General features: G+C 60.8%; 36 protein-coding genes and 3 pseudogenes (1 of these 39 running past the window's edge). 29 read left to right on the forward strand and 10 right to left on the reverse strand.

The window, feature by feature from the left end:
* Positions 1–122: 122 nt before the first annotated feature.
* Positions 123–1,559, reverse strand: a complete 1,437-nt coding sequence (locus AC54XV_RS13665) for a coniferyl aldehyde dehydrogenase (protein WP_057457524.1) — start codon at positions 1,557–1,559, stop codon at positions 123–125.
* A 443-nt stretch (positions 1,560–2,002) separates the two neighbouring features.
* Between AC54XV_RS13665 and AC54XV_RS13670 the strand changes: the two genes are divergently transcribed.
* The 20 genes and pseudogenes from AC54XV_RS13670 (at position 2,003) to proA (ending at position 31,468) form a co-directional block, all read left to right on the forward strand.
* Entirely contained in the window at positions 2,003–2,512 is a 510-nt protein-coding gene (locus AC54XV_RS13670) for a sigma-70 family RNA polymerase sigma factor (RefSeq protein WP_003406891.1), read from the forward strand.
* Positions 2,509–3,474 carry a FecR domain-containing protein gene (locus AC54XV_RS13675; protein ID WP_011267791.1) on the forward strand — a complete coding sequence of 322 codons (966 nt, stop codon included), beginning with the start codon at positions 2,509–2,511 and terminating at the stop codon, positions 3,472–3,474. Before AC54XV_RS13670 ends, AC54XV_RS13675 begins: the two co-directional genes overlap by 4 nt.
* 69 nt (positions 3,475–3,543) lie before the next feature.
* Entirely contained in the window at positions 3,544–5,952 is a 2,409-nt protein-coding gene (locus AC54XV_RS13680; RefSeq protein WP_057457525.1) for a TonB-dependent receptor, read from the forward strand.
* Between the two features lie 350 nt (positions 5,953–6,302).
* Positions 6,303–7,679 carry a diaminobutyrate--2-oxoglutarate transaminase gene (locus AC54XV_RS13685; protein WP_011267793.1) on the forward strand — a complete coding sequence of 459 codons (1,377 nt, stop codon included), beginning with the start codon at positions 6,303–6,305 and terminating at the stop codon, positions 7,677–7,679.
* Between the two features lie 196 nt (positions 7,680–7,875).
* The gene (locus AC54XV_RS13690; protein WP_024638721.1) at positions 7,876–9,660 is read left to right on the forward strand and encodes an IucA/IucC family protein; all 1,785 of its coding nucleotides are present in this window, start codon (positions 7,876–7,878) and stop codon (positions 9,658–9,660) included.
* Positions 9,653–10,861, forward strand: coding sequence for a type III PLP-dependent enzyme (locus AC54XV_RS13695; protein WP_032655988.1), 1,209 nt, complete (start codon positions 9,653–9,655; stop codon positions 10,859–10,861). Before AC54XV_RS13690 ends, AC54XV_RS13695 begins: the two co-directional genes overlap by 8 nt.
* Positions 10,858–12,264, forward strand: coding sequence for a DHA2 family efflux MFS transporter permease subunit (locus AC54XV_RS13700; RefSeq protein ID WP_024638719.1), 1,407 nt, complete (start codon positions 10,858–10,860; stop codon positions 12,262–12,264). Before AC54XV_RS13695 ends, AC54XV_RS13700 begins: the two co-directional genes overlap by 4 nt.
* Positions 12,265–12,285: 21 nt before the next feature.
* A complete protein-coding gene (locus AC54XV_RS13705) occupies positions 12,286–14,145 on the forward strand; it encodes an IucA/IucC family protein (protein WP_496716912.1) in 1,860 nt (619 codons plus the stop codon).
* Positions 14,145–14,918, forward strand: a complete 774-nt coding sequence (locus tag AC54XV_RS13710) for an HpcH/HpaI aldolase family protein (RefSeq protein WP_024651021.1) — start codon at positions 14,145–14,147, stop codon at positions 14,916–14,918. The genes AC54XV_RS13705 and AC54XV_RS13710 overlap by 1 nt, the downstream gene beginning before the upstream one ends.
* Before the next feature lie 3 nt (positions 14,919–14,921).
* The gene (locus AC54XV_RS13715) at positions 14,922–16,805 is read left to right on the forward strand and encodes an IucA/IucC family protein (protein ID WP_024641228.1); all 1,884 of its coding nucleotides are present in this window, start codon (positions 14,922–14,924) and stop codon (positions 16,803–16,805) included.
* Positions 16,795–17,700 carry an ABC transporter substrate-binding protein gene (locus AC54XV_RS13720; RefSeq protein WP_496716913.1) on the forward strand — a complete coding sequence of 302 codons (906 nt, stop codon included), beginning with the start codon at positions 16,795–16,797 and terminating at the stop codon, positions 17,698–17,700. Before AC54XV_RS13715 ends, AC54XV_RS13720 begins: the two co-directional genes overlap by 11 nt.
* Positions 17,697–18,686, forward strand: a complete 990-nt coding sequence (locus tag AC54XV_RS13725) for a FecCD family ABC transporter permease (RefSeq protein ID WP_024641226.1) — start codon at positions 17,697–17,699, stop codon at positions 18,684–18,686. The genes AC54XV_RS13720 and AC54XV_RS13725 overlap by 4 nt, the downstream gene beginning before the upstream one ends.
* The gene (locus AC54XV_RS13730) at positions 18,679–19,710 is read left to right on the forward strand and encodes a FecCD family ABC transporter permease (RefSeq protein WP_058398627.1); all 1,032 of its coding nucleotides are present in this window, start codon (positions 18,679–18,681) and stop codon (positions 19,708–19,710) included. The genes AC54XV_RS13725 and AC54XV_RS13730 overlap by 8 nt, the downstream gene beginning before the upstream one ends.
* Positions 19,711–19,720: 10 nt before the next feature.
* Complete coding sequence (locus AC54XV_RS13735) at positions 19,721–20,512, forward strand: ABC transporter ATP-binding protein (RefSeq protein WP_024641224.1); 792 nt, start codon at positions 19,721–19,723, stop codon at positions 20,510–20,512.
* Positions 20,509–21,288: an IucA/IucC family C-terminal-domain containing protein gene (locus AC54XV_RS13740; RefSeq protein ID WP_024638713.1), complete on the forward strand. Its 780-nt coding sequence runs from the start codon at positions 20,509–20,511 to the stop codon at positions 21,286–21,288. The genes AC54XV_RS13735 and AC54XV_RS13740 overlap by 4 nt, the downstream gene beginning before the upstream one ends.
* Positions 21,279–21,929 (forward strand): RraA family protein, encoded by a 651-nt coding sequence (locus tag AC54XV_RS13745; protein WP_058398628.1) that lies wholly within the window; start codon positions 21,279–21,281, stop codon positions 21,927–21,929. The genes AC54XV_RS13740 and AC54XV_RS13745 overlap by 10 nt, the downstream gene beginning before the upstream one ends.
* Positions 21,930–22,184: 255 nt before the next feature.
* A pseudogene (locus AC54XV_RS13750) lies at positions 22,185–22,907 on the forward strand (PAS domain-containing protein); the annotation flags it as partial.
* Positions 22,908–23,018: 111 nt separating this feature from the next.
* Positions 23,019–23,447, forward strand: a pseudogene (locus AC54XV_RS13755) (methyl-accepting chemotaxis protein); the annotation flags it as partial.
* A gap of 273 nt (positions 23,448–23,720) precedes the next feature.
* Positions 23,721–25,325 (forward strand): putative bifunctional diguanylate cyclase/phosphodiesterase, encoded by a 1,605-nt coding sequence (locus AC54XV_RS13760; protein ID WP_496716916.1) that lies wholly within the window; start codon positions 23,721–23,723, stop codon positions 25,323–25,325.
* 305 nt (positions 25,326–25,630) lie between these two features.
* On the forward strand, positions 25,631–31,468 hold the full coding sequence (proA, locus tag AC54XV_RS13765; RefSeq protein ID WP_496716917.1) for an anti-phage protein ProA: 5,838 nt from the start codon (positions 25,631–25,633) through the stop codon (positions 31,466–31,468).
* Positions 31,469–31,493: 25 nt separating this feature from the next.
* Here proA and AC54XV_RS13770 read toward each other — a convergent pair whose 3' ends face one another.
* Complete coding sequence (locus tag AC54XV_RS13770) at positions 31,494–32,612, reverse strand: metallophosphoesterase (RefSeq protein ID WP_496716919.1); 1,119 nt, start codon at positions 32,610–32,612, stop codon at positions 31,494–31,496.
* Positions 32,613–32,814: 202 nt separating this feature from the next.
* Between AC54XV_RS13770 and AC54XV_RS13775 the strand changes: the two genes are divergently transcribed.
* Entirely contained in the window at positions 32,815–33,165 is a 351-nt protein-coding gene (locus AC54XV_RS13775; protein ID WP_430708722.1) for an alcohol dehydrogenase catalytic domain-containing protein, read from the forward strand.
* A 533-nt stretch (positions 33,166–33,698) separates the two neighbouring features.
* Here the strand turns inward: AC54XV_RS13775 and AC54XV_RS13780 are convergent.
* Both AC54XV_RS13780 and AC54XV_RS13785 read right to left on the reverse strand, forming a co-directional pair.
* Positions 33,699–34,553 carry a helix-turn-helix transcriptional regulator gene (locus AC54XV_RS13780; protein ID WP_024638707.1) on the reverse strand — a complete coding sequence of 285 codons (855 nt, stop codon included), beginning with the start codon at positions 34,551–34,553 and terminating at the stop codon, positions 33,699–33,701.
* Between the two features lie 1,052 nt (positions 34,554–35,605).
* A complete protein-coding gene (locus AC54XV_RS13785; RefSeq protein ID WP_496718949.1) occupies positions 35,606–36,394 on the reverse strand; it encodes a helix-turn-helix transcriptional regulator in 789 nt (262 codons plus the stop codon).
* Positions 36,395–37,164: 770 nt separating this feature from the next.
* Between AC54XV_RS13785 and AC54XV_RS13790 the strand changes: the two genes are divergently transcribed.
* The 3 genes and pseudogenes from AC54XV_RS13790 to AC54XV_RS13800 form a co-directional block, all read left to right on the forward strand.
* Positions 37,165–38,334, forward strand: a complete 1,170-nt coding sequence (locus AC54XV_RS13790) for an efflux RND transporter periplasmic adaptor subunit (RefSeq protein ID WP_496716921.1) — start codon at positions 37,165–37,167, stop codon at positions 38,332–38,334.
* Positions 38,335–38,582: 248 nt separating this feature from the next.
* Positions 38,583–39,188 carry a LysE family translocator gene (locus AC54XV_RS13795; RefSeq protein ID WP_024638704.1) on the forward strand — a complete coding sequence of 202 codons (606 nt, stop codon included), beginning with the start codon at positions 38,583–38,585 and terminating at the stop codon, positions 39,186–39,188.
* Positions 39,189–39,275: 87 nt separating this feature from the next.
* Positions 39,276–39,946: pseudogene (locus tag AC54XV_RS13800) on the forward strand (helix-turn-helix domain-containing protein); the annotation flags it as partial.
* 278 nt (positions 39,947–40,224) lie between these two features.
* Here the strand turns inward: AC54XV_RS13800 and adeC are convergent.
* From adeC to syrB1, 6 genes are all read right to left on the reverse strand, one after another.
* Positions 40,225–41,643 carry an AdeC/AdeK/OprM family multidrug efflux complex outer membrane factor gene (gene adeC / locus AC54XV_RS13805; RefSeq protein ID WP_024638702.1) on the reverse strand — a complete coding sequence of 473 codons (1,419 nt, stop codon included), beginning with the start codon at positions 41,641–41,643 and terminating at the stop codon, positions 40,225–40,227.
* The gene (locus AC54XV_RS13810) at positions 41,640–42,470 is read right to left on the reverse strand and encodes a helix-turn-helix transcriptional regulator (protein WP_011267816.1); all 831 of its coding nucleotides are present in this window, start codon (positions 42,468–42,470) and stop codon (positions 41,640–41,642) included. Before AC54XV_RS13810 ends, adeC begins: the two co-directional genes overlap by 4 nt.
* A gap of 224 nt (positions 42,471–42,694) precedes the next feature.
* A complete protein-coding gene (gene syrE / locus AC54XV_RS13815; protein ID WP_496716923.1) occupies positions 42,695–71,074 on the reverse strand; it encodes a syringomycin E biosynthesis non-ribosomal peptide synthetase SyrE in 28,380 nt (9,459 codons plus the stop codon).
* 400 nt (positions 71,075–71,474) lie between these two features.
* A complete protein-coding gene (syrC, locus tag AC54XV_RS13820; protein WP_032655798.1) occupies positions 71,475–72,686 on the reverse strand; it encodes a syringomycin E biosynthesis aminoacyltransferase SyrC in 1,212 nt (403 codons plus the stop codon).
* Between the two features lie 72 nt (positions 72,687–72,758).
* Positions 72,759–73,691 (reverse strand): syringomycin E biosynthesis L-threonyl-[L-threonyl-carrier protein] 4-chlorinase SyrB2, encoded by a 933-nt coding sequence (gene syrB2 / locus AC54XV_RS13825; RefSeq protein WP_011267819.1) that lies wholly within the window; start codon positions 73,689–73,691, stop codon positions 72,759–72,761.
* Positions 73,692–73,708: 17 nt separating this feature from the next.
* The gene (syrB1, locus tag AC54XV_RS13830) at positions 73,709–75,553 is read right to left on the reverse strand and encodes a syringomycin E biosynthesis L-threonine--[L-threonyl-carrier protein] ligase SyrB1 (RefSeq protein ID WP_496716926.1); all 1,845 of its coding nucleotides are present in this window, start codon (positions 75,551–75,553) and stop codon (positions 73,709–73,711) included.
* 331 nt (positions 75,554–75,884) lie between these two features.
* Here syrB1 and AC54XV_RS13835 point away from each other — a divergent pair, with 331 nt between their 5' ends.
* The 5 genes from AC54XV_RS13835 to sypC all read left to right on the forward strand — a co-directional run.
* Positions 75,885–76,946: a TauD/TfdA family dioxygenase gene (locus AC54XV_RS13835; RefSeq protein WP_003408049.1), complete on the forward strand. Its 1,062-nt coding sequence runs from the start codon at positions 75,885–75,887 to the stop codon at positions 76,944–76,946.
* A gap of 80 nt (positions 76,947–77,026) precedes the next feature.
* A complete protein-coding gene (syrD, locus tag AC54XV_RS13840) occupies positions 77,027–78,727 on the forward strand; it encodes a cyclic peptide syringomycin export ABC transporter SyrD (protein WP_003408051.1) in 1,701 nt (566 codons plus the stop codon).
* Between the two features lie 138 nt (positions 78,728–78,865).
* On the forward strand, positions 78,866–95,005 hold the full coding sequence (sypA, locus tag AC54XV_RS13845) for a syringopeptin non-ribosomal peptide synthetase SypA (RefSeq protein ID WP_496716927.1): 16,140 nt from the start codon (positions 78,866–78,868) through the stop codon (positions 95,003–95,005).
* Between the two features lie 38 nt (positions 95,006–95,043).
* A complete protein-coding gene (sypB, locus tag AC54XV_RS13850; RefSeq protein ID WP_496718951.1) occupies positions 95,044–111,414 on the forward strand; it encodes a syringopeptin non-ribosomal peptide synthetase SypB in 16,371 nt (5,456 codons plus the stop codon).
* 425 nt (positions 111,415–111,839) lie between these two features.
* Positions 111,840–115,343, forward strand: partial view of a syringopeptin non-ribosomal peptide synthetase SypC gene (gene sypC, locus AC54XV_RS13855; RefSeq protein WP_496716929.1) — the 5' portion only. 37,107 nt of this gene lie beyond the right edge of the window; 3,504 of the gene's 40,611 nt are visible here — the first part of the coding sequence; the start codon lies at positions 111,840–111,842; its stop codon lies off the right edge, out of view.

Here is a 115,343-nt window from a genome sequence, read left to right on the forward strand (position 1 = left end):
GGGGCGAACCCGCGTTAACTCGTGGTGCCTGATGTTGTTACGGGAAGTAGAGAGATAAAAATATCCCCACACATGTGCATCTAAAGTTGCAACATGGCGGGGAAATAGCGTTTGGCAAGCGTCTATTTTCCGATCATGAACCGGGTGACCAGGCGCGTAAGCCGTCCGTAAGGTGCCGAGACCTTGTCGGACATGTTGAAACGTCCGAGCTTGAGAACGCCGCGGGCGTGGGACAGACGAACGAAGCCTTCGTAGCCGTGATAGGCCCCGGTGCCGCTGTCGCCGACACCGCCAAAGGGCAGGTCATCCTGCGTCGCGTGCAGCATGGTGCCATTGATCGTCACGCCGCCGGACTGCGTGCGGTTCAGCACCCGCTCCACAGAGGTTTGATCGTTGGAAAAGCAATAAAGGGCCAGCGGTGCCGGACGCGCGTTGATAAAAGCGATGGCTTCATCCAGCGACTCATACGCGAGGATCGGCAGCAGCGGCCCGAAAATCTCTTCGCCCATGACATCCGCTTTCAGGGACACCTGCGTGAGTGCCATCGGTGCGATCTTGCGTTCGCCCGCCGTCGCAGGCGCATTGTGTTGCCATGCCTTGGCACCCGTTGCCACGGCCTGACTGGCCATCGCCATAAGCCGGTCGTAGTGGCGCTGGGAAATAATCGAGGTGTAGTCCGGATTGCCATCGAGGGTCGGGTAGAGTTTTTCCGCTGCAGCCAGCCACTCGCTGGCAAAGCTGTCCACGTGTTCGCGCGGGACAAGGACATAGTCAGGTGCTACGCAGGTCTGACCGGCGTTGAACAGTTTGCCGATAGCGATCATCCGCGCGGCTTTGCTGATCGAAAAGTCGTCGCACACCACGACCGGCGATTTGCCGCCCAGCTCCAGAGTGACCGGTGTCAGGTTGCGCGCGGCCGCCGCCATGACCTGGCGACCCACGTGGGTCGAGCCGGTAAACAGCAGATGGTCAAAAGGCAGCTCACTGAACCGGCCCGCCAGCGTGGCGTCGCCAGTGACTACTGTTACCTGCTCGGCAGGGAAGGTTTCGCCCAGCAACTGCCTGAGCAGCTCGCAAGTCCGGGGTGTCAGCTCCGAAGGCTTGATCATCACCCGATTGCCGGCAGCCAGCGCCTCTATCAACGGCACCAGCGTCAGCGTCAGCGGATAGTTCCACGGAGCCAGAATGCCGACGACGCCCAGCGGCTGATACACGACCCGGGCCGTGGCCGGTCTGAAAACAATACCCGCCTTGCGCCGGGAGGGGCGCATCCACGCCTTGAGGTGCGAGCGGATGTGCTTGATGCCATTGATCACCGGCATCAATTCGCCGAGCCGTGTTTCGTCGAACGAGCGGTTGCCGAAGTCTGCGCTGACCGCCTCGAGCAACCTGTCCTGATTATCGCTGACCATGCGCAGAACGGCGTTGAGGTCTGCGATTCGTTGATCGTAGGAAGGCGCGCCCTGAGCGCGGAATGCAGCCTGCTGCGCCTCAAGCAGCTCGGTTAGCCTGGCCGCGTGAAACGTCGTATCTGGCGGAACCGTGGCGGGTTGATTCATGACGCTGCTCCTGTGGCTGCGTGTTTTTTATAGGGGCTGCATGATGACGATGGGCCAGAGGGCGTGTGCGTATTGCGGCCCAAGGACTTCAAGCAACTGTCGGGTGAACGTTGGCCCTCGGTAGAAAGCGAGTCGCATGCAAAAATCCTCAACGCCACCAGCCGTGGCAAACCTGAATAAAGCGTCAGGGCTGTCTGCTAATCGGCCACAATCCGACTTTACGTCACAAGGGATACAAACAGGACACGCAGGGCGCCTTTTCAGCGCTCATTTGTCGTCCGGGTGAATCACCCGGATGCTGCGCGGATCAACGTGTTGCGGGCTGACAGCCCCGATTTCACGCAGTGGCGATGGGGCTTTTGAAAAAAAGAGCGTGGACTCGGGATATAACACTAATTAGAATCAGTCTCATTTGGCGCATCCCATCGCTCAAGGCTTTTGACATGACTGACGCAGCGACGCTATCACAGCAGACCTTGCATTCCCTGTACCGCGATCATCATGGCTGGCTGGAAAGCTGGCTGCGCAGACGCATGGGCAATGCCTGGGATGCTGCGGACCTGAGTCAGGATACGTTTCTGCGCGTGCTGTCCAGCTCCCAGCAGATCGCCGATATGCAGGAGCCGCGTGCCTATCTGCTGACAGTGGGCAAGCGCCTGCTCAGTAATTTCTACACTCGTCGCAGCCTTGAACAGGCTTATCTGGAAGCGCTGGCGCAGTTGCCTGAAGAAAGCGTGCCGTCGCCGGAGCAGCGCTGGTTGCTGCTGGAAACCCTGCAGGCGCTGGACGAGCTGCTCGATGGCCTGTCGGCAGTGGTGCGCCGGGCGTTTCTCTGGAGTCAGCTCGAGGGGCTGGGCTATCGGGAAATCGCTGAACGCCTGAGTGTTTCCGAACGCACCGTCAAACGCTATATGGCACAAGCCTACGAGCACTGTCTGTTGGTGGACTGGTGATTCGCCCGGCACCTTCGAACGAAGAACGCGAGGTAGTACGCAAAGCGGCGCAGTGGCTGGCGCTTCTCGAGTCCGGCGGTGCCAGCGAGGAAGATCACGCCATGCTGCAACACTGGCGTGACAGCTCCGCCAGTCATGAGCGCGCCTGGCAAAAGGCCCAGCAGTTGCGTCAACGTTTTTTCGGTCTGCCTGCCAACCTGGCCATGGCGACGCTGGATCGCCCTGACAAGGCCAGGCGCGCGACGCTAAAAAGGGCGCTGGGCGCCGTGGCACTGGTTCCCGCGGTCTGGCTGCTGGGGCGTCAGTTGCCGCTGGAGGTCTGGCGTGCCGACCTGCAAACCGCCGTCGGCGAGCACAAGCGTCTGTCGCTGGCCGATGGCAGCACGTTGCAATTGAATACCGACAGCGCCGTAAACGTCGATATGGGCGCCCGGCGAATCACCCTTGTACGGGGCGAAATAGCCCTGAAGGTGCCTGGCAGCGCGCCGCTGACCATCCACGGTCCTTACGGGCGCATCGTGGTTGGTCGGAGCGAAGTCTGTGTGCGTCTCAATGACAGCGACTGCCGGGTTTCGGTCGTCAGCGGCACGGTGCAGCTTTATCCCCTGCGCGGGCCTGTAGTGGCCTTGAATGCGCAGCAGCAGGTCAGTTTGAAGCAGAGTGGAGTCGGTCCTGTCAGCGCCTTCGACGCCTTGCTGCCTGGCTGGCGCGACGATGTACTGACCGCGCAGAACCAGTCGCTGGGTGATTTCCTGCGCGAGCTGGGTCGCTACCGTCCGGGCCTGCTGCGCTGGGAGCCGGCGCTGGAAAACCTTCGGGTGACCGGCAGTTTCAGGCTCGACAATACCGACCGCGTGCTGTCCTTGCTGGCGGCCAGTCTGCCGGTGGACGTGCAGATGCGCACCCGTTACTGGGTGACCCTGGTGCCTCGAAAAAACATTTCGACAAAAAATAGTGCGTAGCGCTGTCCCTTTTTTTGGTCTCGCTGGTCATTCCAGATAAGTGCACAAAAAATACGAGAGCTTCCCTCTATGTCCGCAGTGTCTTCCTACCGTTTGCGTCCGCTTTTGCAGTTCAGCCTGTTGCTGACGTTGAGTTCCAGTCCGTTGTTCATCTCGACCAGTTGGGCCGACACGGCGGGCAGACGGGCCTATGAAGTGCCGGCCGGCAGTCTGAGCGCCGCGCTTACCCGTTTTGCCGGGCAGGCCGGGGTCAATCTGTCGGTAGACCCTGCACTGGTGAATGGCCGGAACAGCTCGGGGTTGTCCGGCGAGTTCGCGGTCGAGGAAGGGTTTGCGCGTCTGCTGCAAGGTTCCGGCCTGCAACTGATGCCCGTCGGGGAGCAGGCTTACACGCTGATCCCGGCACCTCAAAGCGCCAGTGCAGGTTTGCAACTCGCCCCCACGTCGATCGTTGGCGACAGCGGTGTCACGGACGGTCAGGATTACGCGGGCGGTCAGGTGGCACGCAAAGGCTCGCAAGGCATGTTGGGTTCCCGGGACTTCATGGAAACGCCATTCAGCATGACCACCTACACCAAGGACGCGGTGAAAAACCAGCAGGCCCGGACCCTCGGCGACCTTATTGCCAGTGACCCGTCGGTGCGCGCCACCAACCCCGCAGGCGGGCGTTACGAGCAGTTCACCATTCGTGGCTTCAGCCTGTTCAACAGCGACGTTTCCTACAACGGCCTGTACGGCATCCTGCCCACTTACACGATCGACATGGAAATGGCCGAACGGGTGGACATCCTCAAGGGGCCGAGTCAGTTGATCAACGGCATTTCGCCGCGAGGCAGTGTCGGCGGGGGCATCAACGTGGTCCCCAAACGCGCGACGGATAAACCGATCACCGAGCTCACCACCAGCTATGCCTCCAAGGGGCAGGTGGGTGCTGCAGTCGATGTAGCCCGTCGGTTTGGCGAAGACGACAAGTTCGGGATCCGTTTCAACGGCGTGAAGCAGTCCGGCGACACAGAATGGGATCACCAGAGCGTCGATCGTGACATGGCCGTTTTGGGCCTGGATTTCCGCGGCGATCGCCTGCGTCTGTCGACGGACATCGGGCACACCGAACGCGACACTGATGCTCCGCAGGAGCGCGTGCAGGTCGGTGCCAACGCTAAGGTGCCCAACGCCAACGATGTGCGCGACAACTATGCGCAGTCCTGGAGCAAGGCGCGTACCAAGGATACCTTCGGCGCAGTGAATGCCGAATATGACCTCAGCGACTCGGTCATGCTGTATGGCGGTGTCGGCGTGCGCAAAAGTAACCATGACTTCCTGCGCCATGCGGTATCGGTCACCAACGACGCAGGTGACTTCAGCGTTCAGCCGCGCGATTTCACCCGTGACGAAAATGTGCGCACCGCCACTGCCGGCGCTCGTAGCTGGTTCAACACCGGGCCGGTCAGCCACGAGGTCAACCTGGCTGCCAGCTATTTCTACATGGACTTTGAAAACGGTGGTGCGCGCTACGCAGCAGCGCCGAGCAACCTCTACAACCCGGTCGACACGCCGACACCCTCGAACCCGACGCGCGCCGACTCCAAGGTTTACACCGAGAACCGCTTCAGCGGTGTGGCGCTGACTGACACGCTAGGATTTTTCGAGGACCGTCTGCTGCTGACGCTCGGCGCCCGCTGGCAGCGTGTCAAGGTTGATGACTGGACCGATGACGTGAAGGGCGACACCGCCTACGACGAGGAGAAGGTCTCACCGTCAGGCGGCATTCTGTACAAGGTGACCGATGATTTTTCGGTGTACGCCAACTACATGGAAGGCCTGAGCCAGGGCAAGATCGCTCCGTCGACCTCGGTGAACGAAGACCAGATCTTCCCGCCGTTCGTCAGTCGTCAGGTCGAGGTCGGCGCCAAGTATGACCTGGGGTCATTTGCCTTCACCGCCAGCGTATTCCGTATCAAGCAACCGGCCTACGAGACCAATACCGCCTCGCGTGTATTCGGCCCGAACGGCAAGCGCCGTAACGACGGTGTCGAGCTGACCATGTTCGGTGAGCCGATGAAGGGTTTCCGTCTGCTGGGCGGGGTGATGTACATCGACAGCGAACTGACCAATACCGTCAACGGCACATTCGACGGCAACCGCGCACCGGCCACCCCCAAGTACAACGTCAATCTGGGCGCCGAATGGGACGTCCCGGGCGTCAACGGCCTGACCCTGACCGGACGGGGCATCTACACCGGTTCGCAGTATCTGGATCAGGCCAATAGCAAAAGCATCGATTCATCGGAGCGTTTCGACGTAGGCGCGCGGTATGCCTTTAAGGTCGATCAGAAGGACATCACGCTGCGGGCCAATGTCGAGAACGTGATGAACAAGTACTACTGGAGTTCGGCCGGCGCGTCGGACGACAGCGAGCCGGGGCTGACTCTGTCGACACCGCGTACCTATCTGTTGTCGGCCACCATCGGTTTCTGAGTCGATACGTGACGCCCAGGGAAGGGGGTCACGTATATAGCGAACGACCGGCAGTCCTCATCGAGGGATAACCTGTGTGCAGTATTAAATAATCAACCTCAACACGGCGACACAGCAGTTTGTTATTTAGATAGGCTGTTTTGTCATAACGCCAAAATAACAAATGGCCACGCTCAATAGTGGCACATTGAGTTATACCGATTAATCCTGTCGGTATAACTGTGTGTCTTATTCATTATCAGGCGCGCAAAAAAGTTTATTTAAATTTCATCTTGTTTTTCGCAACAATGGGTTGCACTTTTAGGTAAATGATAATAATTTGCATCCGGAAATCCAGCGAGGACTCACAGATGTTGAATAATGGCTTATTGCACTCTACTACGTCGCAGAAAACCAATGCCAACTATCTGGACAGGCAGAGCAAGTTTGAATCGAATGTAAGGAGTTACCCCCGCAAGTTGCCATTGGCGATCGCCAAGGCACATGGCGTGTGGGTCACGGATGTCGAGGGCACCACGTACCTGGATTGTCTGGCCGGAGCCGGAACATTGGCACTGGGTCACAATCACGAAGCCATCATGGCCAGTCTCGACAGTTTTCTGACCTCGGGCATGCCCATGCACACCCTTGATCTGACCACTGCGGTCAAGGACGCTTTCAGCGAAACGCTGCTGAGTCTGCTGCCAGGACAGGGGCGTGATTACTGCCTGCAATTTTGCGGTCCTTCCGGGGCCGATGCGGTCGAAGCCGCGATCAAACTGGCCAAGACCGCCACCGGCCGCCATAACATCATCAGCTTTTCCGGCGCCTACCACGGCATGACCCACGGAGCCCTGGCGCTGACCGGCAACACTGCGCCAAAAAACGCCGTCGCTAATCTGATGCCCGGAGTGCAGTTCCTGCCGTATCCCCATGAATACCGTTGCCCGCTGGGCATTGGCGGCGAGGCCGGGACCGAAGCGCTGAGTTACTACTTCACCCAGTTCATCGAGGACGTGGAAAGCGGTGTGTCGCTGCCGGCGGCGGTGATTCTGGAAGCGGTGCAGGGCGAGGGCGGTGTCAATCCGGCACCTGCAGCATGGCTGCGCCAGATTCGCGAAGTCACGCGCAAGCATGGCATTCTGCTGATTCTGGATGAAGTGCAGGCCGGCTTTGGCCGTACCGGCAAGATGTTTGCCTTCGAACATGCGGGGATCGAACCCGACATCATCGTCATGTCCAAGGCGGTCGGCGGCGGTCTGCCGTTGGCCGTGCTGGGTTTCAAGCGCGAGTTCGACGCCTGGTCTCCGGGTAACCATGCCGGCACCTTTCGCGGCAACCAGATGGCCATGGCCACCGGCCTGGCGACCCTTGAAGTGCTGCAACGACAGAACCTTGCCGGCCAGGCCGCAAAACGTGGCGACTGGCTCAAGGAACAGCTCGGCCTGTTGCAGCAACGCTATCCGGCGATTGGCAATGTGCGGGGCCGCGGCCTGATGCTGGGCATCGAGATTGTCGATGAACGCAAAGCGGCGGACCGCCTCGGCAGCCTGCCGATGGACCCGGATCTGGCGGTTGCCATTCAGCAGCATTGTTTCAAACAGGGATTGTTACTTGAACGCGGCGGTCGCAATGGCAACGTCATTCGCTTATTGCCGCCATTGATCATTACTGAAGAGCAATGCCAATTGGTCATCCAGCGTTTTGAACAGGCCCTGAAGGCTGCGCTGTCCCAGCTACGTAAATGAAAGTTATGTAATAAGCAGGGCATCAACAGCACCGCATCGTGACACTGATATCACGATTGAAACAACACCGCACACAACGTTTGGCTGGGCGAACTTATCGCACCTCGACAGCTCGATTGTTGTGCCGCAAGCGATAAATCAACGTTTGTTGCGACGTCATTTAAACGGTCAGCGTAAAGGCGACTTTGGAGCAGACATGACTAATACCGATCGCACCGTCTTATCAAACATGGTGAGCGAGTTGGCAACCACTCGCGCGTTACTCAATTGCCTGATCAAGGAATTCGCACTGCCGGAAGAGTGCCTGCATTACACCTGGCCGGAAGGCATGCAAGGCATAGCGCCTGGCAGTTTCGTGGATGGCGGGCAATGGAAGGGCATTCCGCTCACCATCAGCCTGCCCAATCAGCAACAATTCTTCGTCCTGGTGGACCGCCGCGACCACCTGGGCAGCCATCGCTACCTTTCCGATGTCTACGCACGTCAGGGGCAGGGCACCTGGCGCTGCCTGGCGTTTGCCGAATTCGCCCGGCAACTGCTGACCGCCTGTGAGCACATGACCCGTGCCAGCAATGACGAACTGCTGGATCAGGTCCTGCAAAGCCAGCACCTGACTGCCGCCATCGTTGCCCACAACATGACCGGCCAGCACCCGGCGCCGCTCAGCGGCTATCTGGCCAGTGAGCAGGGTTTGTGGTTCGGCCACCCCAATCACCCGGCGCCCAAGGCGCGCCTGTGGCCTGAGCATCTGGCGCAGGAGACCTACGCCCCGGAGTTTCAGGCGCAGACCGCGCTGCACCTGTTCGAAGTGCCGCTGGAAGGGCTGCGAATCACCTCCAATGGCTTGAGCGAAGCCGAGGTGATGGCAGGCTTCGCTGATCAATCGCGGGCCCGACCCGGGCATGCGCTGATCTGCATGCATCCGGTACAGGCGCAACTGTTCATGCAGGACCGTCGCGTGCAACGTCTGCTTGAGTTGGGGGACATCTCCGATCTGGGTGCCAGTGGCTTGCTGGCCAGCCCGACGGCGTCGATGCGCACCTGGTACATCGAGGGGCACGACTATTTCATCAAGGGCTCGCTGAACGTGCGCATCACTAACTGCGTGAGGAAAAACGCGTGGTATGAACTGGAGAGCACGCTGATCATCGACGAACTGTTTCAGCGCCTGCAGCAGACCCGCCCGGAAACCCTTGGCGGGCTGTCCACAGTCGCCGAACCCGGCTCGATGAGCTGGGCTCCCAAAGGCGCGAGCGAGGCTGACGGTCACTGGTTTCGCGAGCAGACCGGCGCCATTCTGCGGGAAAACTTCTGCCGCCGCTCCGGCGAAGATTGCAGCGTGATGGCGGGCACACTGTTCGCCCGTGATCTGCGCTCACGCCCATTGGTGCACGACTTCCTCCAGCGTTTCAATGGCGCAGAGCTCGAGGACCAGCACCTGCTGGACTGGTTCGATGAGTATCAGGCCTTGCTGCTGAGCCCGGTCATGGCGTTGTTCTTCAATCATGGCATCGTGATGGAGCCGCATTTGCAGAATGCGGTGCTGATTCACGACAACGGACGCCCGCAACAGCTGCTGTTGCGCGACTTCGAAGGCGTGAAGCTGACCGAGGAGCTGGGCATCAAGGCGATTCAGGTGGGGCTGCACCCGAGAATTCGCCAGTCGTTGCTTTACAGCCGCGAACAGGGCTGGAACCGCATTACCTATTGCCTGCTGATCAACAACCTGTCCGAGGCGGTACTGGCCTTGAGCTGGGAGCGCCCGCACCTGGCACCACTGATGTGGCAGCGCGTCGAGCGGCAATTGCAGCATATTCGTGACGAACTGGTACTGCCTGCGCCCGAGCTGGACGCGCTGATCGCAGGCCAGTCGATTGCCTGCAAGACCAACCTCAAGGTCCGGCTCGCCGCCAAGGCCGATCGCGAAGCCAACTATGTGCGTCTTGCGTCGCCGTGGGCCACGGAGGCACGTTATGCATAAGGTGCCGGAGACCGTACTGGCGGCCATCAAGGAGGCTCGGGCGCTGGAAATCGACCCGCTGGCGGCCTTCTTCTACGATCTGGACGCGTTGCAGCAGCATGTCAGTGAAGTCATGGCGGCGCTGCCCGCCGGTGTCGAGCTGTATTACGCGATCAAGGCCAACAGCGAAGCGCTGATGCTGGAAACCCTGGCTCCTCTGGTCAGTGGCTTTGAAATTTCCTCTGGGGGCGAGATCGAGCGGGTGATGGCCTGTCCGACACGCAAGCCCTACGTGTTCTCGGGCCCAGGCAAACTCGATTCCGATCTGCGCTCGGCGTTGCTCAACAAGGTTGAAGCCATTCACCTGGAGAGCCTCAACGAAATCGCGCGTCTGCAACAGCTGGCAGAACAGGCGGGGCGCGTGCAGCCGGTGTTCCTGCGCATCAATCCGCAACTGCCCGCTGCACAGTCGAGCCGGCTGGCGATGGCCGGGACAGCGACACCGTTCGGCATTGACGAAGCCGACCTGGCCGAGGCGGTCAGACGCGTGGACAACGCCAGCCACCTGACGCTCAAGGGCTTTCACATACATGCCATGTCGCATCAGATGTCGGTTGAACGTCATGAGCAGTTGCTCGATTTCTACCTGCAGCGCTGGCAGGAATGGAAGGCTTTGGCCCGCGACCCGAGCCAGCTGACCCATTTCAACGTCGGCGGTGGCATTGGCGTCGATTACCTGAACAGCCAGCAGTTCGACTGGCAGCGACTGTGCCGCTATCTGGAAAAACGCCTGGGCGAGCAGCACGATGCGCCGATCCTGCGCTTCGAGCCGGGACGCTTCATCAGTGCCTATTGCGGCTATTACGCCATCGAGGTGCTGGACAGCAAAACCAGCCACGGCGAGCATTTTCTGGTCTGCCGAGGCGGAACTCACCAGTTTCGCCTGCCGGTTGCGCAAAGCCATGACCATCCGGTTATCCATCTGCCGAGTACGCCGCAGTCAGCTGCCTCGTCAGAACAGGCTTATACCATTGTCGGCCAGCTATGCACGCCCAAAGACGTACTGAGCCGCCGCCAGCTACTTAAAGGCGTGAACATTGGTGACCTGCTGGTTCTGCCGCTGGCGGGGGCGTATGGCTACAACATTTCCCATGCCGACTTTCTCTGCCATCCACGACCGTCACAGCACTTCGTGCGCAACGGCGAACGGGTCCGCCAATGAGCTTCAACGTCCCACGTAGCTGGGTGGTGATCAACGTGCTGCTCGGTACGCTGACGGTCAGTCTGAGCAACAGTTCGCTCAACCCGGCGCTGCCTGCCTTCATGGAGGCGTTCAGGATCGGGCCGCTGCTGGCCACCTGGATCGTCGCCGGATTCATGACCAGCATGGGCATGACCATGCCGCTGACCAGCTTCCTCAGTCAGCGCATCGGACGCAAACGCCTGTACCTGTGGGGCGTGGCACTGTTCATTGGTGGCTCGCTGCTGGGCGCGCTGGCCGACTCCATCGCGCTGGTGATCACCGCACGGGTGGTGCAGGGCATTGCCAGCGGGCTGATGATCCCCTTGTCGCTGGCGATCATCTTTTCGGTGTATGAAAAGCACGAACGGGGCAGGGTGACCGGGCTCTGGAGCGCAGCAGTGATGCTCGCGCCGGCGCTCGGTCCGCTGTGTGGCAGCCTGATGCTGGAGTGGTTCAGCTGGCGCTCGCTGTTCCTGATGAATGTGCCCATCGGCCTGCTGGCACTGTTGCTGGGCGTCGGCGTGCTGCCGGACGCCGAGCCCGCCGAGCGCAAGCCGTTCGATTTGATCGGCTACCTGCTGGTGGCGTCGGGCATCGGCTTGCTGATGATCGCCATCAGCCGCATGCACCATGCTCAGGCGCTGCTCGATCCGGTCAATCAGGCCATGGTGCTGGTCGCATTGGCCTGTCTGGTGGCATTCGTCCGGGTCGAGCTGAGTCGCCAGGCTCCGCTGCTGAATCTGCGTCTGTTCAACCTGCGCGGTTATCGTCTGAGCGTGATCATCGCCGTGGTGCAATCGGTCGGCATGTTCGAGTGCCTGGTGTTGCTGCCGCTGCTGGTGCAGAACGTGCTGGGCTACAACCCGATCTGGACCGGCCTGGCGCTGCTGTGTACCGCCAGCTTCGCGAGCCTGTTCGGGCAGTGGGGCGGCAAGGCACTGGATCGCCATGGCCCGCGCACCGTCGTCGCCATCGGCCTGCTGCTGACCGGCGTTTCGACCCTGGCGCTGGGCATGCTCAAGGCCGACGCCGCGATCGGCGTGGTGTTCGTCCTGATGATGATTCGTGGCGCCGGCCTCGGGCTCTCCTATATGCCGGTGACCACGGCGGGGCTCAATGCCTTGCCCGAGCCGATGGTCACTCAGGGCGCCGCGATGAACAACATTTCCCGGCGTCTGGTCGCGTCGCTGGCCATCGTCATCGCCTCGCTGTGGCTGGAGTTCCGCCTCAACACCGCGGGCCCGGCCGCCACGCCCTCGGCCATCAGCGAAGTATTCATCGCCACCGGCGTGCTGATCCTGCTGGCACTGCCGTGTGCCTGGCGTTTTCCCCTTAACGACGAGCGCGCCGAGGCCCAGCCCGACGCGGTCGAACCCCGATAATTTTTCGTTCGAGGTATGAACATGGCTACCCCTTTACCGCTGCAACGTAACGCTTCTTCGACAACGACAACAGCTGGTACTGGTGCCTGGCTGGCCGACGTCAGCGCCGAGCGCTATCAGCAAGTGCAACGCCGCGTGATTGGCCAGTTGCTGCAGACCTTGCTGTACGAGGCGGCGCTGCCTTACCGCTGTGAGCCGCTGGATGATCATCGGCATCGTTTTGCCGTGGCCGTGAGTGGCGGTGTGGAATACCGCTGCGAGGGCCTGCTGAGCACCAGCTTTGAGCTGATCCGCCTCGATCACGCCACGCTTGAGCGGGTGGACAGTGCCGGCGAACGCAGCGTGCCGGATCTGCATCTGGCGTTGACCGAGCTGCTCAGCCCGTTCAAGGACAGCCCGCACCTGACGCGCTTCATCCAGGAAATCGAGCAGACCCAGCTCAAGGACCTGCAGGCCCGCACCCAGGGCTATCAGCCTGCAAGACCAGCGCATCAGCTCGATGTCGATGCGCTGGAGCAGCATTTCATGGATGCCCACAGCTACCACCCGTGTTACAAGTCGCGAATCGGCTTTTCCCTGGCCGATAACCGCCACTACGGGCCGGAATTTGCCACGCCTTTCGCGGTGGTCTGGCTGGCCGTGGCGAAATCGAGCGCCTCGGTCGGCCATTCGCGGAGCATGGATTTTCAGGCGTTCATCCGTCAGGAGCTGGGCACACAACGCTGGCAGGAAATAGCTCGAGAACTGGCCGCGCGGGGCAAGTCCATCGACGACTATCAACTGATGCCGGTGCATCCGTGGCAGTGGGACAACGTCACGGTGTCGACCTTCTACCCGGAACTGGCCAGCGGCGAGCTGATTTATCTGGGCACCTCGACCGATAGCTACAAGGCTCAGCAGTCGATTCGCACACTGGCCAACGCCAGTCAGCCCCAGCGGCCATACGTCAAGCTGGCGATGAGCATGACCAACACCTCCAGCACGCGGATTCTGGCGCGTCACACGGTGTTGAACGGCCCGATCATCACCGATTGGCTGCACCAGCTGATCGCAACCGACAGCACCGCTCAAGCGCTGGATTTCGTGATTCTCGGTGAGGTAGCGGGGGTGAGTTTCGATTACCGCCATCTGGCGGAATCCCGTTCGGCGCAGACCTACGGCACGCTGGGCGCCATCTGGCGGGAAAGCCTGCATCAATACCTACGGGACGACGAGCAGGCGGTGCCGTTCAACGGCTTGAGCCATGTGGAAAACCGTTACGATGATGGCCAGCAGACGCCGTTCATCGACGCGTGGGTCAACCAGTACGGGCTCAAGGAATGGACCCGGCAACTGCTGCAGGTCACGGTGCCGCCGATCATTCACATGCTCTATGCCGAAGGCATCGGCATGGAGTCCCACGGCCAGAACATCGTGCTGATCGTCAAGCAGGGCTGGCCGCAGCGTATCGCCCTCAAGGACTTCCATGACGGCGTGCGTTATTCACCGGCGCATCTCGGGCGTCCCGAACTGTGCCCGGAACTGGTGCCGCTGCCCGCCAGCCATGCAAAGCTCAACCGCAACTCGTTCATCATCACCGACGACGTCAACGCGGTGCGCGACTTCTCCTGTGATTGTTTCTTCTTCATCTGTCTGGCCGAAATGGCGATTTTCCTGCGCCAGCAGTACCAGCTGGACGAGGCACTGTTCTGGCAGATGACCGCCGACGTCATTCTCGACTATCAGCGTGCTCACCCGCAGCATCGCGACCGTTTCGGGCTGTTTGACGTGTTTGCGCCATCGTACGAAGTGGAAGAACTGACCAAGCGCCGCCTGCTGGGTGATGGCGAGCGTCGCTTCCGCTCGGTACCTAACCCACTGCACACCTACAGGCCGCAATGATGCTGAGGACCAATACGCTCAAAAGCAGGATTGCCGACGGACAGCCGGCACACGGGGTGATCAGTTCGATCCCGGCCCCGGCCGCCATCGAGCTGATCGCCGAGGCCGGGTTCGACTTCGTGATCATCGACATGGAACACGTGCTGATCAACCCGGAAACCGTGGAAAACATGATCCGCGTGGCAGAGAGCTACGACCTCACACCACTGGTGCGGGTCGCCGATCTCAACCCGAAAACCCTGCTGCGCCTGCTCGATGGCGGCGCGCAGGGCATCGTCTTGCCGATGATCGAGAGCCCCGAGCAACTGGCGGATGCGATTGCCGCCTGCAAGTACCACCCGCTGGGTCGCCGCAGCCTCAATGCCGGCCGTCCCGGCTCGTTCGGCAAGCACAGCCTGGCGCAGTACGTGGAGGCTGCCAATCAACAGATCATGGTGGTGGCGATGATCGAAAGCGCCGAAGGCGTGCGACGTGCCGCCGAGATCGCCAGCGTGCCGGGTCTGGACATGATTCTTGAAGGCGCGGCAGACCTGTCACAGTCACTGGGCATGCCCTGGCAGATCGATCAGCCAGATGTACAAAACGCGTTGCTTGCGACCTGGCAAGCCGCCCACGCGGCGGGCGTCGCCTATTGCGCGATCCCCCGTCAACCCGGAGACGCTGCCCGCTGGCAGGCGCGCGGGGTCAACACCTTTGTCCTCGGGGATGAGCGCGGCATTGCCTTTCGCGCGCTTCAGGCCCGCCTGGCTCAACATTCAGCAGAAGGAAAATAACCCATGAACTTCACTTCACTCGCCGCTGACCTGGTCATGCAGGATCTGGTCGATTGCCTGCTGGCTGAAGATTTCTTTGGCCGCGAGCCATTGCGCCTGCAGGACAGCAGCCAATGGCAACTGCGCCATCCACAGGCTCCGCAACTGGTAGATCAGGGCAGCGCGCAGCAAATCTGGGAGTGGTGCTGCGATGATTCTGAGCAACGCTTCATCAGCATCGCGTTGCGCGCCGGTATCACCCAGCAATGGGAAAAAGTGCCCGGCACGCCGGTATTGGGCCGCCAGGACGAGCGATGGACGCAGTTGTCACCGGAAGACTTCATGAAGTGGGTGTTCGCCGGCAAGGCGACGCTGCTTCAGGACAGCGAGCGCCAGGACAACGAAAAGGGTATCGCGCTGTTTCTGGAAGTGTTGCGCATCAGTGTCTGGCAGACCGCGCTGTCGCTGGATCACAAGGTCGACGAGCAGAACCTGATGGCTCAGGACGGCGCTACCTTCTTCCGAACCATGGAGCAGTGGGCGTCGCTGCGTGATCGCCCGTATCACCCGCTGGCCAAGGCCAAACAAGGCTTGAACGAACAGGAATACTTACAGTACCAGGCCGAGTTCGCCCGGCCAGTAGCGCTGAATTGGGTGGCTGTCGACAAGACCTTGCTGCAATGCGGCGACGGCGTGGAGGATTTGAATGCATCCTTTCCGGCCCGCTATCTGCTGCCCGAGAACCTGCAAGCGCAGCTTGACCAGGAGATGCAGGCGCGCGGCATTGCCGGCAGCCATGTTGCGCTGCCGGTTCACCCGTGGCAGTTCGAGCATGTCTTGCAGGTCCAGCTGGGCGATGCGTTCGCCAAGGGCGATTGCCAGCGGCTTGATTTCAATCAGGCGCAGGTGCATGCCACTTCGTCGCTACGTTCGATGACACCGTGCTTCAACAGCGCTGACTACCTGAAGCTGCCCATGGCGATTTATTCGCTCGGCGCTTCGCGCTATCTGCCAGCGGTCAAAATGATCAACGGCGGGCTGAGCGAAAAACTGCTGCGTCAGGTGGTCGACAAGGATGAAACTCTGAGCCGTTCGCTACACCTGTGCGACGAACGCAAATGGTGGGCATTCATGCCGCCACAAGCCACGCTGTTCGACGAAGGGCCTCGGCATCTTTCGGCGATGGTGCGCGGCTATCCGGCCGCCTTGCTCGATGATCCGGAGTGCCGCCTGCTGCCCATGGCGGCACTGGGTACACCGCTACCGGGGAGCAATCGGCATTTCTTCGATGAGTGGATGGACTACCGCGACCTGCCGCGCAATCAGGCTTCGGTACTGACACTGTTTCGCGAACTGAGCCACAGTTTTTTCGATATCAACCTGCGCATGTTCCGCCTGGGCATGCTCGGCGAAGTGCATGGCCAGAACGCGGTCATGGTCTGGAAAGCCGGACAGGCGCAAGGGCTGCTGTTGCGTGACCACGACTCGTTGCGTATTTTCGTGCCCTGGCTGGAGCGCAACGGCATGCACGACCCGGAGTATCGAATCAAGAAAGGGCATGCCAATACGCTTTATCATGACCGCCCCGAGGACTTGCTGTTCTGGCTGCAGACGCTGGGTATTCAGGTAAACGTGCGGGCAATCATGGATACTCTGGCGCAAGTGTATGACGTACCGGTCACTGCGCTGTGGACCGTATTGCGCGATGTTCTGGATAATCTGATCACAACCATCGAATTTGACGACGAGGCGCGTGGCATGATCAGGCAACAACTGTTCGAAGCCCCCAACTGGCCGCAGAAACTTCTGCTGACGCCCATGATCGAGCGCGCGGGCGGTCCGGGCAGCATGCCGTTCGGCAAGGGCGAAGTGGTCAACCCGTTCCACAGGTTGCGCCGTGCAACCTGACCGAACCCTGCATCCTTCGCGGCGCACAGTGTTGCGCCTTTCACTGGGGTTACTGGCGCTGCCTGGCATTGCCCGGGCAGCGCCGCTGCGCGTTGTCACCCTGTTTCAGGGGGCGTCCGACACTGCCGTGGCCCTGGGCGTTACGCCTTGCGGCGTGGTGGATTCGTGGAGCGAAAAACCGATGTATCGCTACCTGCGCCCGGCGCTGGCAGCGGTACCGCATGTGGGTCTGGAAACCCAGCCGAGCCTGGAAGATATCGTGCTGCTCAAGCCGGACCTGATCGTCGCTTCACGCTTTCGTCATCAACGCATCGCGCCGTTGCTGGAGCAGATCGGCATGGTGCTGATGCTCGAAGAGGTGTTCGAGTTCAAGCGCACCCTGGCAATGATGGGCGTGGCCCTGCAACGTCAACAACTGGCCATGGACCTGCTCGGGCAATGGCAACAGCGTGTGGCAGCGGTGCGCGGCCAGTTGCAGGCGAAGTTCGCCGGACGCTGGCCGATCACTGTGTCGGTGCTCGACATTCGCGTAGACCATATCCGTAGCTATCTGCCGGCCAGCTTTGCCGGCTCGGTGCTCAGTGAGCTGGGCTTTGCCTGGACGCCCGCGGCCCGCGAAGCCAGCGGCGTTTCCCTTAAACTCAGCAGTAAAGAGAGTTTGCCTGTGGTCGATGCCGACCTGTTCTTCGTCTTTCAGCGTGCGGACAGCAATGCCGCGCAGCACACCTACGACAAACTGGTACAGAACCCGTTCTGGCAACAGTTGCGCGCAGCACGGGATGGCCAGGTATGGCGCGTCGACGCCGTCGCCTGGAGCCTGTCCGGCGGCATTCTGGGCGCCAACCGCATGCTCGATGAGGTCGCTCGCGTGGCCCTGGCGGATAGCGCCTCATGACGGCTGCGGCAAAACTGGGCCTGGGGCTGTTGATACTGGTAGCGTGCATGGGATTGAGTCTGGCCACCGGGGCCACCTGGATATCGCCCGCTGACATCGTGCGGAGTGTCTGGCAGCCCGATGCGCTGAGCGCTATCGAGCACGTGCTGCTCGACACACGGCTGACACGTACCCTGATGGCCGTCGCAGTAGGCTCGAGTCTGGCGGTTGCCGGGGCACTGATGCAGGCGCTGACGCGCAATCCGCTGGCGTCGCCTGGCCTGTTCGGCATCAATGCCGGCGCGACGTTTGCCATCATCGCCTGTTCGTCGCTGCTTTCACTGTCGTCCATGAGCCAGTGGCTGTGGTGCGCGTTCATCGGCGCTGCGGTGGCGGGCACGATTGTCTGGGTCATCGGCAACCGGGGGCAGGGCAGCCTCAATCCATTGCGCATCGTATTGGCCGGCGCAGCGATCACCGCCTTGTTCACCGCGTTCAGCCAGGCCTTGCTGGTGGTCAATCAGGACGGTCTGGACACTGTGCTGTTCTGGCTGGCCGGTTCCCTGTCGGAGCGCGAACTGAGCACCGCTGCGCCGTTGCTGGTCTGCGTGGTCATGGGGCTTGCCGGCGCGCTGGTGCTGGCGGGGCAGGTCAACGTGCTCAACACCGGGGAAGCCATCGCGACGGCGCTGGGCCAGCGTACGGGGCTGATTCGGCTGATGATGAGCGTGGTAATCATTGCCCTGGCAGGCAGCGCCGTGGCGCTGGCGGGCAGTATCGGCTTCATAGGTCTGCTGGTGCCACATATGGTGCGCAAGACGCTGTCCATCGACCATCGCTGGCTGCTGCCTGGCTGCGCAGTGCTGGGCGCGACGCTGTTGTTGCTGGCCGACACGCTGGCGCGAGTCGTGATTGTCCCTCAGGAAGTCCCGGTGGGTGTGATGACGGCTCTGTTTGGTGCGCCGTTCTTCATTGCACTGGTTCGGCGGGGCGCGCGCTATGGATAAGCATTTCACCGTGCGCTACCGGAGCTTTTCCCGGCAGTTCAGCCTGACCGCATTGACGCGCTTGCTTTCGGGCCTGGCGCTGACGCTGCTGGTCATACTGAGCTCGTTGGCCGTGGGCAAGATCAATCTGTCGCCCGCGACCCTGCTGAGTGTTTTTACCGGTCAGGCAGATGCCAGCCTGGTCTTCATCGTCGAACAACTGCGCATGCCCCGGCTGGCCCTGGCCGCCCTGGTCGGCGCGGCCCTGGCGGTGTCCGGACTGATCCTGCAAAGCATCATTCGCAACCCGCTGGCCTCACCTGATCTGTTAGGCATCACCAGCGGTGCCAGCGCCGCCGCCGTGTTGTACCTGTCATTCTTCTCGGCTGCACTGGGCGCGCAGTTTCTGCCCCTGGCGGCGATCTCCGGCGCAGGCCTCGCGGCACTGGTCATTTATCTGCTGGCCTGGAATCAGGGTGCCTCACCCTTGCGCATGGTGTTGATCGGGGTAGGGGTGTCGGCTCTGCTGGCTGCGGTGACCACGTTCATTCTGGTGTTCAGCCCGTTGACCACCACCTTGTCGGCTTATGTCTGGCTGACCGGGAGCGTGTATGGTGCCAGTTGGCCAGAGCCCAGCGCGCTGGCCGGCTGGCTGCTTATGACATTGCCGCTGCTGGCACTGCTCGCCCGTCAGGTGCGCATGCAGCAACTGGATGACGCGCTGGCCCAGGGCATCGGAGTGCGCGTGCAATGGTTGCGCGCCGGTTTGCTGCTGGTGAGCGTCGCGCTGGCCGGGCTGGCGATCGCGTGGGGCGGGGCGATTGCCTTTGTCGGGCTGATCGCGCCTCATATCGCCAAACGCCTGATGCCGCCGGGGTTCGTGGGGCAAGCGCTGATGGCGGCGTTGATCGGCGCCAATCTGGTGATGCTTGCCGATCTGGCCGGACGCACGCTGTTCCTGCCGCTGGATCTGCCCGCAGGGATTTTTGTCGCGGTGCTGGGCACACCGTTCTTTCTGTACCTATTGATCAACCAGCGGCATTAAGGAATTACGGATGGCGTCAATCGCAACCCACGACCTGACCCTGAGTTACCAGCGGCAGGTGATCATCGACAGCCTTGATCTGCAGTTACCCGCAGGCCAGGTGACCGTGCTGATCGGCAGTAACGGTTGCGGCAAAAGCACCTTGCTCAAATCCCTGGCGCGCCTGCTCAAACCCCAGCAGGGCACCGTCGTGCTCAACGGTGCCGACATCCATCAGAAGTCCACTGCGACCGTCGCGCGTGAACTGGCGATTCTGCCGCAGATGCCCAGCGCACCGGAAGGCATCAGCGTGCGGCAACTGGTGGCGCTGGGGCGTTATCCCTATCAGAACTGGATGCAGCAATGGTCCGCCGAGGATGAGGCCATGGTCGCACGGGCTCTGGCGCAGACCGGCATGCAGGAACTGGCCGACAGACCCGTCGATGCCCTGTCAGGTGGTCAGCGTCAGCGCGCATGGATAGCCATGACCCTGGCGCAGGATACCGACATTGTATTGCTGGACGAGCCGACGACCTTTCTCGATCTGGCTCATCAGATCGAAGTGCTGGACCTGTTGCGCGACCTGAATCGGCGAGAGGGCAAGACCATCGTGATGGTCCTGCATGACCTGAATCTGGCCTGCCGTTACGCCGATCATATGGTCGCTGTCCACGAACGCAGCGCCTTCGCCCAGGGGCGTCCGGCGGATATCCTCAGCGAGGCGCTGGTCAAGCAGGTCTTCGGCCTCAACTGCCGGATCATCGCCGATCCATTCTTTGGTACGCCGTTGTGCATTCCCTTTGGCCGGGAACTGCCGCAATGAGTCTGGCGCAGGCGTTCAGCGAATCCGAATGGGCGTTGCTGTCCGGGGCGCTGCGACTCAGGCCGGCAGGTGAACACGATCCGCGCTCACTGCCGGCCCGCGCGCTGCTGGACGACGCAGTCTGCGAGCAACTGCTTGGCGAGCTGGGGCCGGTGATCGGTTCTCCGACCCAGGCAATCACCGCATCGTTGCTGGCCAAGCGCTTTTCCTTCCTGAGCACCGGTGCCTGCCTGTACGCGATGTCGGTCTACGACAAGGGCCTGGCCCTGTCGCTGGACAACAGCGTGGTCGAATACGCGCACGATGACGGCCTTTGGACCTCTTCAATGCCCTTGCTCGATACAACGCCTGTGGGTTATGAACCGGGCGCTCGTGAGGCGTGGCGTGATGCTGTCGTGGCCACCCTGTTTCGTGACCTGCTTCAGCCACTGTGGGAAACCTTCAACCGTGTCACTGGCATTTCCCGACGCATTCTGTGGGAAAACACCGCAGTACGCGTGTATTCGCTGTACGACAAGCGCATGGACAAGGTCGAAGACCCGGCGATCCGGCAGCGCTGTGAAGCCGATTTCGACTGGCTGCTGCACCAGGCCGATCCGGCGCTGTTCGGCCTGACCTACAACCCGCTGAAACACTTCCGCCGTCCACCGGTTGTGCTGGAAGCCGAAGGCAAAAGCATCCGTTTTCGGCGCACCTGCTGCTTCTATTACGACGCCAGCAATCCCGTCGAGTATTGCTCGACCTGTCCGTTACTGAGGCCCAAAAAATGTCGATGAACAAGCAGATTGCACACCGCCAGCAACAACTCAGCGACGCCGTCATAGAGCAATACCGTGAGATTGCCGCGTCAACCATTGGCCATCTGACCGACGTGGGTTACCTGCGCGGGATCAGACCGCTGTTCGAGGGGGTCAGACTGGTCGGCAACGTTGTCACGGTCAAACTGCAACTGCCCGACGGCAGCATTCTGCGCGACGCACTGCTGAACAGCCTGCCCGGCGATGTACTGGTGATTGAATGTGTCGGCGACGAGCATTGCGCCTGCTGGGGCGAACTGCGCACTCTGGCCGGGCTTATCAAGGGGCTTGGCGGCGTCGTCGTCTCGGGCGCGGTCACCGACGTTGCCGCCTTGCGCGAACATCGCCTGCCCGTGTTCAGCCGTGGCGTCAGCGCAATGACGACGCGCAGTCTCGGGGAAAGCGGCGAGCTCAATGGATTGATCAATATAGGCGGCGTGGAGGTGAAGCCGGGAGATATCGCCGTCGGGGATGATGACGGGGTATTTATTCTGAGTCCGCAACAGGCGAACGAACTGTTGCCCGAATTGCTTGGCAAGGAGAGTGCGGACCGAAAAAGAAGGGAAGAGTTTCTCGGCAGACTGAATGGGGAGAACACGGTCAGCAGAACTCAACAGTGATAATGAAACCTGAAACAGCGCGTTTGATGTGATTCATGAATATAACCACTGTCGATTGATCAATAGTTATAACTTTTGGATCCTATAGTCACAATCAGACAACAGGCAGGCTATTTTCGTATTAAGTTTGATTGCACCGCTCAAGATTGCGGTTCCATGACCGATGCAGATTGCAAACCCAAACTGTCCCGGATAGCCGCAATGTTCAATTCGCATTTGAAAAACACCAATAAGGCATTGGAGCGCCGCCTCGCCATGCTTGAGCAAGCAGGGCAAATCCTCAATCTGGAGACAGTCGCCGTCGTGCTGGATGGCACGGGCAAAATACAGACCGTCAACGCGTTGTTCGAGACGGAGATGAGCTACGCACAGGCAGAGCTCGTCGGGCGCAGCCTGTCTGAACTGAGCCCGCCGGAACTGAGCGGTGACGTTCACCAGAAGCGCGCATTGACCGCGATTCGCGACGGCAAGCATTTCAGCGGCACGTTGCGCCTGGTCAGCAAGACAGGGTCGAGGGTGTGGCTGAGAACCATTGTCGTACCCTATAAAAATGAAACCGGCGGCGTCGAGCAGATCACTCTGTATTCGAGTGTTCTGACGCGAACGATTGAAGCCTCGCGCGAGAACGAAGCCCTGGTCAATGCGCTGCAACGTTCCACCGCTGTTATCGACTTCACCCTCGATGGCACGGTCATCAGCGCCAACGACAACTTTCTGAGGGCGATGGGTTACGAGCTGAATCAGATAAAAGGCAAGCATCACAAGATGTTCTGTGTGCCTGAAGAGTCCGCCTCTGACGCGTATACCCAATTCTGGGAAAGGCTGCGCCGGGGTGAGTTCATAGTCGATCGTTTCCGTCGAATTGACAAAGGCGGTCGTGATGTATGGCTGGAGGCGTCTTACAACCCGATTACCGACGCCAACGGCAAACTCTATAAAATTGCCAAGTTCGCGACTGTGATCACTGAACAGGTCGAGCGCGAGAAAGCCGTCGCCGAAGCATCGGAAATGGCTTATCAAACCTCTATCGATACTGACAGCAGCGCACAGCAAGGCCGCAAAGTTATCAAGGACACGCTGCAGATGCTCGGCCAGCTGACCATTTCAATGGAAGAGGCCACACGAGGCATCGAAGCACTGGACTCGCAAAGTCAGGTGATTGGAACAATCATCAAGACCATCAGCGGCATTGCCGAACAAACCAACCTGCTCGCGCTGAACGCAGCGATTGAAGCCGCCAGGGCCGGCGAACAGGGCAGGGGCTTCGCCGTAGTCGCCGACGAGGTGCGCCAACTGGCCTCTCGCACGACAAAAGCGGCGGAAGAAATCGTAAACGTCGTGAAGACCAACCAAAGCCTGGCGTCCGACGCGGTAGGCGTGATTGTGCGCAGCACCGAACAGGCGTCCGAGGCGCTGGTATTGGCCAATGACGCAGACCGTGTCATTCAGGAAATCCAGCACGGCGCGAACACGGTAGTGCGGGCAGTCAGCCGGTTTGTGGACCAGCGCTCCAGTTAAGTGCGAGCAGTCGGAGTGACTCAGGGGACGCTAAAAGTGTTCTGCGCTGAGTCACTCACTGCGCAGTCAAACAGGAAGGGAAGTGTACTGATGGTCGCAGCGCTACCTGCTTATAGACGTTTTAAATGAGTGTGTTTTATTAAATCCATGGGACAGCACTCGCGCAAGGCGAACACTATCGAAATCACCACGCTACAGCCTCAAGACTGATAGCCGGCTACCGATACGCTGCTTATAACCGTTGCACCCGCCTTCATTTCGAGCATTGTAACCATGACTTTCCTGCGCAGCCCACACATGGTTCGTAAGTACCTTTACACCTTATTGTGGTTTTATGTGCTCTCTATTTTCCTGTTGGCAATCGCGTGGGAATTCGAACTTGAATCCCTCGCCATGGCTGCAATGGGCTTGCCCTATGACCAGGACTTCGAAAATGCCGAGCGTTGGCGTTTTGTATTGACCTCGACAGGCTTCGCCGTGTTATCGATGGTTATACCGTTCATTCTTCTGAAACGCCTGATGCAACAACTCCATAGCAGCTACAACGACTTGCTCGAGTCACAGGCGCTCAGCGAATCTCTGGCCCGCCACGATCCATTGTCCGGCTTGCTCAATCGGCGTGTGTTTCACGAGCAACTGGTTGCGCGGTTGCAGCAACCAGCGACACAGACGGCGGTTTTTCTGATCGACCTGGATAAATTCAAGCTGATCAACGATACCCACGGGCATGCGGCAGGAGACGCGGCTATTTGCGCCGTTGCCGAAAGCCTGCGCGACGCCACTGTCGGGTGGCAGGCTTCCGTGGCTCGACTGGGCGGCGACGAGTTCGGTCTGGCGGTCAGTGGTGACTTCAGTCATGCCGAACTGGCGCCGCTCGCTGAAAACATTCTGGCCAAAATCGCAGCATCCAGCGTTGGCCTGCCGCGTGTGGCCCTGAGTGCGACCCTCGGCATTGCCATTGCGCCAATGGACGGCTCAGACCCCGACCTCTTGCTGCAACGTGCGGACAGCGCCATGTACCGCGGTAAAGCCGGTGGCCGAGCCAGGTTTCATTTCTATGAAGTCAGCTTCGAGCGCGAGCAGCGTCTGCAGGAGCAGTTCGCGCGCGAACTCACCCTGGCTATCGAAGAGAAAGATATTCAACCGTTCTATCAGCCTATCGTCAGCCTTCCCGAGCAACGCCTGGCGGGGTTCGAACTGCTGGCGCGATGGCTGCATCCCGAGCGCGGGATCATCCTGCCGCTTGACTTCATACCCGTGGCAGAACAGTTGGGGCTGATCAAGCCACTCACCGCGACCCTTTTGCTTCAAGCCTTCGATCAGGCACGCGATTGGCCAAGCGACTTTACGCTGGCGATCAACGTTACCTCACTGATGATCGAAAGCCCCGACTTTCCTGACTGGCTGGAACAGCTGGCCAATGAAGGAAAATTTCCGCTGAGTCGGCTGGAAGTGGAAGTGACGGAAAACGCACTGGTCGCCAATGTCGACAGTGCCCGCCTGAATCTGGAGCGTCTGCGCGCGATGGGCGTGAGCGTCGCTCTGGACGATTTCGGTACCGGCTATTCAGGTCTTTATCATCTGACCAGGCTGGCCATCGACAAAATCAAGATCGACAGATCGTTCTTCGACACGGCGCTTGAGAACCAGAACGAGATGGTCAAGGCCATCCTCGCTCTGGGTAAAAGCCTGCGCATGAAAATCACCGCCGAGGGCGTTGAGCACGAACGGCTCGCAGACTGGCTGGCCACCCATGAGTGCGACTTTGCCCAAGGCTACCTGTTCGGACGACCGTTGCCGTTGGCCCAGGTGAAAGAGCTACTGGCAATGAGTGGTTCCGAAGGGCCGGTGAGGGCATTGGCGGTTCCTGGAAAATAAGGGGCATGAGCTTCAAGTCGGCGCTCTCGAACTTCAATGCGGAAGTTTAGATTCACCGGAGGCGATAAGCGTTTCTCTGATACTTGTCGCTCACTAAAACCTGCGGCTTTCTGCCAGTGCAGCGAGTTGCAGCGCCGTCGAGGAACTGTGATCGGGATTGGCGCTGATAGCGTCAATGTGAGTTCCTGATGCGGGTGAGGTGCCTGATTCAGATATAAGCATTCCTTATTGTCGATGACTCATGGACTATATGCCCATTTGGCTGCCTCTCTAAGGCAAGCGCTCGCATCTGCAGGAGCCCGTGAATGAACATCAAGATTGAGGCGCTGATCGCCCGGAAGATCGGTTTCGCCTCCCACCAGAACGCCGTACCGCTGGTACGTGAATTGAGTATCTGGAACCAGGAAGAAAGCGGTTTTGAAAACCTGACCCTGACGTTAAGCACCGACCCGGATTTCGTAGAGAGCCGCACTTGGCGTATAGACCGCATTCATGCCGGTGATCGCCTCAGCATTTCCGAGCGTGACATCAAGCTTAACGCAGGTTATTTGTCCGGGCTGACTGAAAGCCTCAGCGCTGACGTGGTGATGCGTCTTTCCCAGGGCGACAACGTACTCGTCGAGCAGCGCTTCCCGACAGAACTGCTGGCGCGCACAGAATGGGGCGGCTTGAGCGCCATGCCGGAGCTGCTTGCGGCTTTCTGCATGCCCAATGATCCCGCGGTGGATCGCGTACTCAAAGCGGCCTCACAGGTTTTACGGCGCGCGGGCAAGAAAGATGGCATTGACGGCTATGAGAGCAAGTCGCGCACACGAACCTGGGAGCTTGCCTCTGCCATTTGGTCCGCAGTGTGCAGCTTTCAGTTGAGCTATGCATTGCCCCCGGCCAGCTTTGAGCAACAGGGCCAGAAGGTCCGGCCTCCGAGTGTGGTTCTGGAAAACGGCGTAGCGACCTGTCTGGACACTGCATTGCTGTTTGCGGCGGCGTTGGAGCAGGCAGGCTTGAATGCCCTGCTTATCATGACCAAGGGGCACGCATTCGCAGGCGTCTGGTTGCAGCCTCAAGAGTTTTCCCAATTGTTGACCGATGAGGCGTCGGCAGTACGCAAACGCCTGGATCTGAAGGAGATGGTGGTATTCGAAACCACCCTTTCTACACAAACACCTGCGCCGGGCTTTTCCCAGGCGATTACAGCCGCCGAGCGTCAGCTCGATGATGAGCAGTTCATCATGGCCATCGATTTGCACCGTGCCCGGATGCAGAAGATTCGTCCGATGGCGCTCGTCTCAGTCACCGAGGGATCGGATGAGACAGCCGATGCTCCACCCACTATTGAAGGGCTGGAGGAGGCTCCGGCGCTTCCGGGGTTCGATGTCGAAATTAATACTGACAGCGAAGGTCCGGCCGGCAAACTGACGCTGTGGCAACGTAAACTCCTCGATCTGACGACTCGCAATCGTCTCCTGCATCTTCCGGACAGCGCAAAGGGCGTGCGACTGATATGCCCGGATCCGGCAGTGCTTGAAGATCTGCTTTCCAGTGGCCAGCGCATTCGCATCGTGTCAGTACCTGACTTAAAAAGCAGTGGCCGGGATGTGGCCCTGTACGAGCAGCAGAATAATGAAAATCTGGTCGACGAAGTTGCTCGTCAGGCTCTGGCTCGCGGCGAAGTGCTCGCTACTCTGGAAAAGGTAAAACTTGAAGCAACCCTGATCGATCTGTTCCGCAAAGCGCGTAGCGATCTGGAAGAGGGCGGTGCAAACACGCTGTTTCTGGCCATCGGCTTTCTCAAGTGGAAGAAGAGTGCCGACGACCCGAAAACCTACTCCGCACCCCTGATTTTGCTGCCGGTAAAACTTGAACGTAAAAGTGCCTTGTCCGGGGTGACGCTCAGTCTTCTTGATGAAGAACCGCGTTTCAACCTTACGCTGCTTGAATTGCTGCGGCACGATTTCGAGTTGCTGATTCCCGAGCTGGATGGCGAACTACCCAGTGATGAAAGCGGCATTGATGTGACTGGCATATGGAACATGGTGCGGCGAGCAGTGCGTGACGTGCCAGGATTCGAGGTGAGCACCGAACTCGTTCTTGGCACCTTCTCATTTGCCAAATACCTGATGTGGAAAGACCTGAATGCCAACGCAGCACAGCTGCTGCAAAGCCCTTTGGTCAAGCATTTGCTGGCCCCCTCTGAGGAAGATGAGGGCTTCTCCGGCTCAGACGAGTTTCCAAGACCAGAGCAGCTGGACTCGTCAGTAACGCCCGCCATGCTTTTCGCTCCGTTGCCCGCCGACTCCTCGCAGTTATCTGCCGTGGTGGCATCTGCCGGTACTCACAGCTTTGTCATGGACGGGCCACCGGGAACCGGCAAGTCGCAAACCATTGCCAACATGATTGCCCACAATCTGGCCTTGGGTCGTCGCGTACTGTTCGTGGCAGAGAAGCGCGCAGCCCTGGACGTGGTTTACCGTCGCCTGGCAGAGAAGGGGCTTGGCGAGTTTTGCCTGGAGCTGCATTCAAGCAAGGCGTCCAAAGTTGAAGTGCTGAAGCAGTTGGACCGCGCCTGGGACGTCAGCGACGCATTGAGCGCCGAGGAATGGGAGCGTGAAGCCACTCGTTTGCAGACGCTGCGTTCGCGACTCAACGAACTGGTCGAGGTACTGCACCGACGCTGGAGCAACGGGCTCTCCCTGCATCAGGCGATTGGTCGTGTGGTGCGTGATCATGGCCCTCAAACACCCAGGCTGAGCTGGCCATCAGGCACGCAACATGATGCTGACGAGTACAGCCAGTTGCTGGATCTGTCGCGTCGGTTAGGCTTGAACGGTGATGCCGCACGTAATCTGTCAGGCAAATTCGGCGCCTTGGCGCAGACCCAGTGGTCGAACGCTTGGCAGGCACACATTGCGAATGCCGCACGTGAGCTGCCGCAGGCCCTTGACGCGTTGAATGCGGCGAGTGAAAAGCTTCTTGGCCTGACGCACCTGAACTTGCCTGTAGCTGAAGTGGCGCAGGTTCAGCATCTTGATGAACTGGCGACTCTGGTCGTGGAGTCCTATGGACTGAACCTCTCATTTGCTTCTGCACCCGATGCCGTCGCGCGTATCGCAGCAGCCCGGCGCGCGTGCCAGTTAATCGAAAGCTATCGAGAGCTTGAGGAAGGTCTGTCGCTGGATTATGCAGACGAAGCCTGTCGTCGCATTCCCGTTGAGGCGATGCGCAGCGAATGGCGAGATGCCGAAGGAAAGTTCTGGTTCCTGGCGACTTGCGCCAAGAAAAAGGTCGCGAAGAAACTGGCCTCTTCAGGTGGCGCAGCAGGTCTGCCGGACACGCTTGGCGACCTGGCGATTTTCGAGCGCCTGCACGCGCAACTGAACGAACTGGATACATTGGCCGGTGGTCTGCAGTCGATCCCGGGCTGGCAAGGCCTGAGCAGTGACGTGTCACAGATATTTCGTGCAGCCTCGTTGGCCGAAAACCTGCGCGGGCTGATGAGCGGCCTGGCCGAATCACCGGACCACCTCGTTTCATTGCGCAGCGCAGTCGCACGCCTGGTCGTTGAGGCCAATGAAATGTTGGCGCCGGGCGGGCAAATCGGCGTCGCGTTATCAGCCTTGCAACAGGCTTTGTCTCGCTACGAAGACGCCGCTCGACTGTTTGCCGAATTGTCTGCAGCCGGTCCAGATACACAATCGAGCGTTGGCGCGTTGCGAGCTACTTCGCTGTCGATCCAGCAACAGGAGGAGCAACTCAAGGCATGGTGCGATTGGTGCCGGGTTCGCGAGCAGGCAGGTGAGGCTGGTTTGGCAAGTCTGGCCCGTGCTCTCGAGGCAGGGAGTCTGTCACCTGCTGCAATCGAGGAAACCTTCATCACGGCCTATGCCCATTGGTTCGCCACGCAAGGCATAGACGGTGAACCGCTGTTGAGGAATTTCGTGGCTGCCGAACACATGAGCGACATCGGCGCTTTCGTTCGCCTGGACGACGAAATGGCGAAGCTGACAGTGCGTTATATCCGGGCGAAACTCTGTGGCCTGATCCCCTCCAAAAATGACATACCCAAGAGCAGCGGCTTTGCCATTCTCAAGCATGAATTGCAGAAGTCCCGCCGTCACAAACCTGTCAGGCAACTGGCTGTTGAAATGGGCGACGCGCTGAATCGTCTGGCGCCTTGCATGCTGATGAGCCCGCTGTCGATTGCGCAGTTCCTGCCCGCTGATCAACCGCCATTCGATCTGGTCATTTTCGACGAGGCTTCGCAGATCGCTCCATGGGACGCGATCGGTTCGATAGCTCGAGGCAGGCAAGTCGTTATCGCAGGCGACCCGCGTCAAATGCCGCCGACGAACTTTTTCAACCGTGGCCCGAATGCCAGCGACGACGATACCGCTGAAGACATGGAAAGTATTCTGGACGAGTGCCTGGGAGCAGGGGTGCCAAGTCACAGTCTGAGCTGGCACTACCGGAGTCGCCACGAAAGCCTGATTGCGTTCTCCAATCACCGTTACTACGACAGTAATCTCATCACCTTCCCGGCAGCAGAGACCCGCGCAAGTGCTGTGGAGTGGCGCCGGGTTGAAGGTGTTTATGCAAAGGGCAAAGGGCGCTACAACCAGGCTGAAGCCGAAGCCATTGTCAGCGAGACAGTCAAGCGCCTTACCGATCCCGCGTTCGTGGCTGCTGGCCACTCGATCGGTATCATCACGCTCAACGCTGACCAGCAAAAACTGATCAATGACCTGTTGGACAACGCCCGCAAGCAATACCCGCAGATCGAGCCGTTTTTTCAGGACACACAGACCGAGCCGGTGGTCGTCAAGAATCTGGAAACAGTCCAGGGTGATGAGCGCGATCTGATCATGCTCGGGATAGGCTATGGCCCGACCGAGCCGGGTGCGCAGGTCATGTCCATGAACTTTGGCCCCCTCAACAAGGACGGCGGCTGGCGCAGACTGAACGTCGCCATCACACGGTCTCGCCGGGAAATGCTGGTGTTCTCATCCTTTGACCCGTCAATGATCGACCTGAACCGGACCAATGCCCGTGCAGTCCGTGATCTGAAGCATTTCATAGAATTCGCCCAGCGCGGACCAAAAGCCCTGGCCGAGGCGGTACAGGGCTCGGTCGGTGGTTATGACTCGCCGTTCGAGGAAGCAGTCGCTCAAGGGCTACGGCGCCTCGGTTGGCAAGTGATTCCGCAGATCGGAGTCTCTCGTTTCCGCATTGATCTGGGAGTTGTCCATCCGGATCGTCCGGGTGACTATCTGGCCGGCGTCGAATGCGATGGCGCTACCTATCACAGCGCCGCCACTGCCCGGGATCGGGACAAGGTCCGCGGAGCAATTCTCAGTGGCCTCGGCTGGAACCTGGTGCGGCTATGGTCCACGGAATGGTGGGTGGACAAGGAAGGGGCATTGCAGAGGCTGAACGCAGCGTTGAACGATCTTCTGGCGCAATCCCGGGCAGAAACAGAGGACCATCGGATAACAGAGCCGCCAACGGCCGAGCCTGTCGTCATAGACTTTTCTAACGGTCCCCGCATCAGTGGCGAGTCATCTGAAGAGCTGGCTGCCCCAATCAGTGAGTTGTCGGCGGAGACGGGTGAGATTCGCATAGCGCGGTCTCATGGCCTTCCACCTGAGGCCGGGGGGCAGAAGGGCATCTATCGCATAGCCGACCTTTCTGCCCTTGCGCCACTGATCCAGGCCGACCAGTTTCACCTGCCTGGTTACACGCCGGTACTTCGCCAGCTCATTGAAGAGGTGCTGCGCCAGGAAGCGCCGATTCTCGATGCAGTTTTAGTCCAGCGCATTGCGCGTGCACATGGTTTCCGACGGTCGGGGCGGCTTATCAGAGACCGCGTGCTGGAGCTGGCGGAGCAGCACCATTATGTTCAACAAGCAGGGTTTGAAGAGGTATTCGTCTGGCACTCGGAAGGCGATGTGGCCGGGTGGACGACGTACCGGATTCCGGCCTCAAGCGAGGACACACGAGCCATAGAAGAGGTTGCTGCTGAAGAATTACGCATTGCGGCGACGAGTGTCGATGCCGAAGACAAGGCCCTGGAGGTTGCTCGACTGTTCGGTATAAAGCACCTCACAGGACCTGCGCGTGAACGGATGGAGCGAATCTTCAGTGCATAAAAGCTAGCGCCCCGCTGATGGGGCGCTAAGGCGCCCGCCGAAGCGTGATCCGGGTCAATTCCGAAGGTTTGCCAAGCCGAATGGCAAACCCCGGCCAGAGTGCGGTGCCGTTGTTGACGTACAGTTGCATCCCGCCCACCTCATAAAGCCCCGACACAAATCCGCCGTTGGCCAGAGCCAGCAGCCAGTGAAGGCCGAAGATCATGCCGCCATGGGTATGCCCGGAGAGTTGCAGCGCTACGCCGTGGGTCGCTGTTTCCTCCGCGTTTCTGGGTTGATGGTCGAGCAGGATGATCGGAGTGTCTTTCGCGATGCCTGCTATGGCTTTCTGCAGATCTGGCGCAGGGAAGCCGGTTTTCGGGGCCGTGACATCGGTGACGCCGGCCAGAGCGATGCGTGCACCGTCGTGCTCGATCAGCGTGTGGCTGTTGGCGAGCGGGATCATCCCCAGAGAGACGAAGTGCTGCATCCACGCCTGGTTATCGAAAAAGTACTCATGGTTGCCGGGAATGACGTACACGCCGTCCGGCGCACGCAAATCGCGCAGGGCCTCGATATCCTGCTTCCGGTCGTTGAGCGAGCCGTCAATGAGATCGCCGGTGATGACGATCAGATCGACACCCAGCGCATTTGATTGCTTGACGACCTCACGCGTCCACGGCGCATCGAACAGACGACTGATGTGCATGTCCGTCAGTTGCAACACTTTATAGCCGTCGAATTGCGGAGGCAGGTTTTTAATCGCGATCTGGATGTCTTTCACCGGCGGCACGCGCACGGCCTGCTGGACACCGACTGCCGCCAGCACCAGAGCTGCCACACCGATGAAGTACCGCAGATTGACCGGAATGCTCAGCGTCTGCCAGCGCACCAGCATCGTCAGCAATGTGCCGATGTCGACAATGATTTGCAGTACCGCCAGCAACAGGATCGCGCCGAACGCCCAGTTGAACAGCATCACGATGTAGCGTGGAAACTCCGGCGAGAACACGCTGCCGGAGGAAAACCGGCAATACAGATGGTATTGCGAGGCAAGGACAAGCAGCACCGCAACGGCGATTTTCGCCGATAACGCCCAGGGCATCGGCCATAGGAATCGGGCAATGACGTACAGGCAGGGCATGCTGAACATGACGTGAAACATTAACGTGCTCCGTTGGCGATATCGATGAAGTGGATAACTGCGTCAAGGGCACGGGCAGTAATGAGGTCGAACTATTCGTACTGCAGCGGATTGCCGGGCCGGGGTGCCAAAGATCATCGTACCGAGGCAGAATTCCGACACAAGCAGACCTGAGCTGCCAAGTTTCTGGTAACGAGCGGCGATTGTCGAGCCATGCTTGAACGTGTCGATATATCGGCAGGCACCCTCATCGATAGCGCTGAGCAGGTATCGTGCAGGCGACACGCTGCAGAACACGCGGCCCGAGCCGATCGCCGGGCTGGGGCAGACTATCGTGGCGCCGCGCCTGGTGAGCCTGATCATCCGGGATGTTCAAATCCTGCGTGGCAGATACGGCCCCAGACAATTACCAGAGCGCATTCCCATGTCCGAAAGCGTGGGTGAGGTCATCGCGGTAGGCGAGGGCGTCAGCCAGGTCAAACCGGCTGAACTCGTTTTGTGTCTGGGGACCGGCGGAGTGGCGCTGGCTGAGTTCTTATTCAAGCCATCGAGGCCAATGGAATTGCAACGGTAGTCGCCAGGACATTCAAATTCGCCGATGCCCCCCGAGGCCTACGCGTATTTCGCTGCCGCGCAGCACATCGGCAAGGTACTGATCGAGTTTGAACAGGAGTGAGGTCACCGCGCCGTAGTTGAACCTATAGCGAAAGGCTTACACGAGCCGGAGCGGATCAGCCCTGTACGACTCGCTCGCGAAGTAGCAATCTATACCCATCAACCGTTGCGCAGGAGGCGCTTCGGAGGTCAAGGATGATCACCATTGCCGGGATGGCTACTGACAGGATGTTGGAATGGTATTGATAAAAAAAAACGACCCGCTTCGGCGGGTTTTTTTATGGGCGCAAGGAATGGCGCGATGCGCACATGCCTGAACAGGGTGGTCGTTTACACTCGACGTTGATCAGTCGAGCGATGCGGTGATGATCTCTGGCATACGCCCGATAGCTCGGCCGTCGCGGTCGCGACGGGGATCAACCGATCTACAGACCGTACCGCTGCATGGCGGGAGAATCCCCGAACGTGGAACAGCAATTGGACGCCTTCTGCTCAGACAGCTGCCTGAAACATCTCTACAGGGATGGAGTGCTGCACGCGATGCTCGGTATGCAACCAGCGAAGTAGCGCACTGCGACCGGCGATGCCCATTTTTACCGCCGCGCGTTTGAAGTAGCTTTCCACCGTGCTGACTTTCAGATCAAGCCTGTCCGCCAGTTGCGGTACCGTGAGACCGGCCAGCAGCCCGACACACACTTCGGTTTCGCGCGAAGACAGGCTCAGCGCAGAGGCCTCGAGGCGGCCAAGGAAACGCTGACGCAGGCCTTCCATGGCATCTTTGTTTTTCAGGCTTTTTGTGACAGGCGAGGGGATTGTCGAAATAAGGGTAGGCGTCACAGTCGCGATATGCTGCTTCACAATGGGCAACACGACCCAGGACAGATCCTTGAGACGGGCGCGCTCCTGACTGGTGAATGCCTTGGCAGAGGGTGACCGATAAACCGACAGTACATATTCACCCTTGCCCGGGTAGGCGAGATGTACCTGGGGGAGAGATGCATGAGGGTGCAGTTCACCTGGCTTCTCCTGCGCGTTGTAGGCGGGTGACTCGAACCTGATGGATCTGTCGACGCGAGTGTCTGCCAGCTCTGTCGGGCTCAACAGAACAGGCTCCAGACGTCTGCTGTCGATCCCTGGGTTGAGCACCTGGTGCAGATTTCCACCAAAGACACCGATGGCGTGAGTGCCGGTTACTTCATTCGTAGATCGACTGAGTCCCTGAATGACATGGGTCGCATCCACGGGCAGCGAAGCGGTAATCATCTCGTGGAGCAAGCGGGCGAACTGACGGCTTCCAATACCGGAGATCACTTTGCCGAGATGCGGGAAAAGCTGTTGCATGTTCATCGGGGTTCCTTTTTCCGTTTATAAAGAGACACGCCAAGGCGCAGCCTTGATTCAGCAGATGAATAAGTAAGTGTTTTGTATTCTTTGAGTCCTGTGGGCAAACAGGTTGTATGTAGATCGTCATACAAAGTTTATAAAGGTTCAGCAATAGGTTGAAAGTTAAATAGGAGCGGTGTCCAGAAGCGTACAATAATAAAAAGTCAAGCGCGTTACGAAAAGCGAGAACGCTAACCCTACACACTGCACTGTTTAACAGTGGCGACTTTTATCGATTTTTATTGAGTTTGGCATTTCCTGCACGCCTCCGGGAAATGCGAATCACTCTGGATAACTAGCGGACTGGCTGATGACAGTCGCCCTGGAGGGCGCCGCCCTGCAGCCTGAAGTGGCGGTGTAAAAGCAGGCAGTAACGTTGGCATGACGATCAACTCCTATCCCTATCCATGTTGTCGGCGTATGCGCACGGGGCGTGGCGATACGGGTCGTGCAGCACCGTTTTTTTATATTAAGGTGATCATATAGGTCACAAAAAGCTTGAATTAATCTACGCTGACCGTTATGACCGAATACTAACCATATAGTTCATGTTTCACGCCTGAATTGCAATGAAAAAAGATTAATCGAAAAGAGAGGTATCTCACACTACTGCTTCTATAGGGCTGCGTGTCATTCCGCGTCGCATTACTGGATGTGCTGCGCATCGGGAAGAAGCGCGTGAGTGCCCCGGCGCGTCGCGACTTACTATTTATCGGGCTGGATAGCAAGTGAATAAGCCCTTGCGTTAGTGCATAGGAAATGCGAGCAATAACACCCTTCATCAGGACGCGCTTGTTTTCTATTTTATTTTATGTTGGTTTCTCTACAAGCCATTGTTTAATTCTGTTTGCCGCAGAACAGTAGATTCAGTCTGTTTAGCCGATGGATGGCCGGTTGGCTGACAGTGCGGCCGGGTAGCGTCGTCTCGGAGCTGCCTGGGCCGACCGCCTGGTGCAGACTGACTTCAGCCGCCAGTTCGATCGAACGGCTAACAACGCTCTGCGGTGGAGGCTGGCTCACGCTATTTGAGATACGCCTGTCATCCACTTGACCAAACCGTGTCGCCCCTTCACGCCAAGTTTCGCTCCGGCGCGCTTGAGGTAGGTCTCGATAGAGCTGTTCTTGACGTGCAGCTTGTCAGCCAGCTCTGGAACCGTCGCACCCGCCAAAATGCCAAGGCAGATTTCTTTTTCACGCAATGACAACCGGACCTCCGACTGGCTCAGCTTTTCGTTGAATTCACGGTGAAGCTGCTGGCCGCCCTGTGTAATGGCTTCGTTGTCAGCGTGCGCATTGCACAAGGTACGGGTCGTCTGGGCATGTCGCTCCAGCAGGGGCAGCAATGCCTCTGAAAAATTTTTCAAGAACGATAATTCGTGAAGTGAAAAGTCACGTTGGTGCTGATCGCGGTGCAAGGAAATGACACAGCGCCTGTTCGACTTGCGCGACACGAGATTGCAGTGATACGTACCCGACGAACCAGAGCTGGCCTGTCCAACGCTGCAGAGTGGTTTCAGATGAACGAGCAGAAAGTCGTCCACATTGAGCATTCGAGCGAGCAGCATCTCCTGGTTCTGCGACACAGTCAGGCTCATCGGTTTGTGATCGGCGTTCTCTTGCCCCAGAGGCTGGATGCTGATAACGCTTCCTTCATTCTCGTCGATCGTCCATTCGCTCAGGTCAAGGAAATCGATGGGGACGGTGGCCGCGATGATTTGATACATGTTCGCAGCGAATCCTGCATCACCCACACTTGCGATTAACTTCCCCAGTTCCAAAAAATACGCTGACTGATTTCCCGTCATTTGTAGATTGGCTTCCATTACACATTTGCCCCCATGGCGTTAGTCTCCAGCCGAACCAAAAGCAACCTCGCATACAGGGCAGCCCTCTTAGTGCCTAGTAATGAGTATACTGTCTGATTGTAGGACAATATTACTAGCGCCTTAAAGAATTTACACATAGGGACCCTGCTCAGTCTGTAGGGGAAAAGGGGGACAAACGTCTCGCTACAGGCCGGTTCGCCAGCGCCGACTGTGTTCACCTAGCACTTGGCAAAAACCATAAGAGGACATTCAGTGCAACGTCTCAGAATAAAAGATCTTTTGCGGCTGGCCGTTTCGAAACATCACCGGTGCAACTACTCAGGCACGACGTTTACAGCGACATACATGACGGGCCGGGTGTCTCGAAAATAAAGTTTTTCACGCCTGCGCTATTGCCTCTCGCCGCCGCTGTAGCGTGCTCAAAATATATTTCGCTTTTGCGTTTCAGACACAGCCGTCCGGCGGCACCGTCCACAGTGCCCGCACAGGAATCGGTTCTCGTCCAGGCCGCCATCCGGAAAAGCCGGATAGAGCAATAGGCGACGCCCCGCGACAATGTCCCGGAATGCGGGGACAGACGCACACAGGCCCTGATGTTTCCATTAGTACATGGCTGCAGGATGAACGCCTGCCTCGCAGGACAGCTGTAGTATCGAAGTAGAGAATCTCATGTACGTCCTTTATTTAAGTGTTGATCCGTTGATTCATCCGAGATCCGGGACGCCCATTGAGCGGGGAATACCGTGAGCATGGTCGGCTTTTTCCGGAAGTTGAATGTCCGCAAAATCCTTTTGAGAATCGTCCTGATCGATCTGACGGTCTCGCTGGCGGGCTATGCCTTCTATAAGGGCGCCAGCGGAGAAGAAGAGACTGCCTTTCTATCAGCCGCAGCAGAAGTTACGGACATTGAGTACGCCGTATCCGCACAGGGTGTGCTTCAGGGGCGTAATCAAGTAGACGTTGGCGCCCAGGTTTCCGGGCAATTGCAGTCCCTGAAAGTCAAACCAGGTGACCAGGTCAAAAAAAACCAGCTGTTGGCAGAGATCGATCCACTGCCCGCCAGAAATGCTCTGCGCCAGGCGGTTGTCAAGATCGAACAACTCACGGCTGAGCGGGACGCGACGCTGCACAGGTTGAAACTTGCCGAGTCGAATGATCGTAGATATCAGGAATTGGGCGCTACGACGGCGGTTTCCAAAGCGGATCAGGACAAGGCCCGATTCGAGCTGGAGACCCAACGCGCCAACCTGGTGTCGCTCACCGCACAATTACACACGGCCGGCGTGCAGGAAGAAGCCGCACGCATCAAACTCGACTACACACGAATCTTCGCGCCAATGGATGGTCAGGTCCTCGCCATCGTCACTCAGGAGGGCCAGACAGTCATTGCAGACCAGACGGCACCGGTCATTCTGAAGATGGCGCAACTCGACACCATGACCGTGAAGGCGCAGGTTTCCGAAGCCGACGTGCTCAAGATCAAACCCGGTCTTGCGATTTACTTCACTATCCCGGGCGATCCTGACACACGCTATAACGCCACCCTCAAGGCGATCGAGCCGGGTCCTGTGGACGCTGCAAGCCAGACCGGAGCAACAGCCGAAAGCGGCAAAGCCGTCTTCTACAACGCTCTTTTCGATGTCCTCAACCTTGAAAACCGCTTCTACATCAACATGACCGCTAACGTGCGAATTGTGCTGGAGGCGAAGGAGGGCGTATTGACGATCCCTGTCGCCGCACTGGGTGATCGGCGGGACGACGGCACCTACAGTGTAAGGGTGCTGGGTGAAGGTAACGAGGTCAGAACAGCCTACGTAGGGCCGGGTATCAATAACCAGGTCAGGGTCGAAATACGTTCGGGGCTTAAAGCCGGCGACAGAGTGGTCATCGGAGAGCGGGGCGGTGTGGAAGGTGTTTAAGGGTAGGACGAGGATGTATTGGCAATAAGCGATCAAGGACAGTTTTCAGCCGACGTCAAATCGATAACGCACACCTTGCAAGCGTCTGATCAATGAAATGGGCGTACGTTTAGAAATAAGGTCACTAGCGGATTAACAATCGGTGCCCGCTTCAGGGAATTCCTGAAGGTGTAAGCGCTGGCCCATGCGCCTGTCGTTTTAATGTTTGAAAACCTGGTGAATTGGAAAACTATTTTGGAGTACAGGGCATGACCATGTATTACGTTGCAATTGCAATGCTCACCGTGCTGCTGGTGCCGGGGCCGACCAATTCGCTGCTGCTGCAGTCCGGGATCAGTCGTGGCCTGAGTACGTATTCGCTGAAGCTGGTCGCTGCCGAATGGGCGGCTTATGTGATTCAGATTAGCGCGTGGGGGTTATCCATTGATGCTCTGATCGAACACTATGGTTGGGTGGTGGTGACGACCAAGGTTCTGGCCGTGATGTTCCTGTTCTACATTTCCCTGAAACTGTGGTTTTCGATTCACCAGGACCCCGACGGAAAGCCCTCTCCGATTTCGGTCTCCGCGTTGTTTTTGGCAACACTCAACAATCCGAAAGGGCTGTTTTTCGCCACACTCATAGCCCCCGCAGGGACGTTTTTGCACGTGGAAAGCTACCTTTCATTCATGACGGTTTTTTCCCTCGTGGTTCTTCCTGTCGGTATGACATGGGTTGCGCTGGGTGCCATTTTTGGTCGAAAACTACCGTCGATAATAGCGGGCAATCGAGTCAATCGATTGGTTTCACTGGTCATCGGACTGTTCGCGATTATTGCTTTGTATAACGTCGCGGCAACAACGATTTTCACCTGAACTGCCCACTCCGTCACTGCGCCGCCTCTTTAATATTTATCTAACGTTGATTGTGCTTATGTGGTTAGTCACTGTTGGAGTCGTCACGTGAGCTATCGAGACATAGTGCTCAGTGACGAGGAACAAGTCGAATTGAGTCAGCGCTTGAATTCAGCGACGATCAGCCCTCGCGAAGGCCGCCGGGCGCAGGTGATTTTGCTCGCTGCACAAGGCTGTTCTCGTACCGAGATTGCCAGGTTGACCGGGCTATCGGTTGTTTCAGTCACCCGCTGGTGCAAGCGTTTTCGAGAGCTGCGCCTGTCAGGCCTGGTGGATCTTCCTGGACGAGGCCGCAAGGCATACCTGCCAGCCGAAGCCTTGAAACAAACTCTTGATCAAGTCACCCAGCCGCGTATCGGCCATGCCCGATGGAGCTGTCGAAGCATGGCGAAACTGGTCGGCATATCGCCAGCCAGCGTCCAGCGCATATGGGCCGCCAACGACATGAAGCCGCACCTGACGCACACGCCAAAACTATCCAGCGATTCGGGTATTGAAGAGGAATCCGGGGAGGTTGGTGTAGGTATATCCGGAACGCCCGAATAAGGCGTTGGCGTTTTGTTGTAATGAGCAACGCCAGTCCCGGGCTTTGGAGTACCCCGGCCCGGGCTCTTGAGGTTTTACCTGTCCGATCAAGTACCGCATGGCAAACTGAATTACCTGCAGGGCGCTTGATCAGATCCATTGAGGGCCGGTATCAGCCATGGCTGAAATGCCTGAACTGAATACCGGCGCGCAAGTGCTTGCTGATGCGACGCAACCCGCCAGGCCGGGTTGCTCTCAGCCATGATTGGGCATTGGCTCGCCGCGCGCAGGAATCAGATCCCGCTCCGAATAAAAGCCCTGCACCAGGCGATTCTTTGACCGGTACTCACACAGCACGAGCAGAGTGTCCGGGAGCGGGGTAACCGCGGGTTCATGCTTGACCACCATGATTCTGCCGCCCGAGCGAAGGCGTACATGTGCTCCAGGTTCGAATATGCCCATCTTCAGTTCCTCACAAGGGTGTTGATGTACGCTCTGTCCAGCCGCCGCCCAGCGCCTTGTAGAGATTGACCTCGGCGGTCAGCTGCGACAGTCGATCGGTGATCAGGTTTTGTTGAGCGCTGAATAAAGAGCGTTGGGCGTCGAGGAATGTCAGGCTGCTGTCGACGCCAATGCGGTAACGTCGTTCGGCAAGGCGGTAATACTCCTGGTTGGCCTGTACAAGATCGCTCTGCGCCTTCAACTGATGCTTGTAGGTCTGACGCGCTGCCAGACCATCGGCGACCTCCTGAAAGGCGGTCTGTATCGATTTTTCGTACTTTGAAACGCTTATATCCTTCTGGATTTTCGAATAATCCAGGCTCGCTCGCAGACTGCCGGCGTTGAAAATCGGGATATCGATCTGCGGTGAAAACACCCAGCCTCCCGAACCGCCTTTGAACAAACCGGACAGTTCGGTGCTGGATGTACCGGCGTTGGCCGTCAGGGTAATGCTCGGGAAGAATGCCGCTCGCGCAGCACCGATGCTGGCGTTGGCCGACTGCAACTGGTATTCGGCTTCAAGAATGTCCGGGCGTCGTTGCAGCAGATCAGAAGGCAGCCCCGCCGGCACTTCAGCGAGCCATTCGGAGGACAACGGACGGCTGGGCGCGCTGTCCGCAACCTCCGTGCCCACCAGTAAAGTCAGGTTATTGAGGTCCTGAGCGGCCTGGCGCTGGAACGTCGCCAGACTTGCCCGTGCGCTCTCCACCGATGTGCGCGACTGGGCCAGGTCCAGTGACGAAGAAGCGCCGACTTGCTGGCTGCGAGTGGTCAGCTTCAGGCTCTTTTCGTAGGACATCAGCGTGTCCTGAGTCAAGGCCAATAGCTCCTGGTCGGCACGCCAGGTCAGGTAGGCAGTGGCGACACTCGCCACCAGGCTTAGTTGGGTGCTGCGCCGGGCCTCTTCGCTGGACAAATAGGTGAGCGAGGCCTGATCGCTGAGACTGCGTATGCGTCCGAACAAATCAAGCTCGTAAGAGCTGATACCCAGCGTTGCCGAATAAGTACCGCTGGTCACCGGGCCGCCGGTCTGCGTGATACTGGCGGGCTGGCGTTGCCGGGTACCGCTGCCTGTGGCGCTGATCGCGGGAAACAGATCGGCGCGCTGAATGCGGTATTGCGCTTGATAGGCCTCGACGTTGAGCGCTGCAACGCGCAAGTCACGATTGTTGAGCAGGGCGCTTTCGATAAGCTGTTGCAGCGTCGGGTCGCGGAACAGGTCACGCCAGCCCATGTCCGCCGCCAGCGGACCAGAGAGTGCTGGCGCATAGGCTGAGGATTGTGGGTAGTGCGCGGCAACCGGTGCCGCCGGGCGCTGATAGTCCGGAATCAACGAGCAGCCGCTCAAGGACAGTGCCGTAAACAGCCAGGGGCCAATTGATCTGTTCATTCTGCGCCTATCATCCATTTGGCCAGTCCATGTCGACCGCTGATGCCCAGCTTGGCGGCGGAACGTTTCAGGTAGGTTTCGATGGAACTGCTCTTGACGCAGAGTTTTTCGGCGATCTCAGGGACTGTGCCGCCCGCGAGGAATTCCAGACAGGCCTCCTTCTCGCGTGCCGATAGCGAGACGTCGCAGGCAAGCAAGCGTTCGTTGAACTCGCGTTGCAGGTACTTGTACTCAATGGGAACCGAGCCGTGAGACAGCATGCCACCAGCGTTTTTCATACCGGATTGGCGATGTACGCGGGCATGCCGTTCCGACAAAGGCAACAGGGCCTCCGAGAGGTATTTCAAAAAAGACAGCTCTTGCAACGAGTAATCTTTGTCAGCTTGCGGACGGTGCAGTGAGATCACACAACAGCGATTGGCCTTGCGCGAAATCATGCTGCACTGGTGGGAGGTTCCGAGACAGTCATTGCCTTGCTGGTTTTTCATCCGGGCGTTCAGGTGAATCAGCAGGTCGTCCTCTACCTCCAGCACGCGCTTGACCAGTGGATGGTCGCTGCGGTGTCTGGCACGGGTCGGACACACCGTTTGCATCTGCGGATTCAACTCAGCGCCCGCGTAGCCCAGCAGCTGTACATCGGTCACCGTCGCCTGACTGTCATCAACGGTCCACTCGCTCAGTTCCACACGGCTTACAGCCAGCGATGTATTGATTAACTGGTACATGTTGCTCAGAAACATGTCATCTCCGACGCTAGACACCAGCTTCCCGAGTTCCAGATAAATGTGCGTTTTCACTTCATCTTTGGCATTCACTTGTCGGTTCATATGTCCATTCCTGAAGATCAGAAGTTGCGTGCAATTCTGTCGACCAGACTGTGAATTCCGCCCTCAGGACGCTCAAATCCTTCGCGCCTTAACATCACTAGAATCCGGCATCACGCATGAAAGTCTTCACAAAAAACGATTCAGCTCTAGGTTCCAATTAAGCTGAGTTGCGCAGGAAAAGTCTGTCACTGGATACCGGGACATCCTGCGCAACCTGGCGGTTACTACTCAGCTGGCGCGGTTATCGAACGTAAAACCTCTTCTCTGCGGGGCTCCTGGTTGGGCTCCTTGTTCAGCGCCCGGGAGATCGCCTGGCCCAGTGCGCTGACCTGAGGCGCCCTGACCAGCGTTTCGTGGGTGCCGGGAAGCTCAGTAACGTTCACCGGGGAATCGAGCAAGGCCGTCCAGCCCAGCAGCGGATCGTCGCGCTCCTCTGCACTGGCGGTAAACAGTGTCACCGTAAGTGGGGCAGGCGGGCTGACATAGTTACCGATGGCGATATGGGTTGCATGGGCCACAGCAAGATGGCTGCGTAACAAGGTGGCATCGACGTCCTGTGGCAGTTCCTCCGGGAGCAGGCGGTGTGCCATGCACAGTGCCAGCATTTCATCGATGGCATCCGTGCCGGCCAGCTCGGTGAGCTGCCGGAATACTTCGGGGTCGAGCTGCTCTGGTAGCCAGTCCATCAGGAATTGACCTTCGCTCAATGCCTCCGGCGCTTGCTGCTCAAGACGCGCGGAGGTGTCGATGATGCCCAGGAACTCCAGTTTTTCACCGCTGGATTGCAGCTGGCGGGCCATTTCATAAGCGATAAGACCACCTGCAGACCAGCCGCCGATCCGGTAAGGCCCTTTCGGTTGTACCTGGCGAATCGCCGCCAGGTAACGCGCAGCCATGGCCGGCACCTCAAACAGCGGCGTCTCTCCAGCCGCCAGACCACTGGCGGCCAAGCCATACAGCGGCACCTGCGGGTCGATTGCCGCGGCCAGATCGCGCACGTACTGCACTTCGCCGCCCAGTGGGTGCACCAGAAACAGCGGTCTTTGCGAGCCAGTGCGGCGGACCGGCACCAGGTTGCTGTGCTGGCCGGGGCGTGCCTGGCCGTCCAGGGTTCTGGCAAAACCGGCAATGGTCGGCTCGATGAACAGATCGCGGACCGCGATCGGTTTGCCGAGCACCTTGCGCAGGCGCGAGGCCATTTGCACCGCCATCAGCGAAATACCGCCCAGCTTGAAGAAGTCGTCATGGCGACTGACCTTTTCCAGCTTGAGCAACTCTTTCCAGAGGTTGGCGAGGGCGATCTCGGTCTCGCCTTCGGGCGCTTCGTAAGGCAGGGCTTCAGGCTGTTCGTCTTCGACCATCGCAGCGATAGTCGCGGTATGCGCCGAACGCGGCAGCGCTGGCGTGTTGTCCAGCACTTGGCCAATCGACTGCCGAGCGTCGCTCACCATGTTCTCCAGAACCCTTGCAAACAGCTGCATGATGGCCTGCGCAGTGGTTTTGTCGAACAGGTCGCTGGAGTATTGCAGGCCGCCGCTCAGGCTTTCGCTGGAATCCACCAGTGACAACGACAGGTCGAACTGAGTGGTGTGATGCTCGCTGTCCAGCAACTCGACTTCCAGGTCAGGTAATTGCAACAGCGAAGGCGGCGTATTATCCAGGCTCAACATCACCTGGAACAACGGGCTGTGGCTCATGTTGCGGGTTGGCTGCAAGGCGCTCACCACTTGCTCGAACGGCAAGTCCTGATGATTGTAGGCAGCCAGCGTAAGGCTCTTGATCCGGTCGAGCATGTCGTTCAAACGCGTCTCTCGGTCGGTTGCCACACGCAATGCCAGCGTATTGGCAAAGAAGCCGATCATTGGCTCCAGCTCGGGATGCTGGCGGTTAGCGACAGGCGTACCTACCACCACATCGGTCTGCCCGCTCAGGTGGCTCATGAGCATCGACCATCCTGCCAGCAGAACCATGAACGGCGTGCTGCCTTGAGCCTGGCTGAAGGCACGCAAGTCGGCACTCAATGCTGGCGAAAACACATGCTCGACCATCCCGCCGGTATAGCTCTGGATGGCCGGGCGCGGACGGTCCAGTGGCAGATTCAACACACTTGGCGCACCTTCCAGATGCTTGCGCCAGAAGTCGATCTGGGCCTGCAGGGCGGGGCCGTCGAGGGATTGCCGTTGCCAGGCGGCGTAGTCCACGTATTGCAGTGGCAGCGCGGGCAGCGGGTCTTTCTGGCCTTGACTGAAGGCGGCGTAAAGCGCGCTCACTTCCTGAGCAAGGACGCTGTTGGACCAGCCGTCGGAGACGATGTGATGCAACGTGATCAACAGCACATGCTCAGCATCCGCAACCCGCAGCAAATGCCCGCGCAGCATCGGCCCCTTGGTCAGATCGAACAGTTGCGTGGCATTTTCCTGACCCAGACGGGCCAGGGTCGAAGTGCGCTCGTCACCGGACAGGTCGCGCAGATCCTGTTTCAACAACGGAAAGCGGCTATCGGCCGGAGCGATCTTCTGCACCGGTTCACCGTCCACCAGTTCAAAACGCGTGCGCAGGGTTTCGTGGCGGGCAACCAGGCGATCCAGCGTTGCCTCCAGGGCAGCGGTGTCAAGTGCCCCTGTAAGGCGCAACGCCATCGGCAAGTGATAGGCCGCACCCGCGGCGTGATCCAGGTGATCGAGGAACCACAAGCGCTGCTGGGAAAAGGACAGCGGCAGACGGCCAGAGCGATTGGCCCTCGGAATCGATTGTGCTTCACCTGGCGCTGCGGCGTTGACCAGTGAAGCCAGGCCTCGCACGGTCGGGGCGTCGAAGAGTTCACGCAAGGTGATTCGTGTACCAAGTTTGCGCCGCAGTCGCGACAGCAACTGCACGGCGAGCAACGAATGACCACCCAGTTCAAGGAAGCCGTCGTTGCGACCTACCTGGTCCAGATGCAACAAGGCTTTCCATATCTCGGCGATGGCCTCTTCGGTTTCGCCTTGCGGCGCCTCGTAAACCTTGCTGGCCAACGCATCCTGACCGGGGGCCGGCAGCGCACGGCGGTCGAGTTTGCCGTTGGCGGTCAGCGGCAGGGCGTCCAGCTGGACGAAAGCGCTGGGCACCATGTACTCCGGCAGATGCCTGAGCAATTCGCTGCGCAAGTGTTCGGCTGCCACCGATTCACCACAGACATAAGCGACCAGGCGCTGGCTGTCCGAATCACCCTGGCTGTCGTTGCGGGCAATCACCACCACCTCGCGGATGCCTGGTACGGCCAGCAGAACGTTTTCGATTTCACCCAGCTCGATACGGAAACCGCGAACCTTCACCTGGAAGTCGTTGCGGCCCATGTATTCCAGCGTGCCGTCTGCCAGCCAGCGACCCAGGTCGCCGGTTTTGTAAAGCCGGGCGTTGGCGACATCGGAGAACGGGTCAACGATGAAACGCTCGGCACTCAGCTCGTCACGGTTGAGGTAGCCACGGGCCACACCGCTACCGCCGATATGAATTTCCCCGGCGACGCCCAGTGGTGCCGGCTCGCCACGCGCATCCAGAACATGCACCTGGACGTTGGCAATAGGCCGGCCGATGCTTGGTTTTTCACCCAGGTCGCGGATCAGATCGATGGTCGCGTCCACTGTGCACTCGGTCGGGCCATACATGTTGTAGAAGCGGATGGTCGGGCAGTTACGCAGTTTCTCCCAGGTGCTGGCGTTGATCGCCTCACCACCCAGCAGCACGCTGACCGGCTGATAGCTGCTGCGTTCCAGCAGACCGGCCGAGAGCAGGGTGTCGAGCTGCGACGGGGTGGAGTCGAAGGCATGAACCTGATGCGCTTCGAGGAAGTCCAGCAGTTCGCTGCCGTTGGCACGCAGCAGTTGCGGGATGATCACCAGCTTGTGGCCAGAGAACAATTGCGAGATGCCTTTGATCGACATGTCGAAGAAGAAGCCGGCATTCAGCGCCACGGTGGCCGGTGTCGGGCAATGCTGATGGGTCGTGCGGGTCAGCACGTTCCAGAAGTTGAACACCGAGCGGTGCTCGACCATGACACCTTTCGACTGGCCGGTGGAGCCTGAGGTGTAGATCACGTAGGCCAGGTTTTCCGCCGTCAGGCCGTCGACCACGGGATTGGCGTCGAACGCCTGATCATCCGCCGCGAGCAGCGATTCAGCGCTGTCCAGCAGCATCAACGGCGTGTCGCCGACCGGCAGGCTGAGCGCGCCCTGCGTCAGCAGCGCGCGCGGCTGACTGTCCTGCAGCATGAAGGCCATACGGTCAGCAGGGTGGGCAGGGTCAATCGGCACGTAGGCGGCACCGGACTTGAGCACGCCCAGCAGGCCGGCAATCATGTCCAGGCTGCGTTCGGCGCAGATGGCCACGCGCTCGTCCGGCTGCACACCGAGTTGCAGCAACTGCCGGGCCACGTGGTTGGCGCGGCGGTTGAGCTGGCGATAGCTCAGTTGGCGGTCTTCATAGACCAGCGCTACGGCATCAGGATTGCGGCGGACCTGGTCTTCGAACAAGGCATGGATCGGTACGGCCGGTGCGAAGTCGCTGGCGGTGTCGTTGAAGTCGTTGAGCAGCTGCCGCTCGGCTTGCGGAATCACTTCAAGACTGCTCGCCAGGCGTGCCGGATCCTGCTCAAGGGCGTTGACCAGCTCGGCAACCGCCTGACCGAGGTAGGCGGCAATCCGGTGCGGATCGATGCCATCTATAGACTGCGCGGTCAGCGAAAAGCCATTGGCCTCATTGGCTACGGCAATTTCGATCGGGTAGTTGGTACGGGTTTCGGAGCCCAGGAAATGAACACCTTCCTGCTCCTCGCCCATGTCCTCGATGTTTTCCCCGGCAGTGTTCACCAGATCACCGTGACGGCAATTGAGGATCACGGTGAACATCGGCAGCGATGCATCCACTGCGCTGCAGCGCTGCGCCAGGGCCAGAGGCGCCTGCTCGTGGGTCAGCAGCCCGCTCAGCTGTTGGTAGGCATCCTGAACGATATCGCGCACGCTGTTTTGTTGCAGGCGAATACGCATCGGCAAGGTATTGATGAACATCCCCAGCGCATGGTTGGCGCCGGAGGTGCCCTGGGAACGTCCCGAAAGCACGGTACCGAAAATCCCGTCGTCACGGCCGCTGGTGGCGGCCACCACCAACCCCCATGCCGCGTGGAACAGCACCGAGGTTGGTACGCCCTGGGCCCGTGCGGTGCTGTGGATCCGCGCGCTGAGATCGTCGCTCAGATCCTGCACCGAACGCAGGATTGTTGCATCGCCGCCACGCACATCGAGCACGCCGTAGGGCGCAGTGGTGGTATCGACATCGCCCAGCAGTTGACGGAAGTAGGCTTCATGTTCGGCCTGGGAAACACACGCGGCCCGGGCGATGAAGTTGCGGTACGGCTGGGATGGCGGCAGGGCGTCGGCGCGTCCGTCCATCACTGCCTGGATCTCGCCCATGATCAGGCGCAGGGTAACGTTGTCACTGATCAGGTGATGGTCCAGCAGTGCCATCAGCCACTTTTCCTGCCGGGTATCGTAAGTGATATACGCGGCTATCAGCGGTGCCTGTTGCAGGTCCAGGCGCATATGGTAGGTATTGGTGCGTTCGCGCAGCATCTGCAAGGCGTCTTCACCCGGCGCGGTGTCGAGCTGAATGACTGGCAACTGTGCCTGACGATGCACCACCTGCACCGGCTGCGGCAGACCCTGCCAGCGCAGGGAGCTGCGCATGATGTCGTGGCGGTTGATCACCACTTGCAGCGCGCCGAGGAATTTGTCGAGCAACGCACGGCTGTCGAACGTCGCTAGGGTGCGCATCAGGTAGGCGTCGCCTTCTGACTGCAACAGATGGTGAAACAGGATGCCTTCCTGCAGCGATGACAGTGGATAGATATCCTGAACATTGGCGACGCCGCCTGGCACATCGGCAACGATATGCTCCAGTTCCTGCCGGGTCAGTTTCACCAACGGCAGCATGTCCGGGGTCAGCGCCGTGCAATCGACGGGAATCAGGTTCGCCGGGGCGACCCGTTCCGCCGCAGTACCGCCCGCCAGGACCGCGGCCATGGCTTGCAGGGTTGGTGCCGAGAACACCGTACTCACGTCCAGCAACAAGCCGATCTGACGCAAGCGCTCGATCAGGCTGATGACGAGGAAGGAGTGACCACCCAGTTCGAAGAAGTGATCCTGACGACCGACACGTTCAACCCCGAGCAATTCCTGCCAGGCAGCGGCCAGGGTCGTTTCGATAGCGCCTAGCGGTGCTTCGTAGTCACGACTCACCGTCGCGAACTGGTCCGGCGCGGGCAGGGCGGCACGGTCCAGCTTGCCGTTGGTGGTCAATGGCCAGGTTTCAAGGGTCACAAAGGCACTGGGCAGCATGTGTTCGGCCAGCACGCTGGCCAGTTGGCTGCGCAGCAGCGCTGACTCGGGAGCAGCGCCGTCCTCGGCAATCAGGTAGGCGACCAGGCGTTTGTCGCCAGGGCGATCCTCACGCAAGATAACCATTGCTTCACGGACCTCCGGGCAGGCGAGCAATTGCGCCTCGATCTCGCCCAATTCGATACGAAAGCCGCGAATCTTGATTTGCGAGTCATTACGGCCGACGTAGACCACACCGCCGTCGCTGCGGTAGTGCGCAACGTCACCGGTACGATAGAGGCGAGCGCCGTTTTGCATGGCATACGGGTCGGCAATAAAACGTTCGGCATTCAGTTCCGTGCGGTTCAGGTAATGCCGGGCAACGCCGGCGCCGCCGATATAAATCTCGCCATTGACGCCCACCGGTACCGGCTGCTGATAGTCATCGAGGATACGCAGGCACAGGTCGTCCAGTGCCGGGCCGATCAGGCTTGGCATGGCGGTGTCGATTTCCGACTGGCTGATCGGGTAGTAGGTGGCATGCACGGTGATTTCCGTGATCCCGTACATGTTCACCAGACGGGTACGCGACAGCGGTGTGCGTGCGGTCCAGGGCTGCAGGCTGCGGAAGTCCAAAGCCTCACCACCGAACACCACTTCACGCAGCGCATGCTCCTGCGGGCTGCGTTCGCGGGCCTGGATGAACTGGCGGAAAGCGCTTGGCGTCTGGTTCAGAACGGTGACCTGCTGCTCGCAGACCAGCGCATAGAAGTCATCCGGCGAACGCGCCACCTCACTCGGGACGATGACCAGTTTGCCGCCGTAGCACAGCGCGCCCCAGATTTCCCAGACCGAGAAGTCGAAGGCGAAGGAGTGGAACAGCGTCCAGACATCCTCATGCCCGAAGTTGAATTGCCCGGCGGTGGCGTCGAACAGGCGTGCCACGTTGCCGTGCTCGACCAGCACACCTTTGGGCAGGCCTGTCGACCCTGAGGTGTAAATGACATACGCCAAATGCTCGCGAGACAGTCCCAGCGCAGCAGGCTCAGAGTTGCGGTCCAGTGATTCATCTGCCAAATCGGCACTGTCGTTGTCCGCGCCGAGGGTCAGTACCGGCACGCTGTGTGCCGGCAGCACGTCAAGGCAGGCCGACTGGGCCAGCAACGCCACCGGCGCACTGTCTGTCAGCAGGTAGCCGAGACGCTCGGTGGGGTAAGTCGGGTCCAGCGGTACGTAGGCCGCACCGGACTTGAGCACGGCCAGCACTGCGCAGATCATCTGCGTACCACGCTCTGCGAGGATCGCCACCCGGTCATCGGGACGCACGCCTTGGGCGAGTAGTTCATGGGCCAGGCGGTTGGCTCGGCGATTGAGCGCCTGGTAGCTCACCTCATGCCGGCCAAAGACCAGCGCGATGTTCTGCGGATGGGCGGCGGCGAACTGTTCAAAGCGCTGATGCACCATCAGCCCCGAGGCGAATACCGCCTTGGGCTGCAGTAGCGCTGGCGAGGCCAGGCGCTGCGCCGGGCTGAGCAACGGCAGGCCGAGCACAGGTTGCGCGACATCCTCGACCATCGCTTCCAGCAGCGTATGGAAATGCTGGGCAAAACGCTCGACGGTGGAGCGATCGAAGAGATCGCTGGCGTATTCGATGACCCCGTTCAGGGCGCCGTTTTCGCTAGCCAGGGTCAGCATCAGGTCGAACTGCGCGGTTTCATGGGCTTGTAGCACGGGGTGCAGGCTAAGGCCCGGCAGCTTCAACTCGCCGCCGATGCTGGTGTTATCCAGCGACAGGGCGACCTGACACAGCGGGCTATGACTCATCGAGCGTGGCGGCTGCAAGGCTTCGATCACTTGCTCGAATGGAATGTCCTGATGCTCATTGGCCGCCAGCGTGGTCTGGCGGACCTGTTCCAGCAGTTGCGCCACGCTCGGGTTCTGCGTCAGATCAACGCGCAGGGCCAGGGTGTTGACGAAGAAACCGATCAGGTTCTCGGTTTCGGTGCGGCCACGGTTGGCGCTCGGCACACCTATCACCACATCGCGTTCGTTGCCCAGACGGGCCATAAGCACCGACCAGGCACTGAGCAGGCCCATGAACAAGGTGACGTTATGGGCCTGGCAGAAGCGCTCCAGACGCTGATGAAGCGCTGCGTCGATCGTCACGGGTACAGCGCCGCCGCGGTAGCTTTGCACCGCCGGACGTGGCCGGTCGGTGGGCAGCGACAGCAGCGTCGGCGCGCCACCCAGGTGCTCACGCCAGAAATCGGCCTGCTCGGCAAGGCGCTCGCCTGTGAAGGTGCGGCGTTGCCAGGCGGCGTAGTCGGCGTATTGGATTGACAGGGCCGGCAGCGGGTCCGACCGCTGCTCAGTGAAGGCCTGGTAGAGGGCGGTGAACTCGTTGATCAGCACCCCCACCGACCAGCCGTCGGAGATGATGTGGTGCTGGGTGATCAGCAACATGTGCTCATCATCCGCCAGGCGCAGCAGACGCCCGCGAATCAGCGGGCCCTGGCGCAGGTCAAACGGCGCAGCGGCCTCGCTGTCGGCGATGCGTGAAGCGTTGAGGCTGGCCTGTTCATAAGGCTGCGAGCGCAAGTCGTCTTCTGCCAGGGCGAAACCGCTGTCCGCCGCAGCGATGACCTGCACCGGCTGTTCACCGTGCAGCTCGAAGGTGGTGCGCAGGCTTTCATGACGTGCAACCAGACGGTCGAGCGCAGCCTTGAGCGCGCGGTGATCCAGCTCGCCGCGCAGCAGCAGCGACATCGGCATGTGGTAAGCACTGCTGGCACCAGGGTCGAGCCTGTCGAGGAACCATAGACGCTGCTGGGAAAAGGACAGTGCCAGCGGCGCGTTACGCTCGATGGGTTCGATGCTGTCGGAATCGACCGTTTGCAGGCCGTCGACCACCTTCGCCAGCTCGGCCACGGTCGGGTGATTGAACAGCTGGCGCAGCGCCATGTCACCGTTCAGTTGCTGACGCACACGGGAAACCAGTTGCGCAGCCAGCAGCGAATGACCGCCAAGCTCGAAGAAGCCGTCATGACGACCCACGCGTTCAAGGCCCAGCAGTTCCTGGAATATTTCCGCCAGGGCCTGTTCGGTGGCACCTTCCGGCGCAACGTAGGTTCGCTCGAACATCGCATTCAGGTCGGGGACCGGTAACGCCTTCTGATCAACCTTGCCATTGAGCGTCAGCGGCAAGGCATCCAGGCGTACGAACACACTCGGAACCATGTACTCCGCCAGATCGGCACTCAATTGCGCACGCAGATCCTCCGGATCAGGTGCATCAACGCCCGCATGCACGGTGTAGTAAGCCACCAGACGGGTGTCACCCGGGCTGGCTTCATGCGCCACCACCACGGAGTTGCGAACGCCGTCGCACAAATGCAGGACGCTTTCGATTTCGCCAAGCTCGACGCGGAAGCCGCGGACCTTGACCTGCCCATCGTTACGCGCCAGGTATTCAAGGTTACCGTCCGGCAACCAGCGCGCCAGGTCGCCGGTGCGATAGAGTCGCGCGCCGGCCTGCTGGCTGAACGGGTCTTCGCTGAAACGTTCAGCGGTCAGCTCCGGGCGGTTCAGGTAGCCGAGTGCGACGCCTGTGCCACCGATATAGATCTCGCCGACCACGCCCATCGGCACCGGCTCGCGCCGGGCGTCAAGCACATAGACCCGCACGTTGGCGTTGGGCTTGCCAATCGGCAGGCTGAGGGTGTCAGGCAGTACATCGAAGATTTCGTAGCTGGTGGCACAGGTGGTGCCCTCGGTCGGGCCATAGCCGTTGAACAGGCGTACCTGAGCGGAGTGCTCCCGGACCCGACGGAACGAGGCCGGATCAGCGCGCTCGCCGCCACACATGATCATACGCAGGCCTGCCAGGGCCTCGGGAATCAACCCGGCATACAGGTTGAACAGGGCGGTCGAGCTGATCATGGCTGTTACACCATGGCGCTTGAGCAGGGCGGCGAAGGCCACCGGCTCAAGCAGCACCTGCGGCTCGATAATCACCGACTGGCAGCCATTGAGCAATGCACCCCAGATTTCCGGAGTGCTGGCGTCGAACGCCGGGTTGGACGAAAACGCCACACGGTCCTCGGCGGAGAAGTCGTAGTAGCCGTTGTCCTGAACCAGCCGCACAATGCCGTTGTGGGTCACGATCACGCCCTTGGGCACACCGGTGGAGCCAGAGGTGTAGATGATGCACGCGGGGGTCTCGCCTGCGACTTCAGTTGCAGGCACGACTGGCTCTTGGTTCAGCGCTGACAGCTCCAGTGTGTCCAGATCCAGCCTTGGCGTCATGTCAGGTGCCGTCAGGTCGCTACGGCTCAGCAGCATGATGGCTTCGCTGTCCTCGAGCATGAAGCGCAGGCGCTCTTCAGGGGCCAGACGATCCAGCGCCAGATAAGCCGCGCCGCATTTGAGGGTGGCCAGCATGCTGGCCAGCAATTCCACCGAACGATCCAGCAGAATCGCCACCCGGGTTCCCGGTCCCACACCGTGTTTGCGCAGGTGCTGAGCCAGGGCATTGGCGCGGCTGTCGAGTTCAGCGTAGGTCAGTGTCTGCTCACCCTGGCGGACGGCAATTGCCTGCGGTGCAGCTTCGGCATGGGCCTCGAACAAGCGATGCATCAACTGACCGACAGGGTAGGTGCGCTCTGTGGCATTGATATCCTTCAGCAGGTACTCGCGCTCGGCAGTGTCGAGCAACGGTACCTGTTCCAGCACTTGCTGATCATCGGCCGCCATAGCCTCCAACAAGCGCAGGAAGTAGCCTCGATACCGACGCATGGTGCTTTCGTCGAACAGTGCCGTGGCGTACTCCAGCGTGCCGATCAGTTGCCCGTCCACCTCGCCGATGTCCAGCGCCAAGTCGAACTTTGCCGTATCACCGGCCACTGCGACGCCTTGCAGGGTCAGGTCGCCAAGCACCAGCGCGGTGTCCTCGTTGTTTTGCCATGACAGCATGGCCTGAAAAATCGGGCTGTGGGACAGGCTGCGTTGCGGTTGAACCACTTCAACCACTTGTTCGAACGGCAGGTCCTGATTTGCCTGGGCAGCCAGAGTTCGCTGTTTGACTTGCCGTACCAGCGCTTCGACGCTCGGCGTGCCTGAGAGGTCGACCCGTATAGCGAGGGTGTTGACGAAGAAGCCAATCAGGTTCTCCACCTCGGCGCTCATACGGTTGGCCACCGGCGTACCGATCACCACGTCATCCTGACCGGACAGCCGTCCCAACAGCGCGGCCCAGGCGCCCATGACGGTCATGAACAGACTGCTGCCGTGGCGTTGGCTCAAGGCCTTGAGGCCACGGGTCAATTGTGTATCGAGCACCAGTTCCAGCGTCTGCCCGCTGTAGTCCTGTTGCGCCGGACGTGGTCGGTCGGTCGGCAGGGTCAGCAAGGCCGGCGCACCAGCCAGGGCCTGCTGCCAGTACTGACGCTGTTGTTGCAGCACGTCGCCACTCAACCAGTCACGCTGCCACAGTGCGTAGTCGACGTATTGCACTGGCAAGGCCGGCAGTGGATCATCCGCACCCTGGCGGAAGGCGTCGTAAAGGGCACCCAGCTCGCGATTCAACACCCCGGTTGACCAGCCATCGGAGACGATGTGGTGCATGGTCACCAGCAACACGTGGTTGTCATCGGCCATGCGCACCAGACGCCCGCGCACCAGTGGTCCATTGACGAGGTCGAAGTGCTCGCTGGCCTCTTGTGCCGCGATGGCGAGCAGCTTGTCTTCGGCATCGGTCTGCCCGGCCAGTACCTGCAGTTGCAGTCTGAAACCTGTTTCTGCGGCAGAGATACGCTGCTCCGCAGGCTGTCCCTGCTCTTGGACAAAGGTCGTGCGCAGCGCCTCATGGCGGGCCACGATACGGTCCAGTGCGCGTTGCAGCGAAGCCTGATCAAGGTTGCCACGCAGACGCAGTCCCGCCGGAATATGGTAAGCGGCGCTGCCACCTTCCAGTTGCGCGAGGAACCATAGGCGCTGTTGGGCAAACGACAGCGGTAGCGCACCCGAACGTTGCACAGGCTTGATCGCCACGCGAGCGTTGTCCTGCGTGTTGCCCAGCCGCTCGGCGAACTGCCGCAGCACCGGTGCCGCGAAAAACACTGACGGTGAAACCTCCAGATTCAATTGCTGACGAACCTGAGCCAGTACGCGCATGACCAGCAATGAATGACCGCCGAGCGCGAAAAAGTCATCATGACGGCCGACTTGTGCGACGCCCAGCACATCGGCCCAGATTGCGGCGATTGCCGTCTCCAGCGGGCCATCGGCTGCTTCGAAATCATGCTGATCGAAGGCGTCGGCATCCGGCTCGGGCAACGCTCTTCGATCCAGTTTGCCGTTGGCGCTCAGCGGCAATGCGGCCATGCGCACGAACGCTGCCGGGATCATGTATTCCGGCAGGTTGAGTTGCAGTTGCTGGCGCAGCGCGCGCGGGGTCAGGGCAGGGCCAGACTCGTCGCGAGTGGCATATTCCACAAAATACGCGATCAGTTTCGGCGTGCCGCCGCTGTCCTCGCGAATCACGACGAGGCTTTCGCGCACACCTGCAACCTCGGCCAGGCGTGCTTCGATTTCGCCCAGCTCCAGACGCAACCCACGCAGCTTGGCCTGGGAGTCGTTGCGGCCGAGGAATTCGATATTGCCATCAGCCCGGTAGCGCGCCATGTCGCCGCTGCGGTACAGCCGTTCGCCCGCCACGAAGGGGTTGTCCATGAAGCGTTCGGCAGTCAGTTGCGGCAAATTCAGATAGCCGCGAGCAATACCCGCGCCGCCGATATACAGCTCGCCCGCGACACCCGGCGGAACCGCTTGGCCAAGCTCATCGAGCAGATAAATCCGCGTATTGGCCAATGCCCGACCAATCGGCAAGACCCCGTCGACCTGGCTGGTTGCCTCGAACTCGAAGCAGGTGCTGTCGATACTGGCTTCAGTGACACCGTAGGCCTGGACGATCTGCACGTGATCGCCACAAAGCTTGCGCAGTTGCCGGGCGCTGTGCGCGGTCCAGATATCCGAACCACAGACCACTGTGCGCATGAACGACAGGTCGTGCCCCGTCTCTTCCACCCAGCCCAGCAATGCGTTGAGTACGGCTGGCACGAAATCCGCAAATCCGATCGACTCCTCGCTCAACAGGCGGTAAAGCGCAGGCGGGTCCATCAATGTCTCGCGTGGGCACAGTACCAGTGTGCCGCCGAAAGCCAGAGAGCGGATCAGGTCGGCGCTGAACACATCGAAGGAAAACCCGGCCATCTGCAAGTGATTGAGTGGCGCGTGCAGTGCGTACAGTTGCTCCCACGCCGCGCTGACGGCGAACAATCCGCGATGCTCGACCATTACGCCTTTCGGCACGCCGGTGGAGCCCGAGGTGTAGATCACGTACGCCAGATTGTGCGCACCGAGTGTTTCCACCACCGGGTTGTCGCCACGCTCGGAGAGGGTGGTGCGCTGATCCTCATCGAGCAGCACCAGCGGCAAGTCCAGCGTCGGCAGATGCGCCTGCACATCACGCTGGGCCAACAGTGCCGACGGCGTACTGTCTTCAATCATGTAGGCCAGACGCTCGGCGGGGTAAGCCGGATCCAGTGGTACATAAGCAGCACCGGCCTTGAGCACACCGAGCACGCCGATCAGCATTTCCACGCCACGCTCGACGCAGATCGCCACCCGATCATCCGGTTTGATGCCCAGGCTGATCAGATGGTGAGCCACACGGTTGGCCTGACGGTTCAATTCGGCATAGCTCAAGCGCTGCGCCCCGAAGGCCACGGCGATGGCGTCGGGCTGCGCCTGAACCCTTTCTTCGAACAACTGATGAATCGTGCGATCCTGAGGGAAGGGCGCCTCTGTTGCGTTGAGGCCTGCCAGCAAATGTTCACGTTCGTCGGCACCCAGCAAGGCTACGTGCTCCAGCACCTGCTGGTCGTCGGCGACCATGGCCTCCAGCACACGCTGGAAGTAGCCCAGATAGCGCCGCATGGTGCTCTCGTCGAACAACGCTGTGGCGTACTCCAGCGTGCCGACCAGTTGCTCATCCACCTCGGCCATGTCCAGCGTCAGGTCGAATTGGGCAGTATCAGCGGCCAATTCGATGCTTTTCAGAGTCATGTCGCCGAGCGTCAGATCAGACGCCTCGTTGTTTTCCCACGACAACATGGCCTGGAAAATCGGGCTGTGGGACAGGCTGCGTAGCGGATTGATGACTTCCACGACTTGTTCGAACGGCAAGTCCTGATGCGCCTGGGCATCGAGAGTCTGCTGCTTGACCCGCGCCAGCAGCGTCTCTGCCGTGGGCTTGTCACTGAGGTCGACGCGGATGGCCAGAGTGTTGACGAACAGGCCCACCAGCCCTTCGACTTCGCTGCGAGTACGGTTGGCTACTGGCGTACCGATGACCACATCATCCTGGCCAGCCAGGCGTCCCAGCAGGCCGGCCCACGCGGCCATGACCGTCATGAACAGGGTGCTGCCGCGGCGTTGGCTCAATGCCTTGAGACCTCGGGTAAGGTCTTTGTCGAACACGACGGGCAGTGCTGCACCGGCATAGTCCTGCAGCGCCGGACGCGCACGGTCGGTGGGCAACATCAACAACGCCGGAGCATCTGCCAGGGTTTGCTGCCAGAAATTGCTTTGCTGTTGCAGCACATCGCCACTCAGCCAGCGACGTTGCCACACGGCGTAGTCCAGGTATTGCAGCTCCAGCGGCGCCAGCGGGTCGTCCTGGTCCTGACTGAATGCGGCATAGAGCGCGGACAATTCGCGGGTCAGCACATCAACCGACCAGCCATCGGAAACGATATGGTGCAGGGTCAGCAACAATACGTGATGGTCCTCGGCCATACGAATCAGGCGGCCACGAATCAACGGGCCCTGTTGCAGATCGAAGCTTTGCAGCGACTCTTCGCTGGCCAGTGCCTGAAGTTTTTCCTCGGCATCCGCCAACCCTTGCAGATCGTGCATTTGCAGGTTGAAACCGGTGTCCGCCGGGCTGATGCGTTGCACCGGCTGTCCGTCATCGCCCTGCATGAACGTGGTGCGTAAACCTTCGTGGCGCGCCACGATACGCTCCAACGCCCGTTGCAATGCCTTGAGATTCAGGTTGCCATGCAGGCTCAGGCCGGCAGGTATGTGGTAGGCCGCGCTGGCGCCTTCCATCTGGGCGAGAAACCACAGACGTTGCTGGCCGAATGACAATGGCCACGCCTGATCGCGTGCCACCGGTACGATGTCCGGCAATTTGCTGCGTCCGGCCTGAGCGATGGCTACGGCCAGGGCACTCAGTTCGGGATGGGCGAACAGTGCAGCCAGACCAAGTTCGACGCCCAATTGATGACGCACCTGGGAAATCAGGCGCATCGCCAGCAAGGAGTGGCCGCCCAGTTCAAAGAACTGATCATGACGGCCCACCCGTTCCAGATCGAGCAGGTTTTGCCAGATCTGCGCCAGCGCAATCTCGGTAGCCCCTTGAGGCTCCACGTGCTCGCGGCTGGCAAAGGCATCGTCAGCCGGAGCCGGCAAGGCCTTGCGGTCGAGCTTGCGGTTCGGCGTCAACGGCAGTTCATCAAGCAGCACGAACGCGCTCGGCAGCATGTACTCGGCCAGTTGCGGTGCCAGTTCGGCGCGCAGTTCAGCGGCTGTGATCTGGGTTTGCGGCTGGGCAACCACATAGGCCACGAGACGTTTTTCACCGGGATTGTCCTCCCGAGCGATCACCACCGCTTCCTTGACCCCTTTGCAATTGCCGAGACGGGCTTCGATTTCGCCCAGTTCGATGCGGAAACCGCGCACCTTGACTTGGAAATCGTTACGGCCCAGGTACTCGATCCGGCCGTCAGCCATGTAGCGTGCCAGGTCGCCGGTTTTGTACATCCTGGCACCAGGGCTTTCGCTGAACGGATCAGCGAGGAAGCGCTCGGCGTTGACCTCTTCAAGGTTCAGGTAACCGCGTGCCACGCCGTCGCCGCCAATGTAGATTTCACCGGCCACGCCATACGGCACTGGCTGCTGATGAGCGTCGAGCAGGTAAATGCGCGTGTTGGCCATCGGCTTGCCGATGGTCGCATTGCCGCTGCCTTCGCTGCCTTCGCTGCCGGCCGCAGCGTCGTGGCTGACGTAGGCCGCAGTGCAGGACACCGTCGCTTCGGTCGGCCCATAGGTGTTGATCAGACGAGTGTGCGCCGGGCGCACCTCGTCCCAGAGCTTGAGCTTCTGCGCCGACAATGCGTCACCTGTGACGTTGATCAGACGCACATGCTGCAGACGTTGCTCAGCAGCCTGCGGCTGGTTGTGCCATTCGGCAACCAGCGTATGCCAGTGCGCAGTGGTCAGGTGCAGGACGGTGGGTTGAATGCCGTGGGTTTCAGTCCCTTCGCTGCCGAAGATCTCGCGGCTTGGTGCCAGGGTCGCGCCGGCCAGGAGTGCCGGGAAGATCTCTTCCACCGACAGGTCGAAGTTCAGGGTGTTTTGTTGCAGCACCGTGTCGCTCTGAGACAGGTCGAACAACCGCGCCGCATCGACGCTGTAGTTGACCAGGCCGCGATGCTCGATCATCACGCCCTTCGGATTACCGGTGGAGCCCGAGGTGTAGATCACATACGCCAGGTTGCGCACGCCGAGGGTCGGTACGACCGGGTTGTCATCACACTCGGCCAAGCCCTGGTATTGCTCGTCATCGAGCAATACCAGCGGCATGGACAATGCGGGCAAGCGCTCCTGCAAGCCGCGCTGAGTGAGCAACGCCGCTGGCTGGCTGTCGGTGATCATGTATGCCAGGCGCTCGGCCGGATAGGCCGGGTCAAGTGGTACATAAGCCGCCCCTGCCTTGAGCACACCGAGCAGGCCGATCATCATTTCCACGCCACGCTCGACACAGATCGCCACCCGATCATCCGGAACAATGCCCAGGCTGATCAGGTGATGAGCGAGACGGTTGGCCTGACGGTTCAAGTCGGCATAGCTCAGGCGCTGCCCCTGGACAGCCACGGCGATGGCATCAGGTTGTGTGCGGACCTGTGCTTCGAACAGGTGCTGAATGCACAGGTCCGTCGGGTAGTCCTGGCGCGTCTGGTTGAAGGTCTCCAGCAGCAGGTTGCGCTCGGCGGCAGGCAGCACATCCAGCTGCGTAACGGCCATCTGCGGTGTGTGCGCCAGCGCGTCGGTCAGTTGCTCCAGCGCGCACTGCATCATGGCGCACAGGCGTTGCGGATTTGCGGGCTGCATGCTGTGTATTATCAGGTCGAGCTCACTGCCGTAATCGTTGACCGACAAGCACAGCGGATAGTTGGTCCGCTCGGTGCCGTCGAGCAGGCGCATGCCCGGCCATTGCAACCGGCTGTCCTCGCCCTGGTGCCGGTAATTGAGCAGGCTGGAGAACAACGGCACCCCTGTGGCCACGCTACTGCAACGTTGGGCCAGGGCCAGTGACGCCTGCTCGTGGCTCAGTAATTCGCTGAGATCACGGTGGGTGGCCATGACCAGTTCCTGGGCGCCTTGTGTGGTCAGTTGCACGCGGACCGGCAGGGTGTTCATGAACATGCCCATGGCCCGCTCGGCGCCGGCCGTACCTTGCAGGCGGCCGGTGACCACGGTGCCGAACACCACGTCATCGCGACCGGTACAACGGGCCATCACCTGGGCCCAGGCGACATGGAACAGAACCGCCGGGGACATGCCGCGCTCCCGGGCCTGAGTCCGAATACGTATGCAAAGGTCACTGTTCAATGCCAGTTTGGCCTCTTCGACGTCATTGCCGTCGCCCTGAACTTCCAGCAGTTCGAAAGGAGCGGTGGGTGAATCAACATCAGCCAGGCGGCGTGTGAAGTAAGCTTCGTGGGCACTTGAAGGGCTGGCGAGGGTCTGTGCGACAAAATCCCGGTAAGGCTGCGGTGGCAGCAGGTCTGCGCTCTGGCCTCGCATCAACAGGCGAATTTCTTCGAGTATGAGTTCTACGGTGACGTGGTCGCTGATCATGTGATGATCAATCAGCGCCAGTAGCCAACGTTCCGAGTTTGGGTCGCGAGCAATGTAGGCCAGCAGCAGCGGGGCCTGTCGCAGATCCAGGCGCAGACGACCTGGATCACTTAGCCGGTCCAGCTGACTGAGTGCGTCTTCATCCGGCGTCAGGGTGAGGGTATGGACCGGTAATTGCGCCTGGCGGTGCACCACTTGCACCGCTTGCGGCAGGCCGATCCAATGCACCGAGCTACGCAGGATGTCATGGCGGTCGATAACCGTTTGCAGGCACTCAAGAAAGGCGTCAAGGCGCGCACGGCTGTCGAACTCGATCATCGAGCGCATCAGGTAGGCGTCGCGCTCACGATTCAGCAGGTAATGGAACAGGATGCCGTCCTGAAGCGGTGCCAGCGGGTAGATGTCCTGGATATTGGCGGCTCCGCCGGGAACGGCGGAGGTGATCAATTCAATCTGAGCGACGCTCAGTTCCACCAGCGGCAACATGTCTGGCGTCAACTGCGTGCAATGGGCTGGAATGCGGTTGGCGGGTACCTGGAACAGAACGTGTTTGTCCTGACTGATAGCCAAGGCCATTTCACGCACGGTAGGTGCAGTGAATACAGTCTTTACGTTGAGATTCAGGCCCTGCTTGCGCAGACGCTCGATCAGAGAGACGGCCAGCAGTGAGTGGCCACCGAGCTCGAAAAAATGGTCGTGACGCCCGACCTGCTCAATGCCCAGCAGGTCTTGCCAGATAGCCACGATCTGCGTTTCGGTTTCGCCTTGTGGGGCTTCATAGCCACGGCTGATCAGCGCATCAGCATCCGGGGCTGGCAAGGCATTGCGATCCAGCTTGCGATTCGGCGTCAACGGCAGTTCATCAAGCAGCACGAACGCGCTTGGCAGCATGTACTCGGCCAGTTGCGGTGCCAGTTCGGCGCGCAGTTCAGCGGCTGTGATCTGGCTTTGCGGCTCGGCAACCACATAGGCCACCAGGCGCTTGTCTCCCGGATTATCTTCCCGAGCGACCACCACGGCTTCCTTGACCCCGGCGCAATTGCCCAGGCGGGCTTCGATTTCACCCAGCTCGATACGGAAACCGCGCACCTTGACCTGGAAGTCGTTACGACCCAGGTACTCGATACGGCCGTCGACCATGTAGCGCGCCAGATCGCCGGTTTTGTACATTCTGGCATCAGGGCTGCTGCTGAACGGGTCCGTGAGGAAGCGCTCGGCGTTGACCTCTTCAAGGTTCAGGTAACCCCGTGCCACGCCGTCGCCACCAATGAAGATCTCACCGGCCACGCCATACGGCACCGGCTGTTGATGGGCATCAAGCAGGTAGATACGCGTGTTGGCCATCGGCTTGCCAATGGTCGCGTTACCGCTGCCTTCGCTGCCGGCCACGGCGTCATGGCTGACGTAGGCCGCGGTGCAGGATACCGTCGCTTCGGTTGGCCCGTAGGTGTTGATCAGGCGAGTGTGCGCAGGGCGCATCTCGTCCCAGAGCTTGAGCTTCTGCGCCGACAGTGCGTCACCCGTGACGTTGATCAGGCGCACATGCTGCAGACGTTGCTCAGCGACCTGCGGTTGCTTGTGCCACTCGGCCACCAGCGTGTGCCAGTGTGCGGCGGTCAAGTGCAGGACAGTCGGATCAATCCCGTGGTTTTCAGTCCCTTCGCTGCCGAAGATCTCGCGGCTCGGCGTCAGGGTGGCACCCGCCAGCAAGGCCGGGAAGATTTCTTCCACCGACAGGTCGAAGTTCAGGGTGTTCTGTTGCAGCACGGTGTCGCTCTGGGACAGGCCGAACAGGCGTGCAGCATCGACGCTGTAGTTGACCAGGCCGCGATGCTCGATCATCACGCCCTTCGGATTACCGGTGGAGCCCGAGGTGTAGATCACATACGCCAGGTTGCGCACGCCGAGGGCTTCCACCACAGGGTTATCGTCACGCTCGGTAAAGGTTTTGCGCTGATCATCGTCGAGCAACACCAGTGGCAAGGTCAGGGTCGGCAGATATTCCTGCAAGTGACGCTGGGTCAGTAACGCCGCTGGCTGGCTGTCTTCGATCATGTAGGCCAGGCGCTCGGCAGGGTAAGCCGGGTCCAGCGGCACATAAGCGGCACCGGCTTTGAGTACACCGAGCAGGCCGACCATCATTTCCACGCCGCGTTCGACGCAGATCGCCACCCGATCATCCGGGCCGATGCCCAGGCCGATCAGGTGATGAGCGAGACGGTTGGCCTGGCGGTTCAGTTCGGCATAGCTCAGGCGCTGCGCCTGGAAAGCCACGGCGATGGCATCCGGTTGCGTACGTACCTGTGCTTCGAACAGGTGTTGAATGCACAGGTCCGTCGGGTAGTCCTGGCGGGTCTGGTTGAAGGTCTCCAGCAGCAGGTTGCGCTCGGCGGCGGGCAGCACATCCAGCTGCGTAACTTCCTTCTGTGGTGTGTGCGCCAGCGCGTCGGTCAATTGCTCCAACGCACACTGCATCATGGCGCACAGGCGTTGCGGATCCGCAGGTTGCACACTGTGTATCAACAGGCCCAGGTCACTGCCGTAATCGTTGACCGACAAGCACAGCGGATAGTTGGTGCGCTCGGCGCTGTCGAGCAGGCGCAGGCCCGGCCATTGCAACTGGCTGTCCTCGTTCTGGTGCCGGTAGTTGAGCAGGCTGGAGAACAACGGCAGCCCTGTGGTCACGCTACTGCAACGTTGGGCCAGGGCCAATGATGCCTGCTCGTGGCTCAGTAACTCGCTGAGATCACGGTGGGTGGCCATGACCAGTTCCTGGACGCTTTGCGTGGCCAGTTGCACGCGAACCGGCAGGGTGTTCATGAACATGCCCATGGCCCGCTCGGCGCCTAACGTACCTTGCAGACGGCCGGTGACCGCGGTGCCGAACACCACATCATCGCGACCGGTACAACGTGCCAGCACCTGAGCCCAGGCGACATGGAACAGCACCGCCGGGGACATGCCGCGCTCCCGGGCCTGAGTCCGGATACGTGCGCAGAGGTCACTGCTCAATGCCAGTTCGGACTCTTCGACGTCATTGCCGTCGCCCTGAACTTCCAGCAGTTCGAACGGAGCGGTGGGTGAATCAACATCAGCCAGGCGGCGTGTGAAGTAAGCTTCGTGGGCACTTGAAGGGCTGGCGAGGGTCTGTGCGACAAACTCCCGATAAGGCTGCGGTGGCAGCAGGTCTGCGCTCTGGCCTCGCATCAACAGGCGAATTTCTTCGAGTATCAGTTCCAGGGTGACATGGTCGCTGATCATGTGGTGATCAATCAGCGCCAGTAGCCAACGTTCCGAGTCTGGGTCGCGAGCAATGTAGGCCAGCAGCAGCGGGGCCTGTCGCAGATCAAGGCGCAGACGACCTGGATCACTTAGACGATCCAGTTGGCTGAGTGCGTCTTCATCCGGCCTCAGGGTGAGAGTATGGATCGGCAATTGCGCCTGGCGGTGCACCACTTGCACCGCTTGCGGCAGGCCGACCCAATGCACTGAACTGCGCAGGACATCATGGCGGTCGATAACCGTTTGCAGGCCCTCAAGAAAGGCGTCAAGGCGCGCACGGCTGTCGAACTCGATCGTCGAGCGCACCAGGTAGGCGTCGCGTTCAAGATTCAGCAGGTAATGGAACAGAATGCCTTCTTGCAGCGGTGCCAGCGGGTAGATGTCCTGGATATTGGCGGCTCCGCCGGGAACCGCGGAGGCGATCAGTTCAATCTGAGCGACGCTCAGTTCCACCAGCGGCAACATGTCTGGCGTCAACTGCGTGCAATGGGCCGGAATGCGGTTGGCCGGCGCCCGGAACAGGGCTTGTTTTTCCTGGCTGATGGCCAAGGCCATTTCACGCACGCTGGGCGCAGTGAATACGGTGTTTACGTTGAGATTCAGGTCCTGCTTGCGCAGACGGTCGATCAGAGAGACGGCCAGCAGTGAGTGGCCGCCGAGTTCGAAGAAGTGGTCATGACGCCCGACCTGCTCGACGCCCAGCAGGTCTTGCCAGATTACCGCGATCTGCTCCTCGATTTCGCCTTGTGGGGCTTCGTAGCCACGGCTGATCAGCGCGTCACCGTCGGGTGCCGGCAGCGCCTTGCGATCCAGCTTGCCGTTCGAGGTCAGTGGCATCGCTTCAAGCAGCACATAAATGGCCGGAACCATGTACTCCGGCAACACTTGCTGCAGGTGACCGCGCAGGGTTTCGAGATCGACAGCAGTGTGCTCGGCAGACTGCGTGTAGTAAGCCACCAGACGTTTGTCGCCGGGTATGTCTTCGCGAGCAGTGACCACCGCTTCATGGACCGCCGGGTGTTTAGCCAGGGCGGCCTCGATTTCGCCGATTTCGATACGCAAGCCGCGGATCTTCACCTGAAAGTCATTGCGGCCCAGGTATTCCAGTGCGCCATTGGCCAGCCAGCGACCGACGTCGCCGGTTTTGTACAGACGTGCCTGCGGGTCGTTGGAGAACGGGTCGGCGATGAAACGTTCGGCGCTCAGTTGCGGCTGGTTCAGGTAACCCCGCGCCACGCCGATACCGCCAATGTGCAGCTCACCGGCCACGCCCATTGGTTGCAGCTGGCCCAAGGCATCGAGTACGTGCATCTGAATGTTGGCAATCGGGCGGCCGATGGGCACGCTTTCGCCCGGATCCGTCGGACGACATTCCCAGGCGGTAACGTCGATGGCCGCTTCGGTCGGGCCATACAGGTTGTGCAGTTCAACGCCCTTCAGGTGCTGCTCGAAACGGCGCTGCAACGCACGAGGCAAGGCCTCGCCACTGCACAGCACGCGGCGCAGTTGCGGGAAGTCGCGGGTCGAGCGGTGTTCCAGAAACACATCGAGCATCGAGGGCACGAAGTGCAGCAGGGTAATGCCCGCGTCACTCATCACCTGCGCCAGGTAGTCCGGATCCTGATGGCCACCGGGACGGGCCATGACCAGTTCGGCACCGGTCAGCAGTGGCAGGAAAAACTCCCAGACCGAGACGTCGAAACCGAACGGGGTCTTTTGCAGTACGCGATCCTGACTGTTCACCTGATAGGCGTCGCGGGCCCAAAGCAGGCGGTTGACCACGCCCAGGTGTTCGTTCATCACGCCTTTGGGCGTGCCGGTAGAGCCCGAGGTGTAGAGTACGTATGCCAGGTGATTCGGCTGCAGGCCCAGGGCCTTGGCATCCGGGTTGCCGGTCGGCTGCCTGGCCAGTTGCGCGCGGTCATCGTGGCCATCGAGCACCAGCGCCGGAACGCTAAGGGCTGGCAGACTTGCAAGCAGATCCTGGCTGGTCAGCAGCGCACGGGGGGCGCTGTCGCTGAGCATATAAGCCTGGCGAGCGCTGGGCAGGTCAGGGTCGATCGGTACATAGGCGCCACCGGCCTTGAGAATACCTAACAGCGCCACGACCATTTCCGGGCCGCGACGCAGGCTGACCGCGACCCGCGTATCAGGCTCCACGCCCAGCTCGATCAGGCGATGGGCGAGCTGGTTCGCCTGCTGGTTGAGTTCGGCGTAAGTGAGCAACGGCCCGCTGTCGCCACGTACGGCGCAGGCATCCGGACGCTGGGCGGCCTGTTGTTCGATCAGTTGGTGGATCAGTACATCACGCGGATAAGGGTGGGCTGTGTCGTTGAAGCCCGTCAGCAACAGCTCGCGCTCATCGTCCGGCAGTATCGACAGGCTGTTCAGCGCTGCCTGCGGCGTGTGTTCCAGTGCGTCCACCAGGCTGCGCAGTGCAACCTGCATGTACTCGCCGATGCGCGTGGCACTGATTTGCTTGACGGCCTGAATGGTGAGCATGAAGTCATCGCCCAGGTCATCGACATTCAGGGTCAACGGGTAGTTGGTATGGTCTTCGGTGCCGAAGGACTCGATCCCGCCCCAGGCGCTGGCAGCTTCTGCCGAAACATCGCTCACGACACTGTGTCGGTAGTTGAGCAATGCACTGAATAGCGGCGTCGGTGCGGCCACGCCGCTGCAACGCTGGGCGAGTACCAGCGGAGCATGCTCATGCCCCAGCAAAGCCGTCAGCCGCTCGTGGGTCGCCTTCAATCCCTCGGCCACTGTCGTTGCGCCGATATCGACGCGCAACGGCAAGGTGTTGATAAACATGCCCAACGCACGGTCGGCGCCATCACCGGCCTGCATACGGCCCAGCAGTACCGTGCCGAACACCACCTGTTCGCAGGCCGAGACATTGCCCAGCACCCGTGCCCAGGCCAAATGCATCAGGCTCGCGACGCTGACGCCTGCCTGTCGAGCCTGAGCCCGCAAACGCAGGTTCAGTTCGGCCGCCAGGGTCACGCTGGCCTCTTCGAGGTTGCGGCCACGGTCCTGCACATCCTGCAAACCGAACGGCAGCGTCGGCTCGTCGATATCGCCGAGCATGTCGCGGAAGAACGCTTCGTGCTGTGCCTCGCTGACACCCAGGCGTGCCTGAGCGACATAGTTGCGATATGGCACTGCCTCACCCAACGCATTGCCCTGACCGAGCAGGTGCGCCTGAATTTCCTGCAGTATCACGGACAGGGACGTGGCGTCGCTGACCAGGTGGTGGCACAGCAGCATCGCCAGCCAGCGGTCGTTGACCGGGTCATGGCTAAAGACAATGCGCATCAATGGCGCAGTACGCACATCGAGGCGGTAATGCCGACGGTCGAAGCGTTGGTGTAATTGCTCGTCAACCGGGCCGTCTACGGGGTCGAGTAACAACTCGGTGACGTGCAGTTCAGCTTGACGCAGCACGACTTGCACCGGCTCATCGAGATCTTCCCACAGCACCGCGGTACGCAGGATATCGTGGCGGTTGATCACGCCTTGCAAAGCACCACTGAAATCGTCCAGTTGCGCCCGGTCAGATAGCGCGAACAGTGCTTTCAGGGTGTAGGGGTCGCCCTGTTCGGCACTGATATGGTGGTAAAGAATCCCCGCCTGCAACGGTGCCAGCGGGTAGATGTCCTGCACGTTGGCCACGCCGCCCGGCATGTCCTTCACCACGTGGTCGATCTGCGCCTGAGAGAGGTTGATCAGCGGCAACATCTGCGGGGTGATACGGTCGCAATGCTCGGGAATAAGATTGGCCGGCACCACCACTTCCGAGCCTCCACCGGCAGCTGCCGCCAGTGCCGCCACGGTCGGTTGGCCGAACAGCACATGCACATCGGCACTCAGGCCAACCTGGCGCATGCGTTCGATCAATTTCACCGCCAGCAGTGAGTGACCACCCAGTTCGAAGAAATGGTCATGGCGTCCCACCTGTTCAACCTTGAGCACATCGGCCCAGATCGATGCCAGCAGGGTTTCCACTTCGCCTTGCGGCGCTTCGTAACCACGGCTGATCAGCGCATCACCGTCCGGGGCTGGCAGCGCCTTGCGATCGAGCTTGCCGTTCGAGGTCAGTGGCATCGCTTCAAGCAGCACATAAATGGCCGGAACCATGTACTCCGGCAACACTTGCTGCAGGTGACTGCGCAGGGCTTCGAGATCGACAGCAGTGTGCTCGGCAGACTGGGTGTAGTAAGCCACCAGACGTTTGTCACCGGGTATGTCTTCGCGAGCAGTGACCACTGCTTCATGGACCGCCGGGTGTTTAGCCAGGGCGGCCTCGATTTCGCCGATTTCGATACGCAAGCCGCGGATCTTCACCTGAAAGTCGTTGCGGCCCAGGTATTCCAGCGCGCCATTGGCCAGCCAGCGACCGACGTCGCCGGTTTTGTACAGACGTGCCTGCGGGTCGTTGGAGAACGGGTCGGCGATGAAACGTTCGGCGCTCAGTTGCGGCTGGTTCAGGTAACCCCGCGCCACGCCGATACCGCCAATGTGCAGCTCACCGGCCACGCCCATTGGTTGCAGCTGGCCCAAGGCATCGAGTACGTGCATCTGAATGTTGGCAATCGGGCGGCCGATGGGCACGCTGTCGCCCGGATCCGTCGGACGACATTCCCAGGCGGTAACGTCGATGGCCGCTTCGGTCGGGCCATACAGGTTGTGCAGTTCAACGCCCTTGAGCTGTTGCTCGAAACGGCGCTGCAACGCACGAGGCAAGGCCTCGCCACTGCACAGCACGCGGCGCAGTTGCGGGAAGTCGCGGGTCGAGCGGTGTTCCAGAAACACATCGAGCATCGAGGGCACGAAGTGCAACAGGGTAATGCCCGCGTCACTCATCACCTGCGCCAGATAGTCCGGATCCTGATGGCCACCGGGAGGGGCCATGACCAGTTCGGCACCGGTCAGCAGCGGCAGGAAAAACTCCCAGACCGACACGTCGAAACCGAACGGGGTCTTTTGCAGTACGCGATCCTGACTGTTCACCTGATAGGCGTCGCGCGCCCAGAGCAAGCGGTTGACCACGCCCAGGTGTTCGTTCATCACGCCTTTGGGCGTGCCGGTAGAACCCGAGGTGTACAGCACGTAGGCCAGGTGATTCGGCTGCAGGCCCAGGGCCTTGGCATCCGGGTTGACGCTCTGCTGCCTGGCCAGTTGCGCACGGTCATCGTGGCCATCGAGCACCAGCACCGGAAGATCCGAGGCCGGCAGGTTGTCGCTCAGGTCCCGAGTAGTCAGCACTGCCTGCGGCGAGCTGTCCTCGAGCATATACGCCTGGCGGGCGCTGGGCAGGTCAGGGTCGATCGGTACATAGGCGCCACCGGCCTTGAGAATACCTAACAGCGCCACGACCATTTCCGGGCCGCGACGCAGGCTGACCGCGACCCGCGTATCAGGCTCCACGCCCAGCTCGATCAGGCGATGGGCGAGCTGGTTCGCCTGCTGGTTGAGTTCGGCGTAAGTGAGCAACGGCCCGCTGTCGCCACGTACGGCGCAGGCATCCGGACGCTGGGCGGCCTGTTGTTCGATCAGTTGGTGAATCAGGACATCACGCGGATAAGGGTGCGCAGTGTCGTTGAAAGTTGCCAGTTGCTGATGCTCGCTTGTGCTCATCAGCGGGAAGTGCGCCAAAGGCGTGTCGTGTTGATTCAGCACAGCTTCAAGCATGGCGAAAATGCGCTGCTGTACGCGCTGAGCTTCCTCGAAGGTGAAGTAAGCGGTGTTGAAGTTGAAATCCAGGTGGATGTCTTCAGAAGGATGGTAGTCGCGTACGAAGATCGCCATGGGCGTCTGCTCGTAACCGTTGTCCAGCATCAGCACCCGCGCCGGGTCCTCGCTGCCGAACGTGACGTCACCATCGAAGCTTTCGAATGACAGTGAAACATCGAACAACTGGTGGCGTCCGTTTTGCGCCAGCCGCAGGCTACGGTTGAGTTCGGCAATCGGGAAACGCTGGTGGCGATAAGTGCGACGTAGTTGCGTGCCGATGTTATTCATCAGATCGACCAGCGTTTCATGCGGATCGAAGCCCACGCGAATCGGGCTGACCGAGGAAAACATACCGATGGTGGCTTTCTGACGAGCATTGGTACGGTTATGCACCGGCATACCGACAACGATCTCATCGACGCCCACGGTGCGGCAGAAATAGGTGCTGATCACTCCGACCAGTACATGAGCCACGGACAGGTTGCATTCGCTGGCAAACTGCGTCAGCGCGTTGTAAAGCGCGCGGGGCAACATGGCTTGAACCTGGTCACTGGGGGCTGGGACGTTGGTAAGGCCTGCCTTGAAGTCCGCCCTGCGTTGCAGCAGAACCGGCGGCAGTTGTGCGTAGGACTGCTCCCAGAACAGTCGATCACGCTCGTAGCGAGAAGACGCCATGTAGGCCCTGTCTTCTTCAAGGAACGAGAGGTAAGAAGGCCCCTCGGCAAGCGTTTCCTTGCCTTCCAGCAAACCTGAGTAGGCATCGCTTACGGCGTGCGCGATCAGCACTGCACCGATGCCGTCGGCAACCAGGTGGTGCAAGCGATTGAACCAGTAATGGAGTTGCGGCCCGCAACGAACCAGACGCGATTCCCAGAGTTGTCCGGTCATTGACTCAAAGGGTTGGCGGAACGACTCGCGCAGATGCGCAATGGCCTGCTCGGTGTCGCCGTCGACCTCAGGAAAATCGGTCACTTCAAGCTTGAACGGCGCCTTGGACAGAACCCGCTGGCCGCCCATACCCCTTTCGTGGCTGAAACTCAGACGCAGCGCGTCATGGCTGTCGATAACCCTCTGGATGGCTTTTTCGAACAGTGCAATATCGATGTCGCCCTTGATCTCCAGAGTCATGCCGATGTTGTAATAAGGCAGGTGCGGATAGGCGAGCTGATCAAGCCAGATACCTTGCTGAACCGAAGCCAGCGGAAGGAGCTCTTGTCCTTGCGTGCACAGATTGTCGATCAACGAATTCATCTCAAAGCACCTGTTTGCGAAATCAATTGGCTCGTCTCCGGTCGATGGACGGCGCGGCATGGCGCTGGACGACTGCCAGTCGGCGGGAGGATTAAAAACATTGAAAAAAAAATAGAGCATCCACCTGGGGATGTCTGTCATGGGAAGCTGGGACAACTGCGCGCGGTGGTCTTCCGGGTTGGTTGATCAGTGATTCGGGACGGCGCCGCGCCGCGCCGGTATAGAGGCCTGGACCGATTCGATTGACCTATGGAGCGGGGCGCTGAAGGGAAGGTTGGTGATTGCTGCGCCAGTGTGCCGCTTTGAAGGTGAGTCGGTCGCCGCCGCGCTCAAGGTCGCAGAGCAGAGTAAAGCTGGGGGCCTAAGCCCCCTTTCCATTCGGCGAGGTATCGAATGCCTGTCAGGCGACAGCGGGCTGAAGAACTTCTTCGAGGAAGCTGAAGGCGGTTTGTTTCGATTGCTGGCTGGAGGCAAAGAACGCCAGGTGGCTGCCATTGCGCTCTACGTGCAGCGTGGCGTCCTTGATCGACGCGGCGATATGCCGTGAGCCGCCGATGTGCGTAGTCGAGTCGGCATCGCCAGCCACTACCAGGGTTGGCGCGGTGATGCGCGTCAGTCGTGGTGCCAGCTCGGTCTTGTTCAGCGCGTCATTCAAACGCGCATAGCGATAGAACAACTCGGGATTGACGTAGGGGTAAAGCACTACGTGGGCAATGGACTCAGGGGTGGTGGCCAGCGTTGCCTGATCGAGGAACATCGCTTGCAGGTCGGCAGCCTCGTCTCGATCCTGAGCAGCGCTTTCCATCAGCCACTCGAAGTTTTGCTGATGAGCGGTGCGCAGGTCATTGTCGCCCAGGTTGTAATCCCCATGCCACAGGCTCAGGGAGTTGACCCGCTCGGCGTGGGCAGCAGCGGCGCTCAGGGCGATGACCGCGCCGCCGCAGATGCCCATCAGATGTGCGGTCGATAACCCGAAGTGATTCATTACGCTGATCATGTCGGCAACCTGGGCATCGGTGTCCACCGCGATCTGGTCGAACGCCTCGCAGGCACCGAACAGCCCTCGGGTTTCCCAGGTCACGACAAAAAAGCGCTCGCTCAAGGCGTCGAACCAGTCGCGGCAGAGATCGAACGGAATGCCGCAGGGCAATGCCAGAACCACAGGAGGCCGTTCGCGGTTGGCACTGGCATGCACCAGCAACGGAGCATGGTCACGGGTGGTCAGGTGCAATGTCTCGATGTGCGGCACTGCACCGCTGAATTCGAAATGCTTGAGCAGTCGATTGAAGGCGGTGACGTCTCCAGCATCGTCGAAGTGCTCGTAGCTATAGTCGAGCGCTTCGCAGATTTTGCGGCTTATAAAGTATTCGAACGACGACAGTTGCGTCTCGCCACCGTGCAAGTACTGCAGGGTGCGCACACCAATGCGCGCAAACGCCGCATTGATCGCCCGCTCCGTGGCTCGCACGCTGGAGCACGCCGGCTCTGGCAGAGGGCCGTCGTCCCGGGCGAGAAAGCTCAGGCACACCGGATCGGGCAAATTGAGGGCAAGGTGCCTGAGCATCCTCACCGTCTCGCACAGACGCATCGCTGCATCGGAGGAAATAGTCATGGATCTTCACTCTTTGTCGGGCGCTTTTTTCAGGCACATTGCGCGTGGCTACTGTCGTATGACGTGTGCGGGTCAGACCGCTTCGAATTTCTTGCCGCGGGTGGTGTGGGTCACAAGCCGGTTGTATTCCGGTGTTTCGTCACCGATCACTTGCACCGCGCCGTATTTCTCCAGACTGATGCGACCGCCGTACTCTTCGATATGATCCGAATCCGGGTAGACATGGACGAACGAGGGTACATAGCGTGACGCGAAGCCCATGCGCATTTCCTGTGATTCGCCACTGTGCGGATAGGACGCGTGCATCAGCGTCGACCAGAAAATAATGAACTGCCCGGCTTTCATCTGCATGGGTACAGCAGAGGCCTCATCGGGTTTCCAGTCCTTATCGATCTGCAACTGGCGATAGTCATAGCCGAAGAAACCGCGACGCACGCCATCCTTGACCACCGAGTTGTTGGCATCGGGCTCATAGGTCATGCGCTTGGTTTCGTCGTAATTCATGCTGTTCTGGGTGCCGGGAATGAACTGCAGGCAACCATTGGCAATGTTCGCGTCGGTAAATGCGGTCCAGACAGTAATGGTGCCGCCGAACTCTTCGTTTTCCGGCCAGATGATCTGTGGCTTGCCGGAGGCATTGGCGAAGGTGTCGGCCTGGTGCCAGTCGGTGCCTTCATCGCCCGGATATTTGGGAAAGAACTCGGTACGCCAGCAGAGCACGTTCGGGCCGAGGATGCTTTCGACGCGATCGCAGATTTCCGGGCGACAGATGTGGCTGGCCAGGAAATCATCGTCCAGATGGCGATCATAGTTGGCGATGTTGGTGCCACCGGAAATGGCGTCCAGATCCTGGTAGGCGGCAGCGCTACGGTCGAGCAGGCGCAGACGGGTGCGCTTCCAGGTTTCTTTCATTTCTTCTGGCGAGTAAGCGTCAAACGGCCCGATAAAACCGTTTTTCTCGAACGAGGCACGCTGTTCCGCAGTTAAGGCGAATTTTTTGCTCATGAGCTTTTCCTTTTCGGTCAATGGGCTTGAACAAGGCTACGGGTGATGTGGTCGGCCAGGACTTTGGCCGTTGCGCCATCCGCCAGGATCCCGGGGTCGAGGTTGATTTTGTAATGTGTCTTGAGCTTGCTCAGCGAGCGGATCAGGGCCAGTGAAGTGCCGCCGGAATCGAAGAAATCATCATTGACGCCGATGTTTTTCAGACCCAGGTCTTCGCTCCAGACCTTGAGCACGAAGTGCTCCTGTTCACTGAGGCCCTTGACGTCTGCCGCGCCTGAAGGCGCCGTGCCAGCGGCAGGCGAGGGCAGTTGTTGCTTGTCGATTTTGCCGTGATGAGTCACCGGCAGTTCTGCCAGCGGGACATACACCGAGGGACGCATGTACTCCGGCAAATTTTCGGCCATCAATGCGGCAACTTCGCTGCGAGCCTGTTCGGTCCAGGCGTCGACGCCCTGGCCTGGCACCACGTAAGCCACCAGGCGCAGGTCACCATCGCCGTAATCATGTACGCCGACATGGGCCGCGGCCACGCTCGGGCTGGTTTGCAGAGAGGCTTCGATCTCGCCGGGCTCGATGCGGAAACCGCTGATTTTCAATTGCTCGTCGCAGCGACCGGCATAACGGTATTCGCCATTACTCTCCAGGGTCATCAGGTCGCCAGTACGATAGGCGCGTACAGCACCGGGCAACTCGACGAAGCGCTCGACGTTGAGCGCCTTACGGTTCAGGTAGCCCTGAGCCACGCCCGCGCCTTCGATGTACAGCTCGCCGGTAGTACCCGCCGCGACCGGCGCCTGGTTGTCGTCAAGCAGGTGCAGGCGCCAGCCGTCCAGCGGCTTGCCCAGCGACACCATGGCTGCTGTTTCCAGGTCCTGCGCCAACACTCGCTTGAAGGTGGTGTGAACGGTGGCCTCAGTGATGCCGTACATGTTGATCAGCGCGGGCTTCTGGTCGCCGTGGCGCTCGACCCAGGGCCGCAGCACGCTGGCGGGCAACGCTTCGCCACCGAACACCACGTAGCGCAGCGCCAGAGGAGCAGTGTTGCCACGATCGGCCTCATCAAGGCCACGGAAAGCCGATGGCGTCTGGCTGAGCACGGTGATGCGCTGATCGGCGAGCCATTGACGCAGGGCGGCAGGAGAGCGCGAGACGTCATACGGGACAACGGCCACCTGGCCGCCGTGGGCGAGGGCGCCCCAGATTTCCCAGACCGAAAAGTCGAAACCTATGGAGTGGAACATCGACCAGACATCCTGGGCGTTGAAGCCATAGGCGCGTTGGGTACTTTCCAGCAGGCGACTGACGTTGCCATGGGAAACCTGTACGCCCTTGGGCTGACCGGTGGAGCCAGAGGTGTAGATGATGTAGGCAGTGGAATTATTCGGGTCGATACGGGTGTCTTGAGCGGCCGGTTGCCGTGCCGGCGCGGACAGTAACTCGTCGAGTGCCAACACGCGCAGAGACGATATTTTCGGCAGGTTGGCGGCATCGCCGATGATCAGGCTCAGCTCGCTGTCGCGCACGATGTGCTCGACGCGTTTGCCAGGGTATTGCGGGTCGACCGGCACATAGGTGCCGCCGGCTTTGAGAATACCCAGCAGGCTGGTGACCAGATCGACGCTGCGCGGCAGGTACATGCCCACACGCGTCCCGTAGGTCACGCCTTCATCGCGTAAACGTGCAGCCAGCTTTGTCGACAGCGCGTCGAGCTGTGCGTAGCTCAACGTCCGGGCTGCATCGCTCACCGCGGTGCGCTCAGGAAATTGACGCGCCCTGTCACTGAATATCTCGTGCAGGAAAGCACCGGGCTTGAGAGGGGCTGACGCGGCGCTAAGCGATTCGTCAGTGTTCGTAATCGGCATGACCAAAGCTCCTGTGTAATAACCAGATGCAGCGCTCAAATCCGCTGCAATCGAGACATCCCTGCGGCCTGACGAATCCGTCAATGGGCCGGCATGATCCGCAGTTGGCGCATTTCAGCACCGACTAACGGGCTGCGTCTGTCGAGGGAAATGGGGACAAAGCCTGCCGATTCAGATCAGTACGCATCGACACTCTTCGCGACCGATGTCCCGGATTGCGGTGACAGACGCCTTAGGCCATCAGTGTTTTTATTCTTGCGCGGTGCCGGAGCGTGCTGGTCTGGCGCCCTACAAAAGTGGATGTGAAGGGCTGAGGTCCAGGAGTTTGTTCATGAGTCTTCAAGCTAACACTGCGCCCGTTTTCGCTGATGAACAGCAAACGGATGCGCCAACCTGGCCCGACAGGGCCGCTGACCCGTCGGTACGGTTGTCCTTGCTGGCTACCGGTAACAGTTTGCCTGTGGTGATCGAGCCAACGGCTGACGGGCTGGACCCGGTGCAGTGGGCCAGCGCCCGGCGCGAAGCGATCGAGACGCTGCTGTGCCGTCACGGCGCGGTCTTGTTTCGGGGATTTGATCTGCCTTCGGTCGCGGCCTTCGAGGGCTTTGCCGAAGCGCTTTCGCCTGGCTTGCACGGCACGTACGGCGACCTTCCGAAGAAGGAAGGCGGGCGCAATGTCTATCGCTCAACGCCGTATCCCGAGCGCGAGATGATCCTCTATCACAACGAGAGTTCGCACCTGGAAAGCTGGCCACGCAAGCAATGGTTCTTCTGCGAGCAGCCATCGCGGGTGGGTGGGGCAACGCCGCTGGCGGATATCCGTCAAGTGCTCGCGTACCTGCCGAAAGAGGTGGTCGAGCGCTTCGAGAGCAAAGGTCTGCTTTACAGCCGCACCTTCACCGCCGGTGTCGAGCCGAGCTGGGAATCGTTCTTCGGTACGTCCGAACGCAGCGTTATTGAACAGCGTTGCCGCGAGCAAGGTACGGACTTCGAATGGCTTGACGGCGACACCCTGCAGCTGCGCACCCAGTGCCCGGCGGTGATCACCCATCCATTCACGGGCGAGCGTTGTTTCTTCAACCAGGTGCAGTTGCATCACCCGTACTGCATGGGCGAGGAGCTGCGAGAGGACCTGCTCGACATGTTCGGCCCCGACCGCCTGCCACGGTTGGTCAGCTATGGCGACGGCTCAGCCATCGAGGACCCGGTAATGGCCTTGATCGGTGAAGCCTACGAGGCTTGCGCTGTGCGTTTCGAATGGCGCAAGGGCGATGTGGTGATGCTTGACAACATGCTTGCCGCCCACGCCCGTGATCCTTATGAAGAACCCCGGCTGATCGTTGTCGCCATGGGCGAAATGACCGCTCGGGGCGACGTTTGGCAACCGGCCTGAATGATCGACATCCCGTTATCAAGCCAGGACTTTTAACCACCGGCGCCCGCGCTGGCTAATGCATTCAAGGGCAGCAGCTAATGAAAACCAAGCAAGAGAAGAAGGCCAGACCAGGCTCGATCATGCGTCTGTTATGGAGCAGCCATCCCTGGCTGACGTTCTTTACGCTGCTGACAGGGCTCATCAGCGGCGTTGCGTCCATTGCCGTGGTCAATGTGATCAACCAGGCGATTCACGAGGAGACCTTTCAGCGTCAGTCGCTGTTCTGGTTTGTCGGCCTGAGCGTGGTGGCGCTCCTGTTCCGCAACGGTGCGTCGCTGTTTCCGGCTTACGCCAGCATGCGCATCATGACCCGTCTGCGCATTGCCCTGTGCCGCAAGATCCTCGGCACGCCGCTTGAGGAAGTCGACCGCCGCGGTGCGCCGAATGTGCTGACCCTGCTGACCAGCGATATTCCGCAACTCAACGCCACGCTGTTGATCATGCCGACGATCCTGGTGGAGTCGGCGGTGTTCCTGTTCGGTATTGCCTACCTGGCCTACCTGTCCTGGGTGGTGTTTGCGATAACCATCTCGCTGATGATCCTGGGCGTTGCAATGTACCTGCTGTTTTTCATGGGTGGCATGAAGTTCACCCACAAGGTGCGCGACGAATTCACGGCCTTCAACGAATACACACACGCGCTTGTGTTCGGCCTCAAGGAACTGAAACTCAACGGTATTCGCCGCCGCTGGTTCAGCCGCTCGGCGATCCAGGAGTCTTCGGTTCGGGTCGCGAAGTACAACTACATCGAACGGCTCTGGTTCACTGCCGCCGAAAACGTTGGCCAGTTGACCCTGTCGTTGCTGGTCGGCTGCCTGCTGTTCGCTGCGCCGATGTTCGCTGTTATCGACGCCAAGACCATGAGCGCCAGTGTGCTGGCGGTGCTGTACATCATGGGCCCGCTGGTGATGCTGGTCAGCGCCATGCCGATGCTGGCCCAGGGACGTATTGCCTGCACGCGACTGGCGGATTTCGGATTCTCCATCAACGAACCGCATCCGGAGCCGGAAACCAGCGATGCAGACAATGTGCTGCTTCTCGATCACAAGAAGTCCTGGGGCAGTATCCAGCTCAAGAACGTACACATGAACTACAAGGACCCGCAGAGCAGTTCCGGTTTTGCCCTGGGACCTATCGACCTGACGATCCACTCCGGTGAGCTGGTCTACATCGTCGGCGGCAACGGTTGTGGCAAAAGCACCCTGGCCAAAGTGTTCTGCGGCCTGTACATCCCGCAAGAGGGTCAGCTACTGCTCGACGGTGCGGCGGTCACGGACGACTCGCGCGGCGACTATCGCGACCTGTTCTCGGCGGTGTTCTCTGACTTCCATCTGTTCAACCGATTGATAGGTCCTGACGAGAAAGAACATCCCAGCACCGATCAGGCGCAGACATACCTCTCGACTCTCGGCCTGGAAGACAAGGTCAAGATCGAGGGACTGGGTTACTCGACCACCACGGCCTTGTCATACGGCCAGCAGAAACGCCTGGCACTGGTGTGCGCCTACCTGGAGGACCGTCCGATTTACCTGCTGGACGAGTGGGCCGCCGACCAGGACCCGCCGTTCAAGCGCTTCTTTTACGAGGAACTGCTGCCGGACCTCAAGCGCCGCGGCAAGACGATCCTGATCATTACTCACGACGATCAGTACTTCCAGCTGGCCGACCGCATCATCAAGTTGGCGGACGGTTGCATCGTCTCCGACGTGAAGTGCGCGGTTGAGGGCAAGCGCGCCTGATCTGAAGCGCTGTTCAACTTTCCAGGGACGATCCTTCACGACACGGCATGAAGCCGGTTGCTCCCTGGCCACGACCTGACTACCGGCTGCCGCCGCCTTTTGCGCGCGGCGAGGCCGCCCCTTTGCGAGAAGAAATGTATGGCACTTGCCCTGACCGCTGCCCAACGCAATATCTGGCTGGATCAGATGACCCAGGGCGACTCGCCGTTATACAACATCGGCGGCCATCTGGAGATCGACGGCGCCCTCGATTACGAACTGTTCCAGCGAGCCGTGGACCTGTTGATTGCAAAACACGACGCCCTGCGCATGGTCCTGCTCGACCAGCGTGACGAGGAGGGCGTGCCGCTGCAGGCCTTCGCCACGAGCATGCCGATGCCGGTCACACCGATTGACCTGCAAGGGCAGGACGATCCGTTTCAGGCTGCCGAATGCTGGATGCAGCGTCAGCTTGAGCGTGCGTTCCGTCTCGATGGCGAACCGCTGTTCCGTATACATTTGCTCAAGCTCGAAGCACAGCGCTTCTACTGCATGATTTACGCCCACCACATTGCACTCGACGGCTGGGGCATCGACGGGCTCTGCGCGTCGCTCAGTGAGCTTTACAACGCGCTGCACGATCAGCACACACCCGATCTGACGGCACCGTCCTATGTCGACTTCATCAAGGACGACAGCCAGTATCGCGGATCGCGACGTTTTGCCCTCGATCAAACCTATTGGCTGGACAAGTACCGCGACATCCCCGAGCCCTTGCTGGTGCCACGCCCGCGTCCGGCTCAGATTCAGAACGAAGCACCAAGCCGCAGCGGCCACCTCAGCTACGGTCTGGCCCGTGACCTGGAACAGCAGATCGACGACCTGGCCCTGAGCCTGAACGCCTCGTCGTTCCATGTTTTGCTGGCCGTGCTGTACGTGTACTTCACCCGCGCCTATCAGCGTGACGAACTGGTTATCGGCTTGCCGATCCTCAATCGCCCCAATGCCAGCTACAAAAAGACCCTCGGGCTCTTTACCCAGCTCAGCTCAGTGCGTCTGAAATTCAGTGTCGACCTGCCGTTCGCCGAGCTGGTCCAGGGCATCTGCCGGGCGGTCAAGCAGGATTACCGCAGCCAGCGCTTTCCGGTCAGCGAACTCAACCGTTTGCTTGAATTACGCCGTGCCGAGCGCACGCAACTGTTCGATCTGACGTTCTCCTATGAGCGCAACAATCACCTGCTGCGCTTCGGCCAGGCAACCGCCCACGCCGTCAAATCTTCGAACAATCACGAACAGACGCCGCTGGCCATCCATTTGCGCACCAACGCTTACGAGGCTGAATCGCGACTGCACTACATCTACAACGAGGCATATTTTCAGCACGACGAAATCGCCCCCCTTGCCGAACGCTTGCAGCACGTCATTGAGCAGGGGCTGGCGAACCCGCACCTGCCTGTGCATGGCTTCTCGCTGACCGGCATGACCGACACTTTCAAGATGCAGACGTGGAATGCCGGTCAGCCACATTTTGCCAATGACCTGACGATTCACCAGCAGTTTGAAGCTCGCGCCGCAGAACGCCCGGACGCCGCTGCACTGGTGTTCGAAGAGCAGACCCTGAGCTACGGCGAGCTCAACGCGCGTGCCAATCAGGTTGCCCATCGTCTTTTGGCCTTGGGGGTACGCCCTGACGATCGCGTGGCCATCTGCGTCGAACGCGGCCCGGCAATGATTATCGGCCTGCTGGGCATCCTCAAATCCGGCGCCGGTTACGTGCCTCTGGACCCGGCTTACCCGCTTGAGCGTCTGGCCTACACCCTCGGCGACAGTGCGCCGGTAGCATTGTTGAGCCAGCAGTCAGTACAGCCGGCATTGCCGGTGTCGGATGTGCCGCTGATCTATCTCGATGATGTCGACTTGCAGGACGAGCGCGCCTGCAATCCGCAGGTATCGGTCAGGCCCAGCGACCTTGCCTACGTGATCTATACCTCCGGTTCCACCGGCCTGCCCAAGGGCGTGATGGTCGAGCATCGTAATGTTGCACGGCTGTTTTCGGCCACCGAAGAGTGGTTCGGCTTCAATGAACAGGATGTCTGGGCGCTGTTCCATTCGTTTGCCTTCGACTTCTCGGTCTGGGAAATCTGGGGCGCGCTGCTGCACGGCGGGCGCCTGTTGATCGTCCCGCAACTGGTCAGTCGCTCGCCCGAAGACTTCTATAACCTGCTGTGCAGCGCCGGGGTCACGGTGCTCAACCAGACGCCGAGTGCGTTCCGCCAGCTGATTGCGGCCCAGGGCGACAAAGAGCAGGTGCATTCGCTGCGCCAGGTGATTTTCGGCGGTGAAGCGCTGGAAACAGCGATGCTCAAGCCGTGGTACGCCCGTAAAGTCAACGCCTCAACACAACTGGTTAACATGTACGGCATCACCGAAACCACGGTGCATGTGACTTATTACCCGTTGCAGCCCGAAGACGCCCAGCGCGTTGGCGCCAGCCCGATCGGCAAACGCATTCCTGACCTTCAGCTGTACCTTCTGGATGCCTATGGCCATCCGCTGCCACCGGGTGCAGTCGGCGAGTTGTACGTCGGCGGGGCAGGTGTGGCGCGTGGCTACCTCAATCGCGATGAATTGAACACGACGCGCTTTCTCGACGATCCGTTTGCCTCGGCGCCCGGTGCGCGGATGTACCGCTCTGGCGATCTGGGTCGCTGGTTGCCGGACGGCAGCCTGGAATACCTGGGGCGCAACGACGAACAGGTCAAGATTCGCGGTTTCCGTATCGAGCTGGGCGAGATCGAAGCCCGATTGAGTGCCTGCGAAGGCGTGCGTGATGCCGTGGTTGTGGTACGTGAAGACGAACCGGGCGACCGGCGTCTGGTGGCCTATGTCATCGGCACCGCCGGGCAGGAACCGGACGCTACCTGGTTGCGTGAACAGCTGCGTCTATCGCTGGCCGAGCACATGCTGCCGAGCGCTTTTGTCAGCCTGGAGGCTTTCCCGCTGACCGCCAACGGCAAGCTCGACCGCAAGGCACTGCCGGTGCCAACTGCCGAGGCCTTTGCCCGGAGTCAATATGAGGCGCCGGAGGGCCTGGTGGAAACCAGGCTGGCCACATTGTGGGTAGAGCTGCTGGGCGTCGAGCAGGTAGGCCGACATGACCAGTTCTTCGAACTGGGTGGGCATTCGATGCTGGCGGTAAAACTGATCGAGCGCATGCGCGACATCGGTCTGAATGCCGACGTGCGCGTACTGTTCGGCCAGCCGACCCTGGCCTCGTTGGCGGCCGCCAGCGGCAAGACCACAGACGTGCAGGTGCCAGCCAGCAGGATTCCCGCCGATTGCCAGCGTATAACGCCGAACATGCTGCCCCTGGCCCGGCTCACCCAGGCACAAATCGACCGTGTGGTCGCCGCAGTGCCGGGCGGGGTGAGCAACGTGCAGGATATCTATGGGCTGGTGCCGTTGCAGGAGGGCATCCTCTACCACCATCTGTCCAGTGGGGAGGGTGATCCGTACCTGTTGCAGGCGTTGTTGCGGTTCAATGGCTTCGAGCAGTTGCTGGACTTCACGGAGGCCTTGCAGCAAGTCATTGACCGTCACGACATTCTGCGCACGGCGGTAGCCTGGGAAGAGCTCGACGAGCCAGTGCAGGTGGTCTGGCGTCAGGCACGGCTGCGGGTCGAGGCGTTTTTGCCGCACCCGGACCAGGGTGATGTCGCGGCCCAGTTGCAGGCACAGTTCGATCCACGACGGATACGCATGGACCTGCATCAGGCACCGATGATGCGCCTGCATTACGCCGAAGATCCCGTCAACCAAAGCTGGGTGGCGGTGTTGCTGTTCCATCACCTGATCGATGACGCCACCTCGCTGGCCCTGCTGGGCGCAGAGATCGAGGCGTTCAGACAAGGACGCGGCAACCGTCTGCCAGCGTCGGTACCGTATCGCAATCATGTGGCTCAGGCGCGATTGAGCATGAGCCGCGAGGAGCACGAAGCGTTTTTCCGCGACATGCTCGCCGATGTTGACGAGCCGACCCTGCCGTTCGGCCTGCAAGACGTGCAAGGCGACGGCAGCGGAGTGGAAGAAGCCCTGTTGCCGGTTGACCCGGAGCTGGCCGGACGCCTGCGCGCCCATGCCCGGCGCCTCGGCGTCAGCAATGCCAGCCTGCATCACCTTGCGTGGGCGCAGGTGGTCGGGCGCCTGTCAGGGCGTCAGGATGTGGTCTTCGGTACCGTGCTGATGGGCCGCCTGCTCAGTGGTCAAGGCGCCGAGCGGGCCTTGGGCATGTTTATCAATACCTTGCCATTGCGCGTCGCTGCCGGAGAGCAGGGCGTTGAGGCCGCTGTGCGCACCACCCACGCACGGTTGGCGGCGTTGGTCAGTCATGAGCATGCACCGTTGTCCCTGGCCCAGGGATGCAGCGGCGTGGCAGCACCGACACCTTTATTCAGTGCGCTGATGAACTACCGCCATGTCGCGGTCGGCGCCCAGACACCTCAACAGGCGGGGCAGACCAGAACCTGGGCCGGTGTCGAGGTACTCGGCGGTGAAGAGCGCACCAACTACCCATTGTCGCTATCAGTGGACGACCTCGGCGATTCCTTCGGCCTGACCGTTCAGGCGGTGGCCGGAATCGATGCCCGGCGCATCTGCGTTTACATGCACACCGTACTGGAGCAACTGGCCGACGCGCTGGACAGCCGACACGATGCTCCCTTGCACAGCCTCGACTGGTTGCCCGCGCACGAGCGTCGTCAATTGCTGGAGGACTTCAACGCGTTCGATCGCGACTACCCGCAAGACCTTCTGCTGCACCAACTGTTCGAGGCCCAGGCGGCTGCGCAACCGGATTCGGTGGCGGTCACCTACGAAGACCAGCGCCTGAGTTACGCCGAGCTCAATCAGTGGGCCAACCAGATTGCCCATCGGTTGATCGCTGCAGGCGTTGGCGCTGATGACCGCGTAGCGATCTGTGTGGAACGCAGTCTGGAAATGATCGCCGGCCTGGTGGGCATTCTCAAGGCCGGCGCAGGCTACGTGCCACTTGACCCTTCCTACCCTGAAGAACGCCTGGCCTATATGCTCGAGGACAGCGCACCGAAAATGCTGCTGACCCAACGTGGTTTGCGCGAGCGCTTTGCGCAGGTCGCCATGCCGGTGCTGCTGCTGGAAGCCGACGCCCGCGCCGAGAACGGTATCGACCGCGCGCCGGTGACCAATCCGCATCCCGCGGGGCTTGGCGCACAGCACCTGGCGTACCTGATCTACACCTCGGGCTCTACCGGTCAGCCCAAAGGCGTGGCCATGCCCCATGCGCCGCTGGTCAACCTGATGCAGTGGCAGATCGCTCAGAGTGTCGAGGACTCGCGCCCCAGGCAGCGCACCTTGCAGTTCGCAGCACTGGGTTTTGATGTGGCCTTTCAGGAAATCTTCAGCACCTTGTGCGCAGGTGGCGAGCTGTCGCTGATCCACGCTGATACCCGACTGAATTTCCGCCGCCTGTTCGAGCATATCTGCGAGCAACGTATCGAACGCCTGTACATGCCGTGCATTGCCCTGCAGGCGTTGGCCGAGGCCGTGGTCACCGAACCCGAACAGCCTGAGTGCCTGTTGCAGGACGTGATCACTGCGGGTGAACAACTGCGAATCACCGAACCGATGCGCCAGTTCTTCGCCCGTCTGAACGACGCTCGCCTGCATAACCACTACGGTCCGACCGAGTCGCATGTGGTCACGGCGCTGACCCTGGATGGCGACCCACAGACCTGGCCAACCTTGCCGAGCATTGGACAGCCGGTGGCCAACACCCGCATCTACCTGCTCGACGAACACATGCGTCCGGTGCCGGTGGGCGTTGCGGGTGAACTGTACATCGGCGGCGCGTGTGTCGCCCGTGGCTACCTGAACCGCAATGACCTGACCGCTGAACGCTTTATCGCTGATCCGTTTGCTGCCAGCGATGCCGGCAACCCACGCACACGTCTGTACAAGACCGGCGACCTGGGTTGCTGGCAGGCGGACGGCAGGATCGTCTACCTGGGCCGTAATGACGACCAGATCAAAATCCGTGGCTTTCGTATCGAGCTGGGGGAAATCGAGGCACGCCTCGGTCAATATCCTGGCTTGCGCGATGCAGCGGTGCTGGCCCGCGAAGACCTTCCCGGTGAAAAGCGCCTGGTGGCGTACTTCAGCGTGCAGGCCGGTCAGGTTGTGCCCGAGGCCGACCCGTTGCGCCTGCATTTACAGGCACTGCTGCCTGATTACATGATCCCGGCAGCCTATGTGCACCTGGAAAAACTGCCGGTGTCGCCCAATGGCAAGCTGGATCGTCGTGCGTTGCCGCAGCCGTCGGCCGATGCCTTCGTCAGTCGCGACTATCAGGCGCCGCTCGGCGACACCGAAACCACGCTGGCTGCGCTCTGGTGCGAAGTGCTGAGTGTGGAGCGGGTCGGTCGGCAGGACCATTTCTTCGAGCTGGGCGGTCATTCGCTGCTGGCGGTGAAGCTGATCGAGCGCATGCGCCAGGTTGGCCTGAGTGCCGACGTTCGCGTCCTGTTCGGCCAGCCCACCCTTGCTGCACTGGCGGCGGCGGTGGGCGGCGGCATCGAGATCGAAGTGCCCGCCAATGGCATTCCCGAGGGCTGCAGGCACATCACCCCGGACATGCTGACCCTCACCGCGCTGGACCAGGCAAGTATCGAGCGCATTGTCGCCGACATTCCCGGTGGCGCGGCGAACGTGCAGGACATCTACCCACTTGCACCGTTGCAGGAAGGCATTCTTTATCACCATATCGCGGCTGAACAGGGCGACCCGTATCTGCTGCAAGCGACCTTCGCCCTGCGCGACCCGGCACACGTACGGCGCTTTGCCGAAGGCTTGCAGGCGATGATCGATCGCCATGACATCCTGCGCACGGCGCTGGTCTGGGAGGGTCTGGAACAACCGCTGCAAGTGGCTCTGCGCCGGGTCGAACTGTCGATGGAGCAGATCACCCTGGCCCAGGACGGCGGCGATATCGTCGCTCAGTTGCAACGCCGTTTTGATCCACGCGAGTACCGCCTCGATCTCAATCAGGCCCCGCTGATTCACCTGGCCTTTGCCGAGGACTCGGAGAACCAGCGCTGGGTGGCAATCCTGCTGTTCCACCACATTGCCCTTGACCACACCGCGCTGGACGTGATGAGCGTAGAAATGCTCGCCCACTTGCAAGGCACCGCAGCACAACTGCCGGCGGCGATGCCTTACCGGAACTACGTGGGTCAGGCTCGTCTGGGCGTGAGTCGCAAGCAACACGAGGCGTTTTTCCGCGAGATGCTCGGTGATGTCGATGAACCGACCCTGCCATTCGGCCTGCTTGAAGTGCAAGGTGACGGGCAGGGTATCAAGGAGGTTCGCCACGCTCTTCCGGCTGATCTGTGTCAGCGTCTGCGTACTCAGGCGCGGCAACTGGGGGTGAGTGCAGCCAGCCTGCATCACCTGGCCTGGGCGCGAGTGCTGGGCAGCGCCAGCGGACGGGAAGACGTGGTCTTCGGCACTGTGTTGCTGGGACGTATGCAAAGCGGCCTGGGTGCTGACCGCGCCCTGGGGATGTTCATCAACACCTTGCCGCTGCGGGTCGATGTCGGTAACTGCGCCGTGCGTCAGGCCGTGCGTCAGACCCACGCCCGATTGACCGCATTGCTCGGCCACGAACATGCGCCGTTGGTGTTGGCTCAACGTTGCAGCGCGGTGGCCGCAGCCTCGCCGCTGTTCAGCGCGCTACTCAACTACCGCCACAGCCCGGCACGCGAAGCCAGCGGTGGCGAGCGTTGGGCGGATACCCAGGTGCTCGGCGTACGCGAAAGGACCAACTACCCGTTGACCCTGTCGGTGGACGATCAGGGCGACGGTTTCCTGTTGAGCGTACAGGTGGCTGCCGGATTCGATGGCCAGCGGATCTGCGGTTATATGCAGACCGCCTTGAGCCATCTGGTCGAGGCCCTTGAATCCGCGCCGGACTCAGCCGTGCGTGACCTGTCGGTGGTGCCGGAAACAGAACGCCGGCAACTGCTGGTGGCGTTCAACGACACCGCGCGGGATTACCCGCAGCAACAGACCGTGCATGGCCTGTTCGAAGCTCAGGTGCGTGCGCACCCAGAAGCTTGCGCGGCGATCCACGACGGCGTTGCCGTGAGCTACGCCGAACTCAACAACAGAGCCAACCGCCTGGCGCGGCATCTGCTGGGGCTCGGTGTGCAGCCGGGTGACAGCGTGGCGATCCTGCTGGAACGCAGCCATGATTTGCTCGCCAGTCAGCTGGCAGTGCTCAAGTGCGCGGCGGTGTACGTGCCGCTGGACGTCAACGCGCCTGTAGAGCGACAGACGTTCATGATCGAGGACAGCCAGGCGCATGTCCTGCTGACCCTCAGCCGGATGTCGCTGACAGCCAGCACTCAGCGTATCGATCTCGACGGCCTGACCCTGGACGGTCTGAAAGACACTGATCTGACATTACCGCAGTCCAGCGAAAGTGTCGCCTACATCATGTACACCTCTGGTTCGACGGGTGTTCCGAAAGGTGTGCTGGTGCCGCATCGGGCCATCAGCCGTTTGGTGATCAACAACGGTTATGCCGATTTCAACGCTCAGGATCGTGTGGCGTTCGCCTCCAATCCGGCCTTTGACGCCAGCACCCTGGACGTCTGGGCGCCACTGCTCAATGGTGGCTGTGTGGTGGTGATCGGGCAGCACGATTTGCTCTCGCCACTGAATTTCCAGCGCCTGCTGCTGGAACAATCGGTAAGCGTACTGTGGATGACCGCCGGATTGTTCCATCAATACGCCACGGGTCTGGGCGAGGCTTTTTCGCGCCTGCGCTACCTGATTGTCGGCGGCGATGTGCTGGACCCGGCAGTGATTGCTCGGGTGCTGGCGAACAATGCGCCGCAACATCTGCTCAACGGTTATGGTCCGACAGAAGCCACGACGTTCTCCGCGACTTACGAAATTACCTCGGTCGACAATGGCTCGATCCCTATAGGCAAACCGGTGGGCAACACTCGCCTGTATGTGCTCGACAGCCAAGGCCAGCCGGCGCCGTTGGGCGTGGCCGGCGAGCTGTATATCGGCGGGCAGGGTGTCGCCAGGGGTTATTTGCACCGGGATGAGCTGACCCTTGAGAAATTTTTAGCTGACCCGTTCGACAGCGACCCACAGGCTCGCTTGTACCGCACCGGCGACCTGGTGCGCTGGCGTGCCGACGGCAATCTGGAGTACCTGGGTCGCAACGACGATCAGGTCAAAATTCGTGGTTTCCGCGTTGAACTGGGTGAAATCGAAGCGCGCCTGGCCGAACACGTCGATGTTCGCGAAGCCGTGGTGCTGTGCCGTCAGGATGTGCCCGGCGACAAGCGTCTGGTGGCTTATGTCACAGCGCAGCAGGCTGAAACTGCGCTGGACATCGAACACCTGCGCAACCATCTGCATGGCTTGTTACCGGACTATATGGTGCCGGCGGCCTACGTGCAGCTCGATGCGCTGCCGCTGACCGCCAACGGCAAGCTCGATCGCAAGGCGCTGCCAGTGCCGGATGCGCAGTCGCTGATCAGCCGGGGCTATGAAGCCCCTCAAGGTGAAGTCGAGACTCTGCTGGCGTCGATCTGGGCCGACGTGCTCCAGGTCGAGCAGGTAGGGCGTCATGATCATTTCTTCGAATTGGGCGGCCACTCGCTGCTCGCGGTGACGCTGATCGAGCGCATGCGTCAGATCGGCCTGAGAGCCGATGTCCGCGTGCTGTTCAGCCAGCCTACTCTGGCGGCGCTGGCAGCGGCGGTCGGCGGCGGAACGGAAGTTGTAGTGCCGGCCAACCTGATTCCCGAACGCTGCGAACACATCACCCCGGACTTGCTGCCGCTGATCAGTCTGACCCAGGCGCAGATCGACCTGGTGGCTGCCAGCGTGCCGGGCGGCATGGCGAACGTGCAGGATATTTATCCACTGGCGCCTTTGCAGGCCGGGATTCTCTATCACCACATCAGTGCCGAAGAGGGTGACCCCTACACCTTGAAAGCGTTGTTCGGGTTATGTGACCGGGCGCGACTGGACGATTTCAGCGGCGCTCTGCAAGGCGTGATCAATCGCCACGATATCCTGCGCACCGCCGTGCTGTGGGAAGGTCTCGACGAACCGGTGCAGGTGGTGCTGCGCAGGGCCGAACTGCAAGTCACCGAGCTGTTCCTCGACCCGGCGGACGGCCCGGTCGATGAGCAATTGCACCAGCGCTTCGATCCTCGGCATTACCGCCTCGATGTGCGTCAGGCGCCACTGATGCAAATTGTCTTCAGCCACGACCCGCTCAACGACCGCTGGCTGGCAATGCTGCTGTTTCACCACATGGTCAACGACGCCACCTCGCTGCAGGTGGTGCTGCATGAAGTTCAAGCGCACCTGCTTGGCCAGAGCGCAGTCTTGGGCGAGCCAGTGCCGTATCGCAATTATGTTGCCCAGGCCCGCTTGGGTGTCAGCGATGCCCGACACGAAGCGTTTTTCCGCGACATGCTCGGCGATATCGACGAACCGACGCTGCCATTCGGGTTACAGGATGTTCAGGACGGCGGCCGCGACATCGAAGAGGCCTGTGTGACCCTGACCACAGAACTGAACCAGCGTCTGCGGGCTCAGGCCAGGCAGGCGAGCGTCAGCGCCGCGAGCCTGATGCACCTGGCCTGGGCGCGGGTGCTGGGCAGTGTCTCAGCCCGCGAGCAGGTGGTGTTCGGTACGGTATTGCTGGGCCGTATGCAGGCCGGTGATGGCGCCGACCGCGCCCTGGGCATGTTTATCAACACCTTGCCGCTGCGCGTCGATGTCGGCGCCGCAACGGTGGTCGAGGGATTAAAAGCAACTCACGAGCAACTGACCGCCTTGCTGGGCCATGAGCATGCGCCGCTGGTGCTTGCCCAACGCTGCAGCGGTGTCGCTGCACCGGCACCCCTGTTCAGCGCGCTGCTCAACTATCGGCACATGGCGCAGACCAGGATGACGGCGCAGTACGAAGCCGCCTGGCAAGGGATCGAGACCTTCAACGCCAAGGACAACACTAATTACCCGCTGACCCTGAATGTCGACGATACAGGCGATGGCTTCCGGTTGTCGGTGCTGATCACTGCCGATATCGGTGCGCAGCGGCTGTGCGATTACATGCAGGCGGCGATTGAGCAACTCGTTCAGGCTCTGGAGCAAACGCCTGCGGCGCCGCTGAACAGCCTGACCATCCTGCCAGCGGCGGAGCGTCAGAAGGTACTGGTCGACTTCAACGCCACGGCTACCGATTCACCACGGCAGATGACCGTGCACGCGCTATTCGAGGCTCAGGCTGAGCGCACGCCTGAGGCCACGGCAGTAGCGCATGATGCGACGACTCTGAGTTACCACGAGCTGAACCTTCAGGCCAACCGTCTGGCGGCAAAACTGCTGGAGCTGGGCGTGCAGCCGGGGCACAGCGTCGCGCTGCTGTTGCCACGCTCCATCGACCTGGTGCTCAGCCAGCTTGCTGTGCTCAAGTGTGCGGCTATCTACGTACCGCTGGACATCAATGCCCCGCAGGAACGTCAGACCTTCATGGTGCAAGACAGCCAGGCGGTGCTGGTGCTGACCTACAGCACTGAAACCCTGGATCCGGGCACGCAGCGTCTGGACCTGGACACCCGGCCAGCGAGCACGGTGCCGGCAGACAGCCCGAATCCAGTGGCCTGCGCCGATTCTGTGGCCTACATCATGTATACCTCCGGCTCGACCGGCACGCCCAAGGGGGTGCTGGTACCGCACCGTGCCATCTGCCGTCTGGTAATCGACAACGGCTACGCGGACTTCAATGGGCAGGATCGCGTGGCGTTCGCCTCCAATCCGGCCTTCGACGCCAGCACACTGGATGTCTGGGCACCGCTGCTCAACGGCGGCTGCGTGATCGTGGTCGAGCAGTCGGTATTACTCTCGCAGGAGGCATTCCGGGCGCTGTTGCTGGCGCAGTCGGTCAGCGTGCTGTGGCTCACCGCCGGCCTGTTTCATCAATATGCCGACGGCCTGATGGAGGTCTTTGCGGGCTTGCGCTACCTGATTGTGGGCGGCGATGTGCTGGACCCGGCGGTCATCGCCAGAGTCCTGGCACAGGGCGCGCCGCAACATCTGCTCAACGGCTACGGCCCGACCGAAGCCACGACCTTTTCCACGACCTACGAGATCACTGCGGCAGACCACGGTGGCATTCCGATCGGCCGGCCGATTGCCAACAGCCAGGTTTACGTCCTCGATGCCTTGCGTCAACCGGTGGCGGTGGGCGTGCCCGGCGAGCTGTACATAGGCGGGCAGGGCGTGGCCAAGGGCTATTTGAACCGTGATGAATTGAGCGCCACACAGTTCGTCGCCGATCCATTCAGCGGGCATGACGGTGCGCTGATGTACCGCACCGGCGACCTGGGACGCTGGGGGGCCGACGGCAATCTGGAATACCTGGGCCGTAACGACGGTCAGGTGAAAATTCGCGGTTTCCGTATTGAACTGAGTGAAATCGAGGCCGTTCTGGCCACGCACCCTGCGGTACACGAAGCCGTGTTGCTGGCGCGGCAGGACACAGGAGAAAAGCGCCTGGTCGCCTATTTCACCCTGCGTGAGCCACAGCAAACGCTGGAAATCGAAACCCTGCGCAGTCATCTTCAAGCCCGCTTGCCGGACTACATGGTGCCCGCAGCTTATGTGCGCCTCGATGCGCTGCCACTGACAGCCAACGGCAAGCTGGACCGCAAAGTGCTGCCTGTACCCGATGCACAGGCATTGGTCAGCCGTGGCTACGAAGCGCCGCAAGGCGAGGTGGAAAACCTGCTGGCGACCATCTGGGCCGAGGTGCTCAAGGTCGGGCAGGTCGGTCGACATGACCATTTCTTTGAACTGGGCGGGCACTCGCTGCTGGCCGTCAGCCTCATCGAACGCATGCGCCAGGCCGGCTTGAGCGCTGACGTTCGCGTGCTGTTCGGCCAGCCAACCCTGGCAGCGCTGGCTGCAGCGGTGGGTGGCGGAAGTGAAATAACAGTCCCGGAAAATGCCATCCCGGACGATTGCACGCGCATCACTGCGCAGATGCTGCCACTGGCCGATCTCGATCAGGTCGCTATCGACCGTATTGTCGCCAGCGTGCCGGGTGGCGTCAGTAATGTGAAAGACATCTACCCGCTGGCACCGTTGCAGGAGGGAATTCTCTACCACCATCTGGCTGCCGAACAAGGCGACCCGTACGTTCTGCAGACGCTCTTCGAGATCGCTGATCGTCAGCGTTTGAACGCCTTTGTCGACGCCTTGCAAAGTGTGATCGACCGTCACGACATCTTGCGTACCGCAGTGCTGTGGCAAGGTCTGGAAACACCGATGCAGGTCGTCTGGCGGCAGGCTCGCCTGCATCTGGAGCAGATCGAACTCGACCCGGCCGACGGCGCGGTCATCAATCAGTTGCAACAGCGCTTCGACCCTCGCCATTCGCGGCTGGACATGAGCCAGGCACCGCTGCTGCGTGTGGTCTTCGCCGAAGATTCGCCCAACCAGCGCTGGGTGGCAATCCTGCTGTTCCATCACATGGTCCTCGACCATACAGCGATGGAGGTGGTGCTGCATGACATGCAGGCACACTTGCTCGGCCAGGCTGACCAACTCGACGCTGCCATTCCGTATCGCAATTATGTGGCCCAGGCTCGCCTGGGCGTGAGCCGCGAGGCCCATGAAGCGTTCTTCCGCGAACTGCTGGGGGACATAGACGAACCGACGCTGCCGTTCGGCCTGCTGGATGTGCAGGGCGACGGCCGCGATATCGAAGACAGCAGCCTGACACTGGACGCTCCGCTCAATCTGCGCCTGCGTGCCCAGGCCCGCCAGTTGGGAGTAAGTGCCGCGAGCCTGGTGCATCTGGCGTGGGCTCAGGTGTTGAGCAAGGTAGCGGGCAGGCAAACAGTGATATTCGGTACTGTGCTGATGGGCCGCATGCAGAGTGGCGAAGGCGCTGACCGGGCGTTGGGGATGTTCATCAATACCTTGCCGCTGCGCGTCGATCTGGCCGGGCAGGGTGCACGGGACGGGGTGCGGGCGACCCATGCCCGGCTCACTGCATTGCTCGGCCACGAACACGCGCCGTTGGTGCTCGCGCAGCGTTGCAGCGGCGTGGCGGCGCCATTGCCACTGTTCAGTTCGCTGCTCAACTACCGTCACAGTGCCGCGGCAGAGCCCTCAGACGAGTCGATTGAGGCCTGGCGCGGTATCGAGGTGCGCAGTGGCGAGGAACGCACCAACTACCCGCTGACCTTGAACGTCGATGACCTGGGCGATGGTTTCCGGTTATCAGTGCTGGTAACCGGCAAGGTCGGTGCAGGGCGGGTTTGCGGGTATATGCAGACAGCGCTGGAAAACCTGCTCGTTGCGCTGGAACAGTCGCCGGACACTGCCCTCGACAGCCTGCCGATCCTGCCGGCTGCCGAGCGCGAGCAGTTGCTAGTGCGGTTCAACGATACCGAGCTGGATTACCCGCACGAACAGACCATTCATGGCTTGTTCGAAGCACAGGCCGAGCGCACGCCGGAAGCGCTGGCAGTAGTCCACGGCAAACAGCGCCTGACGTATCGCGCGCTCAACGAGCAGGCCAACCGCCTGGCCCATGCGTTAATCAAGCAGGGTGTTCAGCCGGATTCCAGAGTCGGAATCTGTGTTGAACGCGGCGCGGAAATGGTCGTCGGTTTGCTGGCGATTCTCAAGGCGGGCGGCGGTTACGTACCGCTGGATCCGGCGTATCCGGTGGAACGAATTGCTTACATGTTGCAGGACAGCGCTCCGGCAGCCGTGCTGGCTCAAACCGCTACTCAGGGCTTGCTGGCCGACGTTTCGGTACCTGTCATCAATCTTGACCTGAGCGATTGGCAGGACGAATCCGTCCAGAATCCGCGGGTGCCGGGGCTGACTTCGGCGCATCTGGCCTACCTGATCTACACCTCGGGCTCCACCGGCTTGCCGAAGGGCGTGATGATCGAGCACCGCAATACCGTGAACTTCCTGACCTGGGCGCACGCGGCTTTCGACGCTGGTACAAACAACTCGGCGCTGGAAAAAACGCTGTTCTCTACCTCGCTGAACTTCGACCTCGCGGTCTACGAATGCTTCGCGCCGCTGACTTCAGGCGGCAGCATCGAGGTCGTCAGGAACGTTCTGGAACTCCAGCATCTGGATGACGATATCAGGCTGATCAACACTGTGCCGTCGGCGCTGAAGGCGCTGCTGGAGACGGACGGCCTGCCGAAGTCAGTCCACACCGTCAACGTGGCCGGTGAAGCGCTCAAACGCAGTCTGGTCGAAGCGCTGTTCGAGCAAACCGGCGTGCAGCGCCTGTGCAATCTCTATGGCCCATCGGAAACCACTACCTACTCGAGCTGGGTGGCGATGGATCGCGAAGACGGCTTCGCTGCGCACATCGGCAAACCGGTGGGCAACACCCGGTTCTACTTGCTGGACGAACAGCAACAACCTGTTCCACTGGGTGTTGCGGGTGAGATCTATATCGGCGGCGCGGGCGTGGCACGGGGTTACCGGAATCGCGATGACCTGACCGCCGAACGCTTCCTCAAGGACCCCTTCAGCCCGCAGCCAGCAGCACGCATGTACCGCACCGGCGACCTGGGTCGCTACTTGCCGGACGGCAATATCGAATACCTGGGCCGTAACGATGATCAGGTGAAGATCCGTGGCTTCCGTATCGAGCTGGGCGAGATCGACGCCTGTCTGGCCAAGCATCCTGCAGTGCATGACGCGGTAGTCACCGCCCGTGAAGACATCCCCGGCGACAAACGCCTGGTGGCCTATTACACGGCTCAGTCCGCACAAACGGAACCGGCCATCGACAGCCTGCGCGGCTGGCTGCTGGGGCAGTTGCCGGCCTACATGGTCCCGGTGGCTTATGTGCGTCTCGACGCATTGCCCCTCACGCCCAACGGCAAGCTCGACCGCAAGGCGTTACCTGCGCCGGGCGAGGGCGCTTTGATCAGCCGTGGCTATGAAGCTCCGCAAGGCGAGAGAGAAATACTGATCGCCGAGATCTGGCAAGCATTGCTGGGCGTCTCGCAGGTTGGACGACATGATCACTTTTTCGAACTGGGCGGCCACTCGCTGCTCGCGGTGAGCCTGATGGAACGCATGCGCCAGGAAGGCCTGGAAGCCGAAGTCAAGTCGCTCTTCGAGCACCCGACCCTTTTGGAATACGCGGCAACGACGGAAAGAATGGAGATTGTTCTGTGAGCATGATCGAACTGCTGGCAATACTGAAAGAGAAAGATGTGCAGCTTGCCGTCAAGGGCGACCAACTGCTCGTCAGCGGCAAGCGCCAGTCCCTCACCGAGCCCGCCGTGCTGGCGATGTTGCGCGAGAACAAGGCGGCGTTGATCGAACTGATCAATGCCGGCGAGTATTACAGCGGCAAGGCCGATGAAGTGGAGGTTCCTGCTCAGGCGATTGCGCCGGGCTGCGAGCGCATCACGCCGGACATGTTGCCGTTGATAGCACTCGACCAGGCCGCCATCGAGACCATCGTGGCCCGCGTCCCTGGCGGTGTGCGCAATGTGCAGGACATCTACCCGCTGGCGCCCTTGCAGGAAGGCATTCTTTATCACCATATCGCCGCCGGGCAGGGCGACCCTTACGTACTGCAGGCACAGTTCACGATTGCCAGCCGGGAACGTTTCGACGAGTTCACCACGGCCTTGCAACAGGTCGTCGATCGCCACGACATCCTGCGTACCAGCGTCATATGGGAAGGCCTGGCCGAGCCAGTGCAAGTTGTCTGGCGCAAGGCTGATCTGGTGCTCAGCGAAATCACCATTGACCCTGCCGCAGGCACCGCCAGCGAGCAATTGCAACAACGCTTCGACCCACGGCATTACCGCCTCGATATCAGCCAGGCACCCTTGCTGCGGCTGGCCTTCACCCACGACGTGGTCAATCAGTGCTGGGTGGCGATGCTGCTGTTTCATCACATCGCCATCGACCATGCAGCCCTGGAACTGGTCCAGCACGAAATCCATGCGCACCTGTACGGCCAGGCCCACACCCTGGGCGAGCCGGTGCCTTACCGTAACTACGTGGCCCAGGCCCGACTCGGCGTCACCAACAAACAGCACGAAGGTTTTTTCCGCGAGATGCTCGGCGACGTCGATGAACCGACGTTGCCGTTCGGCCTGCACGATGTGCGCGGCGACGGCCATGGCGTCGAAGAAGCACACCAGACTTTGCCCATCGAGCTGAGCCAGCGTTTGCGAACTCAGGCCCGGCTGCAAGGAGTGAGCGCGGCGAGCCTGCATCACCTCGCCTGGGCACAGGTGCTCGGGCGCCTTAGCGGGCGTAATGATGTTGTGTTCGGCACGGTGCTGCTGGGGCGCATGCGCGGTGGCGAAGGGGCTCGCCGGGCCTTGGGGATGTTTATCAATACCTTGCCGCTGCGGGTGGCCGTGGGAGAGCAGGACGTGCGCGCCGGGGTCAGGGCGACCCATGCGCATTTGACAGCGTTGCTCGGCCACGAACACGCCTCGCTGGCGTTGGCCCAGCGTTGCAGCGGCGTGTCCGCACCGACGCCACTGTTCAGCGCGTTGCTCAACTACCGCCACAGTTCCGCTGAGGCGGTGACTGGCCAGGCGGTTCAATTATGGGAAGGGATCGAGGTGAGGGGCGGCGAAGAACGCACCAACTATCCGTTGATTTTGTCCCTCGATGATCTTGGCGAAGGATTCAGCCTCAATGTTCAGGCGGTCGCCGGTATCGGCGCCCAGCGGGTTTGCGCGTATATGCAGACGGCGCTGGAAAGCCTGGTGCATGCGCTGGAGCAGACGCCGCAGGCGCCTTTGAACCGCTTAACGATATTGCCAGCCGATGAGCGTGAGCAGTTGCTGGTAGCGTTCAACGACACCGCACTCGATTACCCGCAGCAGCAGACCATTCACGGGATGTTCGAAGCCCAGGTCGAGCGCACGCCGGAAGGGGTGGCAGTGGTCCATGGCGAACAACGCCTGACGTATCGCGAGCTTAACGAGCAGGCCAACCGCCTGGCCCATGCGTTGATTAAGCAGGGGGTTCAGCCGGATTCCCGCGTCGGCATCTGCGTTGAGCGCGGTGCGGATATGGTCGTCGGCTTGCTGGCGATCCTCAAGGCGGGCGGCGGTTACGTGCCGCTCGACCCGGCTTATCCGGCAGAGCGAATTGCCTACATGTTGCAGGACAGTTCGCCTGCCGCAGTACTGGCTCAAACCGCTACTCAGGGCTTGCTGGCCGACGTTTCGGTGCCAGTCATCAATCTTGATCTGAGCAATTGGCAGGACCAATCCGTCCAGAATCCGCAGGTGCCAGGGCTGACTTCAGCGCATCTGGCGTACCTGATCTACACCTCCGGTTCGACCGGCCTGCCGAAAGGCGTGATGATCGAACACCGCAACACCGTTAACTTCCTGAGCTGGGCGCACAGTGCTTTCGACGCTGCTGCACTGGAAAAAACACTGTTCTCCACCTCATTGAACTTCGACCTCGCCGTCTACGAGTGCTTTGCGCCGCTGACCTCGGGCGGCAGTATCGAGGTCGTCAAGAACGTGCTGGAACTGCAACACGGCGAGCACGATATCGGCCTGATCAACACCGTGCCGTCGGCGCTGAAAGCGCTGCTGGAAGTTAACGGCCTGCCGGAATCGGTGCACACCGTGAACGTGGCCGGTGAAGCGCTGAAACGAAGCCTGGTTGAATCGCTGTTCGAGAACACCGGCGTGCAGCGCCTGTGCAACCTCTATGGCCCGTCTGAAACCACTACCTACTCAAGCTGGGTGGCGATGGACCGCGAACACGGCTTCGCTGCGCACATCGGCAAGCCGGTTGGTAATACACAGTTTTACCTGCTGGATGAACAGCAACAGCCCGTCCCATTGGGTGTTGCCGGTGAAATCTACATCGGCGGTGCCGGTGTGGCACGGGGCTATCTGAACCGCGACGACCTGACTGCCGAACGCTTCCTCAAGGACCCGTTCAGCCAGCAATCAGTAGCACGCATGTACCGCACCGGCGATCTGGGTCGCTATCTGCCAGACGGCAATATCGAATACCTCGGCCGTAACGACGATCAGGTCAAAATCCGCGGCTTCCGCATCGAGCTGGGCGAGATCGATGCGCGTCTGGCCAGACACCCGGCCATTCATGAAGCAGTGGTGGCTGCACGCGAAGATGTACCGGGCGACAAGCGTCTGGTGGCTTATTACACGCTGGCGGCAGGGCACACCTCGGCGGACATCGACAGCCTGCGCGGTCATTTGCAGGAGAAATTGCCTGAATACATGGTTCCGGCCGTCTACATGATGCTGGAAAAGCTGCCGCTGACCCCCAACGGCAAGCTTGACCGCAAAGCGCTGCCAGCGCCGGACAGTGAAGCACTGAGCAGTCGTGGTTATGAAGCCCCACAAGGCGAAACCGAAACGCAGATCGCGGCCATCTGGCAAGACCTGCTGGGCGTGGCCAGGATCGGGCGTCACGACAACTTCTTCGAACTGGGCGGACACTCGCTGCTGGCAGTCAGCCTGATCGGGCGCATGCGTCACGTCGGCCTGAGTGCTGATGTAAAAACGCTGTTCAGTCAGCCAACCCTCGCCGCACTGGCCCGTGCCGTGGGCGGCGCTGAACCAGGTAACGGGGAAGTCATTGTACCGGCCAACCTGATTACCCAAGGTTGCGAACGCATCACTCCAGACCTGTTGCCACTGATCAACCTGACCCAGGCGCAGATCGATCAGGTAGTGGCCTGCGTGCCCGGCGGCGCAGCGAATGTGCAGGACATCTACCCGCTGGCGCCATTGCAGGAAGGCATTCTCTATCACCATATCGCCGCAGAGCAGGGCGACCCTTACGTGCTGCACTCACAGTTCACACTGTCGGATCGTCAGCGTCTGGAAGCCTTTGCCAAAGCGCTGCAACAGGTCATCGACCGCCATGACATCCTGCGCACGGCGGTGATCTGGCAGGGGCTGGACGAGCCGCTGCAAGTGGTCTGGCGCAAGGCCGAGCTGAGTATGGAACAGGTCCATCCGGACCCGCGCAACGGCGATATCGCACGCCAGTTGCGAGAGCGCTTCGACATTCGTCACTCGCGCCTTGATCTGACCAGGGCGCCACTGATGCAACTGGTGTTTGCCGAAGACGAAGCCTGCCAGCGCTGGGTGGTAATGCTGCGCTTCCATCACATGGCGCTGGACCACACTACGCTGGAGGTGGTGCGCCATGAGATTCAGGCGTATTTGCTCGACCAGCCAGATACCCTCGGCGCGGCCATACCGTATCGCAACTACGTGGCCCAGGCCCGCCTGGGTGTGAGCCGCGAGGAGCAAGAGGCGTTCTTTCGCGACATGCTCGGCGATGTCGATGAACCGACGCTGCCGTTTGGCGTAAGCGATGTGCAAGGCGACGGTCAGCCGGTCAAAGAGGCTACCTGTGTGCTGCCGTCGACGCTGAGCCTGCGTCTGCGCGCCAGTGCCCGACAACTGGGGGTGAGTGCCGCCAGCCTGCATCACCTGGCCTGGGCTCAGGTGCTGGGCAGGGTATCGGGCAAGCAGGATGTGGTGTTCGGCACCGTACTGATGGGCCATATGCTGGGCGGCGAGGGCACGGAACGGGCACTGGGGATGTTCATCAACACTCTGCCACTGAGGGTTGTCGTGAACGAACAGGGCGTGCGCGCCGGGGTCAGAGCGACCCACGAACGCCTGACCGAATTGCTCGGCCATGAGCACGCATCCCTCGCCCTGGCCCAGCGTTGCAGCGGCGTAGCCGCACCGACCCCGTTGTTCAGCGCCTTGCTCAACTACCGGCACAGCGCCCCGGCCAGTGTGTCCGAACAGGCCAGGCAAGCGTGGCAGGGTATCGATGCCCTGAGCAGCGAAGAACGCACCAACTACCCGCTGACCCTGAACATCGATGATCTGGGTGACGGCTTCAGCCTCAATGTATTGGCGGTCGCGGACATCGATGCCCAGCGCGTCTGCGATTATATGCAGACGGTCTTGAGCCATCTGGTCGAGGCTCTTGAATCCGCACCGGATTCAGCCGTGTGCGGCCTGCCGATAGTGCCGGAAGCCGAACGTCGGCAACTGCTGGTCGCATTCAACGACACCGCGCGGGATTACCCGCAGCAACAGACCGTGCATGGCCTGTTCGAAGCTCAGGTGCGTAACAACCCGGAAGCTTGCGCCGCAATCCACGACGGCGTTGCCTTGAGTTATACCGAACTCAACACCCGGGCCAACCGCCTGGCGCGGCATCTGCTGGGGCTCGGTGTGCAGCCGGGTGACAGCGTGGCGATCCTGCTGGAACGCAGCCATGATTTGCTCGCCAGTCAGTTGGCAGTGCTCAAGTGCGCGGCGGTGTACGTGCCGCTGGACATCAACGCACCGGTCGAGCGCCAGAGTTTCATGATTGAAGACAGCCGGGCGCGTGTCCTGCTGACTCATAGTCAGGTATCGCTGACAACAAGCGCCCAGCGTATTGACCTCGATGGCCTGACGCTGGAGCGTCTGAAAGGCACTGATCTGGCATTGCCGCCGCAGTCCAGCGAAAGCGTTGCCTACATCATGTACACCTCCGGCTCCACCGGCACGCCGAAGGGGGTGCTGGTGCCGCACCGGGCCATTAGCCGTCTGGTGATCAACAACGGTTATGCCGATTTCAATGCACAGGATCGCGTCGCATTTGCCTCTAACCCGGCCTTTGACGCCAGTACCCTGGATGTCTGGGCGCCGCTGCTCAATGGCGGCTGTGTGGTGGTGATCGGGCAGCACGACTTGCTCTCGCCGCTGAATTTCCAGCGCCTGTTACTGGAACAATCGGTAAGCGTACTGTGGATGACCGCCGGATTGTTCCATCAATACGCTTCAGGTCTGGGCGAGGCCTTTTCGCGCCTGCGCTACCTGATTGTCGGCGGTGATGTGCTGGACCCTGCCGTTATTGGACGGGTACTGGCGAACAACCCCCCACAGCATTTGCTCAACGGTTATGGCCCGACCGAAGCCACGACGTTCTCCGCGACTTACGAAATTACCTCGGTCGGCAATGGCTCGATCCCTATCGGCAAACCCGTGGGCAACAGCCGCCTGTATGTGCTCGATAACCAAGGCCAACCGGTGCCGTTGGGCGTGCCCGGCGAGCTGTATATCGGTGGGCAGGGTGTCGCCAGGGGTTATTTGCACCGGGATGAGCTGACCCTTGAGAAGTTCGTCGCCGACCCGTTCAACAGTGACCCGCAGGCTCGCTTGTACCGCACCGGCGACCTGGTGCGCTGGCGTGCCGACGGCAACCTGGAATACCTCGGTCGCAATGACGAGCAGGTGAAGATTCGTGGTTTCCGTGTTGAACTGGGTGAAATCGAAGCACGTCTGGCCGAACACGCCGAGGTTCGCGAAGCCGTAGTGCTGTGCCGTCAGGATGCGCCCGGCGACAAGCGTCTGGTCGCTTATGTCACGGCGCAGCAGCCTGAAACTGCACTGGACATCGAACACCTGCGCAGCCATCTACAAGGCTTGTTACCGGACTATATGGTGCCGGCAGCCTACGTGCAGCTCGATTCACTGCCGCTGACCGCCAACGGCAAGCTCGACCGCAAGGCCCTGCCAGTGCCGGATACGCAGTCGCTGGTCAGCCGTGGTTACGAAGCACCACAAGGCGAAGTGGAAAAACTGCTGGCCTCGATCTGGGCTGATGTACTCAAGGTCGAGCAGGTCGGTCGTCATGATCACTTCTTTGAACTGGGCGGCCACTCTCTGCTGGCGGTGACGCTGATCGAGCGCATGCGCCAGATGGGGCTGAGTGCCGATGTGCGTGCGCTGTTCAGCCAACCGACCCTGGCCGCGCTGGCAGCAGCGGTCGGCGGCGGCACTGAAATCGTAGTCCCGGCCAACCTGATCCCGGAGCGCTGCGAACACATCACCCCGGACTTGCTGCCGCTGATCAGTCTGACCCAGGCGCAGATCGACCTGGTGGTTGCCGGGGTGCCGGATGGCGCCGCAAACGTGCAGGACATCTACCCGCTGGCGCCCTTGCAGGCGGGGATTCTCTACCACCACCTCAGTGCGGGACAGGGCGACCCCTATGTACTGCAATCGCAGTTTGCTTTTGCAAGTCAGGAGCGTCTGGAGGATTTCGTCGTGGCCCTGCGACGGGTTATCCAACGCCATGACATCCTGCGTACCGCGCTGGCCTGGGAAGGCCTCGACGAGCCGGTGCAGGTGGTCTGGCGTCACGCCAGCCTGATCCGCGAGCGTCTGCATCCGGACCCGCAAGGCCCCGATGTGTCTGCACAGCTTCATCAGCGTTTCGACGCACGGCACTATCGTCTGGACATTCGTCAGGCACCGATGATGCGTTTGATTCATGCCTGGGATGAGCCCAACCAGCGCTGGCTGGCCTTGCTGCTGTTTCATCACCTGGCGCTGGACCACACGGCGCTGGATGTGCTGCGACATGAGATGCAGGCCTGCCTGCTGGGCCAGCAAGCGCAACTGGGCGCGCCGGTGCCGTATCGCAACTATGTGGCTCAGGCGTGTCTGGGCCTGAGCCGCGAGGAGCACAAGGCATTCTTCCGCGACATGCTGGGCGACGTCGACGAGCCGACGCTACCATTTGGCCTGCAGGATGTGCAGGGCGACGGTCACGCTATCGAAGAGGCGACGCGGGTCTTGCCTGCGGCGCTGAACCTGCGCCTGCGGGCTCAGGCACGGCAACTGGGCGTGAGCGTTGCCAGCCTGGCGCACCTGGCGTGGGCGCAAGTACTGGGTAAGGTGTCGGGCAAGCAGGATGTGGTGTTCGGCACCGTACTGATGGGCCGGATGCAGGGTGGTGATGGCGCTGACCGGGCCCTGGGGATGTTTATCAACACCTTGCCGCTGCGGGTTGCCGTAGGTGAGCAGGGCGTGCGGGCCGGGGTCCAGGCGACGCATGCGCGACTCACGGCATTGCTGGGCCATGAACACGCGTTTCTGGCACTGGCCCAGCGTTGCAGTGGCATATCCGCGCCGACACCGTTGTTCAGCGCCTTGCTCAACTACCGGCACAGCGCCGAGGCCCGGGTGTCCGAGCAGGCCACACTGGCCTGGCAGGGTATCGAAACCCTCGGTGGAGAGGAGCGCACCAACTACCCGCTGGCCTTGAATGTCGACGACCTGGGCGATGGTTTCAGCCTGAATGTGCAGGTCAGCGGCAACGTAGGCGCCATGCGGGTGTGTGACTATATGGAAACCGCGCTGGAGCAGCTGCTTCTGGCGCTGGAGCAGAACCCCGAAGCGCCGCTGAACAGCATTGCGATTCTTTCGGCTGCCGAACGGGAGCAGCTACTGGTCGGGTTCAATAACACCGCGCTGGATTACCCGCACCAGCAGACCGTGCATGGCCTGTTCGAAGCACAGGTCCGTAACAACCCCGAAGCTTGCGCCGCAATCCACGACGGCGTTGCCTTGAGTTATACCGAACTCAACACCCGGGCCAACCGTCTGGCGCGGCATCTGCTGGGGCTTGGCGTGCAGCCGGGTGACAGCGTGGCGATCCTGCTGGAACGCAGCCATGATTTGCTCGCCAGCCAGCTGGCAGTACTCAAATGCGCAGCGGTGTATGTACCACTGGACGTCAACGCTCCGGTAGAGCGCCAGGCGTTCATGATCGAGGACAGTCAGGCGAGTGTCCTGCTGACTCTCAGTCAGATGTCGCTGACAACCAGCACTCAGCGCGTCGACCTTGACCGCCTGATGCTAAACGGTCTGGATAACGATGATCTGGCGCTTGCGCAGTCCAGCGAAAGCGTCGCCTACATCATGTACACCTCAGGCTCCACCGGCACGCCGAAGGGGGTGTTGGTGCCGCACCGGGCAATTAGCCGCTTGGTGATCAACAACGGTTATGCCGACTTCACTGCGCAGGATCGCGTGGCGTTCGCCTCCAATCCGGCCTTTGACGCCAGCACCCTGGACGTCTGGGCACCGCTGCTCAACGGCGGCTGTGTGGTGGTGATCGGGCAGCACGACTTGCTCTCGCCGTTGAATTTCCAGCGCCTGCTGCTGGAACAGTCGGTCACCGTGCTGTGGATGACCGCCGGGCTGTTCCATCAATACGCCTCGGGTCTGGGCGAAGCCTTTCCACGCCTGCGCCACCTGATTGTCGGCGGCGATGTGCTGGACCCGGCAGTGATTGCACGGGTGCTGGCGAACAATGCGCCGCAACATCTGCTCAACGGTTATGGTCCGACAGAAGCCACGACATTCTCCGCCACCTACGAGATTGTGTCGGTCGACAATGGCTCGATCCCTATCGGCAAACCGGTGGGCAACACTCGTCTGTATGTGCTCGACAGCCAAGGCCAGCCAGTGCCGTTGGGCGTACCCGGCGAGCTGTATATCGGCGGGCAGGGCGTTGCCAAGGGCTATTTGAATCGGGATGAGTTGAGCGCTACGCAGTTTGTCGTCGATCCGTTCAGTGAACAGATCGATGCGCTGATGTACCGCACGGGCGACCTGGTTCGCTGGCGCGCCGACGGCAATCTGGAGTACCTGGGTCGCAACGACGATCAGGTCAAAATCCGCGGTTTCCGCGTTGAACTGGGTGAAATCGAAGCGCGCCTGGCCGAACACGCCGCTGTTCGTGAAGCCGTGGTGCTGTGCCGTCAGGATGTGCCCGGCGACAAGCGTCTGGTGGCTTATGTCACAGCGCAGCAGCCTGTCGACATCGAACACCTGCGCAACCACCTGCAAGGCACGTTGCCGGACTACATGGTGCCGGCAGCCTACGTGCAGCTCGATGCGCTGCCGCTGACTGCCAACGGCAAGCTCGATCGCAAGGCGCTGCCGGCGCCGGATGCGCAATCACTGATCAATCGTGGTTATGAAGCCCCGCAAGGCGAAGTCGAGACCCTGCTGGCAGCGATCTGGGCGGACGTACTGACGGTCGAACGGGTCGGTCGGCATGATCACTTCTTCGAACTGGGCGGTCATTCGCTGCTGGCGGTGATGCTCATCGAACGTATGCGTCAGGTCGGCCTGAGTGCCGACGTGCGTGCGCTGTTCAGTCAGCCGACCCTGGCCGCACTGGCGGCGGCGGTGGGTAGCGGTCGTGAAATTCACGTCCCGGCCAATGGCATTACAGCGGACTGTCAGCGGATTACACCGGACATGGTGCCGCTGGCAAACCTCGATCAGGTCGCCATCGACCGGATCGTTGCCACGGTACCCGGTGGCGTCGCCAACGTGCAGGACATCTACCCGCTGGCGCCGCTGCAGGAAGGTATCCTCTATCACCACCTCAGCGCTGAACGCGGTGATCCGTATTTATTGCAATCGCTGTTCAGCTTCGACAGCCAGGAGCATGTCGACGATTTTGCCCGCGCCTTGCAGTTCGTGATCCAGCGTCATGACATCCTGCGCACTGCGCTGATCTGGGAGGGCCTGGACGAACCGATGCAAGTGGTCTGGCGTCAGGCGTTGCTGATGCGCGAAAGCTTCGATGCCGACCCGCACGGTAGCGACATGGCAGCACAGTTGCACCAGCGTTTCGACGCCAGGCACCATCGCCTGGACATTCGTCAGGCGCCGATGATGCGTTTGATTCATGCCTGGGACGAGCCAAACCAGCGCTGGCTGGCGTTGCTGCAGTTCCATCACCTGGTCATGGACCACACCACGCTGGACGTGGTGCGCTACGAGATGCAGGCCAGCCTGCTGGGGCAGGAGGCGCAACTGGGCGCGGCGGTTCCGTATCGCAACTATGTCGCCCAGGCACGACTGGGCGTGAGCCAGGACGAGCATGAAGTATTCTTCAGCGACATGCTGGGCGACGTCGACGAGCCGACGCTGCCGTTCGGTTTGCAGCAGGTGCACGGTGACGGCCATGGCATCGAAGAGGACCAACTGGCGGTAGGTGCAGACCTCAGCCGCCGCTTGCGGGTCCAGGCCCGTCAACTGGGAGTGAGTGCCGCGAGCCTGGTCCACCTGGCCTGGGCGCGATTGCTGGGTCAGGTCTCGGGCCGTGACGACGTGGTGTTTGGCACCGTGCTGCTGGGCCGGATGCAAGGCGGCGACGGCGCCGATCGGGCGCTGGGGATGTTTATCAACACCTTGCCGCTGCGTGTGACGCTGGGCAGTCGCAGTGTCTGTGAAAGTGTCAGGGAGGTGCATGACAAACTGACCGCGTTACTCGGCCATGAGCACGCCTCGCTGGCACTGGCCCAGCGTTGCAGCGGCGTGGTCGCACCGGCGCCGTTGTTCAGCGCCTTGCTCAACTATCGCCACAGCAGCGTTGCCGTGACCGATGAGGCGCTGACGGCCTGGAATGGCATGCAATCGCTGGGCGATGAAGAACGCACCAACTATCCGCTGACCCTGAACGTCGATGACCAGGGCGAAGACTTCCTGTTGACGGTCCAGACCGTGCCTCTGATCGAGGCCGCACGGATCTGCGCCTATATGCAGCAAACCCTGAACAGTCTGGTCGATGCACTGGAACAGGCGCCGCAAACTCCACTGCACGCCATTTCGATACTGCCGCGCAAAGCGCGTACCCAGTTGCTCGAACAGTGGAACGAGCCTGGCCAGCACTACGCGAATGAAACACCGATCCACCAGCAGTTCGAAGCCCATGCCGCAGAACGGCCGGACGCCGTGGCACTGGTGTTCGAAGCGCAGACCCTGAGCTACGGCGAGCTCAACGCACGTGCCAACCAGGTCGCTCATCGCTTGCTGGCGTTGGGTGTGCGCGCGGATGATCGCGTGGCGATCTGCGTGGAACGTGGCCCGGCGATGATTATCGGCTTGCTGGGCATCCTCAAATCCGGCGCTGGTTACGTGCCACTGGACCCGGCTTATCCCCCTGAGCGCCTGGCCTACACCCTCGGCGACAGCACACCGGTGGCATTATTGAGCCAGCAGTCAGTGCAGCAAGCGTTGCCGGTGTCGCAAGTGCCGGTGATCTATCTCGACGATGCCGGTTTGCAGGACGAATCCGTCGACAATCCGCAGATTTCGGTCAAGCCCGACGACCTGGCCTACGTGATCTACACCTCCGGCTCAACTGGCCTGCCCAAAGGCGTGATGGTCGAGCATCGCAACGTTGCAAGGCTGTTCTCGGCCACCGAAGACTGGTTCGGTTTCAATGAACAGGACGTGTGGGCGCTGTTCCACTCGTTCGCCTTCGACTTTTCGGTCTGGGAAATCTGGGGCGCGTTGCTGCATGGCGGGCGTCTGCTGATTGTGCCGCAGTTGGTCAGCCGTTCACCCGAAGACTTCTACACCCTGCTGTGCAGCACCGCAGTGACGGTGCTCAACCAGACACCGAGTGCGTTCCGTCAACTGATTACTGCCCAGGGCGAGAACGATCAGGCGCATTCACTGCGCCAGGTGATTTTCGGCGGTGAAGCGCTGGAAACAGCGATGCTCAAGCCGTGGTACGCCCGCAACGTGAATGCTGCTACACAGTTGGTAAACATGTACGGCATCACCGAAACGACCGTGCATGTGACCTATTACCCATTGCAGCCTGAAGATGCCCAGCGCGTCGGCGCCAGCCCGATCGGCACGCGTATCCCGGACCTGCAGCTTTATCTGCTCGATACCTGTGGCGAACCGGTACCGGTACCGGTCGGCGTAGTCGGCGAGCTGTACGTGGGCGGGGCCGGTGTGGCGCGCGGCTACCTGAACCGTGAAGCACTGACGGCCGAGCGTTTTCTAGACAACCCGTTCAGTACGGTGCCGGGCACGCGCCTGTATCGCACCGGCGACCTGGGGCGCTGGCTGGCCGACGGCACCCTGGAGTACCTGGGGCGTAACGACGAACAGGTCAAGATTCGCGGCTTCCGCATCGAGCTGGGTGAAATCGAAGCGCGTCTGGCTGAATATCCTGACGTCCGCGATGCCGTTGTGTTGTGTCGTGAGGACGTGCCCGGAGACAAGCGTCTGGTGGCCTATGTCACGACGCTGCACCCGGAAAGCCTGCTGGACATCGAAACCCTGCGCGAGCATTTGCAAGAGACATTGCCGCAGTACATGGTGCCGGCAGCCTACGTGCAGCTCAATGCACTACCGCTGACCGCCAACGGCAAGCTCGACCGCAAAGCCCTGCCAGCGCCCGACCGCTCGGCGCTGGCCAGTCGTGGCTACGAAGCGCCCGAGGGCGACACCGAGATGGCCATTGCGCGGATCTGGCAAGACCTGCTGCAACTGGAGCAGGTCGGTCGGCATGATCACTTCTTTGAACTGGGCGGTCACTCGCTGCTGGCCGTGAAATTGATCGAGCGCATGCGCCAGATCGATCTGGTTGCCGACGTGCGCGTGCTGTTCAGCCAGCCGACCCTGTCTGCCCTGGCGGCAGCGGTGGGCGGCAAGGAGGCCGTCGAGGTACCCGCCAACCTTATTCCCGCCAACTGCGAGCGCATCACCCCCGACATGCTGCCACTGGTCTCACTGAGCCAGGAAGACATCGACCGTGTGGTGTCCAGCGTGCCCGGCGGTCTGGCCAACGTGCAGGACATCTACGCGCTGGCGCCATTGCAGGAGGGGATTTTGTATCACCACCTTGCCGCGGCCGAGGGTGATCCATACCTGCAATACGCACTGTTTGCCTTTGACAGCCTCGAGCGTCTGCACAGTTTCGCCCAGGCGCTGCAAGGTGTCATAGCGCGGCACGATATCCTGCGCACCGCGGTGCTTTGGGAGCGCCTCGATGCAGCGGTGCAAGTGGTCTGGCGTGAAGCCCCACTGTGCCTGGATGAACAGCTGCTGGACCCGGCCGATGGCGACATCGCCGAACAGTTGCTCAAGCGCCTGGACCCTCGTCATACGCGGCTGGACATCCGTCAGGCGCCGATGCTGCGCATCGGCTATGCACAGGACACGGTGAACAACCGCTGGCTGGGCATGCTGTTGTTCCACCACCTGGTCGACGATGCCACGTCATTGCGCATACTGAGCAGCGAAATCGAGGCGCACATGCTCGGTCAGCAAGCCTCGCTGCCGCCGTCCGTGCCTTATCGCAACTACGTGGCCCAGGCCATGCTTGGTGTCAGCCGCGAGGAGCACGAGGCGTTTTTCCGCGACATGCTGGGTGACATCGATGAACCGACGCTGCCGTTCGGTCTGCAGGACGTGCAGGGCGATGGTCGCGGTATCGAGGAAGCGCGCCAGTCGCTCGATATCGACCTGAGCCGACGCCTGCGCGTGCAGGCCCGCCAACTCGGGGTGAGCTCCGCCAGCCTGTATCACCTGGCCTGGGCCCGTGTGCTGGGCGCTGTGTCAGGCAAAGAGGATGTGGTGTTCGGCACCGTGTTGCTAGGTCGCCTGCAGGGCGGCGCCGGGTCCGACCGCGCCCTGGGAATGTTCATCAATACCTTGCCGCTGCGTGTCACGCTGGGCGAGCAGGGCGTGCGCAGTGGTCTGAAAGCCACTCACGCACGACTCAGCGGGCTGCTAGCCCATGAACACGCCTCGCTGGTACTGGCCCAACGTTGCAGCGGTGTACCCGCTTCGACGCCACTGTTCAGTGCCTTGCTTAACTACCGGCATGTCGCCGCCGAGGTCAATCAGCAGACGTTCGATGCCTGGCAGGGCATCGACAACCTGCACGGCGAGGAACGCACCAACTATCCGCTGACCCTTTCAGTAAACGATGAAAGTGTCGGCTTCAGCCTGACGGTCCAGGCCATTGCCTGCATCGACGCGCAACGCGTCTGCGCCTATGTGCAGACTGCGCTGGAAAATCTAGTCAGCGCGCTGGAACAGTCCGGCGAAGTGCCGTTGGCCGGTTTGTCGGTTCTGCCGGCAGCAGAGCGTGAGCAACTGGTGCTCGGGCTCAACGCTACCGAGCTGGATTATCCGCATGAGCAGACCATCCATGGGCTGTTCGAAGCGCAGGTCGAGCGCACGCCTCAGGCGCTGGCAGTAGTCCACGGCGAGCAGCGTCTGACGTATCGCGAGCTTAACGAGCAGGCCAACCGCTTGGCGAATGCCTTGCGCAAGCAGGGCGTTCAGCCGGATTCTCGCGTCGGGATCTGCGTTGAACGCGGCGCGCAAATGGTCGTCGGCTTGCTGGCGATCCTCAAGGCGGGGGGTGGTTATGTACCGCTGGATCCGGCCTATCCGGCGGAGCGGATTTCGTACATCCTGCAGGACAGCGCGCCAGCGGCGGTGCTGGTCCAGGCGGCGACCCGGCATTTGCTGGCAGGCGTTTCGGTGCAGGCCATCGACCTTGATGATCAGAGCGCCTGGCAAGACGAGCCGGTACAGAATCCAGACGTCGAGGGCCTGAACTCGGCACATCTGGCGTACCTGATCTACACCTCCGGTTCGACCGGCTTGCCGAAAGGCGTGATGATCGAGCACCGTAACACTGTTAACTTTCTGACCTGGGCCCACCATGCTTTCAACGGTTCGGCACTGGAAAGGACGTTGTTCTCCACCTCGCTGAACTTCGACCTCGCAGTCTACGAATGCTTCGCGCCGCTGACGTCGGGTGGCAGCATCAACGTGGTGAAAAACGTCCTTGAACTGCAACACGGCGAACACGATATCGGCCTGGTCAACACCGTGCCGTCAGCGCTGAAAGCGCTGCTGGAAATCGACGGTTTGCCAGAGTCGGTCCACACCGTAAACGTCGCCGGCGAAGCGCTCAAGCGCAGTCTGGTGGAAAACCTGTTCGAAAAAACCGGCGTGCAGCGGCTGTGCAACCTTTACGGACCGTCTGAAACCACCACCTACTCAAGCTGGGTCGCCATGGATCGCGAAGACGGCTTCGCTGCGCATATCGGCAGGCCGGTGGGCAACACCCGGTTCTATCTGCTGGACGAGCAGCAACAGCTCGTTCCACGCGGCGTGCCAGGTGAAATCTATATTGGCGGGGCCGGTGTAGCCCGCGGTTATCTGAACCGCGATGATCTGACCGCCGAACGCTTCCTCACGGACCCGTTCAGCCTCACACCGGGGGCGCGGATGTACCGCACCGGCGACCTGGGTCGCTACTTGCCGGATGGCAATATCGAATACCTGGGGCGCAACGACGATCAGGTGAAGATCCGAGGTTTTCGTATCGAACTGGGCGAGATCGATGCGTGTCTGGCCAAACACCCAGCGGTACACGAAGCGGTGGTCATGGCCCGTGAAGACGTGCCGGGCGAAATCCGTCTGGTGGCGTATTTCACACCGACCGACCCGGCAGTGATAACGGATAGCGGGAGTCTGCGCACGCACCTGCAAGGGCTGCTGCCGGACTACATGCTGCCGGCCGCGTATATGCCGCTTGATGCGTTGCCGTTGACGCCGAACGGCAAGCTCGACCGCAATGCCCTGCCGGCACCGGACAGCAGCGCATTTGCCTCGCGAGCCTACGAAGCCCCGGTGGGTGAGGTGGAGATCAAGCTGGCAGCGCTATGGGCGGAGCTGCTCAATGTCGAAAAGGTCGGGCGTCATGACCATTTCTTCGAACTGGGCGGGCATTCATTGTTGGCGGTGACCCTGATCGAACGCATGCGTCAGGCAGATCTGGAAGCCGACGTGCGAGTGCTGTTCGGTCATCCGACGCTTCTTCAGGTGGCGGCCTCGGTGGGGCAGGTCAAGCGGGTGGAGGTACCGCAGACGAAGATCCCGATGCTCAATCGCAAACGCCGTATCTGAAACCACGGCAACTGCCCGGCCGTTCGGTAATCGGTCGGCCGGTTGCCTTTCACCTTGAAGCCCTTCTCAAGACCTCCTTTCAAGGTCGGTTCGCAACCTTCCAGTCCGTATCCGTCTGACTGAACGCCCCTGTATCGCTGCGTCGACGTCACGCTCAAGTCTTGTCCCAGCTTCCCACGACAGACAGTCGCCCATGGATGCTCTAATTTTTGCGGCGTGTGGGAAGCACGGCGAACGGGAAGTTTCGTGTGTGTATCGAAGGACCGCAGCCCTTTGTTGCTGCGGCTCTCATCATACCTGCGCCCGGACCCCGCTCTGTCTTCGAGTTTCGAAGCCCCTCCGTTTTTATCGTGCGAAATACTGTTTGCGACTCCGTGCTCCAGAGTCGTCGACCCTCTCCGAAATGATAAACAGCAGGTTACTCGATGCACTTCAGCGAATTGATGGCAGTTCTTTCCACGCACGCTATCCGTCTTCAACAGGAAGAGGACGATCTGGTGATTCTCGGTGACGACGAGGGGCTGGACAGTGCCACTCTTGAAAGCCTGAGCGTGCACAAGGCGGAACTGCTTACGCTGGTGGCTCGAATGGGCGGTGACTGGCTCAGCCCGGCCTTTCGCATTACTGCCGACATGCTGCCGCTGGCCAATCTGAGCCAGGAAGCGATTGACAGAATCGTCGACGCGATACCGGGTGGGGCTGGCAATGTGCAGGACATCTACCCGCTGGCGCCCCTGCAGGAAGGGATTCTCTATCATCACCTGACGGCCGGGCAGGGCGACCCCTATGTGTTGCGGGCGTTGTTCGGGGCCGAAAGCCGCGAACGTCTCGACGACTTCGCCCAGGCACTGCAGGCGGTGATCGAACGCCATGACATCCTGCGCACGGCGATGGTCTGGGAAGGCCTCGAAGAACCGGTGCAAGTGGTGTTGCGCGAAGCAACGCTTGGCGTGGATGAGCTGACGCTGGACGCGGCTGGCGGCGACATCGAAACCCAGTTGCACGAACGCTATGATCCCCGGCATTTCCGCCTCGATCTGCGCCAGGCCCCGTTGATGCGCATGGTGTGCGCTGAAGATCCGGCCAACGCGCGCTGGGTCGCTATCCTGCTGTTCCACCACATTGCCATTGACCACGCTGCGCTGGACCTGGTGAAGCACGAGATGCAGGCCTTTCTGCTCGGCGAAGGCCATGCCTTGCCCGAAGCAGTGCCTTATCGTAACTACGTGGCACAGGTCCGACTGGGTGTCGGGGCTGATGCTCATGAAGGTTTTTTCCGCGAGATGCTAGCCGACATCGATGAGCCGACGCTGCCGTTCGGCGTGCTCGAAACGCCGGGCAGCGACTCACTGATCGAAGATGTGCACCTGCCCGTCGATGACGCATTGAGCGCGCGTCTGCGGACCCAGGCCCGACAGCTCGGGGTCAGCGCCGCGAGCCTGCATCACCTCGCCTGGGCGCGGGTGGTGGGTGCACTGTCGGGCAAATCGGATGTGGTTTTCGGCACGGTGCTGATGGGCCGAATGCAGGGCGGCGACGGCGCCGACCGGGCGTTGGGCATGTTCATCAACACCTTGCCGTTGCGGGTCAGGCTCGAAGGGCATGCGGTGCGTGAAGGGGTCAGAACCACCCATGCGCGGCTGACTGCCTTGCTCGGTCATGAACATGCGTCGCTGGCCCAGGCCCAGCGTTGCAGCGGCGTTGCCGCACCGGCGCCGTTGTTCAATTCGCTGCTCAATTACCGTCACAGTGCCAGCGAATCGGTGGCTTCGGCCGAAGCGCTCCACGCCTGGAACGGCTTGCAGAGTCTGGGCAGCGAGGAGCAGAGCACTTACCCGATCACGCTGTCGGTGGATGACCTGGGCCAGGGCTTCAGCCTGACGGTTCAAGCCCTGGCGCAGATCGGTGCACAGCGTATCGGCGAGTACATGTTGACGGCACTCGGCGCGCTGGTAGAGGCGCTGGAGCAGCAGCCGCAAACCCCGTTGCAGCGTCTGCAAGTCCTCTCTGCAGCCGAACGCCAGCAAGTGCTGCACGACTTCAATGACACGGCACGCGAATACCCACGCAACAGCAGCCTGCAGGAACTTTTCGAACAACAAGTGGCGACGCAGCCTGATGCACTGGCTGCTGTGCAGAATGACCAGTGCCTGACCTACCGGGAACTGAACGGTCGCGCCAACGCGCTGGCCCGTCACCTGGTCGACCTCGGTGTGCAACCGGGCGGGCGAGTGGCATTGCTGCTGGAGCGCTCCCTTGATCTGCTGGCCGGTCAGTTGGCGATTATCAAATGCGGGGCGGCGTATGTGCCGCTGGACAGCAACGCCCCCGCCGAACGTCAAGCGTTCATGCTGCAAGACTGCGGTGCGCGGCAGGTGCTGACGCTGTCTCGCCATGACCTGCCCGACGGCATTCAGCGGATTGACCTTGACCTGCTGGAACTGCAAAGCGATGCACCCAACCCGGTACATTCGGCGTCCGCCGAGTCGGTGGCCTACATCATGTACACCTCCGGTTCCACCGGCATGCCCAAAGGCGTGTTGGTGCCGCACCGTGCTGTCAGCCGTCTGGTGCTCAATAACGGTTATGCCGATTTCAATGCCGGGGATCGTGTAGCGTTCGCCTCCAACCCGGCGTTCGACGCCAGCACCCTGGATGTCTGGGCGCCGCTGCTCAATGGCGGCTGCGTGGTGGTGGTCGAGCAGTCGGTGCTGCTGTCACTTGACGAGTTCCGCGCGCTGCTGCTGTCTCAGTCGGTCAGCGTGCTGTGGATGACCGCGGGTCTGTTTCATCAATATGCCAGCGGCCTGATGGAGGCCTTCGCCAGGTTGCGCTACCTGATCGTCGGGGGGGACGTGCTGGACCCGGCAGTAATCGCCAGGGTACTGGCAGAAGGCGCACCGCAACACCTGCTCAACGGCTACGGCCCGACCGAAGCGACGACCTTTTCCACGACCCATGAGATCATCTCGGTCGGCAGCGGCGGTATACCCATCGGCCGGCCGATTGGCAACAGTCAGGTCTACGTGCTCGATACTTTGCGCCAACCGGTAGCGGTCGGAGTGGCGGGGGAGCTGTATATCGGCGGACAGGGCGTGGCCAAGGGTTACTTGAACCGCCCGGAGCTGAACGCCACCCAGTTTGTCGCCAACCCTTTCAGCGACGACGCTGGAGCCCTGCTGTACCGCACTGGCGACCTTGGTCGCTGGAACGCAGACGGGATTGTCGAGTATCTGGGCCGTAACGACGACCAGGTGAAAATCCGTGGTTTCCGTATCGAACTGGGTGAAATCGAAGCGCGTCTGGTCGAGTGCCACGGCGTCAGAGAAGCCGTGGTGCTGGCCCGCCAGGACGAATCTGCACACAAACGCCTGGTGGCGTACGTGGTCGGCGAAGAAAACAGCGCCTTGTCAGCGGTCGAACTGCGCCGCGAACTGGCGGCGTCTCTGGCCGAATACATGGTGCCAAGCGCCTTTATGGTGCTGGACTCTTTCCCGCTGACCGCCAACGGCAAGCTTGATCGCCGGGCCTTGCCGGTACCGGACGCCGACGCCTACGCCAGCCGCGAATTCGAAGCACCCGAGGGTGAAGTGGAAATCACCCTGGCGCGCTTGTGGTCCGAATTGCTCAACGTTGAGCGCGTCGGTCGTCACGATCACTTCTTTGAGCTGGGCGGGCACTCGCTGCTGGCCGTCAGCCTGATCGAGCGTATGCGCCTGGCGGGGCTGAGCGCCGATGTACGCGTGCTGTTCAGCCAGCCCACGTTGGCCGCACTGGCCGCCGCCGTCGGCGCAGGCCGTGAAATCAATGTACCGGCCAACCTGATTGGCCAAGGCTGCGAGCGCATCACTCCAGAGCTGTTGCCGCTGGCAAGTCTGACCCAGGTGCAGATCGACCAGGTGGTGGCCAGCGTGCCCGGCGGCGTGGCG

This window comes from Pseudomonas fragariae (ex Marin et al. 2024) (genome assembly GCF_059621105.1).

What these genes read in the sequence shown, in the direction of transcription:
- AC54XV_RS13665 (WP_057457524.1), bottom strand. Translation starts at nt 1,559, where the DNA reads ATGAATCAACCCGCCACGGTTCCGCCAGATACGACGTTTCACGCGGCC.
- AC54XV_RS13670 (WP_003406891.1), top strand. Translation starts at nt 2,003, where the DNA reads ATGACTGACGCAGCGACGCTATCACAGCAGACCTTGCATTCCCTGTAC.
- AC54XV_RS13680 (WP_057457525.1), top strand. Translation starts at nt 3,544, where the DNA reads ATGTCCGCAGTGTCTTCCTACCGTTTGCGTCCGCTTTTGCAGTTCAGC.
- AC54XV_RS13685 (WP_011267793.1), top strand. Translation starts at nt 6,303, where the DNA reads ATGTTGAATAATGGCTTATTGCACTCTACTACGTCGCAGAAAACCAAT.
- AC54XV_RS13690 (WP_024638721.1), top strand. Translation starts at nt 7,876, where the DNA reads ATGACTAATACCGATCGCACCGTCTTATCAAACATGGTGAGCGAGTTG.
- AC54XV_RS13695 (WP_032655988.1), top strand. Translation starts at nt 9,653, where the DNA reads ATGCATAAGGTGCCGGAGACCGTACTGGCGGCCATCAAGGAGGCTCGG.
- AC54XV_RS13700 (WP_024638719.1), top strand. Translation starts at nt 10,858, where the DNA reads ATGAGCTTCAACGTCCCACGTAGCTGGGTGGTGATCAACGTGCTGCTC.
- AC54XV_RS13705 (WP_496716912.1), top strand. Translation starts at nt 12,286, where the DNA reads ATGGCTACCCCTTTACCGCTGCAACGTAACGCTTCTTCGACAACGACA.
- AC54XV_RS13710 (WP_024651021.1), top strand. Translation starts at nt 14,145, where the DNA reads ATGCTGAGGACCAATACGCTCAAAAGCAGGATTGCCGACGGACAGCCG.
- AC54XV_RS13715 (WP_024641228.1), top strand. Translation starts at nt 14,922, where the DNA reads ATGAACTTCACTTCACTCGCCGCTGACCTGGTCATGCAGGATCTGGTC.
- AC54XV_RS13725 (WP_024641226.1), top strand. Translation starts at nt 17,697, where the DNA reads ATGACGGCTGCGGCAAAACTGGGCCTGGGGCTGTTGATACTGGTAGCG.
- AC54XV_RS13730 (WP_058398627.1), top strand. Translation starts at nt 18,679, where the DNA reads ATGGATAAGCATTTCACCGTGCGCTACCGGAGCTTTTCCCGGCAGTTC.
- AC54XV_RS13735 (WP_024641224.1), top strand. Translation starts at nt 19,721, where the DNA reads ATGGCGTCAATCGCAACCCACGACCTGACCCTGAGTTACCAGCGGCAG.
- AC54XV_RS13740 (WP_024638713.1), top strand. Translation starts at nt 20,509, where the DNA reads ATGAGTCTGGCGCAGGCGTTCAGCGAATCCGAATGGGCGTTGCTGTCC.
- AC54XV_RS13745 (WP_058398628.1), top strand. Translation starts at nt 21,279, where the DNA reads ATGTCGATGAACAAGCAGATTGCACACCGCCAGCAACAACTCAGCGAC.
- AC54XV_RS13760 (WP_496716916.1), top strand. Translation starts at nt 23,721, where the DNA reads ATGACTTTCCTGCGCAGCCCACACATGGTTCGTAAGTACCTTTACACC.
- proA (WP_496716917.1), top strand. Translation starts at nt 25,631, where the DNA reads ATGAACATCAAGATTGAGGCGCTGATCGCCCGGAAGATCGGTTTCGCC.
- AC54XV_RS13770 (WP_496716919.1), bottom strand. Translation starts at nt 32,612, where the DNA reads ATGTTTCACGTCATGTTCAGCATGCCCTGCCTGTACGTCATTGCCCGA.
- AC54XV_RS13780 (WP_024638707.1), bottom strand. Translation starts at nt 34,553, where the DNA reads ATGAACATGCAACAGCTTTTCCCGCATCTCGGCAAAGTGATCTCCGGT.
- AC54XV_RS13785 (WP_496718949.1), bottom strand. Translation starts at nt 36,394, where the DNA reads ATGACGGGAAATCAGTCAGCGTATTTTTTGGAACTGGGGAAGTTAATC.
- AC54XV_RS13790 (WP_496716921.1), top strand. Translation starts at nt 37,165, where the DNA reads ATGGTCGGCTTTTTCCGGAAGTTGAATGTCCGCAAAATCCTTTTGAGA.
- AC54XV_RS13795 (WP_024638704.1), top strand. Translation starts at nt 38,583, where the DNA reads ATGACCATGTATTACGTTGCAATTGCAATGCTCACCGTGCTGCTGGTG.
- adeC (WP_024638702.1), bottom strand. Translation starts at nt 41,643, where the DNA reads ATGAACAGATCAATTGGCCCCTGGCTGTTTACGGCACTGTCCTTGAGC.
- AC54XV_RS13810 (WP_011267816.1), bottom strand. Translation starts at nt 42,470, where the DNA reads ATGAACCGACAAGTGAATGCCAAAGATGAAGTGAAAACGCACATTTAT.
- syrE (WP_496716923.1), bottom strand. Translation starts at nt 71,074, where the DNA reads ATGAATTCGTTGATCGACAATCTGTGCACGCAAGGACAAGAGCTCCTT.
- syrC (WP_032655798.1), bottom strand. Translation starts at nt 72,686, where the DNA reads ATGACTATTTCCTCCGATGCAGCGATGCGTCTGTGCGAGACGGTGAGG.
- syrB2 (WP_011267819.1), bottom strand. Translation starts at nt 73,691, where the DNA reads ATGAGCAAAAAATTCGCCTTAACTGCGGAACAGCGTGCCTCGTTCGAG.
- syrB1 (WP_496716926.1), bottom strand. Translation starts at nt 75,553, where the DNA reads ATGCCGATTACGAACACTGACGAATCGCTTAGCGCCGCGTCAGCCCCT.
- AC54XV_RS13835 (WP_003408049.1), top strand. Translation starts at nt 75,885, where the DNA reads ATGAGTCTTCAAGCTAACACTGCGCCCGTTTTCGCTGATGAACAGCAA.
- syrD (WP_003408051.1), top strand. Translation starts at nt 77,027, where the DNA reads ATGAAAACCAAGCAAGAGAAGAAGGCCAGACCAGGCTCGATCATGCGT.
- sypA (WP_496716927.1), top strand. Translation starts at nt 78,866, where the DNA reads ATGGCACTTGCCCTGACCGCTGCCCAACGCAATATCTGGCTGGATCAG.